The organism is Mangrovicoccus ximenensis, assembly GCF_003056725.1.
Taxonomy (GTDB): domain Bacteria; phylum Pseudomonadota; class Alphaproteobacteria; order Rhodobacterales; family Rhodobacteraceae; genus Mangrovicoccus; species Mangrovicoccus ximenensis.
Genome location: NZ_QBKZ01000004.1, coordinates 389,990 through 499,668, shown reverse-complemented (window position 1 = coordinate 499,668; position 109,679 = coordinate 389,990). Strand labels below are relative to the sequence as shown.

Sequence of the window (109,679 nt, the reverse complement as noted above, 5' to 3'; positions counted from 1 at the left end):
TCAGGACCGCTCGGCGTTGCGGCGGCGCAGCAGGGCCAGGAAATGTTCGGCCCGCGGGCCGAGGGTTTCGCCGCGCCGGGTCAGGATGCCGAAGCCCGGAACGGCGGGCAGGCCCTCGACATCGAGCTTGGTCAGCAGTCCGCCCTTGAGGTGGTCGGCCACGACCGACAGCGGCAGCAGCGCCACCGCCTCGGAGGATTGCAGCAGGTGCAGGATGGCGAAGACCGAGACCGACTCGACCTGGTTGCGGGGCATCGGCAGCCCGGCCTCGTGGAAGGCCGCCTCCAGCACCGCGCGGGTCGGGTTGGCGGCGGGCTGCAGCACCCAGGGGATGTTGGCCAGCGCCCGCAGCCCGCCCTCGACCGGCCGCCCGGACAGGCCGTGGCCCGCACCATGGTCAAAACCGCCGCCTGATAATGTCCAACCGCAGGGGCGCACTCCAAGACGTTGCATCATGACAATCGGTCTGAAATTGCGCCGGAAAAGATAGCCGCAGCCCCGGCGCGGGCGGACTCGAAATTGAGCAAGAGACAGTTTTAGCGGTCGGCCGACAGCGCAGCCCCTGCCCGCAAACGAAAACAGCCGCTGCTTGCGCAGCGGCTGCATTCCTGGTCCGGGCGGGCGGGCTCAGCCGCCGAAATCGTCCAGCATGATGTCGTCGCGGTCGACGCCGAGGTCGAGCAGCATGTTGATGACCGACTTGTTCATGATGGGCGGACCGCACATGTAGTATTCGCAGTCCTCGGGCGCCGGGTGGTTCTTGAGGTATTCCTCGAACAGGACGTTGTGGATGAAGCCGGTATAGCCGGTCCACTCGTCCTCGGGCAGCGCGTCCGAAAGCGCGACATGCCATTCGAAGTTCGGGTTCTCGGCGGCCAGGCCGTCGAAATCCTCGACATAGAACATCTCGCGCTTGGAGCGGGCGCCGTACCAGAAGCTGACCTTCCGGTCCGTGCCGATCCGCTTCATCTGGTCGAAGATGTGCGAGCGCATCGGCGCCATGCCGGCACCGCCGCCGACGAAGATCATTTCCTTCTTGGTGTCGCGGGCGAAGAACTCGCCGAACGGACCCGAGATGGTGACTTCGTCGCCGGGCTTCAGGTTGAAGATGTAGGAAGACATCTTGCCGGCCGGGATGCCGGTCGAGCCCGGGGGCGGCGACGCGATCCGGACGTTGAGCATGATGATGCCCTCTTCCTCCGGATAGTTCGCCATCGAATAGGCGCGCTCGACGGGCTCGTCGACCTTGGAGCGGTACTGCCAGAGGTTGAACTTGTCCCAGTCCTCGCGGAATTTCGGTTCCACGTCGAACTCGTCATAGCCCAGATCGTAGGGCGGACATTCGATCTGGATGTAGCCCCCCGCGCGGAAGTTGACGTTCTCGCCTTCCGGAAGCTCGAGCACGAGCTCCTTGATGAAGGTCGCGACGTTGTCGTTCGAGCGGACCTTGCAGCGCCATTTCTTGACGCCGAAGACCTCTTCGGGGACCTGGATCTTCATGTCCTGCTTGACTGCGACCTGGCAGGACAGGCGGTCGCATTCGGCCGCTTCGCGCTTGGTGATGTGGGATTCCTCGGTCGGCAGGATCGACCCGCCGCCCTCGAGAACCTTCACCCGGCACTGGGCGCAGGTGCCGCCGCCGCCGCAGGCGGAGGGCACGAAGAGCTTGGCTTCGGCGAGGGTCTGCAGGAGCTTGCCGCCCGCAGGGACCGAGATGGTCTTCTCGCCGTTGATCTCGATATTGACGTTGCCCGAGGACACCAGCTTCGAACGGGCGCTGAGGATGATGGTCACCAGCGCCAGGACGATGACGGTGAAAAGGCAGACGCCGAGAAGGAAAGTGCTCATCTGTTCCGTCCTCCCTTACAGGTTGACGCCCGAGAAGGACATGAAGCCCATCGCCATCAGACCCGCAGTGATGAAGGTGATGCCGAGGCCCTGCAGCCCGTCGGGGATGTCGGAGTATTTCAGCTTCTCGCGCACGCCGGCCATGGCGGTGATCGCCAGCGCCCAGCCGATGCCCGAAGAAATGCCGTAGGTGGTGGCTTCGGCGAAATTGTAGTCGCGTTCCACCATGAAGAGCGAGCCGCCGAGGATGGCGCAGTTCACTGTGATCAGCGGCAGGAAGATGCCGAGCGCGTTGTAGAGCGGCGGGAAGTACTTATCGAGGGTCATCTCGAGGATCTGCACCATCGCCGCGATCACGCCGATATACGAGATCAGGCCCAGGAAGGTCAGGTCGACCTCGGGGAAGCCCGCCCATGCCAGCGCGCCGGGCGCCAGCAGGTTGTTCAGGATCAGGTTGTTGGCCGGCACGGTGATCGACGGGACGACGACCACCGAGATGCCGAGGCCGAGCGCCGTGCTGATCTTCTTCGACACGGCGATGAAGGTGCACATGCCGAGGAAGAACGAGAGCGCGAGGTTCTCGACGAAGATTGCCTTGAAGGCGAGGGAAACGAGCCCTTCCATCAGTGGGCCTCCACAGTCTGGATCTTGTATTCACGCGCCTCGACCTGAGCCGGTTTCCAGGTGCGGAAGCCCCAGATCAGCAGGCCGATGACGAAGAAGGCCGAGGGCGGCAGCAGCAGCAGGCCGTTCGGGACGTACCAACCGCCGTTGTTGACGGTCTCCATGATGGTGATGCCGAACAGCGAGCCCGAGCCGAACAGCTCGCGGATCACGCCGACCAGCATCAGGATCAGGCCGTAGCCGAAGCCGTTGCCGACGCCGTCGACGAAGGAGGCCATCGGCGGGTTCTTCATGGCGAAGGCTTCCGCGCGGCCCATCACGATGCAGTTGGTGATGATCAGGCCGACGAAGACCGACAGGGTCTTGGAGATCTCGTAGGCGAAGGCCTTGAGCACCTGGTCCACCAAGATCACCAGCGAGGCGATGATGATCATCTGCACGATGATCCGGATCGAGCTGGGGATGTGGTTGCGCAGCACCGAGATGAACATCGAGGAGAAGCCGGTCACCAGCGTCACGGCCAGCGCCATGACGAAGGCCACCTGCAGCGACGAGGTCACCGCCAGCGCCGAGCAGATGCCCAGCACCTGCAGCGTGATCGGGTTGTTGTCGACGAGCGGATCGACAAGCAGTGATTTGTGGTTCTCGGCCATCACAGGTCTCCGTTCTTCAGTTTCTCAAGGTAGGGCGCGAAGCCCTGCTCGCCCATCCAGAAGCGGACCAGGTTGTCCACGCCGCGCGAGGTCAGCGTGGCGCCGGCCAGCGCATCGATATGGTAGTTCGCGGCGTCGCCCGAAGGGTTGGCCTTGGACACGGTGATGCGCAGCTCGCCGTCGCCGTCGCGCAGCTCCTTGCCGTTCCACATCGCCTGCCAGCGCGGGTTGTCGACCTCGGCGCCGAGGCCGGGGGTCTCGGCATGTTCGTAGAACTGCAGGCCGAAGATGGTGTTGGCATCCTCTTCCAGCGTGATGAAGCCGTAGAGGGTCGACCACAGGCCGTAGCCGGCGATCGGCAGCACGACCTTGTCGAGGTTCCCGTCGCCGTCCTTCAGCAGGTAGACCATCTGGTAGCGCGCCTGGCGGCCGAGGCCGGCCGGGTCGTTCTCCAGCTCGGAGCTGAGCGCCATGTCCGAGGTCGCCGCAACGTCGTCGTAATCGGCCACGGTGAAGGGCTCGCCCGCCGCGTTCGGAACTTCGTCCACGTATTCCGCAGTGTCCAGGTCGACGATCTTCGGCTCGAAGGCCGAGGTGAAGACCTCGTTCACGTCCATGCCGTCCTCGAAGAGGCCGGCCACCTGGAGGATGTTGCGGCGCTTGTCGAGCAGCTGGTTCGCTTCCTGGACCGGGCGCAGCGCCACGGCGGCGGCGGCCACGACCATCGAGCAGAACAGGCAGAGCGAAATGGCGACGAACAGCGTCTTGGCAGTCGAGTCAGCCGGCGTGTTCTGCCACCAGCCGACGAAGCCTTTCTTGGTCTCAGGCATTGCGCTTGACCCTCCGGGCGATGTTGGCGCGCGCGACGAAATAGTCGATCAGCGGCGCGAAGATGTTTGCGAAGAGGATGGCGAGCATCATGCCTTCCGGGAAGGCCGGGTTGATGACGCGGATCATCACGACCATCACGCCGATCAGCGCGCCATAGATGTAGCGGCCGGTATTGGTGTGGCTGGCCGAGACCGGCTCGGTGACCATGAAGGCCAGGCCGAAGGCGTATCCGCCCACCACCAGGTGCCAGTACCAGGGCATCGCGAACATCGGGTTGTCGGCCGAGCCGACGACGTTCAGCAGCAGCGAAAAGCCGATCATGCCGCCGAGGCAGCCGACGACCAGGCGCCAGTTGGCGATCTTCGTGGTGATCAGGAAAGCGAGGCCGATGAGGCAGGCGAGGGTCGAGGTTTCGCCGAGCGAGCCGTGGATCGTGCCGAAGAAGGCGCTCCACCAGGTGATGCCCTCCGCGGCCAGCGCCTGCACGCCGTCGGTCGCGGTGACGGCCAGCGCGGTCGCGCCCGAGAAGCCGTCGACCGGAACCCAGACAGAGTCGCCGGACATCGAGGCCGGATAGGCGAAGTAGAGGAACGCGCGGCCGACCAGCGCCGGGTTGAGGAAGTTCTTGCCGGTGCCGCCGAAGACTTCCTTGCCGATCACGACGCCGAAGGAGATGCCGAGCGCGACCTGCCACAGCGGCGTCGAGGCCGGCAGGATCAGCGTGTAGAGCATCGAGGTGACGAGGAAGCCCTCGTTAACCTCATGGCGTCGGATGGTGGCGAAAAGCACTTCCCAGATGCCGCCCGCGACCAGCGTCACGATGTAGATCGGCAGGAAATAGGCCAAGCCGTGAAGGAAGTTGGCAAGCGGGTTCGCCGGGTTGAAGCCGATGCCGAGCGACGCGAGCAGCAGCTGGCGCCAGCCCTCGGGCTCGCCGCCGACCTGCGCGATCGCGGCATTGGCCTGGTAGCCGGTGTTGAATAGCGCGAACAGGATCACCGGAATGGTCGAGATCACGACATAGGTCATGATCCGCTTCATGTCGGTATAGGTCCGCGCATGCGGCGCGGCGGTGGTGACCGTCTTCGGGGTGTAGAGGAAGCTTTCCACCATCTCGTAGACGGGGAACCACTTCTCCCATTTGCCGCCCTTGGTGAAGTTCGGCTCGATCCGGTCGAAGAATTTGCGGGCGCCCATGGGTGTCAGCCCTCCTTCTCGATGCGGGCGAGGCTGTCGCGCAGCGCCATCCCGTATTCATACTTGGCCGGGCAGGCGAAGGTGCAGAGCGCGAGGTCCTCCTCGTCGAGCTCCAGCGCGCCGAGCGCCTGCGCGGTGTCGGTGTCGCCCACCAGCAGCGCCCGCAGGAGCTGCGTCGGCAGGTAGTCCTGCGGCATCAGCCGCTCGAACGTCCCGGTCGGCACCATCGCACGGCGGCCGCCGTTGAGGTTCGAGGTCAGGTTGTAGAGCTTCTTGCCCATGAAGGACGAGGCCAGCACCGGCTGGACCGCGAACTTGCCGGGCTGCGGGCTGATCCAGCCCAGCACTTCCTGCGCCTTGTCCTCGGTGATCAGCGTCACCTGGCGGTGGTAGCGGCCGAGGAAGCCCGTCGGGCCTTCGGCGACGGAGCCGCTCAGGACCGAGCCGGAAATGATCCGCACCGGGTCGTCGCCCGCGATTTCGCCCTCGGTCAGCGACGCGATGTCGGCGCCCATCAGGGTCTTCAGGTGGCGCGGGTTCGAGGCGCGCGGGCCGGCGACGGTGACCACGCGGGCCGCGTCCAGATGGCCGGTCTCGAACAGGCGGCCGATCGCCAGCACGTCCTGGTAGCCGACATGCCAGACCGTCTTGCCGCCATGCGGCGGTTCGATGAAATGCATGTGCGTCCCTGCGAGACCCGCCGGATGCGGCCCCTCGAAGGTATGCGTCTCGACATTGGCGACGGTCCCGGAGGACAGCTCCGCGCCGGGCGCCTGGCAGAGATAGGTCTTGCCTTCGCTCAGCCTGGAGATGGCCAGGAGGCCCTTGTCGAAGGTTGCGGCCTGCCCCTCGAGCACCAGTGCGGCGTCGGGCGCGAGCGGTTCGGACTCCATGGCGGTGACGAAGATCGCCGCCGGACGGTCCGACCCGCCGGGAACCTTGGAATAGGGCCGCGTGCGGAACGCCGTCCACAGGCCGGAATCGAGGAGTTTCGCGGCGACCTGCTCGCCGGTCAGCTCGGCGGGATCGGCGGCGTAGAAGTCGAGCCCGGCGTCATCGGCGTCGTCGATGTCGATCACGACGCTCTGCAACACGCGGCGGGCGCCGCGGTTGATCGCGCGGACCCGGCCCGTGGCCGGAGCGGTGAACACGACTTCGGGCGTGTCCTTGTGGCAGAAGAGGGCCGTCCCGCGACGGACTTGGTCCCCCTCCTGGACGAACATGCGGGGCTTCAACCCGACGTAGTCGCCACCGATGACGGCGACGGAGACAGGCGAGGCCGCGGCCTCGATCGCGGGCGCGGGGGCGCCAGCGATCGGCAGGTCGAGACCTTTCTTCAGGGCGTGATGGGTCATCTAGCTCGAAGCGTCCTAGGTGCGGCTGTGGATGGTGACTGCGTTTTCAACATTGCGCACCTCCGTATGCAATGTTGGCAGAAACCAAAATGTGGCAATGTGCCGTGCGCCCCGACCGGGAATGCACGACTCGCAGCTTCCTTTAACCGCCCCGGCCGCGCAACGCAGCCCCTAATTGCCTTATTTTCCCCGTCGTCCCGGTCAGCCTGCCCAATTGACACCAAATCCCGCGGATGAAAAACCGCGACCAAAGCCTTTGCACGGGATGTCATCACATGCGCGCGATACTGCTCTCCACCGCCCTTCTTTCCCTCTCGGCCTGCTGGCCGCAGAGCGCCCCCGAGAGCGTCCGGATCGAGGGCAGCACCATGGGCACGACCTATCACGTCACCGTGGTCGACGGCCCGGCGGACATGGATGCGGAGCGGCTGGAGGAGATCACCGAGGACGCGCTGGCCGCGATCCTGGCGCATGTCAACAACTGGGACCCGGCCTCGGAAGTGTCGCGCTTCAGCGCGCTCGACGGCACCGGTCCGGTCGAGATTTCCCCCGAATTGCAGGCGGTCATGGCGGAAGCCAACCGGATCAACGCGCTGTCTGGCGGCAAGTTCGACGTGACGCTGGCGCCGCTGATCGACCTCTGGGGCTTCGGGCCGAAGAAGCCGGGCGAGCCGGTGCCCTCGGAGGACGAGATCGCCGCCGCGATGCAGACCGTGGGCCAGGCGGACAAGCTGATCCTGGGCCAAGGCACGCTGCAGAAGGCCCTGCCAGGCGTCTCGCTGAACCTCTCGGCCATCGCCAAGGGCCAGGGCATCGACGCGGTCGGCGACGCCATCGCCGCGGCGGGCGCCACGCGCTACCTGGTGGAAATCGGCGGCGACCTCGTGTCGAAGGGCCTCAATGCCCAGGACGAGCCCTGGGTGATCGGCGTGGAACGCCCCGACGCGGCCAGCCAGACCGTCGAGGTCGTCATCCCGGTCACCGACATGGGACTGGCCACCTCCGGCGACTACCGCAACTATTTCGAGCAGGACGGCGTCCGCTACAGCCACATCATCGACCCGACCACCGGGCGGCCGATCACCCATACCACGGCCTCGGTCACCGTCCTTGCCGAAACGGCAATGGCCGCAGACGGGCTTGCCACCGCCCTGCTGGCCATGGGAGAAGAGGAGGCGATGCCGCTGGCCGAGGCCGAGGACATCCCGGTCATGTTCATCACCCGCCGCGATGGCGGATTCGTGACCGCCAGCAGCTCTTCCTTCGACGCCCTCGTGGCCCAGATGGAAGAGTAAGGACCAAGGAGCACATCATGGCCACTTTCGCCTTCGCCTTCGCCTTTCTCCTGCTTGTCGTCCTGGGCATGTCCCTGGGCGTCCTCCTGATGGGCAAGACCATCAAGGGCAGCTGCGGCGGCCTGAACGCCATTTCGGGCGCCGACAAATGCGTCGTCTGCAAGAAGGACGTCGATCCGAACAGCCCGCTGCGCGACAAGCTGCAATGCAAGCGCGCCCAGGCGATGCGCGAGCGCCTGGACGCCGAGATCGAGGCCGACGCCCGCTGAAGACCGGCGCTGCCTAGAGTTTTAGGCAGTTTCCCCCTCCCCTGCCCGCTCCGGCGCAGGCATCTTCACGCTGCGTTAAAACGCTGCCGCCATCCTTCCCGCCGCCCTGCCGCGCACCGCGCCGCGGGGCAGACGCTTCAGCGCTTCGGTGGGGAACCCGGTCATGGCCACGACCTTCGACGTCATCTATCTCGGCACCTTCGCGACGATCGACAATGTCGAAGGCAATGCGCTAGCCGACAACGCCGCCGCGCTCAACGGGCTGACCGTCGGCAGTGCCGACCAGCCACTGTGGAAGAACATCCAGAGCTTCAGCCCGGGCTCCACCGGCTATGGCGGCGGAATAAGCAGCGGCTACGACCAATCGAACAGCCCGTCGGAGACCTTCCGGATCAATGGCGGCGCCGATCAGACCTTCGACGCCGGAACGCTCTACAACGGCACGATCACCTTCGTGGACGGGAGCACCGCAACGGCCCGTCTGATCCTGATCCAGGACACGACCGGCCACACCTATCTCGCGCCGACAATAGGGGCCGGACCGGATGCCGATCTCCTCGCGTCCGGAGCCATCCAGTCCATTTCCATCACCTCGGTCAACAATGCCTCTTGGGACGTGTTCGAAGCCAACCGGGTGGCCAACGCGTTTTCCCATCCCGACGTGGTCGACGGCACCGCAGGGAACGACTCGATGGGCGCGGGCTTCACCGATGCCCAGGGCGACAGGATCGAGCCGAATGCGGGCGCGGCGGATTCGGTCGCGGCCGGAGCCGGCAATGACACGATCAATACCGGCGCGGGCAATGACACGGTCTGGGCCGGCGACGGCAATGACGTGATCTACGCCACCCGCGGCAATGACAGCCTGATGGGCGAAGGCGGCGACGACCGCTTCATCTACGTCACCGGCGACGGCGCCGACACGGTCTCGGGCGGCACCGGCACCGACACGCTCGACTTCTCCACCAGCACCGGCCCGATCAGCGTGCTCTACAGCGGCGCCCAGGCCGGCACGTTCAGCGACGGCAGCTCGACCTCCTCCTTCTCCGGCATCGAACGCCTGACGATGACCTCCGGCAACGACACGATCGACGCCGGCTTTTCCTCGGGCAGCACCTGGATCGACGGTGGCGCAGGCGACGACCGGATCGAATACGGCAGCTCCAGCAGCACCGTCTTCGGCGGCGACGGCAACGACTTCATCGACGACAATGACGGCACGCGCGAGCTCGGCAACGACTATCTCGACGGCGGCGCGGGCAATGACTCGATCTATGCCGGGCAGGGCCAGGACACTGTCCATGGCGGCAGCGGCAACGACATCATCTATGCCGAGGACGGCAACGACCTCGTCTATGGCGGCGACGGCAGCGACACGGTCGACGGCAGCTCCGGCAACGACACGATCTATGGCGGCGACGGCGCCGACAGCCTGGCCGGCGGCACCGGCGCCGACAGCCTCTACGGCGATGGCGGCAACGACACCGTGTTCGGCGGCGACGGCGCCGACCGGCTGGAGGGCGGCAGCGGCAACGACATCCTCTGGGGCGGCAGCGACCGCTCTGCCGACACGCTGCTGGGCGGCGACGACAGCGACACGCTTTTCGCGACCGACGGGTTCGGCGCCTCGACCTTCGCCGGCGGCGAGGGCGGCACCGACTGGGACATGCTCAATTTCGGCTATGCCGCCACACCGGTCACCGTCACTTATGCGGGCAGCGAGGCGGGCACCGCCACCAACGGCACCGACACCCTGACCTTTTCCCAGATCGAAGCGGTCTCCCTGACCGGCGGCAATGACAGCCTCGACGGCTCGGCCAGCTCGGGTCCGATGACGGTCTGGGGCGGCGCGGGCAGCGACACGATCCGCGGCGGCAGCGGCGCGGACAGCCTTTCCGGCGGCGACGGCGACGATCACATCTATTCCGGCGACGGCGCCGATACGGTCTCCGGCGGGGCCGGAAACGACCTGCTGGTCACCGGCGCGGGCAATGACAGCGTCACCGGCGGCGACGGCAATGACACGATCCTGGCGGAATTCGGCGATGACACGATCAACGCCGGAGCGGGCGACGACGTGATCGGCGGCAGCCTCGGACGCGACCTGATCACCACCGGCACCGGCAAGGACCGGATCATCGTCACCTATAACGACCTGCAGGACACGATCACCGATTTCGACATGGCCGATGACGACAGCGACGGACTGTCGAACGACCAGCTCGACGTCTCGGGCCTGACCGGCGGGCGCGGTCCCGGCGGCGCCGTGACGGTCTGGGACGTCACCGTCACAGATGACGGCGCGGGAAATGCGGTCCTGACCTTCCCGGGCGCTGAATCGGTGGTGCTGATGGGCGTCAGCGCGGCCAGCCTGTCGAGCCCGGCCGCCCTGCGCGCCACCGGCATTCCCTGCTTCACGCCCGGCACGATGATCGAGACGGAAGCAGGCCCCGTCGCGGTGGAACGCCTGCGTCCGGGCGACCGGCTGGGCACCGCCGATGCAGGGTTCCAGCCGGTGCTCTGGACCGCGCAGAGCCGCCTCGGCACCGCCGAGCTGGCCACCCGCCCCGAGGCCCGGCCGGTGCTGATCCGTCCCGGCGGACTGGTGGCGCTTTCCCGGCCGATCCTGGTCTCGCCGCAGCATTGCATGGCGGCCGAGATCGGCGGACAGGAACGCTTCGTGCGCGCCCGCCACCTGACCGGCCTGCCCGGCGGCATGGCCGAGGCGTGTCACGGGCTCGAGCCCGTGACCTATGTGCATGTGCTGCTGCCGTCGCATCAGGTGATCTTCGCCGAGGGCGCCCGGACCGAAAGCCTCTGGCCCGGACCGATGGCAGTGGCGATGCTGCCGGAGGCCGAGCGCGCTGAACTGCTGCGGCTGCTGCCCTGGCTGGCGCAGGTGCTGGCGGTCAGCCCGAAGCTCGGCCGCGAAATCGTGCGCCACCGCTACGGCCCCCCTGCCCGTCCGGAAATTCCGAAGAAGCTGCTGAACCGGCTGGCCCGCGGCGGGGCTCAGCCGCCGAATTCGAGGGGCAGGAACGCCAGGAGCGCGAAGCTTGCCGCTGCGGGCAGGCCGTAGGACCAGGCGCGCAGCACCCAGCCCTCCCTCTGCGCCTTCCAGTTCTCGCGGAACTGGCGGCCGCAGAAGACCATCACCAGAAGAAGTCCGGTCGCCCAGAGCGGTGTCAGCGTCATCTTACCCCACAATCATCTGCTTCATGCGCAGCGCTTCGTATTCCAGCTGCCGCAGCCGCGCCTTGACCACGTCGCCGATCGAAATCAGGCCGATCATCCGGCCGTCCTCGACCACCGGCATGTGGCGGAACCGCCCGTCCGACATGCGCCGGAGCACCGACAGCAGCGGCGTGTCCGGCGTGCAGGTCTGCGGGTTCGGCGTCATCAGCTCGGCCACCGAGGTTTCCAGCCCTTCATGGCCCTTCTCGTCGATCTGGCGCACCACGTCGCGTTCGGACAGCACGCCGACCACCCGGTCGTCCTCCATCACCACGATGACGCCGATGCGGCGCGCGCGCAGCTCGGACACCGCCTTGGCGACGCTTTCCGAGGGCGTGATGGTATAGACGATGCTGCCCTTCTCGCGCAGCACGGCCTCGACCGTGATCACGCCGTCCGCGAGGTTGGAATCAGCCGTCTGGGAATAGGTGCGGTGCTCTTCCTGGCTGCTGGCCAGAACGCCCTGATAGGATTGCGGGGCCATGTGTTCTCCTCCCTTAGAGATGGGGACGCGGGGGCTCCTCCTCAGCCGGACGCGTCCTGCCTGACATCAGAGTAGGCACATTCCGATCAAAGGACTAGCCGGAAATCGCGCCCTGCCTTGTCTTATGAGTTTCCGGGTCCGTCGTTGATGTTCGGGGCCGTCTGTTGCCCGCCATGCACGGCGTCGTCGCCATAGGCGGGCAGCCCGTCGAGCGCCGCCGGGCGCAGGCCCATCGCGCGGGCCGTGGCGCGCGCCAGCTGGAAGCAATCGCTTTGCCCCCAGACGAAGGGCCGCCCTTCCCAGGCGGCCAGCTCTTCGGCCAGGAGGCGCGGCCAGAACTGTTTACGTGCCAATCTTCAGCTCCTGCGTCTGCAGCGACTGCACCATGTCGAAGAAGGCATCGCCCGCGTAGCGGGTGCGCTGGTCCTGCGGCAGGTAGCGGAACGGCCGCGGCCGCTTCAGGTCCAGCGCCCGCGGCTCCAGACTCAGGGTGATGACCGGGTTCTGCGGGTCGTTGTTGTTCGAGATGTTGTCGCAGACCCCGTCGAAGAAGACGGTCGCGCCGCCACGTTCCATTCCGCATCGGCCCAGATCAGGCTGATCAGCACCCGGCGGCGCTGGAAGGGCTCGTTCTCGGCGATGCTGATGGTCTCCGGGGCCATCCCGGCCAGCGAGACCGTGAGGCCGGACAGCCGGTTGCCGGTGGTGCTCGCGCTGCCGCTGATCTCGAGGAGCTCGCCGCTGCCGATATAGCTCACGCCGCCATGGATCAGGTCGCCATGCCCGGTCCAGAGGTTCAGCGGGGCGTCATCGAAGAAGCCGCGGAACAGGTAGCCGACGCGGCTGCCGCCCGGGATGCTCATTCCAGATACTCGATCATTTCGACGGAGACGGAGCGGCCGGAGCTCCAGTCATGCGCGATGGTCAGCGGGTCGCCCATGAGACGCCACAGCCCGTTCGGCGTGGCGGTGTTCAACGCGTCCCCGTCGCCGATATTGGTGCGCAGCGGCGGGAAGATCCCGATCGCCTGCAGACCCGCCCCGTCGGTCGGCCCGGCGCTGACGACCCGGTAGAGCCGCTGCAGGAAGGTGAACCAGTCGCCGACTTCCATCGCCGGAACCTGCCCGCCCGGCAGGACATGCTGCAGTGTCAGGCTGATGTCGTTGCGCAGGGCCCCGCCGGAGACCGTCGGCGCGCCGTTCAGAAAGCCGTATGGCCCGTCATGGTCGAAATTGTAGAGCCGGAACGGCGTCAGCGGCCCGCGCAGCCCGGTCAGCCAGCCCTCGACGCGCGCCTGGCGCAGCTTGTCGTGGAACGGCGCAAGGGTTGCCCGTGCCGTCCAGATGTCCCCGCCGAAGTCATAGACCGCCTGCGCATTGCTGTAGGGGCTCCGCGCCATGCCGACGGTATGGGCGGCAGTGATCTCGAAGCTCATGAACTTGAAGTCGGCAGGTGCGAAATCGGCCATCAGAGCACCCCTTCCCGCTGCAGCCGCGCCACCAGGGCATCGGCCTGCGACCGGCCGATGGCAGCCATGCGCCGCTCGAGCGCGGCCAGATCGGCCTCGGACCCGCTGCCGACCTCGACATTGTTGGTGATCTGCACCGCCACCCCGCCGCCGCGCCCGGCAACCGGCATCTCCGGCACGGCCGGCATGGACAGGGTGACCGGGATCGACCGGCCATCGGGCAGCGGGACATAGGCCTCGGGCGTCCTCCCCTCGCCGAACAGCGAGAGCTGCGGGCTGCGCGCGATGCCGCCCATGGCATAGCGGTTCAGGCGCAGCGGGCCGCGGGCCGTCATGATGTTGCCGTTGGCGCTGGCCGTGACGGCTGGCGCCGCCCCGGTGAAGAGCGTCGAGAAGAAGCCGCCCGCGCCGCCGCCGGCAAAGAGGCTCTGGAATGCCGATGTTCCGTTCATCTGCAGCAGCTGCACGATGATCTGCTTGATTCCGTCCTCGACGCTCTCGGCCTGCATGGCGACCTGCGCGAAGGTGTTGGCGAGCTGCGCGCCCGCATCCGCACCGCTCTGCCCAAGGCGCTTCGTCGCCTCGTCCAGCATGGCGACCTGATCAGACTCCGCGCCATAGGCTGCCACCAGCAGCTTGCGCGCTTCGGCGATGCGCTGCGCCTGCGCTTCCTGCGCCTCGGTGGCCGTCTGGGTCTGTTGCACCAGCCCGTTCAGCAGCGTCCTGGCCTCGTCAAGCGTGCCGACCTGCTCCTCGCTGATCAGCTGGACCGGATCCTTGCCCTTGCCACCCTTGCTGCCGCCGCCGGGCGCCTTCACGCCGTTGAGACGGTCGATCTGTTCGCCGATCCCCTTGAGCGCCTCTTCCGCCTCGCGGGTCTGGGTTGCGTCGAGGCCGCCACCGGCCAGCGCGTCGCGCAGGGTCTGCGCCTGCGCCTGCAGATCCGCGATCTTGCGGCTGGCCAGGTTGGCATTGTCGAGGATCGTCGTCACTACCGAGTTGCCGGTATCGACAACCGCCTCGGTCGCGCCGGTCACGCCCGCGATGCTGCCGACGCGGGCCTCCTCCAGCGTTTGGCTCAGAAGCTCCACCTTTGCCTGCACCGCATCGGCTTCGGCCGCGGCACGGGCGAACTCCACCTCTGCGGCTGACAAGCCTTCCAGGCCCGCCCCGGTGGCGATCCTGGCACGCACGGCAAGCTCGCGCTCGGCTGCGCGCTCGCGGACCTCATAGTCAGCGATATAGTTCCCGCCCGGCCCCGGACCCGTGCCGGTGGTGTTGTCCAGCGCGCGCTCGCGCCGGATGTCGTCCCGCGCCTGGTCCATAAGCTCGCCACGAATATCCGACAGGGCAGACTGCGCATCGAGAGCCGACGCCTGGGCAGCGAGGAGGCGCGCCGCTCGCAGCTTGTTCAGCGCCCCGATCCGCGTGTTGATCGCATCCACCTCCGCCCGGGCAGTGGCCGCAGCGACATCGGCCTCCCCCGCAACCGCCGCCTTGTAGGTGGCCGAGGCCTGAGCCATTTCCTCTTTCGCCGCCGCGATCTCGCCGTCGATCCGTGCGACATCGTTCATCGCCGCCTCGAATTCGGACGCCGCCGATTGCGCCGCTGACAGGCTCGAGGCCACCCTCTCGGCTTCCGAAGGGATCCGCGAGATCGCAATCGCCAGCGCACCGGCCAGAGTGATCGCCGCTCCGACCGGGCCGCCGAAGAAGGCCATCACGCCGCTGAAGGCCCTCATGGCTCCCGTGGCCACCCGGGTCCGCAGCGACAAGCGTGTCTGCGCAGCCGCGAGCCTGTCCGTGGCGGCCGCCGCACGCGCATGCGCAGCCGCAAGGTTCTCCGCGGCCCTCGCCTGCGCCCGGTCCGCGCGCTCCATCTTCTTGGTGATGACCGTGCCACGGTTCTCCGCCTCGGCCTTCTGGTAGACCTTCCGCTGATACTTGTTCGCGGCATCCAGCTTTTCCCGCATCACCCGGATCTCGTCCTTCGACGATTTCACCGATGCCTGCGCAGCCTTCACCTCGTCCTGCCGCGCCTGGGCTGCATCGCGGAAAGCCGAGGACACCGCCCCGATCCCGCGCCCGCCTGCCAGGCCGACCGCGGCCCCGGCCACGATCTGCAGCGAGGCGGCCAGGGTCTCGGCACCGGTCCCGGCCCCGGACATGTATTCGCCGAGCCATTGCATCGCGCCGTTGACCGCTTCGGTCGTGCCGAGCGACTGGTCGAGCTGGCCGACATAGGCGGTCAGCCCGGTGCGCAGCACGGTGACCGCCTCCTGCCCGGAGACCGCGAGCTGCGCAAAGCTGGCATCCGCCTGCTCCGCCAGTCCGTCGAGCGCCTGCAGGACGATGTCCGAGGTCAGCTCCTGCGCCTCGGCCACCGCGCGCAGCTCCGCCCGGGTCACGCCGGCCGCCGCTGCGAGGGCATCGAGGAACTCGACCGGAGCCGCCTCGCGGATCGAGGCGAACTCGTCGCCGCTGAGCACGCCGGATTGCAGCGCTTGCCCGAGCTGCAGGCCGACGCTGCCGACCTCGGCAGAGGACGCGCCGCCGGTGGCCATCATCTTCTGCAGCGTCTCGACCCGGCGCATGGTCGTCCCGAAATCGTCGCCGGTCGCCTTGGCCATGCGGGCGACAGCCGCCGTGGTGCTGCCGATCTCGCTGCGGGTGCGCAGCGCCAGATCGACCATCTGCTGCTGCGCATCGCCGCCGGTTTGGCCGATGGAGGTCAGCGACCGCTCGACGCCCCGCCAACCCTCGGCCAGATTGCGGAACTCGACCAGCGCCGCCGCGGAGCCAAGGGCCACCAGGGCCGTGGTCACCATTCCGATCGCACGCTGAGACCGCTCCCAGCGCGCGTCGATCCGGTCCAGCCGCTGGTTTACCAGTCGCTCGTGCGCTGTCAGCGTCCTGGAGTAGCGACGAGCCCCCTGATCGAAGGATCGCGTGTCGGCCGTGTACTCCGTGAGGATCCGTTCCGTCACCATGGCTTGCGCGAAGCTCCCATCGTCTCGATTTTCTTCATGTAGGCGTCATGCGTCGCCCAGAACTGCCTGGGCGTCGCACGGTCGAATTCGCTTGGCGGCCATCCGAGATGGACCGCCGCGAAAGCCGCGGCAGCCTCTAGCCACCCGCTGCGGGCGGCGGCAGCACCATCGGGGCTGCCTCTTCCCACTTTTTTTTTGCCTCCTCCGGCGACCAGAGGCAGGCAATGATGAACCGAACGATGCTCTCCCGCAGCGCGGCCGAGGTCACCGGCGCCTCGAAAACAGAACGACCGACCGCGTCGATGGAATCGAACTTCTCGCCCGCCGCGTGGGTGGCGTGGAAGACGATCAAGGCCAGCTCGCGGACGCCGAGGCAACCGCGCAGCGCCAGCTCGTAGACCTCGAGCAAGGCGAGCCCGAGACCCTGCTCGATCTCGCGCATCGCGCCATAGGTCGGCCGCATGAGGTAGCGCTCGCCGCGCAGGGTCACCGGAATGTCGGCCATCAGGTCACCGTCGTGACGACAGGGTCATCGGCGAAGTTGACCGAGATGCTCCAGGTCAGCACGCCGTCGACGCCCGACGATTCCTCGGAGATCGTGATGGCAGCCGTGCCGACATAGCTTTCGCCGCCCACGTTCTTGTCGCGGATCTCGACATCGATGATCTCGCCGCTTGCCGAGAGCTCCTGCAGCCGGGTGTGGATCGCCAGCATCGGGCGCTCCGGCTCGACCTTGGTGGTGAAGATGGCGCCGGAGTCGGTGGCATACGGGTGCGACCCGTTCTTGGTCCGGCTGGTGCTTGCGGTCTTGCCGGAGTTGTAGGTGCCATCGCCCTGATATGGCACTTCGGTCATCGTACCGCTGACATCGATGAACAGGAGCTTGTCCTTGCCCTTTACTGCATTCCCCATCTCACTCTCCTATGATGGTCTCGAACCTGATGATCTCGTGCTGCGAATGGGCGTCGCCGCCCCCCGCGCTGTAGCCTTCCAGCACATCCAGCGCCGTGGCCTCGCCATGCGGCTGCCATTCGGCGAGCGCCGCGTAGATCGCCTCGTGAAGCCGCGCCGCCCGCGCCCGTCCCTTCGCCTTCACGTCGAAGACATGGACGGCGAAGCGGTGGCGCCAGCGCTTCCGCCGCGCGTCGGAGACCGGGCGGTACTGGAATTCGTCCAGCCTCACATGCTGGCGCGGCGGGCTGTGCGGAACGTGGTCAAGGACCGGCACATCGCCGCCGACCGGGTCCATTCCCTGCCCGGCCAGGATCGCCGCCAGCCGCTCCATCAGCAGCGCCTGCAGCTCCAGGCTGCGTCCGATCGGCGTCATTCGAGCCCCCGCTCTGACCGTCCGCCGGTGCGGCCGAGCGACCCCGGCGCCGCCTGCTTCAGGGCGTCGCGCAGCGCCTGGCGCATTTCGGCGCTGTGTTCGCCGGAATTCATCTCGACGGCGCGCTCATGGAAGGGGCGCGGGTCCGCCTTGCTGGTGCCGTCATGCACGAATCTGGCATAGAAGGCGGCATCGCGCGCCTTGGCGCTGATGTAGCCGACGAAGCCGGAAACCGACGCCTTGCGCAGGCTCTTGCGGTACCAGCGGCGCAGCAGGCCGGTGCGGCGCCGCGTCATGGCGTCGATATTCGAGGTCCCGTCCTTGTGCACCGAGGTGATCGTCCGGTTGATGCCCTCCAGAGCGGTGTTCTTCAGCGCCGCAGAGCGCTGCCGCGAGCGCGCCGCGGCTCCCTTGGCGCCGGTCTGCCCGCTCATGGCGCGGTGCCTTCCTGTGCGTTCACGCGGATCTTGCCGAAGACCGGAAACCCGACCGCGCGGAGGTTCATCACGCGGCCCTGGACCGTGACCCGCCATTCCGCGGTAATGGTGCGCGTCTCCGGGTCGTCGATCACGCTCAGGACGTGATCCAGCACCTGGACCTCGCGCGACTGGCTGAACTCCTCGTCCGCCACCGCCGGTGCTGCGGTTGCCATGCCGACCCAGCGCGGCCCGAGCGCCTCCCAGGTCACATCGTACCCCCCGTAGCCGTCCGACACCTTCACCGGCTTTTCGAAGACGGCACGGAACTGGCGCTGGCCAGCGCTCACAGCGGGGCCCTCCAGCGCAGCGCCGAAATCAGCGCCTGCGCCGCGGCCGGCACCTGCTGCAGGGCGACCGGCACGGCTGCTTCGCGGTTGGCGTACCAGAGCCCGACCAGCTGCAGGACGATCACGCGGACGCGGTCGATCCCGGCTTCGGACATCCGGCAGGTGAAGTCGATCGAGGCAGGCCCGGCGAGGGAGACGCCGGGGCCCGCCGCGGTCGGCGTCACCGCCAGCGTCTCCGTCGAGCTGTCCCCGTAGGTGGCCACGGCCGTGACCACGTCCGGCATCGGCAGGACATGCCACCCGGCGCAATCGGCCGTGACGCGCCAGGTCTGGGGCATGATGCAGCGGCCGAGCACCCCGGACCAGCCGTCGAGATGGCCGATCGCGGCCAGCAGGTAGCCGTCGATCAGCACATCCTCGAACTCGTGATCGGCGCGGCAATGCATCCGCGCCTCCTCGAGCGTGACGGGCCGGAGGGTCGGCGCTTCGACCAGGGCCGGGGTCACTTCGCGGCCTTCTCCGCCGCAGGCTTCTTGGCCGCAGGCTTATCGGCAGCGGCCCGCTCGGCCTCCGCCTGCTCTGCGGCAGCCTTCTCGGCAGCGGCGCGCGCGGCCTCCGCCTGCTCCGCGGCTCCCTCGTCCGCGACGAGGACGCCTGCCCGCACCAGATGCGCGGCCCGTTTCGGGTCGATCTCGCGGGTCTCTCCCGGCGCATAGTAGCGGTCGCCGATATGCGGGCGGATCACCTTGAATTTTTCCATTCCAGTCTCCTTTCAGGGACAGGCCAGAGACGCGCAGCGCGTCCCCGGCGGGCCGGTTACGCCACGCGGCCGAAGTCGCCGTAGATGAAGGCCTCGGGGCGGTAGACCGCGAGCGCCAAGCGTTCCTCGGCGAGGATCGTGACCTTGTTGCGGGTGAAGTCGTCATCCTGGAAGCCGGTCTCGATCCGGCCCGCCCACTGGTCGAACAGCTGCGCCGCCATGCCGAAGGCGCCGGTCAGCACCTTGTCGACGGTCATCGCCTGGGTCGCCACCACCGGCGCGTTCCACAGCGTCGCGCCGATATTGCCCTGCGGCTGGCCGATGATGTAGCGGCCCTCGCCGTCCTTCAGCAGCTCGATCCAGGCCCAGTCGATCGGGTTCATGACGATGCCGTCGGAGGGATACTCGGCCAGCGAGGCCTGCAGCAGCATCAGCCGGATCTTGTCGATCGACTGGGTGTCCGCCCCGCCGGTCGGATCCACATAGGCCGTGGCCTGCGGCACGATCCCGTGCAGGTTCTCGCCGGTCCCGTCGCCGAAGAGGATCTGCATCTCCTCGACCATCTCCAGCCCGTACATCAGGCGGGTATCGATCAGCGTGCGGATCTGCGCCACGTCCGACAGGGTCTGCTTCGAGACCCGGAACCAGTGCGCCAGCACCTTGGTGCGGGTCTGGACGTCGTCGAGCGTCAGATCGCTCTGCGCCTTCAGCGCGCCCTCGGCGGCCGGGGCGGCATTGTTCGTGAAACCGGTCTCGACCGTGTAGTCGACGACCGGGCTGTCGGTCGTGCCCGGCATCAGCAGCTGGCGGACCGTCATGCGGCGGCGCGGCTGCTCGATCACGCCGGGGCGGTAGTTCGGCTGGATCGCCGCGCCGACGCCCCCGGCGCCGGTGGTCGCGGTGGTGATGTCGGCCTTGACCTCCATCGACGCCGAGGCGCCCTTGCGCTGCGTGTCCTTGAAGCCCTTGAAGTCGTCGGTCTCGACGAAGCGCTGGCCGAGGCTCTTCGCCTCCTGGGCGCCATCGCCGCCGCCGCGGGACAGCTGCTGCTCGAGCTCGGCCAGCTGGGCCTTCATCCCGTTCATGGCGCTGAGCTTTTCGTCCATTTCGGCCTTGAAGGCGGCCGTCGCGGTCTCGCCCTTCTGCGCCATGTCGAGCGCCTTCTCGGCGACTTCCTTGACCGCGTCGTGCTTCTGATCGAACGCGGCTTTCGTTTCCGCCGCGAGCTGCGCGGCCGATTTCTGTTCCGACATCGGAATCTCCGTTGATGTTGTGGAGCGGGCCTCAGCCCGCCATCGCCGCCCAGAAGGCCGCTTCGTCATCCGCCCCGCCGGCAGGGTCCCCCTGCCCTTTCAGGTGAACGCGGGCGGCGCGCTCAGCCTGCGAATTCGACAGCCCCAAGCTCCCCTTGAGCAGCCGTTCGAATTCCCGCTCGGTTAGCCGTTCCCCGGCCCTGAGCTTTTCAAGTTCCGCCTCCGCGCCTTCGGCCTTCACCGCGGTGAGCCGTGCCAGCCGGTTCATCGGGAAGGTCACCGGCGACACCTCCCAGAGGTCGACCTCCTCGAGCTGGCGCACGCCGCCATCGTTTCCGGCCTTCACGGTCCGGTAGCCGACCGAGAGACCGCCGAGCGCGCCTGCCTTCATCAGCGCATGCGCTTCGCGTGCCTGCCCGACATCGAGGATCAGCTGCCCTGCCGCCTTGAGGCCGCGGTCATCTTCCTGCAGCTCCGTCCAGACGCCGATCGGCCGGTCGGGATCGTGCTGCCAGAGCATCGGGATGCTGCGCCCCTCGGCGGCGGCCTTGGCCAGCCCCGCCCGGAACGCCCCGGGCACGAGCCTGTCGCCGCCGCCATCGACATTGCCGAAGACCGCGGCATAGCCCTCGACCGTGCCGTCCTCGCCGAGCGCCTTGATCTCGAAGCGGAATGCCTTGGTATCCATCACTGCAGCCCTTCTGTTTCGCTGATCGGTACGTTCTGCGCCTGCATGCGCGGCTGGTCTCCGCCCGGCACCGGCGGCAGCCCCTCAAGGCGGCGCACGTCGTTGATCGTCATGGCACCGATCTGCGTCATGGTCTGATACCAGGAGGCCCGGCTGGCGGTGTCGCCCCGCAGCAGCCCCTCCATGTTGATCCTCATCGACAGGCCGCGGGCCCGGTCGGCCGCCGACAGCAGCTGCTTGCTGACGGCCTGCTCGATCCGCTTGATCCGGCGGCGCAGGTAGAATTTCTGGAACATGATCACCTGCTGCTCGACCGAGGTCGGCCAGGCGGTCGCCGCCCCGGCATGGCCGATCAGCACCGGCGGCACCTGGAAGAAGCGGCAGATTTCCTCGATCGAGAACTGCCGGGTCTCCAGCATCTGCGCATCCTTCGGGTTGATGGTCAGCGACTTCACCTCGGTGCCGCCCTCGGTGAAAAACGGCCGCCCGGCATTCATCGCGCCCATGTACTTTTCGGCGAGGCGCGCATCGGTGATCGCGCGCTGTTCCGGCGTCATCCACTCCTTGAAGGCGATGACCACCGAGGACAGCAGGCCGTTCGCGAACATGCCCGAGGCCGCCTGCTCCGCCGCCAAGGCCGCCGAGAAGGTATTGACGCCGAAGGTCAGCGTGGACATGCCGCCGAGCGCGCTGCCGCCCGGGCCGCGGATGTGCAGGACGTCGCGCGATCCCCGCTCCCAGGCGCGGCCCTCGTCGGTCCAGCGGTAGAGGATCTCGCGCCCGTCCGGTGCGCGCTGCACCGACATCGCGTCCGGCTGCACCGGATAGAGCGCGATGATCCGGCCGGCATCGTTGCGGGCGATCCGGGCATAGGCATTGCCCCAGAGCTCGATCGACAGGTTCATGAAGTCCCAGAAGTCGACCGGCGTCTGGTCGTAATTCGGGCTGTCGTTGATCACCGCGTGGAGCGGATGGTTCTCCTCGACCCGGCTGCTGTCGCCGGTCCTGCGGCGCAGCTCGTGCGGCAGCGAGGAATTCACGCCGCTGATCAGGTTCGAACAGGCCCAGACCGCCGAAAGCCCCATCGAGCTGCGGGCCGTCACCACCGGCCCGGCCAGCCCCGCGCCGCCGACCGGCTGCGGGCGGCCGCCGGAAAGCGTCCAGGCCATGCTCTTGCGGTGCAGCCCGACCACCGAGAGCGCCCTGTCGATCACGGTCATGCGGCCCCCAGTGCGGCGAAGTAGCTGTCGCGGTTGGCGCCGGTGCGGACCGGCTCGGGATTGCGGCTCATCACGGTCACCGCGTCGAAGAGCGCCATCACCGGGTCGATCTTGGCATCGCCCGCGGTCTGCTTGCTGGCGCGGATCGCCGTCGCGGTCGGCTCGATCTTCAGGTTTCCGACGCACCAGGCCATCAGCGCGCTGCCGTCATGCATCAGCGTGCCGTTCACCAGCCGCCGCTCCGCCGTCTTGATCGCGTTCATCATCGCGTATCCCTGTCCGACGCCGATCAGCGTTCCCGCCTCTTGCGTCACGTCGATCCCGGCCATGGCATCGACCAGCTCGCCGAGCCCCGCCGGGTCGACCGCCACAGCCGCCAGCAGGCCGCGGTCGCGCACCACGCCGGTGATCTCCACGATTTCCGAGAGGTCCTCGAGCTTGTCGTCCACGAAGGTCAGGCTGCCCTCGGCCTCGAATTCACGCAGCTTGGGCGCGATGCTCTGGCGCCGCTCGAGCACGCCGGAATGCGCCCAGGCATGGCACCAGGAGAGCCAGCAGCGCGTCCCGGCCTCACGGCCCAGCACGGACAGCCCGAAGAGGTCGTCGAGCCCGCCGCCGTCGATGCCGATCACGACGGCCTCCGACCTGTCGAGCAGCGTCTCGAACGTCAGCGCAGCATCGCCTTTCGCCGCCCAGAACTCCGCCCCCGGCCAGCGGTTGGCGCGCAGGTTCAGCCCGATCTCGACATTGAGGTGCTTGGCCAGGAAAACGTTGCGGGTCTGTGGCCCCTTGGCGATCTCCTTGCCCATCTCGCGCACCAGCCAGTCGGCCATCACCGACCGGCCGATATTGGGGTTGGTGACGCGGAAATTTTCCGGCTCCATGAAGGCCTTGCTGTCGACCATCGCCTTCGGGAACTCGTAGATCACCGCCAGGAACTGCGGATCCGCGATGCGGCCGTCGCGCACGTCGCGGGCATAGTCGAGCTTGTCCTTGAACACCCCGGCCGGCGGCTCGTCGCTCTGGGTCGACAGGTAGATCACGAAGCCCTCGGGCCGCGAGACCATGCCCCCGGTCGCCTCGCGCAGCATCGAATCCGCCCGCGCCTGCTTGCCGAAAAGCCAGAGCTCGTCGACCAGCACGAAGGCCGCCTTCTTGCCGCCCACCGTCTTGTCGTCGGCGCTGACCACCTTCAGCGTCGCCGAGGTGACGCGGTGCTTGATCAGCCGCTGGTGGTCGACGACATGCAGAAGCCCGGTCTCGGGATCGCCCAGGTCCGGATCCTCCGAGACCATGTCGGCGGCGGGCTTGAAGCAGTTGTTCGCCGCCTCGATCGTCGGCGCCAGGATCAGCAGCTCGGCCGAGTGCCGCCAGTTGCGGATCAGCGCCGTGACCATGATCCCGGCGGCGATTGTCGACTTCGAATTCTTCTTGCTGATCAGCAGGAAGAACTCGGTGATCAGCCGCTTGGCCCGCTCCGGGTCATAGGCGCCGAAGATCGCGGCTACGAAATCGAAGACCCAGGGCTCGCAGGCCTCGCCGAAGGTCGGCTTGCCCGGAACGTCGACGATCCGCAGCCCCTTGAAGACCTCGAGCGCGGCCGCGGCCTCCTCCGGGTAGAGCGGGGCGAAAGGCACCAACGGCTCGCCCGCGACCACCCGGCTTTCCCAGTCCGGGCAAGCTGTCGACCAGTCGAGTGCCATCAGCCGTCCCGGTTGCTCACGACCAGCTTCGGCTGGGCGGGCGGCGCGTATTTTCCGCCCGAGGCGGCATGCGCCTCGGCCGCGATCTGGCGCGCCGCCTTCTTGCCGATCCTGCCGCCCGCGACCGGGCGCTCGGGCACGGCCGCGCCCTGCATGCCCGGTTCCAGCGCGTCGATCAGCCGGAGCATCTCCTTCTGCGCCGCGACATTGCCCTCGGCCGCCGCCTGGTCGAGCAGGATCATCATCCGCGCACGCTGCTCGACCAGCACGCGCCCGGCCGCCTCCTTGATGGAGCGCCTGGAAAAATAATGCTTCCGAACGGTCGGGGCCGAGATGCCGATCTCTTCGCCGATCTGCTTCGCATCCATCCCGGCAAGCACCAAGAGCCTGACTTTGTTATAACTTTCCTTGGTCACGACATGGCCGTTGCGGCCGGCCGCCCCGAAGTTCTCCGGGATCGGATCACCGAGGAGGTCAAATTCACGAGGCAAGAAAAAAATCCCCCGATGAGAGAACACGCCGGTCTAGGCCACGGGCGCCCCTGAACTTTTTACACCCCCCCTGGCCTCCGGCGGCGGTGCCGCAGGACCGGACATGCGCGACGGCCTGCGCAGTCATCGCGCGGCACGCTCCTCGCGCTGCTTGTCGCTGTTGTGGCAGCGGGCGCAGAGGCACTGGAGGTTCGACCGGTCGTAGAACAGCGCCTCGTCGCCGCGATGCGCAACAATGTGGTCGGCGTGCATGTCTGAGCCCTTCGGATGCCTGGAGATGCTGCTGCAGCGGACGCAGGTGAAGTTAGCCGCCTTCAGGACCGACATGCGCAGGTGCTGCCATCGCGCCTTGCAGTAGAGGTGATGCCACTTGCCCTGCGGCTCGTGGCGGCGATCCCGCTTGCCGGTCATCTCCCGCCGGTCGCCATGCACGCCGAGGCCAAGGCGCGGCGGCAGGGCCGACAGCCTGGGCGGCAACGCCTTCAGGCGGCCCATGGCTGGTCCGGTGTGGTGGGTATGACGGTCATGTCTGGATCGTGCAAACGCAAAACGCCCGCGCAGGTGGTGCCTGCCGGGCGCATTTCTCGATGATGCAGAAGTGATGGCGCCGATCCGTCCTAAGGTCAATCCCCTTTCGCTCAGCAGGCCCTCAGCCGCTCCAGGACGGCAGCCAACGCGCCGCGGAGCGTCGCTGCATTCTTGCCGGTATCGGCCCAGCCATGCGCCTGCAGCACGCCAAGGATGGACGCTCCGCCGAGGCACACCATCTCAGCCAGCTTGCCGTCGGAGATGGACCGCTTGGTGCCGCGGTCAGATGGCCGGACCCGGCGCACCTTCATGCCGATGCCGTCGCCGATAGCGCGGTTCATCCGGCGCAGCGTCTCGCTGCGCTGCAGATGCACGTCCATGAAGTCCCGCGTCGCCTCGCCGCCGCCCATGCCGCCCTGCATGAAGGACCCTGAGCACTTCATGCCGCCCGCTTCCACCGCCTCGGCCAGCGCCGCATAGCGCCGTCCGGCTGCGCGCTGCGCCTCGGTCAGCCCCCTGATCCGGTCCAGCACATCCTCGGCCCGCAGCGCCGCGCGCCCGCGATAGCCGGTCGTCTCGTAGACGGTGCCGCCCTTGCCGTCACCGCGGACCGTCACCGAAACCGGTCCGGCAGCGCGCGGGCGGAGCTGTCCTGCTCAGTCCGCGCCACGCTCCAGGACCGCGCGGGTGGTTTCCCAGGCGCGGCGTATCAGCTCGACCGTGACCGCCTCGGCGCGCGCCGCATCGCCCGCGCGGACCGCATCGACCAGAAGCTGGTTCTCGGCGCTCATCCGGCCGAGGATGGCCTCGTCAGAGCGGTAGGCGCGGAACCGGTAGCGCAGCGCCTGCCGGTCGATCTGCGCCAGGAGCCGCATCAAGAGCGCGTTGCCGCAAGCCGAATGCAGGAGTCCGGTGAGCCGGACATTCGCCTCGAAGGCCGCGCGGTGATCGGGCGCCTGCGCCATCAGCGCGACCTCGGCCTGCAGCGCATCGGCGATCGTGCCGCGCTCGGGCCGCCGCGCCACAAGCCCCGCGGCGGTCGATTCCAGCGGCAGGCGGCATTGCGTCAGCTCGTCGAGCCCGGCCACCGACATCTCCGTCACCCGCGCGCCAAGCCGGGGGCGGCGTTCTACAAGTCCGGTGCCCTCGAGGATCTGAAGCGCCTCGCGCAAGGGCGAGCGGGACACGCCGAACTGCGCGCAGATGGCTTCCTCGCGCAGCTTTTCGCCCGGCGCGAATTCCTCGCGGATGATCGCCGCCTCGAGCTGCTCGGCGATCTGCGCGCCAATCGAACGCAGCGGCAGCGCCGCGATCCTCCCCCCGGTCACGGCTCAGCCCTTGCGGCCGAAGAGCCGGTCCGCCGCCACGACGGCAACGAGGGTGAAGAGGATCGAGACGGTGGACACCGCCGCCGCCTCGGGCGTGAAGTTGAAGCGCAGGTAGTCATAGAGCTGGATCGGCAGCGGCGCGGAGCCGGTTCCCTTGAGGATGAAGGAGATCCCGAAGGTATCGAAGCTGATGATGAAGGCAAAGACCCCACCTGTCGCAAGGCCCGGCGCCGCCAGCGGCAAGGTGATGCGGCGGAAGGCTTTCATCCGCGACGCCCCGAGCGAGCGGGCGGCCAGTTCGCAGGCCTCGTCGCTCCCCTGCAGCGAGGTGGTGACATTGAGGAAGACGAAGGGCAGCGTCATCAGCACATGGCCGGTGAAGAGCGCGATCTTGTGCTCGAGCCCGACGCCGATCTCGTAGAAGAAGAAGAGCAGCGCGATGGCCGTCAGGATCTCCGGCAGGATCAGCGGCAGCAGCAGCAGGACGCGCACCGTCTCGGCCTCCCTGCCGGCATGGCGCACGTAGTAGAGCGCCGCCATGGTGCCGATCACCAGCGACACCGCCGTGGCCAGCGCCGCCAGAACCGCCGAATAGACGATCGCGTCGATGAAGACGTCGTTCTGCAGGAAGGTGACGAACCAGCGCAGGCTCAGCCCCTGCGGCGGGAAGGTCAGGAAGTTCCCGGCATTGAAGGACGCGAGCACCACCACCGCGATCGGCGCCAGCAGGAAGATGTAGACGAGCACGCGGAAGATCGCGAGCAGGGCTTCGGCGAGACGCATGTTATTTCCACTTCATCCGCGTGAGCAGGGCAAAGGCGACGACCACCAGCCCGGCGGAGACCGCCAGGACGAAGGCCATGGCCGACCCGAAGGGCCAGAGGAACTGGTCGGTCAGCGCATCGACGACGAGGATCGTGGTGGTCTTGACCCGCATGCCGCCGATCAGCGCCGGCGTCACATAGGAGGAGATCGCCAGAACGAAGACGAGGATGCAGCCCGACTGCACGCCCGGCATCGACACCGGGAAGGTCACGCGGCGGAACACGGTCAGGCGCGAGGCGCCGAGCGAGCGCGCAGCCTGGCCGATCGCCGGATCGATGCCCTGCAGCGCGGCCAGCAGCGGCAGCACCATGAAGGGCAGGAAGACATGCGCCAGCGCCAGCACGACGCCGAAATCGTTGTACATCAGCTTCAGCGGCCGGGCGATGATCCCCAGATCCTTCAGCGTCTTGTTGATGACGCCGGTATTGCCCAGAAGGATCGTCCAGCCGTAGCTGCGGATCACGATGCCGACGAGGAGCGGCGACAGCACGATGCCGTAGAGGATGCCGCGCCAGCGCCGCGAGGCGGTCGCGATATGCAGCGCCAGCGGATAGCCGAGCACCAGGCAGAGCGCCGTCGTGATCACGCCGAGCCAGATCGTGTGCGGCAGCGCCGAGAGATAGTAGTCCTCGGCGAAGAACTGGGCATAGGCCTCGAGCCCGAAGCCGGGATCATAGGGTTTGCCGTCGCTGCCCGGCATGCGCAGGCTCATCACCAGCACGTTGATGTAAGGCAGCATCACGAAGAAGAAGATCAGCCCGGCCGCGGGGGCGAGCAGGAGAAGCGGACGGCGGCTCATGCGGCGCCGCCCCGCGCCACCGGCCAGAGCCGCGCCGGATCGAGGCGCAGGCCGCGTTCCGCGCCGCATCGAGCGCCTGCGCGATGTCTTCGAGCTCCTGTCCGGCGACCTGGCCGAAGCGCTCGCCGAGGGTCCGGATCGCGTCGCGCTGCGCCGCCAGCACGCCGTTGCGCGCGACCTGGACCTGCCAGTCCTCCAGCGCCTTGTTGACCGCATCGACCTGCGGCCCCGCGTCGCCGAGCAGGTCCGAGACGCGCCCGGGATCATAGGACAGCTGGGTCATCGACCGCACGGTGACGCGCAGCGCTTCGAGATCGGCCACGAGCGCGGCAGTCGCGGCGGTGGTGTTGAACTGGACCTTGTTCGACACGCCGCCGCCGAGGCTGACCAGCCACTGGCGGCGGGTATCGGGATTGGCGCAGCTGATGTCGGCTTCCGACGGCTTGCCCTCGACGCAGCCGATCAGGACCTGCAGCGGGCTCTCGAACTGGTCCATCGTCGAGTTTTCGATATGCTGCCGGTCGAGATAGGCGAAGGGCAGGATGCTGCCTCCGATCGACAGGATCATGAACAGGTAGCTCAGGCGCAGCGGCAGCAGCAGCTTCTTGAAATTCTGGTGCTGCACCTTGGTGCAGTCCGAGGCCCGGTCGCCGCCGCCCTCGCCCTCCGGTGCCGACCCGGCCAGTCCGTCGAGCGGGTTCGTGAAGGCATAGATGAACAGGAAGACCACGCCGAGAATGGCCAGCAGCGACAGCAGGCTGAGGAGCCCGTGGCGGAACCCGGCCGCACCGGCGCTCCAGTCGAGGAAGACCTCCGGCAGGCCGGCCAGGAACAGCACGAAGACGATCGCGAACAGGACCGGCAGGTGATGCCTGTCCCACCAGGGCGGCTCTGCCGGCTCCGGGCAGTCCGTCCCGGACCCGCCCTGCGGCCTGTCCTGCTTGCCGGGTTCCGTCTCAGCCATCGTCAGGTTTCCTTTTCGCAGCCAGGGCCCGTCCGGCAGGCGGCCGGGCGGGGATTGCAGTTCCGGAGGCCGCGTCCCCGTCCCGGACTGCTGCCGGAGACGCGGTCCGGGCGGTTGCATCCCGGGACTTCGCCGCGGGGTGTTCCGGCGCGCGTGCTGGCGCCGGTCGATGGCATGGTCAAGCTGCCCGAGCGGCTCGCGCCCGGCGATTTCGTCGCCCCGGGCCAGCCTGTCGCGCATATCGTGCCGGCCGGCGAACGGCTGGTTGCCCGGGTGCGGATCCCCGCCGCCGATGTCAGCCGCGTCTCGCCGGGGCTGCATGCCGAAATCCGGGTCGGCGCGCTCGATTTCACCCGCTTCGGCAAGGTGCCGGGCGAAGTTGCCTCGGTCTCGCCCGGCGCGCTGATCTCGGAGCAGGGCCAGGTCTATTACGCGGCCGAGATCGCGCTGCAGCGGCAATCCCTGAGCGACGGCCAGACGGAACAGCCGCTTCTGCCGGGAATGCAGGTGGATGCCGAGATAGTTAACGGTTCCCGCACCATTCTCGAATACCTGTTCAAGCCGATGAAGCTGGCGCTAGAGGACGCGTTCCGGGAAAAATGACGATGACCGACGCGATAGATGTGCAGGACGCAGCCTCGCCGGGCCAGGCGGGCGAGGTCACGGTCATGGCGGTCGATGACGACCCGACGGCCCGGCTGATGATGAAGAGCCTGGTCGCGAGGCTGGGCTACCGGCCGCTCGAAGCCTCCGACGGGGCCGAGGCGCTGCGCCTGCTGGCGGCGCATCCCGAAACCCGCGTCGTTCTGCTGGACCGCGACATGCCGGGGCTGGACGGAATCCGGACCGTCGCGGAGATGAAGAAGACCGCGCCCTTCTCGCGCATTCCGGTCGTCATGGTCACCGGCGCCAACACACCCGAAGAGGTCCGCGAAGGGATCGAGGCCGGGGTGTTCTACTATCTCGAGAAGCCGCCCGATCCGCGGCTCCTGGCCTCTGTCCTGGCCTCGGCGCTGCGCCAGTCGCAGCAGGCGGCCGCGCTGCAGAGCGCACGGGTCAGCACGATCGGCTTCGACCTGACCGACGCCGTCCGGTTCCGGTTCCGCACGCCGCAGGAAGCACTGGATCTGGCGGGCTTCGTCGCAAACTACTTCCCCGATCCCGAACGGACGCTGGACGGCATCGCGGCCCTCCTCGGCAACGCGGTGGAACACGGGCTGTGCCGGATCGGCTACGAAGCCAAGGGGGTGCTGCTGTCGCAGGGCACCCTTTCGGCGGAAATCGAGCGGCGGCTCGCGGCGCTGCCGCGCGACCAGCATGCCACGGCCGCGGTGATGCGCCGGTCCGGCGGCGTACTGCTGGCCGTGACCGATCCGGGACCGGGGTTCAACTGGCGGGACTTCATGCAGATCGACATGTCCCGCTCGGCCGCATCGCATGGCCGCGGCATCCTGCGGGCCAAGGCGATGTCCTTCGATGACGTGAGATACAACGAAAGCGGCAACCAGGTTGCCGCGATCGCCAGAAGCCGGGAGGAATTCGAGTGGTGAGTGCAGCGATCGAAGCGGCCGGGACGGCCGCACCCCGCAAGGGCCGGACAAGATCCTCCGGCGGTCCGGTCATCCTGATGGCGGGGCTGGTCCTGATCGCCTGCATCGCCGCGGATTTTTCCTTCCTGCGCACCAGCTACGCGGAACGGCTGGCCCAGGACCGCAGCTACCTTTCGGAAATGCTCGGCTCCCGCTTCGCCAAGGAGCTTGAGCAGTTCCAGGCGCAGCTGAGGGCGCTGGAAGGGCTCTACATGGCGTCGCGCGAAATCGACGCCGGAGAGCTGTTCACCTTCACCGAATTCGCGGTGAAATCCGAGCCCGGCGCCGACTCGGTGCACCGCTACGGATGGATCCCGGACGGTCCGCGCCGCCAGGTATTGGCCGTCGACGGCACCATCGGCGGCAGCGTTGTCGACAAGGACATGCTCGGGGCACGGGTCACGGCCAGCCTCGACGATCAGAAGGGCTCCGGCGCGGACACGCTCCGGGCGATCCCCGGCGGCGTCCTGGCGGCCCGCAACGCGGATCCGGCGCTTGTCACCCTGCTGCACCCGGTCGGGCTCGACACGCGCTACAGCACCACCGGGGCAAAGGGCGTCCTGTTCCTGACTTTCGGCACGGCGCAGTTCATCGAGAATCTCGGGCTTCCCGCTTCGGTGAAGGACCCGTCCCTGGCGATCTCCCCGCCGCCCCTCCCCCTGCCGGCAGAGCCCGGTCCCGGGGGGAACGTTCAGCCCCGCATGATGCGGGTCAGCGCCGAGATCGGGGCGGAAAGCCTGGCACTCGACTACTGGCTGGAGCCGGTCAGCTTCCGCGCGCATTTCCTCGAGCGGGAACTCGGCGCACAGCTCTACGTGCTCGGCGGCTTCCTGTTCCTGAGCCTGACCATGTTCCTGAATTTCCGGCAGATCAGGCTCGGCCAGGCCGCTGCCGCCCGCGCCGCCGAAGCCGCCGGAGCGGCAGAGCAGTCGAACTACCAGAAGACCCGGTTCCTCGCGACGATGAGCCATGAGATGCGCACGCCGCTGAACGGGATCATCGGCATGTCGGATCTGCTGCGCAATTCCGGCCTGAACGAGGAGCAGGCAAAATACGCCCAGACGCTCAGTTCCTCGGCCGAGGGCCTCCTGGCCCTGATCAACCAGATCCTGGATTTCTCGAAGATCGAAGCGCAGAACATCGAGCTCGACCCCCAGGAAGCCAATCTCGGAGACATCGTCACCGAAGTTGCCAATGCGGCGAATGTCCTGGCGGCGGACAAGGGGGTGGAACTGGTGCTGTCGCTGCCGATGCAGGCCTGCATCCCGGTCATGGTCGACGGGTTCAAGCTGCGCCAGGTGCTCACCAATCTCGTGTCCAACGCGGTGAAGTTCACCTCCGAAGGCTCCGTCACGATCGGCGTCGTGCTCAAGAAGCGGCTGCCCGACGGGGAATCCGTGTTCGAATTCAGCGTCGCAGATACCGGCATCGGCATCGAGCAGGACCGTCTCGACGCCATTTTCGAACCGTTCCAGCAAGCCGACATCTCGACGACGCGCAATTTCGGCGGCACCGGCCTCGGGCTGTCGATCACGCGGGAAATCGTCTCGGCGATGGGCAGCCGGGTGGCAGCGGAAAGCACGCCGGGCCGGGGCTCGCGCTTCTCCTTCGAGCTGACGCTGAAAGGCGACAATTTCAACCGGCCGCAACGCCGCAAATCCTGCTTCCTCGGCATCCACAACATCCTGCTCTACGCTCCCGAAAGCCCGCAGCGCGATGCCGCCGTAACCGCAATCGAAACGGCCGGCGCAGAGGTCCGGCTCGCAGAGGATCTCGCCTCCGCGGAAGAGATGCTGCATCAGGCCCTGGAGATCGGCGATCCGATCGATCTCATCCTGGTTCCGGACGCCGCGCATGCCGGGGAATTGCAGCGGTTCCGCGAGCACCCCGGAGACGGGGCGCCGACAAGGATCGGCATCCTGCGGTCCTCGCGCCTCACGGGCCGCGCGGTCACGCCCAAGGAGCGGGACATGGCCGATTTCCTGATCCAGTTTCCCCATACGGCCGTCACCGTCGTCGACCGCGTGTATCACGCGCTGAGCCGCCGCGCCGACATGAGCGACCGGCGCCGCCCCCCGAAAGAGGACCGACCGGTCCGGTTCGACGGGCTTCGGGTGCTTCTCGTCGATGATGACCAAGTGAACCAGATCTACGGACGCGCCGCCCTGGAGGGGCTCGGATGCGACGTCACCTCGGCCTGGAACGGCCAGGAGGCGCTCAGCGCGATTGCAGCGGATCCGAAGCTGGAAATTGTCTTTCTCGACTGCCAGATGCCGGTGATGGACGGTCTCGAAGCCGCCGAAAAGCTGCGCTATCAGATGGAGAACCGGATCATCCCGGAAATCCCGGTCCTGGCGCTGACGGCAAATGCCCAGGCTTCGGACCGGCAGGCCTGCCTGAAAGCCGGCATGGATGATTTCATGACCAAGCCGGTACGCCGGGAGGACCTCGTCAGGGCCATTCAGAATTGGCTGCCCGACTGGCGGGGCAAGGACCTTGAACCTGCGGCAGACACGGCCCCGTCCGCCGAACCAGTGCCCGAACGTGCTGCAGAGCGGACCACCCCGGCAGACGTCCCGCCGAACCTGCCCGCGGAACCAGTGCATTTGGACGCCGCCGGCAATGCCGCCGAACCGCAGGACATCGTGGAGGTGCCCGGCCCGGCGGACGCGGCTCGCACAGGCGTTCCGGATGCACCGCCCGGTGCCGATGCCGGGACAACCGTTTCCCGCAAGTCAGTTGCCTTCGACCGAAAGATATTGATGGAGACGAAAGGCCTGCTCGGGGATGGCTTCGGCGATTTCCTGCGGTCCTTCATTTCCTCGACGCAGGCCTCGATCCAATCTCTCGGGACCGATATCCGCGCCAAGGAATTCGACATCGCCCGCCGGACATCCCATAATCTGAAAAGCTCGTGCAAGATGGTCGGTGCAATGCAGATGGCCGACGTCATGAGGGACCTGGAGGAAGAGTTGAAGAAGGTCGCCCCCTCGATGAACCGGGTCGGCGGCTTGCTCTCCGAGGCGCGTGCGGCCTACAAATCCTACCTTGTCTCGCTCCGGCAAAACTAGTGAGCTGAACCGCATCGCGACGAGGATCGGCCCTTCAGCCGCGGTCACGGTCGATATCCCCTGCGATGCCATCGGCATTGTTGCAGAACTCGTCGACTTCCGGGCTTCACGGCGTGAATCCGGTGGGTTCAGAGCCTGCCATGAGCAAGCCAGCCCCCGCCCGCCACCGCACGACCAACTGGAAATCCTATGGTAAGCCATTGATGCGCCATCGGTTCGAGCACCGCTGGCGACGGCGTGCAATGGCTCATTCCTTCATCACGCGAGCCGCGGTGCAGCGCGACAGGCAAACCTTCCCTTTCGGGCCGGCGCCGGATTTTCCGCACGCCGCAGACGCGCCGGTTCTTCTCGGAGACCCGCCGGATCTCAATGCGCAGGGCATCGTCCTGACGCACAGGATCCCGCCGCCGGGACGGGGCGGCGCGTTTGTCGGGGTGGACGCAACAGGTGGACGGGGCGGCCCGCATTCGCCGCAGGACCCGGACCGATGGCGCCGAGACGGCCGAACTCGTGCTGCCGGCGGGCATCGATGAAGGCGATCATCGTTTCAGGGGCAGCGCCGCCATCGCAAAGGTGATGCACCCTGCCACCGCTCCGAGCGGCGGACCGGTGGCGATCCTCTTCACCTTGGCGCAGTCCGCGGTTCCCGCGCTCCGGCAGCTTCAGCCGGCCCGCGACATCGGCAGGAATGCCCGACCGCCTGCCGACTTCCTCGCTCCCCGGTACAGCGCGTGCGACGGACAGCCGATCCTGGCGGAGTTCCACATGGCGGCAGCCGGCACCGCCCTGTTTCTCCGGCGCCAAGCTGACGGCGCAATCCCGGTTCGGCGGGGATATGCCCCCCGGATCAAATCCTGATCCGCCCCACTCAGGCAAAACTGGTTCATGGTCCCGCACATCTTGGCGCCGTTCTGCCCGCGAGTCGATGCCGCCGGCAGACCCGCAGAGGATCGGAACCGGACCGTCAGAGGTCGTCGAAAAGCCCCGGAACCAGTTCTTCCCAGAAAGCCGCCATCGCCCGCGCGTTCAGCGCCGAGGCCCAGCCGAGCCGTTCGAAATCGCCGCGCTCCAGCGGGTCCGACAGCCGCGACAGGAAGAGCCGCCGGTCGGCATCGCGCTGGGTCGGCGTGCGCGCCGCCACCGCCTCGCGGATCCGCTCCATCCGGTACCTGCACCAGGCGCCGCTGGCGTCGATGAACCCGCGCTGGCGGACCGGCCGCATCCTCGCCGAGGGCGGCGCCGCCGATCCCGGAACGATGCGCGATTTCGGCGTGGCGCCGGACTGGCTCGAGCGCTATCCGCACGAACTTTCCGGCGGCCAGCTGCAGCGGATCTCGATCCTGCGCGCGTTGGCGGTGCGCCCGCGCTACCTGATCGCCGACGAGATCACCGCGCCGCTCGACGCCGTGTCGCAAGCGCAGATCTGGCAGCTGCTGCGGCGGCGGGCGGCAGGGGATGGCATCGGCATCCTCGCGATCAGCCATGACGCCGCGCTGCTCGGCCATGTCTGCTGCTTGGGAACGCTGCGGCTGCAAGGTCCGGTCCCGGCCTGATCTTGCCCCGGATCCCGGACGGGCCGTTGCGCAATGCCCCTGTGCCATGCCCTGCCGATGCGGAGATGGTCTTCTTGCGGGCTTCGGTGCCGTCACCCGGCTGCCTCGGCGGCTGCAGCAGTCTCGCGAAGCGGGTTTCCCTCTCGGCCGGAATGCCGGTTGCCGGGCGTCGGCCGTCCGGGAGGAGAATGCCCTCCCTGCGGCGGGGCGCCGCCCTGTTTCCAGCCTCGGCAGGACTGTCGCCCGTCATGATGTGCGACGACACGAAGGACTGGCCGCACCCCGCTCCACGTGCCCTGGGAAGGCGCGGGGAAATCTGCCCGGGGCTCTGCGCCCCGCGCCCGGATCCGGGTCGCCGCTGTCGGCCGGAGGTCCCGAACATGCGGCCGGAGGGCCGGGTTTCGCGCCAGCTTCGAAGCTTCCGGGCGTTGGACGGCCTAGCTGGCGGAGCGTGCTCCCGCGGAAGCCGGTACCTCCTGCACGCAATCAGGCAATCTCCCCGCGCTCTTCGACGCAGAAATGCCGACGTGATGGCCGCGCAAGGACAGCCCACGGAACCCAGGATCGGAGAGTTCGGCAAACCCAGGTGCTCTGGGGAGGGCTGCACGAATACTTCTGTCGGTCAGTGGTTTCATTCCGAAGTCCTCCGGTCTTGGGGCGTTCTTGGGGCGCAATTGCAGTTTTCGATGTGGAAGCCTGTGTGGGCTGGTGCGTCCAGACGAGACATGCGGAAGACGGCAGGCAATCCCATAAGTAAATGTTAAGGATTGGATAATCCGCCATGGAGTGGCTGGGCGCTGGCAGGCCTGCGCCAGCGGCAACTCTTGCCAAAACCACATTGGGAACGTAGCCCGCGTTCATGGCGGGGCAGGGCATTTTCCCGCAGACCGGGACAATTCCGTCCATGGCGGCGCGGCGGTTTCCCTGACACTCTGGCCGGGACCGCCCCGAACCGGAAGCCGCCATGATCCGCCTCGCCTGCCTGCTGCTCTTCCTCTCCTGCCTGCCGCTTGCCGCGCAGCAGCCGGGTCATGCCGGGTCGGAGAGCTGCACCGGCTGCCATGAGGCCGAGGCCGCTGCCTGGGCCGGATCGCACCATGCCGCCGCCTGGACCTGGCCCGCACCGGAAAACATCCGCGCCGATTTCGACGGCACCTCCTTCGCGCTCGGCGATATGCAGGTCGCGTTCCGCATCGCCGCCGACGGATCGCGCCATGCCGTCGTCACCGAGCGCGACGGCAGCGTCACCGACTACCCGGTCCATTCCGTCGTTGGCATCGAGCCGCTGCAGCAATACCTGTTCGAGACCGCACCGGGGCGGCTGCAGAGCTTCGACGTGGTCTGGGACACCGAGGCCGGGCGCTGGTTCCATCTCTATCCGGAGCTGAACCCGCCGCCTTCGGACGCGATGCATTGGAGCGGCCCCTACAAGAGCTGGAACGGCCGCTGCGCGGTCTGCCATGCCACCGGCTACGAGGCGGAGTACGATCCCGATACCCGCAGCTATGCCTCGGTCCAGGCCGAGATCGGCGTCGGATGCGAAACCTGCCATGGCCCCGGCGCCGCGCATCTGGCCTGGGCGGAGACGCCGGACGCGCCGCCGCCCGCGCAGCACGGGCTGGCCGAGCTGTCGGATCCGGCCGGGTTCCTCGACACCTGCGGCGGCTGCCATTCCCGGCGCGAGGCCTTCACCGATGCCTCCGTGCCCGCGGGCACGCCCTATCACGACGCCTATAATCTGTCGCTGCTGCGCCCCGGGCTCTACTGGCCGGACGGGCAGATCCGCGACGAGGTCTATGTGACGGGCAGCTTCCTGCAGTCGAAGATGAACGCCCGGGGCGTCACCTGCGCCAATTGCCACGACCCGCATTCCGGGCGGCGCATCGCCGAGGGCAACGCGCTCTGCACCCAGTGCCACAGCCCGGCGGGCAACCCGGGCTTTCCGACGCTGCCGCTGCGGGTCTTCGACGGGCCGGAGCACACGCATCACCCCGACGGAAGCGCCGGTGCGCAATGCACCGCCTGCCACATGCCGCAGACGGTCTACATGGGCAACGATCCGCGCGCCGACCACGCCTTCCGCGTTCCGCGCCCCGATCTGGCGGCCGCGACCGGCGCGCCGGATGCCTGCACCTCCTGCCACGAAGGCCGCGGCGGCGACCTGCCCGGCAGGCGTGTCCCAGCGCTCGGGCAGCGCGACCGGCGGGGTCACAGCGCCTTTGCCGCCTCGAGCACCGCCTCGGCATGGCCGGGCACCTTCACCTTGCGCCAGACCTGCGCGACCTTGCCGTCCGCGCCGATCAGGAAGGTGGACCGCTCGATCCCCATGTATTTCTTGCCGTACATGGATTTCTCGACCCAGGTGCCATAGGCCTCGCAGACCGCGCCGTCCTCGTCCGACAGGAGCTGCACGCCGAGCTCGTGCTTGGCGCGGAACTTGGCATGCTTGGCGACCGTGTCCTTCGAGATGCCCATGACCTTGACGCCGACTGCCTCGAACTCGGGCATCAGCCCGGTGAAGGCGATGGCTTCCTTGGTGCAGCCGCTGGTATCGTCCTTCGGATAGAAGTACAGGACCACCGGCGCGGGGGCCTGTGCCGAGAGGGTGACATCGTCGCCGCCATCCTGCGGCAGGGTGAAATCCGGCGCGTTGTCGCCCGTTTGCGGTCCGGTCTCTGGCATTGTCTGTCCTCGCAACTGATAATCGTCCCAAGTTCTAGGTGAATCGAGGCAGAATCCAACCCCATGCATCCGCGCCAGCACCAGCATCAGAGCGGCACGGCCCGCAAGCGGCGCCTCCACCGCAAGCTCCTGAAGACGGCGGGCCGGATCGTGCAGACCGGGGTGATCATCGGCACGGCGCTGGTAGCGGGGGCGGCGGTTCTGGCGATGGTGACGCAGACCCGGCCGCTGCCGGTGGGGTCCTTCGTTTCGGATGTCGCGGGCGAGCGGCTGCAGAACCGGCTGGCGGGCCAGGGGCTCGCCGCGGTGATCGACCAGTTCGACCTGTCGCTGCGCCCCGGCCTGGTGCCGGTGGTCGAGGCGCGCGGCATGAGCCCGGCGAGAATGCCCAGCGGCGGGCCGATCAGCAGCGCCAGCGCCATCGCCGCCAGCGCCAGCCCGGCGGAGGCGCCGAGCTGGTGGACGATCTCGTCGATCACCGGGCGGCCAGAGACCAGAGAGGTGCCGAAATCCAGCCGCATGAGGTCGCCCAGCCATTGCAGAAGTCCCGGCAGCCAGGGCCCGCCGAGTCCCAGCTCGGCCCGGACCGCCTCGGCGGCGGCGGCATCGACATGGTCATAGCCATAGCGCCCGGCAGCGATCCGCCAGGCGGCATCGCCGGGCAGGCTGCGCATCATCGCGAAGGTGGCCGCGCCGATCAGCAGCGCGACCATCGCCGCCTGCAGGAGGCGCGTGAAAATCCCGCTCATTCGGCGATCCTCAGGTCCTGCAGGCCGAAGCTGCGCTCCCAGGGATCGACGGCGGCGCCTTCGACATCCTTGCCCACGGCCAGGGTCTGGCGGTACCAGGCGATCGGGATCACCGGCAGCTCCTCCTGCAGGATCGCCGCCATGCGGGCCCGCTCCGCCGCGCCGCCCTCGCCGCGCGCCATCTCGGCGGCAAGCTCCGCCATCTCGGCGTTCTCCCAGTTCATCGCGCCCCAGTCGCCCGACGGCGCGAAATCCGACAGAACGGTGCCGATCGGGTCGGGGATCAGCCCGAAATTCCGCGCCACCAGCCCCAGTTCCAGCGAACCGTCCTGATGGCCCGCCGGGATCGCCGAGGAATTGGTGGCGGCGATCTCCAGCTCGATGCCGACGGCGCGGAACTGCTGCTGCAGCACGGCGGCGGTCAGCGGCAGCTCGGGCCGGTCGGGATAGGTGGTGACGGTCAGCGCGAAGCGCTCGCCGCCGCGCACGAGGATGCCGTCGCGGCCCGGCTCCCAGCCGAGCCCGGCGAAGATGGCGCGCGCCTCTTCCGGGTCGTAGTGCAGGGGCTCCAGCGCATCGTCATGCCAGGCCGCGACGCCCGGCGCGAAAAGCTGGTCCGCGCCTTCCGGATAGCGCAGAACCGCGCGGGCCAGCCCTTCGCGGTCGATCGCCAGGCTGAGACCGCGGCGTGCCTCGGGCGAGTTCAGGGACGGATGCGCGGCATTGACCTTGAGAAGCAGCGTGCGCGGGATGGCGACGGAATGGACGGTGACCGCGTCCGAGCGGCCGAGCCGCGCCACCGAGGCCGGGTCGAGCCCGAAAACCATGTCCGCGTCGCCCGACTGCGCCATCAGCGCCCGGGTCTCGACCCGCGACACCCCGGCATAGGCAACCTTGCGCAGCGCCGGCTGCGGCCCCCAGTAGCCGTCGAAGGCCTCGGCCTCGAGCGAGAGCGGCGGCACCAGCGCGGTGATCCGGTAGGGGCCGGTGCCGATCACCGCCACGGCCGTCCCGTCCGCGTCATAGGAGGCGGGGGCGAGGATCTGGGCGCGGAACTCGGCCAGATAGGCCGGCAGCGCGGCGAAGGGCTCGGTCAGCGAGATGGCGACCGTGGCGGTGTCTTCGGCGCCGATGGCCGAGACCGGCAGGCGGGATTGCGGACCGGGCTTGGCCAGCGCGATCTCCAGCGCATGGACGACCGCCGCCGCGGTCATCGGCGTGCCGTCATGGAAGCGCACGCCGGTCCGCAGCGCGAAACGCCAGCGGAGCCCGTCCTCCGAGACCTCCCAGCCGGTGGCGAGGCCCGGACGCAGCGTGCCGTCGCGACCGGCATCGACCAGCGTCTCGGCCACGCCCATGCGGGTGAAGATGAAGCCGGACGTGGCGGGCTCGGGTCCCTTGATTTCGAAATTCGCGGCGACGGTGAACACGTCATCCGCGGCCTGGGCAGGGGCAAGGCCCGTCCCGGCCAGCAGGGCGGCAAGCACAAAGGCAAGAGGGCGTTTCATCAGGTCAGGTCCTTGGAGCGGCAGTCTCGGAAAGGTGGCGCAGGGCCCATGTCCGGCTGCGTTTCGGCGGCGCGGCAGCCGCGGATTTCTTCTGTGATTTTCCTGCCATATCGGCACACCTCCAGATCCCTCCTGGCCTGGCCGGAGGGAATTTCATCGAACAAATGCGGATTGTTAGCTGCATGGCTGACTGCTATACCGCCGAGGGCGGCGTATAGTATAACATTACATCCGACAACCCCCGAAACATGGCTGGGCGTGGGGTGCCGCACCCGATTGCGCGGGACACTGCTGCGGTCCGGCGGCGCAGCGCGCGCAGATGCGCGTTGCCGGGACGGCTGCTGCTCCGCGATGCCGGCCCATTTCGGAGCTGCTGCTGCGGGAGACGGGCCATGTCCGCAGCCATGAGCGTGCGGCTGCTTCCTCGGGGAAACGCGTTCCGGGAAAGCGGACGCGACTTGCTCCGGCACCACCGGCTAAGACCCTGCACGGAAGGGCATTGCGGCTGTCCCCGGCGCCGTCCCGGCGGGCGGCTGCCCGCGCTTGCCCGATTTCCCGGCGCCGTGCATGCAAGGCAAAGTTTTCCTGCGGAAACTTTGCGCATTGCCGGGCTTCCGGGCAGGCCGGTCCGGCCGCAGCTTTGCAATCCCGCGGCACTGGGGCAGGGACCGGGCAGCCCGCCCCATTGGCGCAACCGCCAGAGCCGCCGGGGCCATGACATGTAACGAGGACACCCAGGCCATGACCTACCCAGATACAGAACTTTTCATCGACGGCAGCTGGTGCGCGCCGGCCCGGCCCGCATGGATCGACGTGACCGATCCCGCCACCGGACAGCCGATCGGCCGCGTGGCCCATGCCCGTCCGGCCGATCTGGACCGGGCGGTTGCCGCCGCTGCCAAGGGCTTTGACATCTGGTCCCGTACCGGGGTGTTCGACCGCTACAAGATGATGCGCCGCGCCGCCGACATCCTGCGCAGCCGGGTCGGGGCGCTGGCCCCGGTGATGACCGCCGAACAGGGCAAGCCGCTGGCCGAGGCCCGTGCGGAACTTGCCGCTGCCGCGGACATCATCGACTGGTTCGCCGAAGAGGCCCGCCGCAGCTACGGCCAGGTGATTCCGGCCCGTTCCCCCGGCATCACCCAGATGACGGTGAAGCAGCCGGTTGGCGTGGTCGCGGCCTTCACGCCCTGGAACTTCCCGGTCAACCAGGTGGTGCGCAAGCTCTCGGCAGCGCTGGCAGCGGGCTGTTCGATCATCGTCAAGGGCCCCGAGGAAACTCCGGCCACGCCGGCCGCGCTGATTGCAGCCTTCGACGAGGCCGGACTGCCCGCCGGCATCGCGAACCTGGTCTATGGCGACCCGGCCGAGATCTCGGCCTATCTGATCCCGCATCCGGTGGTGAAGAAAATTTCCTTCACCGGCTCGACGCCCGTGGGCAAGATGCTGGCAGGCTTGGCCGGGCAGCACATGAAGAAAGCAACGATGGAGCTGGGCGGCCATGCGCCGGTGCTGGTCTTCGACGACGCCGATCTCGGCCGCGCCATTCCGGTCATGGCCGGGCACAAGTTCCGCAATGCGGGCCAGGTCTGCGTCTCGCCGACCCGTTTCCTGGTTCAGGAGGGCGTTTATGACCGCTTTCTCGACGGCTTCGCCCGCGCCGCCGCGGCGGTGAAGGTCGGCCCCGGCAGCGATCCGGACAGCACGATGGGGCCGCTCGCCAACGACCGCCGGATCCCGGCGCTCGAAGCGCTCATCGAGGATGCGCTGGAAAGCGGCGGGCGGCTCGTCACGGGCGGCAAGCGGATCGGCAATGCCGGCAATTTCTTCGAGCCGACGGTGCTGGCCGGCGTGCCCGGGACGGCGCGGATCATGAACGAGGAACCGTTCGGCCCGGTTGCGGTCATCAACCGTTTCGAGACCGAGGATGCCGCGATCGCCGAGGCCAACCGGCTGCCTTTCGGGCTGGCCGCCTATGGCTGGACCGGCTCCGCCGAACGGGCCCACCGCCTCGGCCACGAGGTGCAGTCCGGCATGATGACGATCAACCATCTGGGCATTGGCCTGCCCGAGGTGCCCTTCGGCGGCATCAACGACTCGGGCATCGGCACCGAAGGCGGGTCCGAGGCGATCGACGCCTATCTCAACACGCGTTTCGTGACCATGGCCGTCTGACCCCCTCCTCCTGCCGCCGGAAACGGCAGGAGGGCCTGACTTGGCGGGTGCCGGTTCACCGTCCGCAGGTTCTCCGGGTCGGGCATCCCCCCCGCTGCAGGCGGCACGTCAAAAATGATGTCATAACTATGACTATCGAGTGGCAGTCCTGTAGGCGGGTACATTCCATCCTGGCTTGCGACATCGCCACTATTCTTCGTGAAAACAGGAGATTGCCCGATGGCGCATGTCGGGCTCGACCTCTGGGAACGGCGGATCATCCAGAAGCTTTCCGACCAGGGCGTGCGCGTGGCCGAGATCGCGCTGCTGGTCGGCCGTCACCGCTCCACGATCTGCCGGGAGCGAGGCCCGCCCCGCCCCCTCGGTGACCGGCACGCGGACGCTCGGCACGCTGGCGCTCTGGGGCGGGCTCTGGGCGCTGCCGGTGGCGCTGGCCTGGGCGATGGGCTGGACGCTGCTGACCGATGTCGCGCTGTTTTTCTCGAAGCTCGCGGTGGTCACCTTCGGCGGCGCCTATGCGGTGCTGGCCTACATGGCGCAGGAGGTCGTGCAGCAGCATGGCTGGATCAGCGCCGCGCAGATGATGGACGGTCTCGGCCTCGCCGAGACCACGCCGGGCCCGCTGATCCTGGTGACGCAGTTCGTCGCGATGCTGGCGGGCGGCAATGCCGGCGGCTGGGGACTGGCGCTGGCGGCCGGGGCGATGGCGCTCTGGGTGACCTTCGTGCCCTGCTTCCTGTGGATCTTCGCCGGCGCGCCCTATGTCGAGGCAATCTCGGGGCGGCCGCGGCTCGCCGGCGCGCTTGCCGCAATTTCGGCGGCGGTCTGCGGCGTGATCCTGAACCTGTCGCTCTGGTTCGCGCTGCATGTCTTCTTCGGCAGCCTCGAAACCGCCGCCATCGGCCCCGCGCGGATCCTGCTGCCCGATCCCGGCAGCTTCCGCCCGCTTTCCGTCGCGCTTGCTTTTTGCGCGGGCTTGCTCATGCTGGTCGGGAAGATTCCGATCGGTCCGGTCCTGGCCCTGTCGGCAGCCATCGCAGCGGTTCCGGCCCTCCTCGGCTGAAGTTGCGGCAATTCGCGCGATCCGCCCCTTTTCAATCGCCGCGGCATTCGGTTAGACGGGTAAGAAAGCGAGAGACACCATGGCCCGCACCATCGACTACGGAAACATGATGCACCGCGCGATGCGCGGACTGATCCGGCAGGTTCTCGGCGATGTCGCCGAACACGGACTGCCGGGAGAGCACCATTTCTTCATCACCTTCGACACCAAATGCGAGGGCGTCGAAGTCGCCGATTGGCTGCTCGATCTCTATCCGTCGGAGATGACGATCGTGATCCAGCACTGGTACGACAACCTGGAGGTGGACGAGGACGGGTTCCGCATCACGCTGAATTTCGGCGACCAGCCCGAAGAGCTGGCCATCCCCTACACGGCGATCCGCACCTTCGTGGACCCCTCGGTCGAATTCGGCCTGCGCTTCGAGACCACCGAAGTGGATGAGGACGAGGATGACGACGAGGACGCGCCGATGGCCGAGGACGTCGAGTCCGAGCCCGAGGACAAGCCGCGCGGCGATGCCGAAGTCGTCAGCCTCGACAGCTTCCGCAAGTGAGCCCGCCCGGTTCAGGCGCTAACATCGCGACATCCTCCTAGACAGCGCATTTCATGCGGCAATTCGGTGCTGCGCGGCGATTGCATACGTCGGCATGCAGCGCTATTCCGCTTGCGACGCATGAAACGGAGGATGTCTCATGACCGCGACCCGCACCGAGACCGACAGCTTCGGTCCGCTCGAAGTTCCCGCAGACAAGTACTGGGGCGCCCAGACCCAGCGTTCGATCATGAACTTCCCGATCGGCTGGGAAAAGCAGCCGGTGCCGATCATCCGTGCGCTCGGCGTGGTCAAGCAGGCCTGTGCGATGGCCAACAAGGAACTGGGCGCGATGGAGCCGAAGATCGCCGACGCGATCATCGCGGCCGCGGGCGAGGTCATCGAAGGCAAGTTCGACGACAACTTCCCGCTGGTCGTGTGGCAGACCGGTTCGGGCACCCAGTCGAACATGAACGCCAACGAGGTGATCTCGAACCGCGCGATCGAGATGCTCGGCGGGCAGATGGCCTCGAAGTCGCCGGTCCACCCGAACGACCACTGCAACATGGGCCAGTCCTCGAACGACACCTTCCCGACCGCGATGCATGTCGCCATCGCCATGCAGGCGCGCGACGTGCTGCTGCCGGGGCTGAAGAAGCTGCATGACGCGCTCGAAGCCAAGTCGGTCGAGTTCAAGGACATCATCAAGATCGGCCGGACCCACACCCAGGACGCCACCCCGCTGACGCTGGGCCAGGAATTCTCGGGCTACACCCACCAGGTCAAGAAGGGCATGGAGCGCGTCGAAGCCTGCCTCGGCGACATCTACGAACTGGCGCAGGGCGGCACCGCCGTCGGCACCGGCCTGAACACGAAAAAGGGCTGGGCCGAGATGGTCGCGAAGAACATGGCCGACATCACCGGCCTGCCCTTCGTCACCGCGCCGAACAAGTTCGAGGCGCTGGCCGCGCATGACGCCATGGTCATGTTCTCGGGCGCGCTGAAGACCGTCGCCGCGTCGCTGTTCAAGATCGCCAACGACATGCGCCTGCTGGGCTCGGGCCCGCGCTCGGGTCTCGGCGAGCTGATCCTGCCGGAGAACGAGCCGGGCTCCTCGATCATGCCGGGCAAGGTCAACCCGACTCAGGCCGAGGCGCTGACCATGGTCTGCGCGCATGTCATGGGCAATGACGCGGCCGTCGGCTTCGCAGGCTCGCAGGGCCATTTCGAGCTGAACGTCTACAACCCGATGATGTCCTACAACGTGCTGCAGTCGATGCAGCTGCTGGGCATTCGGCCTCGGCATTCACCGACAACATGGTGGTCGGCACCCAGGCCAACACGGCGCGGATCGACAAGCTGATGAAGGAATCGCTGATGCTGGTGACGGCGCTGGCACCGACCATCGGCTACGACAACGCCACCAAGGTCGCCAAGACCGCGCACAAGAACGGCACCACGCTGAAGGAAGAGGCCATCGCGCTCGGCTTCGTCGACGAGGCGACCTTCGACGCGGTTGTCCGTCCCGAGCAGATGATCGGCCCGAAGGACTGACCTTCGCCGACGGAAACCGGGGGGCGCGGCAGTGTTGCCGCGCCCCTTTGCGTACCGTGCTATCCTGTCCGCCACAGCACACCGGAGACCGCCATGGCCGACAAGCCGATCAGCCTTTCGAAATTCCGCAAGACCCGCCAGCGCGAGGAGGCCCGGAAACAAGCCGACGGAAACGCGGCGAAGTTCGGGCGCAGCAAGGCCGAGAAGCTCCGGGACCGCCAGGACGCCGAGCGCAGCCAGCGCCATCTCGACGGCCATCGCCGCGACGGCGACCCGGAAGGCGAGTGATTCGCACTTCCGCACGGCAGGGTTGCAGCAACAATTGCGCCTCCGGGCAGTGAATTCGCCACGAAATCATTAATTTTTAACCAGTTAGAAAGGTTTGGCTTAAAGATCGGATTAAATTTACATTATATGCCTGACGTCGGGAAAAAGTGATTGACGCAACGCAGAAGCTGCCGACCGCAGCTCCGGCTTGTCGGAAAGACATCTTCCGGATGCCGCAGGAGCCGGGTCCGGTGTTCGGCGGCGGCCGAAGAAATTGGCCAATTCGGAGTCGCGCTCCGGCCCTCGTGAGCCGAGCGGGGCTGCGTGCAGGAAACTGGCCAATTCAGGTCCCCGGCGTGTTCAGGCCAGGACAGGGCGCGGCCCAAGGAGACATTTGACGTATGAGTAGCCGTCCCAAGAAACACTCGCTGACCCTCAAGGGGCACAGGACAAGCGTCTCGCTCGAAGACGATTTCTGGTCCGCCTTCCAGGAGATCGCGGCAGAACGGCGCCAGCCCGTCAACGCCCTGGCGGCCGAGATCGACGAAGGCCGCGGCAACCAGATGGGGCTCGCCTCGGCCCTCCGGCTGTTCATCCTGCGCCACTACCGGGAGCGCGCCGGGAAATAACGCCCTTGCAACAGGGCCGGAAACTTGCTGAACCCCGGAGGCGAAGCTGTCCGGAACCAAGCAATGCCAGATCCTCTCTGTCTCGTTCTCGCCGGTGCGGTCCTGCCCGAGGCGTCGGAATTCCGCCGCAGGCATGTGCGCAAGCCGCAGCGGCAGAGCGCACATTACCTCGAACGCTATGACCGGCGGACGCTGTTCTATGACTGCGTCTATCACGAGGCAGAGGGGGAATACCTGTTCACCGCGCCGCGCTTCCTCAATCTCTGGCCGGAATTCCGCGACCGGCTGCGGCTCGACGGCGAACCGGTCAAGGGACTCAGCCGCCGCTGGTCGGCGAAATACGAGCAGGTGGCGATCAAGGCGCCGCGCGGCACGGTCTCGCTCGACTGGCCGGGCGGCTGGCGCATCGCGCCGCGGCCGGACATCTCGGACCGCTTTGCCGGGCTGAACGCCGTGGTGACGATGAACCGCGACAACGATCTGGGCTGGATCCGGCAATGGCTGGCCCATCTGGTCGAAGTGCACGGGCTGGAGGCCGCGCTGGTCTATGACAACGGCTCCACCGCCTACACGCCTGCCCGGCTGGCCGCGGAAATCGCCGCCGTTCCCGGGCTGAAGGCGTCCGCCGTGCTGGTCGCGGATTACCCCTACGGCCCGCGCGATTCCGGCAAGGGCTTCGAAGTGAGGCCGAAATTCCTGCAGCCCGCGCTGATGAACCTCGCGCGCACAGACGTGCTGCGCAAGGCGCGCGCCGTGCTCAATGCGGATATCGACGAGATCGTCCTGAAGCGCGGCGCGCAGACCGTTTTCGAGGCGACGCTGGCAAGCCGCCTCGGCGCGGTCCGCCTGCCCGGCAGCTGGGCCTACCCGGCCGAAACCGATCCCGCGCCCTGCCCGCACCGCTTCAATGTCTGGCGCGCCCCGACCGAGAAGCGGTCCAACCCGAAATGGTGCGCCGTGCCCGACGGCCTGCTCAGCCGGGCCGGCTGGTTCGTCCACCATGTCGGCGGCGAGCTGTTCCGGCTGCTGGCGCCGCGCGAGGATCTGGCCTTCATCCATTGCCGCGGCACCTCGACCGGCTGGAAGGGCACGCGGTTCTCGCCGGTGCCGGGGCTGCAGCGCGATCCCGAGCTGGAAGCGCTGATGGCGGCGCATTTCCCCGCAACCGGCGGCGGGACGGATCAATGACCGCCGCCATGGCCGGAAAGGGCGCCGCGGCGTCCGGAACCGGCCATGCAGGGATGTCCCCGTCGGCAATCCTCCCCGGATATCCAGTCTCCCGTGGCCCTGCCCCGGCGCAGCGCGGGGCCTGGCTCTCTGAGGAGACGGGCACCTCCGCCGCAATCCGGGACTGCTCCCGCGGCTTGCCGACGGCACCGGCCCTGCAGGCCCGGGCAGTCGGTGCAATTACATGGACACGCGGCGCGACATCACCGGAGCCCGGCGGACCGGCGGGCAGGCCCGGCCTGCATAGCCCCAAACACGCCGCGCAGGCGTCTTCGGCGCCTTCTTTCCGGGCTTGCCGCCGCCGCCCGAGCGCGGCGGCGCGGTGCGCAGCGCCACGGCGTTCATGAACTTCGCGCCATAGCCCTTGGCCAGCCCCGGCGCGCCGTCCGAGCAGCCGCGGACCACGTTGTCGAGCCACTCTTCCTCGGCCTTGGCGAAATCCGACAGCACATAGCCCGAGACCTTGTCCTTGTGCCCCGGATGGCCGATCCCCAGCCGCACCCGGTCATACTCCGCGCCGATATGCTGATGGATCGAGCGCAGCCCGTTATGCCCGGCATGTCCGCCGCCGGTCTTGGTGCGCACCTTGCCGGGCGCGAGGTCCAGCTCGTCATGGAACACCACGATATGGGAGGGCGGGATCTTGTAGAAGCGCGCGGCTTCGCCGACCGACTGGCCGGAGAGGTTCATGAAGGTCTGGGGCTTCAGGAGGATGACCTTCTCGCCGCCCAGGACGGCCTCGGTCACTTCGGCCTGGAATTTCGACCGCCAGGGCGCCGCGCCGTGATCCGAGGCGATCCGGTCGAGAACCATGAAGCCGATATTGTGGCGGTTCTGGGCGTATTTCGCGCCGGGATTGCCGAGGCCGACGAAGAGACGCATGGCATTGCTCCTGCTTGACGTTCGAGGACGTAATGCCCTGATACGGGACGGAAGGCCAGAAGGAGACAGGCAATGTATCTGACCATGAACCGCTTCAAGGTGAAGCTCGGCCAGGAGGAGGCCTTCGAGACGGTCTGGAAGAGCCGCGACAGCCACCTGAAGGAGGTGCCGGGCTTCGTCGAGTTCCACCTGATGAAGGGCGCCGAGAAGGAAGGCTACCGGCTCTATGCCTCGCACACGATGTGGGAGAGCGAGGAGGCCTTCCTGAACTGGACGAAATCCGAGGCCTTCCGCAAGGCGCATTCGGGGGCGCGCTCGAGCGCGGACATCTATCTGGGGCCGCCGGAGCTGGAAATTTTCGATTCGATCCAGTCGGTGCGCTGAGCCGGAGGGCCTAGCCGCGCTCGCTGCCCGCTGCGGTGCTCCGGCGCCGCAGCAGCCCGGCGAGGCTGGCCGAAAGCGCGAAGATCGCCGCGGCGGTCGCCACGATGGCGCCGCCGACCCGGCGCCGCTGCTCGAGGCGCTGAAGGCGCTGGAGCTGCCCGCGGGCAAGGGCTTCATCTGGATCGCCGCCGAGGCCGGGGTGGCGCGGGCACTGAAGCAATACGTGCTCGGGGAGCTCGGCCATCCGGGCGCCTGGATGAAGGCCGCGGGCTATTGGACGGCGGGCCAGTCCGACGCCGCCGACAAGGCGCTCGACTGAGCCCCGGCCGGGAACAGGCGGCGGGCGGTTACCAATTGAACACCAAGCCGGTGCTATGGATCCCGGGTAATTCCCCGGAAGATAGCGCCGTTGAACCGCCTGATCGCCGCCCTGTCCTGCCTCCTCCTCTGGGTCCTCGCGCCTGCCGCGGGGGCCCAGCAGAGGCTCAGCGTGCCTTGGGTCGACTGGCCGGGCGCCTATGAAAAGGACGAGCACGGCAAGCTGACGGGCTTCTACGCCGAACTTGCCCGCGCCGTCGCCGAAGAAGCCGGGTTCGAACTGATCTTCGTCGAATTCGCCTCGCCCAAGGCCGCGCTCGTCGCGCAGCGCACCGGCGTCACCGACCTTCTGGCCGGCCCGCCGGAGCTTCCGATCCTCGACACCAACATCGCCTCGGACCCGGTCGGCGAGACCGCGGTCTATCTCTTCGTGCCGGAACGCGAGGGGCCGGCGCCGACCATCGAGGACATGCGCGGCCGCCGGATCGGCGTGATCGGCGAAACCGACGGCGCCGATCTGGGCCATCTCGGCGGCCGCGCCGGCGAAGTCGTGGCCTTCACCGATGCGCGCGACGCCTTTGGCGCGCTGATCATGGGCAAGATCGACGGCGTCGTGACCGCCTACAAGATGGCGACCGACCTGCTGCGCCAGACCCGGCTGGACTACCGGGTGCGGACCGTGGACCCGGCACTGCGCAGCGACGACCTGCACGTGATGCTGTCGCCGCGGCGCGCTGCCCTGGCACCGAAGGTGAATGCCGCCATCGCCGCACTGAGCGAAAGCGGCAAGCTCGCCCGGCTGCTGGAGCACTGGAACATCCGCCGCCCCGCAGCCGTGCCGCCGGTCCTTACCGTGGGGGTCACCCATTTCCCGCCCTACCAGGTCGTGCGCGGCGACGGCACCGTGACCGGCTACGGGGTCGAGGCGCTGCGCCAGCTGGCCGACCGGGCCGGGCTGCGGCTGCATTTCACGCCGATTTCCTCGGATGACTGGGCGCGCGGCCCCTCCGGCGGCAGCTACGACCTGCTGCCGCCGCTGAGCATCACCGAAAGCAAGCAGGAGGTGATGGATTTCACCATCCCGCTGCAGCAGTCGCCCTATTCCATCTTCGTGCGCAAGGGCGAAGGCCAGGGCATCGCCGGGCTCGGCGACCTCGCCGGGATGCGCGTCGCCATCGCCGCCAACAGCTGGGCGCGCCAGCATGTCGGGCCGGATCCGCCCTTCGACATGGTCATCGCCGAGGGCGGCGACGCGCTGCTCGACGCGCTGCTCGGCGGGCAGGCGGATGCCGGCCCTTGCGCAGCCCGTCGAAGTCGCGCGCGACCAGCGCGTTGACCGCATGGTCGACCGCCTCGACCCGGGCGATGCAGGCCTCGGCCAGTTCCGCGGCAGAGAGCGACTTGCGGGCGATCAGGCGGCGGGCCTCGGCGGCGCCGAACTCGGCGGGATCGGTGGGGGTCGTTGGGGCCACTGGAAACGTCTCCTTCGGAAGAGGGCATTGCGCAGCATGTTGAGCGCCGCGAGGATGATGAACAGGGCGAAGACCTTGCGCAGCTTTGCCGCGGGCAGCACATGGGTCAGCCGGGCGCCGAGCGGCACCGTGAGAAAGGTCATGGCGGTGATCGCCGCGAAGGCCGGCACCGTGCCATCGGCGGGCGCGGCCAGCAGGCAGGGCACGGCGGCAGGAAGCGATATCAGCAGCCCGAAGCCCGCGGAGGCGGCGATCGCCCGGTTCACCGGCGTGCCGCCGCCGATGCCCGTCATCGCGCAGACAAAGCCCATCGCGCCGGAATAGGGCACATGAACCTGCGGGCCGGGAAGGCTGCCGGCAATCCGCCATTTGGGGTTGCCGGCCAGCATGCAGCCCCCGACCAGTGCCGCAAGCGTGCCGAAGACCAGCATCGGCGTGCCGGATTTCAGCGAGGTCGCCGTGACCACGCCGAGGACGGCGCCCGCCGCCAACCCCGGCGCCCAGCCCCGCAGGATGCCGAGCTGGACGGCGCCATGGCGGTGATGCGGCCAGACCGAGCGGATCGAAGGGGCCGCGATTGCCGCCGTGGAGGCGCCGACGCAAAGCTGCATGATGGCGGCGTCCGACACCTCGAAGCCGCGGAAGATGATCATCGGCACCGGAATGAGGAAGATGCCGCCGCCGATGCCCAGCAGCCCCGGCAGGATGCCGGCGAAGGCGCCGGTTGCGAGAAGCAGGACGGGGAAGGCAGCCGGCGAAGGGTCGAACATGGGAGGGGCCGTGTCATGGACGTTCGGCGCTGCTCCTAGCACTCAATTGAACGTTGTTCAATTGTCGAGCCGTGCGCGCGTCGGCCTCCGCGGCGCGCAGGCCCGCTCTTGCGGCCGGACGGGAAACGGGGCGTGCCGGGCAGCCGGCCCCCAAGGCCCGGGCAGCGACCTGGCGCTGATCGCGCTGGCCGCGGAACGCTTCGCCGCCGCTCCGGCGCTGGCCTGAGCCGCAGGGGCGGCGTCACTCCGCCGCTCCGCCTTCCGGATCGGGATCGCCGCGCACCGACAGGTTGTGCTCGGCGGTCAGCCAGGGCGGGTTCTCGGCATACATCTCGTCGATCAGGTCCTTGACCATGGCGATGTAGTCCGAACTGTCCGAGGCACGGTGACTCAGCACCACCGGCGAGGTCGCCCGTGCGCCTTCGAGGATGCGGTAGCGGATATCGGCGCGCAGCCGCCGCGCCGAGGACGGCACGATGCAGAGCCCGACCTCCGCCGCGACCAGACCCAGCGCGGTCTGCAGCTCGCTGACCTCCTCGAGCTCGCAGGGCCGCACGTCATGGCCGTGCAGAAGCCGCAGCACATGGTCGGCATAGCTCGGCCGCGGCTCCTTCGGATAGACGATCAGCTTGGTCCCCGCCAGCGCCCGCACCGGCAGCGGCGCGTCGCTGGCCGCCAGCGGGTCGCCCTGCGGGATGGCGACGGCCAGCCGTTCCTCGCGCAGCACGATGCCGGTCACCGCCGGATCGCTGTGGCGCAGCCGCCCGAAGCCGAGATCGATCCGCCCCTCCTTCAGCGCGTGGATCTGGTGCAGCGAGACCATCTCGACCAGCCGGATGTCGAGCCCCGGCGCGGCATGGCGCATCTTGCGCACCAGCGACGGCAGCCCGCCATAGAGCGTCGAGGGCACGAAGCCGATCTTGACCACTCTGTTCTGGTTGCGGCCGACGCGGCGGGTGGCCTCGGCCATCTGCTCGACCCGGCCAAGCACCTGCAGCGCCTGCTCCTGGAACAGGCGCCCCGCATCGGTCAGCCGCAGCGGCCGCGAACCGCGCAGGATCAGCGTGGTGCCAAGCTCCTCCTCCAGCATCTGGATCTGCCGGCTCAAGGGCGGCTGGGCGATGTTCAGAGTCTCGGCCGCACGGGTGAAATTGCGCTCTTCGGCCACCGCCACGAAATACCGGATCTGCCGCAGGTCCATGCCACCCCCCTTTTCCGCACGCCGGATGCATATTTTCCAGGGTATGCTGCGCCGCAAAAACGCCTGAATCAAGGGGCATTTTCCGCCTTCCATACCTTAAAGGTATAGTATTCCACTGAAACGGTCTTGGACAACTCCGGCCCTCCGGCGCAACGTGGCGCTGCAAGGCCGTTCCGCCCGCCATCGGCGGAGGCACGGCAGAGGAGGACCGGACCCGGCGGTGCCCCTGGAGGGGGGCGCGCCCGCAAGGAGCCGGAAGGCGCATGACACAGGAGGAGCCAGCCATGCGTGCCAGCGAACAGATCCGTCCGGTCCCCCGGACCGCCATGCCGCGCATCCGCATCCCCGCCAGCGCCGCCTGACCCGCGCGCCGCCCGGCGCGCCCCCTTTCCATTGACATCCATCAGACCGGAACCGTGCCGCAAGGCAGGTCCCGGAAGGAGACCCGCATGTCCGCAAGCATCGACAAGGCCCGCGAGCTGGGCGAGATCCTCGACAACGCCGTAGAGGACGACAAGGAGGCGGGCGTCTTCCGCTGCCGCCGCGACATCTTCACCAACGAGGCGCTGTTCGAGCTGGAGATGACCCATATCTTCGAGAAGGGCTGGGTCTATCTCGCGCATGAAAGCCAGGTGCCGGAGCCGAACGACTACTACACCACCCATATCGGGCGGCAGCCGGTGATCGTCACCCGCGACAAGAAGGGCGAGCTGCACGCCGTCATCAATGCCTGCGCGCACAAGGGCGCGATGCTCTGCCGCCGCAAGCACGGCAACAAGGGCAGCTTCACCTGTCCGTTCCACGGCTGGACCTTCTCGAACGCGGGCAAGCTACTGAAGGTGAAGGACCAGAAGACCACGCAGTATCCGGAGCAGTTCAACAAGGACGGCTCGCATGACCTGACCCGCGTGGCGCGCTTCGGCAACTACCGCGGCTTCCTCTTCGGCAGCCTGTCGGCGGATGTCGAGCCGCTGGAAGACTATCTCGGCGAGACCAAGGTGATCATCGACCAGATCGTCGACCAGGCGCCCGAAGGGATCGAGGTGCTGCGCGGCAACTCCTCCTACATCTATGACGGCAACTGGAAGCTGCAGATGGAGAACGGCTGCGACGGCTATCACGTCAGCTCGGTCCACTGGAACTATGCCGCCACCATGGGCCGCCGCAAGGAAGAGGGCACCAAGGCGGTGGATGCGAACGGCTGGAGCAAGTCGGTCGCGGGCGTCTACGGCTTCGAGAACGGCCATATCATGCTCTGGACCAACTCGATGAACCCCGAGGTGCGCCCGGTCTGGAACCGCCGCGACGACCTGATCGAGCGCTACGGCGAGACCCGCGCGGATTACATCACCCGCCAGACCCGCAACCTCTGCCTCTATCCCAACGTGTTCCTGATGGACCAGTTCTCCACCCAGATCCGCGTCACCCGGCCAATCAGCGTCGACCAGACCGAAATCACCATCTTCTGCTTCGCGCCGAAGGGCGAGAGCGCCGAGGACCGCGCGACCCGCATCCGCCAATACGAGGACTTCTTCAACGTCTCGGGCATGGGCACTTCCGACGACCTCGAAGAATTCCGCGCCTGCCAGCAGGGCTATGCCGGCATATCGGCCAAGTGGAACGACATGTCCCGCGGCGCGCCCCTGTGGATCGACGGGCCGGACGCGAACGCCAAGGGCATGGGCCTGAACCCGACCCTTTCGGGCGAGCGCAGCGAGGACGAGGGGCTGTTCGTGCGCCAGCACGCCCATTGGGTCGAGACCATGAAGAAGGCGCTGGCCGAGGAAACCGCCGGTTCCGCAACCGCGCTGGCCGCCGAATAAGGAGAGATCCGATGACCATCACGCACCGCCCCGCCCTTTCCCTCGACGCGATCTGCGCCTTCCTCTACCGCGAGGCGCGGCTGCTCGACGACCGGCAATGGGACGACTGGCTGACCTGCTATTCCGAGGATTGCAGCTACTGGATGCCGGCCTGGGACGATGACGACCAGATCACCGAGGACCCGCAGTCGCAGATCTCGCTGATCTACTATCCCGACCGCGGCGGGCTCGAGGACCGGGTGTTCCGGATCAAGACCGAGCGTTCCGGCGCCTCGACGCCGGAACCGCGCACCAGCCACACCGTGGCGAACGTGGAAATCGTCGAGGACCGCGGCGAGGAGATCGACCTGCGCTACAACTTCCAGACGCTGAACCACCGCTACAAGGTCACGGACACGTTCTTCGGCACCATCTTCGCCACGATCCGCGTCACCGCCGACGGCCCGCTGATCTGCGCCAAGAAGATCGTGCTGAAGAACGACTACATCCGCCAGGTCATCGACGTCTACCACGTCTGATCCCCACCCCAGCAAAGGAGACGCGCATGGCCTACCGCATCGCGCTGAATTTCGAGGACGGGGTGACCCGGTTCGTCGAGGCAAACGAAGGGGAGACGGTGCTCGACGCCGCCTTCCGCCAGAAGGTCAACCTGCCGATGGACTGCTCCGACGGGGTCTGCGGCACCTGCAAGTGCCGCGCCGAGAGCGGCAGCTTCGAGATGGGCGACGACTATATCGACGAGGCCCTGACCGAGGACGAGGCCGAGGACGGCCTGGTGCTGACCTGCCAGATGGTGGCGGAAAGCGACTGCGTGTTGTCGGTGCCGGTGTCGTCCACCGCCTGCAAGATCGCGCCGCAGGGCTTCGAGGCCACGGTCGCAGTGATCGAGCCCCATGCCGATGCCGCCGTCGTTCTGGAACTGGATGCGGAGGCCGCGCCCGATTTCCTGCCGGGACAATACGTCAATATCGACGTGCCGGGCTCCGGTCTTGCGCGCAGCTATTCCTTCAGCTCGGCGCCGGGCGAGGGACGGATGCAGTTCCTGATCAAGAAGATCCCGGACGGCGTGATGGGCACCTGGCTGTCGCGCGCCAAGGCGGGCGACGTCCTGAACGTGACGGGCCCGATGGGCAGCTTCTACCTGCGCGGCGACGCGCGCCCGCTGCTGTTCCTCGCCGGCGGCACCGGTCTCGCGCCCTTCCTGTCGATGCTCGAGGTGCTGGCGCGCCAGGGCTCGCAGCAGCGCATCCACCTCGTCTACGGCGTCACCCGCGATCTCGACCTGGTGCTGGTCGAACAGCTTGAGGCCTATGGCGCGCGGCTGCCGGGCTTCACCTTCGCCACCGTCGTCGCCGAGGACAGTTCCACCCATGCGCGCAAGGGCTGGGTCACGCAGCACATGCCGCAGGAGATGCTGACGGCCGGCGAATTCGACGCCTATCTCTGCGGCCCGCCGCCGATGGTGGACGCGGTGCGCGGCTGGTTTGCCGAGACCGCCGTCGCGCCCGCGAGCTTCCATTACGAGAAGTTCACGCCCAATGCCGTGCTGAAGGCCACCGCATGACCGCGCCCTTCGCCCCCCCGAAACCCGCTCCGGCCTTTGAAGGCCGGTTCGCGGGCAAGGCGATGGTGATCACCGGCGCCGCGCAGGGCATCGGCCGCGAGGTGGCGCTGCGCGCCGCCCGCGAGGGCGGACGGGTGCTTTTCGTCGACCGCGCGGAGTTCGTGGCCGAAGTCGCAGCAGAGGCGGGGCCGGAGGCCCGCGCCTTCGAAGCCGATCTGGAGACGCATGAAGGGGCTGCGGCGGCGATGGCCTTTGCCGCGGAGGAATTCGGCGGGATCGAAATCCTGATCAACAATGTCGGCGGCGCGATCCGGATGCGGCCCTTCGCCGAATTCGAGCCCGCCCAGATCGAGGCCGAGATCCGCCGCTCGCTGATGCCGACGCTGAACTGCTGCCACGCCGTGCTGCCGCATCTCTTCGCCCGCGGGCGCGGCACCATAGTCAATGTCAGCTCGAACGCCACCCGCGGCATCCACCGCGTGCCCTATTCCGCCGCGAAAGGCGGCGTGAACGCGATCACCCAGTCGCTGGCGATGGAGCTGGCGCCCCGCAACATCCGCGTCGTCGCCACCGCCCCCGGCGGCACCGAGGCGCCGGCCCGCCGTATCCCCCGCAACGCGGCAGGCGACAACGCGGCCGAACAGGCCTGGATGGCCGAAGTGGTCGACCAGGTGACGGACTCGGCGCTGATGAAGCGCTACGGCACGCTCGCCGAACAGGTCGCGCCGATCCTTTTCCTGGCCTCCGACGAGGCCTCCTACATCACCGGCTCTCTACGCGATGGGCGCGCTGGTCATGGAGCTGATCGACCGTCCCGAGGCGGAGCACGGCGTCTCCGCCGCGGCGCGCCGGGTGGAGATCGTCAACTGCCCGGGCGTCTCGGCGCTGCAGGCGGCCTCGGCGCGGGCAGGCGCGCTGCTCGGCCATGACTTCTGCACGATCTCGCTGTCGGACCTGCTGACCCCGCGCGAGGCGATCACCCGGCGGATCAAGGCGGCGGCCGAGGGCGATTTCGTCATCGCCTTCTACAATCCGGTCTCGATGCGCCGCCGCACGCTTCTGGCCGAGGCGCGCGACACGCTGCTGCAGCACCGTCCGGCGGACACGCCGGTCCTGCTGGCCTCGCATCTCGGCCGCCCGGACGAAAGCCTGCGGCTGCGGCGGCTGGCCGATCTGCAGGTCGACGAGGTCGACATGCTGACCGTCGTGCTGGTCGGTGCCTCGACGAGCCGCACGGTGCTGTCGGGCGACCGTTCGAAAGGCGCGGACGGGCACTGGATCTACACGCCGCGCGGCTACGCGAAGAAACACCAGGAGGCAGCGGAATGACCGTCTATTTCATCGGCGCGGGGCCGGGCGATCCCGACCTGATCACCGTCAAGGGGCAGCGGCTGATCGCCTCCTGTCCGGTCTGCCTCTATGCCGGGTCGCTGGTGCCGCCCGCCGTGGTCGCGGGCGCGCCCGAGGGCGCGAAGGTCATGGACACGGCGCCCATGCATCTCGACGAGATCCTGGCCGAGATCGTCGCGGCACATGGCCGGGGCGAGGACGTGGCGCGGGTCCATTCCGGCGACCCGTCGCTCTACGGCGCGATTGCCGAGCAGATCCGGCGGCTGCGCGCCGAGGGCATCCCCTTCGAGATCGTGCCCGGCGTTCCCGCCTATGCGGCGGCGGCGGCGGCGATGGGGCAGGAGCTGACCGTGCCGGAACAGGCGCAGACGGTGATCCTGACCCGGACCTCGATGCAGTCGACCGGCATGCCCGAACACGAAGATCTGGCGACGCTGGGGCAGAGCCGCGCGACGCTGGCGATCCACCTGTCGATCCGCAACCTGCTGCATATCGAGCGCGAGCTGGCGCCGCTCTACGGCGCGGACTGCCCGGTGGTCGTCGCCTACCGCGTCGGCTGGCCGGACCAGGCCTTCCTGCGGGGCACGCTGTCGGACATCCGCGCCAAGGTGCGCGCGGCGAAGCTGACCCGGACCGCGCTGGTCTTCGTCGGCCGGGTCTTCGAGGAGACGGACTTCCCCGACAGCGCGCTTTACGACGCCGCCAAGCCGCATGTGCTGCGCAAGGTGGAGAAGGCCTGAATGGCCGAGGCGCCGCTCCGCACCGGCTTCACCACCGGCGCCTGCGCCAATCAGCCACTTACGCGTCTAGCTGTCGAACTAGGGGGGCACCGTGCCTCGGGTCTTCCGAAGAGCCGTGATCCTGCCATGAGCGGCCGTCTCGAGGTCGCACCGGGCGGGGGCAACTGCGATGCTTCAGGCCGCAAGAGAGCCTCCGCCGCGTTGGTCCGCACGGGCACGAAGGGGGGCGCCGCAACCTGCGCACCGGCCGCCGCGGCAGGGTTGCGTCAGCGCCCGAGCCGTCTGCTGCGGCCGTCCTGCGGGTCGCGGAACGGTTCGGGATGGGCGATGGCGCGGGCGATCTCGGCGCCCGAACGCAGCAGTTTCCAGCGCGACGGGGCCGTGATGTAGAGAGGTTCCCAATTGGGATCGAACATCGCCTTGAACCGCGCCAGCCCCAGCCCGCCGGTCCGTCCGGACAGCCGCTTCTGCAGCCGGGTGACCGGTCCGTCCGCCTGCGCGGGGTCGCTGCCGTCGCCCTGGAAGGGAGCGGCGGCGAGCGACAGGCGCGGAATGCCCAAGGTTTTCGCATCCATCAGCGCAGCGTGGATCAGCCCGTGCGCCGTGCCGTCGGCGGCGTCCGTGGCTGGTCGCATCAGGTCCAGCGTCCATTCCCCGGCGGAGGCGTGGAAGGAGACGAAGCCGCAGAGCTCGGTGCCCTGCCAGGCCAGGTAGATGCGCTGATGCGCCAGGATCGACGGATGGAACCGGCCCATCGAGAAACCGCGCTCGCCGCCATGCGCGTCGGCCCAGCCGGCATTGATCCGCGCCATCTGCGCCAGCGGCAGCGCGGACGGATCGGCGGGCAGGAATTCGAGCCCCTCCTTCTCGGCATGGCGCACCTTCCGCCGCAGCTGCCGCCGCGAGCGCGCGCCGAGGTCGTAATCCGCCGGGACAAGCCAGGCCTCGCGCGCGACCTGCAGCACTGGCGCCGCCGATCTGCCAGGCGACAGTCGGCAGCAGCCCGGACTCCGTCTCGGCGGACGGCAGGTCCTCGGCCAGCGCCAGCGCGAAAGCGCCGGTGCCGAAGGTGATCTTGGCATCGCCCGGCGCGCGGCAGCCATGGCCGTAAAGCGCCGCCTGCTGATCGACGACCGCCGCCGTCACCGGCATGCCGCCGATCTTGCCGTAATCCGCGACCGTGGGCCGGATCGGCGGCAGGCACTCCATCGGCACGCCGAAAAGCGCGCAAAGCTCCGGGTCCCACTGGCCGGTCGCAAGCGACATCAGCGAGGTCCGCGAGGCGGTGGTGATGTCGGTCGCCGCCGCGCCGGTGAGGGTCTGCAGGAAGAAGGCATCAGTCGTCCCGAGCCGCAGCCGCCCGGCGCGATGCGCCGCCTGGACCTCCGCGGACGTCTCCAACAGCCAGCCGAGCTTCGAGGCGGAGAAATACGGATCGAGCGGCAGCCCGGCGCGGGCGCGGACGAGGGCCTCGTGCTCTGCCATCTCCGCCAGCCGCGCCTCTGTGCGGCGGTCCTGCCAGACGATCACCGGCGACAGCGCTGCGCCGGTCACCGCATCCCAGGCCAGGCAGCTTTCGCCCTGGTTCGACAGGGCGATGGCATCGACCGGCCCGGCCGCGTCAAGCACGGCACGCAGATTGGCGAGCAGCTCGGCCGGATCATGTTCGACCCGGTCGGCGGCGGGAAAATGCTGCGCGTGGCGGACCGCATGGACGATCTCCGTGCGGCCCGTTTCATCTGCCACCAACCCGCGGGTCGAGGTCGTGCCCTGGTCGAGCGCAAGGATCCGCATGGTTCAGCCCTCCCGGTCCAGCCGGACGGTCAGCGCCTCCGGCAGCACGTCCAGCGCCGGCACATCGAGACGCAGCGGCTTTTCCGGCGCGGCAGTGACGCTGGCAGCGGCGATCTCGCGGCCCGAGGGCTCGGCCAGCACCAGCCGTCCCTTGGCCGCGCCCTCGGCGCGCAGGTTCGCCCGAGGCAGGCGGGATCGCATCGGTGAAGCGGCGCAGCTCGGCCAGCGCCTCGGCAATGGCGCGCAGACGGTCGCCGTCTCCGCGATCGGGCCCGCGATGGTCCAGCCGTTCCGCGACATGAAGGAACTGGGCCGCGCTGACCGCTTCCAAGGCCGAGACCGCGGCATCGGCTGCCGCATCCGGATCGCGCAGCATTTCCCGGCCGAGGCTGCCGGTCAGGCCCGGCACCGGATCGCGGATCACCGCGGTGACGGCGCGGGCGAAGGCACCGGTGAAGGGCAGGACCAGAAGCACGCCGAGGATGTTGAAGCCGGTATGGAAAGCGACCAGCGCGATCTGGCTGTCGGTGCCGCGCGCCGACATCGCGGCGGCGAAGGGGCCGAGCATCGCGAAGGCCAGGAGCCCGGTCAGGCCATTGTAGATGACATGCGAAAACCCGGTGCGCCGCGCCGCGGTCGAGCCGCCCAGCGTCGCGAGAACCGCGGTGAAGGTGGTGCCGACATCCATGCCGATCACCAGCGCCATGCCCTGCGGCAGGCTGATCGCCCCCGCCCCGATCGCCGCCAGCGCCGCCGCCACCCCGGCGCTCGAGGATTGCGTGACCACGGTGATCGCCGCGCCCGCCGCCACCAGCTGCAGCCGCCCGGCGAGGCTGTCCTGCGGGAAATCCTGCGGCGTGACCACGCCCTCGAAGGCGGCGAGGCTGTCCTTCATCACCTCGATGCCGAAGAAGATCAGCGCGAAGCCCGCCAGCGCCGTGCCGATCTGCGGGCGCAGCACGCCGCCCGAAAGCCGCAGGAGCGCGCCGAGAAAGACCAGCGGCAGCGTGACCGCGCCCAGATCCAGCTTGAAGCCCAGGATGGTGACCAGCCAGCCGGTCATGGTGGTGCCGATATTGGCCCCGAAGATGATGCCGAGCGCCTGCGGAAAGGTCAGCAGCCCGGCGCTGACGAAGCCGACCGCAGTCACGGTCGTGGCGCTGGAGGACTGGATCAGCGCGGTCGTCGCGGCGCCGGTGACCGCGCCCGAAAGCGGCGTCGAGGTGAAGCGCGCCAGTGCCCGGCGCAGCCCCGGCCCGGCCAGGCTGCGCAGACGGCCAGCCCTCGCCCCGCGGCAGCAGCCGCACGCCGCGCTCGCCGGCCAGCCGCCAGGCCAGATAGGCCAGCGCCAGGAAGTGGAGATAGCGGAACAGGCCGAAATTCGACTTGAAGATCAGCGGGTCGATGGCGGCGCGCACCGGCACGGTCGCCTCGTGCAGCCAGAGCCGCAGCTGCTGGAAGCCGGTCATCTCGGCGGCGGGAATGTCGGGCAGCAGCCGCCCCCAGTGATAGGCCGGGATCACCGTGAGCAGCACGACCCCTGCCGCTGCCCAGGCCAGGGCCCGGCTGGCCGGGGGCTTCGGCAGCCAGCCCGCCATGAAGGCGAAGCCGGTGAAGAAGATCAGCTGCCAGCCGAAAGGGTTGAAGAACCAGACCCGCTCGGACCAGGGCTCGGCCGGAAGGCCGGGGAAGCCGGTCTGCGCCGCCGCCCACATCGCCAGCACCGCCGCCGCTGCGAGGCCGGGATGCACCCGCTTCAGCGCCACCACCGCGGGCATCATCGCCAGCGCGACCAGGTACATCGGCAGGATGTCGAAATAGTTCGGCACATAGGTCAGCGTCAGATAGGCCGGCAGGGTCATCTGTGGGTCGCGGAAGAACGGGTGCAGGTTCAGCGTTGCGATGTAGTCCGTCTCGAACCAGCCGGTATTGTCGAGCCCGGCCAGCGTCGCCGCCAGCGCGATGAAGAGCCCGACATGCGCCCAGTAGACCTGCCACAGCCGGTAGCCGACCCGCAGCGATCCCAGCCCCAGCCCGCGCCGCTCGAACACCCGGCCGAAGGCGATGGCCGAGGCCATGCCCGAGCAGAACACGAAGATCTCGGTGGCGTCGGACCAGCCGAAGCGTGCCGGGCTCCACAGGGCCCAGGTGTTGTTCGGCGTATGGGCGATCAGGATGATGAACATCGCGAGGCCGCGGAAGAAGTCCAGCCGGAGGTCGCGTCCTCCGGCCAGGGCGGCATGGCGCGCGTGAAGGGATGTCGTGTCCGGTTTCCCGGAGGACGCCGCGGAGGGCGACAGGTGCAGCATGGGCAGGTACTTCGGAAGCCTCCGGCAGGAGCGCCGGGCGGTGATGATGACGGGCTATCGAGCCGCAGCGGATCGGACGGATCGCCGCATTTGCATGATACGCGACATCCTGCCGGCGGCAAAGGAATCTTCGGTGCCGCCGCGCAGGGCGCGCCTTTCGCGCAGCATCGCCTCGGCGCGCTCGGGCCGTCCGGCGCGCAGGGCGGCATCGATGGTGATGCGCTCGAACACGTCGCGCTGCGCATGGCTGCCGCCGATCGTCTGCATGCGCGCTTCGCTCCGGGAAGGGCTGCATCGAGCGCCGCCATGCGGGGGCCGACGCAGACCACGCCGTCGATCGCGGAGAGGGCCGGATGCGCGGCCAGCGCGGCATGGATCTCGGTTTCCTGCGGCCCCAGCTCCAGCATGTCGCCGAGCACCGCGATGCGGCGACCGCCCGGCCCCGGCGAGGTCGCGGCCAGCACTTCGAAAGCGGCGCCGACCGAGGTCGGGTTGGCGTTGTAGGCATCGTCGAGGAGCGTCACCGCCCCCTGCTCCAGCAGCACGGACTCGGAGGTGCCGCGCCCGGCCGGCGGCAGCCAGCTGCCCATGTCGGCGGCAGCCTTTGCCACATCGAGCCCGAGCGCCTGCGCCACGGCCAGAACCGCGACCGCATTCATCGCGAAATGGCGGCCCGGCATCGACAGGTGCATCTCGTAGCGGGTCCCGTCGAGCTCGGCGGCGATGTCGGTGCCGCCGCCGGAGAGCAGCGTCTCGGCCAGCCGCGCGCGGGTGCCGTCATGTCCGAACAGAACCGGCTCCGCCCCCGCCTCGATCGCGACCTTCTGCAGCAGCGCGGTAGATTCCAGGTCGGCATTGATCACTGCCGTGCCGCCCAGCCGCAGCCCGGTGAAGATCGCCGCCTTCTCGCGGGCGATGCCGTCGACGCTGTCGAAGGCTTCCAGATGGACCGCGGCGACGGTGGTGATCACGGCGATGTCCAGATCGGCGAGCCGGGCCAGCGGGCCGATCTCGCCGGGATGGTTCATGCCGATCTCGATCACCGCGAAATCGGCGTCCTGCGGCATCCGCGCCAGCGTCAGCGGCACGCCCCAATGGTTGTTGAAGCTCTTCTCGGCGGCATGGACCCTGCCCTGCCGCGACAGCACGTGGCGCAGCATCTCCTTGGTCGAGGTCTTGCCGACCGAGCCGGTCACGCCGACGACCTTGGCGCGGGTCCGCGCGCGGGCCGCCTTTGCCAGCGCTTCGAGCGCCGGAAGGACATCGGGCACGATCAGCAGCGGCGCATCCTCGGCCACGCCCTCGGGACGGCGCGACACCAGCGCGGCACCCGCGCCCTTCTCCAGCGCCTGGGCCACGAAATCATGCCCGTCGCGCTGGTCCTTGAGCGCGATGAACATCTCGCCGGGGCGGATCGAGCGGGTGTCGATCGACAGGCCCGAGACCGCGAAGGCACGGGTTGCGGTGCCGCCGGTCGCCGCGGCGGCGTCTTCATGCGTCCAGATCGGTGTCACGGCAGCTTTCCTTCCAGCGCGGCCACGGCAACGCTTGCCTGTTCCGCATCGTCGAACGGATAGACCGTGTCGCCGACGGTCTGCCCGGTTTCATGGCCCTTGCCGGCGATCAGCAGGGCATCGCCCGGACCGATCGCATCGACGCCGCGCAGGATCGCCTCGGCCCGGTCGCCGATGTTCATCGCATCGGGGCAGCCCTTCATCACCATCGCGCGGATCACCGCCGGCTCCTCGCTGCGCGGGTTGTCGTCAGTGACGATCACCGTGTCTGCATGGCGCGCCGCCGCCTCGCCCATCAGCTCGCGCTTCGCGGTGTCGCGGTCGCCGCCCGCGCCCAGCACCACCACCAGGTTGCCCAGCACATGCGGGCGCAGCGCCTTCAGCGCGGTCGCCACCGCATCGGGGGTATGGGCGTAATCGACGAAGACCGTGCCGCCATTGCCTCGGGTCGCGGCATGCTGCATCCGGCCGCGCACGGTCCTGAGCCGCGGCAGCACCTCGAAGACCTCGCCCGGCTCCTCGCCCGCGGCGATCGCCAGGCCGACGGCGCAGAGCACGTTCGAGGCCTGGAAGCCGCCGATCAGGTTCAGACGGGTCTGATAGGGCTGCCCCTGCCAGTTGAAGCGCAGATCCTGCCCGGTTGCATCGTAGCGCTGGCCGGTGATCCGGAGCTCGGCCGCCTCGGAATGGCCGATGCCGATCACCTCCTGGCCGCGGCTCTCGGCCAGCTCGGCCATGTCGAGCCCGCGCGGATCGTCGATATTGATCACCGCCACGCCGTCATCGCCGAGGAGGCGGCCGAAGAGCCCGGCCTTGGCCTCGAAATAGGCCTCGAAGGTGTGGTGGTAGTCCAGATGGTCCTGGGTGAAGTTGGTGAAGCCCGCCGCGGCCAGCCGCACGCCGTCGAGGCGGCGCTGGTCGAGCCCGTGGGACGAGGCCTCCATCGCCAGATGGGTGACCCCTTCGGCAGCCATCGCGGCCAGGTGGCGGTGGATGGTCAGCGCATCGGGCGTGGTGTGCTGCAGCGGCGCGGCATAGGCGCCCTCGATCCCGGTGGTGCCGAGATTGACCGCGCTGCGCCCGAGCTGTTCCCAGATCTGGCGGGTGAAGGTGGCGACCGACGTCTTGCCGTTGGTCCCGGTCACCGCCACCGCCGTTTCCGGCTGGGCGCCGAACCACAGCGCCGCCGCCGCCGAGAGCGCCTCGCGCGGGTCCTCGGTCACGATCAGCGCGGCCTCCGAGGCGTCGAGCGCCTGCTTCGCGATGCGAGCGCCCGCGGGGTCGGTCAGCACCGCCGCCACGCCCTGGGCCAGCACCGCCGGAATGAATTCCGCGCCATGCACCTTCGAGCCCCGCAGGGCGGCGAAAAGATGCCCCTCGCCTGCCTTGCGGCTGTCCAGCGCGATGCCGGTGATTCGCGCCTCCTGTCCGCCCTTGGCGTGCAGGCCCAGTTCTGCCAGCGACTTAACCTGCGAGGTGTTGGCGGTCATGGCGGCCCCTCAATTGCTGTTGCGGGCTTCTCGTATCCCAGTTGCCGCAGGCTCTTCAATTGCCGGCCGCATGTCCAGCAGGGGCGCGACACGGCGGATCAGTTCGGCGGCAACCGGCACAACCGTCCAGCCGGCGGTGCGCCGTTCCATGCCCGCCGCGAAGACCTTCGCCTCGTCGAGCGTCGTGATTACAACGTATTTCGGGTCATAGGAGGGGAAGACCGAAGCGAAGGTGACCATGTTGCGGTTCTTGTAGTAGCCGCCGCCGGGACGCGGCTTGTCCGCGGTGCCGGTCTTGCCTGCGACGTAGTATCCCGGCACTTCGGCCATCGAGGCGGTGCCGTCGGTGACCACCGCGCGCAGCATCTCGCGCGACTCGCGCGAGGTCTGCTCGCTGACCACGCGCTCGCCCCGGGGCACGATGCCCTGGTGCTTCAGCAGCGTCGGAGTGACCTTGGTGCCGCCGTTCAGCAGCGAGGCATAGGCCGTGGCCAGATGCATCGGGCTCGAGGACATGCCGTGGCCGAAGGAGATGGTCATCCCCGCGAGATCGCCCCAGACCTTGGGCAGCAGCGGACGCCCGGTCGGCGCCTCGACCAGCTCCACCGGGGTCGGCTCGAAGAAGCCGAGCTTGCCGAGGAATTCCTTCTGCCGGGTCGGGCCGATCATCTGCGCGATATGCGCGGTGCCGACGTTCGACGAGACCTCGATCACCTCGCGCACCGTCTTGGTCGGACCGTAATTGTGGAAATCGCCGATCTTGAAGCGGCCGTAGATCAGCGGGCTCTGCGTGTCGATCCGGGTCTCGGGCGTCACCAGCCCCAGCTCCAGCGCATTGGCGGTCGCGAAGATCTTGAAGACCGAGCCCAGCTCGTAGACGCCCAGAACGGCCCGGTTGAACAGCGGGCTGTCCGAGGGATCGCCCTTCAGCGCCGGGCGCGGCCGCCGGTTCGGGTCGAAATCGGGCAGCGAGACCATGCTGACGATCTCGCCGCTATGCATGTCCATGATGATCGCGGAGCCGCCCTTGGCCTCGTAGAGGTCGATCCCCGCCTGCAGCACCTTGCGCGCCGCCGCCTGCACCGTCAGGTCGATCGACAGCTGCAGCGGCTCGGCCACCTGCGCGGGGTCGCGCAGCCGCTCGTCCATCGCCTTCTCGATCCCGGCAACGCCGATCACCTCGGCCGCGCGCACGCCCTCGTCGCCGAAGCTCGCGCCGCCCAGCACATGGGCCGCCAGATGGCCGTTCGGATAGAGCCGCATGTCGCGGGTCGCGAACAGAAGTCCCGGATCGCCGATGTCATGGACGGCCTGCACCTCCTCGGGCGACAGCGTCCGGCGCAGCCAGACGAATTTCCGGCCCTCCTGGCTCAGCCGCGCCAGGAGCCGCTCGCGGTCCATGTCGGGGAAAATCCGGACCAGCTCGTCCACCGCATAGGGGATGTCGATCATGTCCTGCGGATGGGCATAGAGCGCCTGGGTATGCAGGTTGGTCGCCAGCACCCGGCCCTTGCGGTCGACGATGTCGGCCCGCGCGCTGGTGATGGTCGAGCCGAACAGCGCCATGCGCGGCTCTTCGGGGACCGAAGTCGCAAGCTGCCCCATGCGCAGCCCCACCGTGCCGAAGACGGCGAGGAAGAACAGGCCCAGCACCAGAAGGCGGCCTTCGGCGCGGATCTTCAGCTTCTCGCGGATCGCGTCATGGCGGCGGATGCGGTTGGCGCGCTCGATCAAGTCGGGGTTCTCGCCCCGCTCGCGGGCGCGCAGCACCGGCGCCAGCGGGCGCAGCGGACGGCGCGGGCTCTCGTCTTCGGGCAGATCGGTCACGGGCGGTCCTCCTCTGCGGGCGCGGCATCCTGCGGCAGCGGCTGGCCGGGCAGCACGGCGGGCACCGAGGACAGGTAGGGCCGCGCCGGATAGGCCACCTGGTCGAGCACGCCGAACCGGTCGGGCGACATGTCCGACAGCTGCAGTTCGGCGGCATTGGCATCGACCAGCAGCCGCAGCCGCTCGGGCCGGTTCTGCCAGGCCCATTCGGCACGCAGCATGGTCAGCTCGTCGCGCAGATGCATGATTTCCCGCTGGGTCACGCGGACCTGGTCCATCGCGTCGCGGGTGCGGTAGTTTTCCTGGTACGCCCAGAAGCCGAGGCCGAGCACGGCCAGTCCGAGCAGGAAACCGATCAGCGTCTTCATGTGAAATCCTCGGGCAGGATGCGGGGCGGCAGGCCGAGCTGGGCACGGTCGATCGGCCAGAGCGCGGCCTCCGTGCGCCGCGCCAGCCGCAGCTTGGCCGAGCGCGCGCGGCAGCTCGTCGCCCGGCGCGCTGCGGCTTGCGGATGGCAGCCCGCACATTTGCGATCCGCGCGGCCCGCGGCACAGGCCGCTCTGGTCGACGGTCAGCGTCGAAGCCGGCACCGCCACGCTGGCCGACGGGCTCTCGACCGCCTTCTGCCTGATGGAACGCGACGCGATCTCCGGGGTCATCGCAAAGCTGCCGGAGCTGCGCCGGGTCGTGCTGGTCACCCCCGGCGGCGACCTGGAGACATTGTCCGCCTGAAGACGCGGGGAGAGGGGAGGCGCCATGATCGTGCCGCGGGCGCCGCAAGGCGCCCGCGTCCGCTGGATCACCTTTCCGGTTCGAGCCAGGTCAGGCCGTATTCCGCGAAAATCGCCTGGATGCGCCCGTCCTCGAGCGCCGCCGAGATCGCGTCATCGACCGCATAGGCCAGCGGGCGATAGGCGAAATGCACGCCGACGCCGACCGTCCAGCGCCCGGCACCGAAGCCCGGCAAGGGCGGCGACACCACCTTGACCGCCTCCGGACGCGCATATTCCAGCTCCGCCATCGGCCCCATCGCCGCCTTCACCTCGCCGCTGCCGATCGCCGCCACAGCATCGAGCGTCGAGGGATACCGGTGGATCTGGTTCAGCAGCTGCCCGCCCGCCAGCGAGGACAGGTAGAAATCGGCGATCGTGTCATTCTCGACACCGACCGGATCGTAGCGGAAATAGGCCGTGCCCGGCACCTCGTCGGGATAGGCCGCCTCGGAATAGGCGATGGCGATCTGCTGGCGGTAGGCCTGGCCGGTGAAGACCACCTGCTCCACCCGGCAGGTGAAATCGCGGTTGACCGGCACATGCAGCATCACATTCGCCACCTTGCCGCCGGTCACCGGCCCCTTCCAGAGCCAGTTCCGCAGATCCGCCTCGAGGTTCTCGCCCGCCTCCACCAGCCGGAACCGCGGCTCGACGCCGAGCTCCGCGGCGATCAGCTTGCCGATCTCGATATCGACGCCCCTGATCTCGCCCTTCTCCTCGAAGGACCAGGGCGCGAATTCCTCGAAAGCGGCAAATTCGATGAAGCCCTGGTCGAGGATCGCGTCGAGGTCCTTGCCGACGATGTCGCGGCTCGCATTCTGCGGCTTCGGCAGCGGGACATAGTCCTCGCAACGGCTCCAGGCGGCCGTCGCCATCGCAACCGCCGCCCCGAACAGGACCGCGCCGCCGAGGGCGCGGTACCGGATATCTCCCCTCCCCATGGCGGACCTAGTGCGCCGCCGACAGGCCGACCGTCAGGATCTCGACCGCCTTTTGGGCATTGTCGGGATGGGCGGCCAGCGACACCTGGGCGCGGCGCGCCACGCTGTCGGCGACCGGCGCGCCCGAAAGCGTTTCGATCTGTTCGGCAAGCTCGCCCAGCTTGGCCCCGATCGCCGCCACATCCGGCGCATCGCCTTCCAGCGCGCCTTTCAGCTCCATCAGCTCGGGCGTCAGCTCGGTGACCTGCGCGTCATCCGGACGGGTCTCGATATAGGTCCGGATCGCCCAGGCCGCCTTCTGGCCGAGAAGCTCGCCGAAGGCCGGCATCTTGGTCGTGCCGTTCTGGGTATAGCCGTGGCGGAAGCGTTCCACGAACCACTCGTCGCCGTATTCCTCGGCCTCGAGGAAGCGCAGGTCGGGCGCCAGGCCGCCGGAGATCGCCTCAAGCCCGTGGCAGCGCGCGCAGTTCTGGGTGTAGCCCGAGGAGCCGATCTCGATCGCCTTCTGGTAAACCTCGTCGCCCAGGCCGCGATACGGGTTCTCGGTCATCCACTCTTCCGGATCCTCCAGATCGGGCAGCGCGTCGGTATTCACCGGCTGCGGGGCCACGTCGCCATGGGCCAGCGCCAGAGCGGTCGTCGCAGCAAGAATCGTCGCGCTCAGCGCGGTCAGTCGGAACAGCATCCGGTTGTCTCCTCCACAAGGGCATGTCTTGTTCGTTCGCTGACCGGAAAGCTACCTGCCACCTGCGGCGGCCACCATTCGACCTTTGGCGAAGCAGCGGCGCTAACGGCGGCTCCGGCGCTCCGACCATGGTCCAATACCGGCCCGCCGGGCGCCTCCGTAGGGTCTGGAGGCCTTGAGGGAGGAGACCATGAGGCTTGCCATTTCTTCCGTGCTGCTCGGCCTCTGGGCAGGCAGCGCGACGGCGCTCGATCTGGGCGTGACCTGGCTGCACCGCGCGGTGCCGCCGCCGCCCGTGCTGTCCAATCTCGATCCCGTTCCGGAGGATCTGGGCCGCGCCGGGGCGGAACTGGGGCTGCGCGACAACGCCACCACCGGCCAGTTCCTCGGCCACGCCTACACGCTTGCGGAATCCGAGGTGCCGGAGGATGGCGACATCCTCGCAGTCGCGCGCGACGCGCTGGCGCAATCGCCTTTCCTGATCGTCGACGCGCCGGCCGCCGACCTGCTGGCCATTGCCGGGCTGCCCGAGGCGGAGGGCGCGCTGATCTTCAACGCGTCCGCGCCGGAAACCGCGCTGCGCTCGGGCGACTGCCGCGCGAATGTCCTGCACACGCTGCCGTCGCGCGCGATGCTCGCCGATGCGCTGATGCAGGGGCTGGCCTCGAAGCGCTGGACCGATCTGGCGCTGGTCACCGGGCCGCGCGCCGGAGACCATGCCTGGGCCGAGGCGATGAAAGCCTCCGCCGCCAAGTTCCGGCTGCGCGCCCGCGGCGAGGCGGTCTGGGACGAAGAGGCCGACATGCGCCGCAACGCCGCGCAGGAGGTGCCGCTCTTCACCCAGGGGTTCCGCGACCATGACGTGCTGCTGGTCGCCGACGAGGCCCATGATTTCGCCCGCTACATCGCCTACAACACCTGGCTGCCGCGCCCCGTCGCAGGCTCGGCGGGCATGATGCCGGCCGCCTGGTCGCGCGTGGTCGAGCAATGGGGCGCGGCGCAGCTGCAATCCCGCTTCGAGGACCTCGCCGGACGTCCGATGCAGGACCGCGACTACGCTGCCTGGGCCGCCTTCCGCGCGCTCGGCGAGGCGGTGACCCGCACCGGCTCGGCCGACCCCGCCACCCTGCGCAGCTACATGCTCGGCCCCGATTTCGAGTTGGCAGGCTTCAAGGGAAGCCCGCTCTCCTTCCGCCCGTGGAACGGCCAGCTGCGCCAGCCGATCCCGCTGGTCACCGACCAGGCCGTGGTCGCGGTCGCCCCGATGGAGGGGTTCCTGCACCAGGGCAACGAGCTCGACACGCTGGGGCTCGACCGGCCCGACAGCGCCTGCACCGCCTTCGACTGACAACCGACGCCCTTTCAAGGACCGCCGCCATGACCCGCTGCCTGACCGCCCTGTGCCTGATCCTCGGCCTGCCCGCCTTCGCCGGCGGCGAGATCTGGGTGACCAACGAGAAGGACGACACGATCAGCGTGATCGACATCGACAGCCTGGAGGTCACCCGCACGATCCCGACCGGCGAGCGGCCCCGCGGCATCACCTTCAGCCACGACTATTCCCGCGTCTATATCTGCGCCTCCGACAGCGACACGGTGCAGGTGATGGACCCCGAGACCGGCGAGATCCTCCATGACCTGCCCTCCGGCGAGGACCCCGAGCAGTTCGTGCTGCATCCCGACGACCGCCATCTTTGGATCGCCAACGAGGATGACGCGGTCACCACCGTCGTCGATACCGAGAGCCGCACCGTGATCGCGCAGATCAATGTCGGCATCGAGCCCGAGGGCATGGCGGTGAACGAGGCAGGCAGCATCGTCATCACCACGTCCGAGACCACCAACATGGCGCATTGGATCGACACCGCGACGCACGAGATCATCGCCAACACGCTGGTCGATTCGCGGCCGCGCCATGCCGAATTCGTCAAGGACGACACGGAACTATGGGTGAGCTCCGAGATCGGCGGCACGGTCACGGTGTTCGGCACCGAATCGCAGGAGGAGCGTGCCAAGATCACCTTCGAAATCCAGGGCGTGCATCCTGACCGCATCCAGCCGGTCGGCTTCGAATTCACCCCGGACGGCAAGACCGCCTTCGTCGCGCTCGGCCCGGCGAACCATGTCGCGGTGGTCAATGCCGAGACCTACGAGGTCGAGGAGTACATCCTGACCGGGCGCCGCGTCTGGCACATGGCGTTTTCGCCGGATCACGCCCAGCTCTTCACCACGAACGGCGTCTCGGGCGACGTGACGGTGATCGACGTGGCTTCGCGCAAGCCCTTGAAGTCGATCAAGGTCGGCCGCTTCCCTTGGGGCGCGGCGATGCGGCCCGGCGCCTCTTGAACTCGCCTGCCGCCCCGGCGACAGTGGCCGGGGAGCTTTGGGAGGAGCGCATGAGACATCATCCGGGCGGGGCCGCATGAGCCTTGCCGTCACCGACCTGACCTATGCTTTCGGGGCGAAGACCGCGCTCGACCATGTCAGCTTCTCCGTCGGGAAGGGCGAATTCTGCGCGCTTCTCGGCCCGAACGGCGCGGGCAAATCCACGCTGTTCAACCTGCTGACCCGGCTCTACACGACGCGCGGGGGCCGGATCGAGATCGCGGGCCACGACATGACCCGCAGGCCGCGGCAGGCGCTGGCGCGGATGGGGGTCGTGTTCCAGAACCAGACGCTGGATCTGGACCTGACCGTGATGCAGAACCTGCGCTATTTCGCGGCTTTGCAGGGCATTTCAGGGGCGGAGGCCACGCGGCGCTCGGAGGCCGCGATGGACCGGCTCAACATCGCCGACCGGGCGAAGCAGAAGGCCCGCGACCTGAATGGCGGCCACCGGCGGCGGCTGGAGCTCGCCCGCGCGCTGCTCCATGATCCCGCCGTTCTGCTGCTCGACGAGCCGACCGTCGGGCTCGACGCGGCCGCGCGGGCCGCGCTGGTCGCCCATGTGCATGATCTGGCGGCGACCCAAGGATTGACCGTGCTCTGGGCGACGCACCTGACCGACGAAGTCCGCGCGCAGGACCGGCTGGTGATCCTGCATCAGGGCCGCATCCTCGCAGACGGCACCGCAGGCGAGATCGCGGGCGACCGCTCCCTGCAGGACACCTTCCTGAGCCTCACCGGAGACCGCGCCGCATGAGCGACACCCTGCCCGCCCGCGCCTGGGCCACCGCGCTCTCCGCCATCGTCCGGCGCGAGGCCTTCCGCTTCTGGCAGCAGCGCGCGCGGCTGCTCTCGGCCCTCGTGCGCCCGCTCGTGTGGCTTCTGGTCTTCGCCGCGGGCTTCCGTGCCGCGCTCGGCCTGTCGATCATCCCGCCCTACCAGACCTACATCACCTACGAGACCTATATCGTCCCCGGCCTCTGCGGCATGATCCTCCTGTTCAACGGCATGCAGTCCTCGCTGAGCCTGGTCTATGACCGCGAGATGGGCTCGATGCGGCTGCTCCTGACCGCGCCCTTGCCGCGCTGGTGGCTCCTTTTCGCCAAGCTGGTGGCGGGCACGGCGATCTCGGTGATCCAGGCCTATGCCTTCCTCGCGGTGGCGGCCTGCTTCGGCATCACCATGCCCTGGTACGGCTATATCCTGGTGCTGCCCGCGCTTGTGATCACAGGGCTGATGCTGGGCGCGCTGGGACTGGCGCTGAGCTCCACCGTGAAGCAGCTGGAGAATTTCGCGGGGGTGATGAACTTCGTCATCTTCCCCTGCTTCTTCCTGTCGACCGCGCTCTATCCGCTCTGGCGGATGGCCGAAAGTTCCCGCCTGCTCCGGGACATCTGCGCGGTGAACCCGTTCAGCCACGGGGTCGAGCTGATCCGCTTCGCACTCTACGGACAGGTCAACTGGGCGTCGCTTGGCTGGTCGCTCCTGGCCTTCGCGCTGTTCGGCGCGGCGGCTGTCTGGGGCTACGACCCGGCGCGCGGCATGGTGCGGCGCAAGGGCTGAGGCGGAAGGCGGCTCACGCCGCCTTCACCATCGCGTCGATCTGCGCGAGGCTGGCCAGCTCGGCCTCGCCCCAGTCAGCGGTCAACGAGCGGAACAGGTTCGCCTGGCTCGCGTGGATCGGGTCTTCGCCGAGGATCTTCAGATGGTTCGCCCGCAGCGTCTCGCCGGTCGAGGTGATGTCGGCGATCGCCTCGGCGGTGCCGTTCTTGACGGTGCCCTCGGTCGCGCCCTGGCTGTCGACCAGCTGGTAATCGGCGACGCCGTGCTGGCGCAGGTAGTCGCGCACCAGCCGGTGATACTTGGTCGCGATCCGCAGGCGGTGGCCATGCTCGGCGCGGAAAGCCGCCGCCGCAGCGTCGAGATCGGAGAGCGTCTCGACATCGACCCAGAACTTCGGAACGGCGAGGATCAGGTCGGCATGGCCGAAGCCCATCAGCGCGAGGCTCTCGACTGTCGCGTCCCAGCGTGCCAGCTTCTCGCGCACCAGATCCGAGCCGGTCACGCCCAGATGGATGCGCCCCGCCGCCAGCTCCCGCGGGATCTCCCCCGCCGAGAGCAGCACCAGCTCCACGCCCTCGACCCCGGTCACGGCACCGGCATATTCGCGGTCCGAGCCGGTGCGCGCCAGCTGGATGCCGCGATCGGCGAACCAGTCGAAGGTCTGTTCCATCAGCCGGCCCTTGGAGGGCACTCCGAGCTTCAGCATTGCGCGCTCCTCAGCTTCAGGACCTGTTCGGGGCGGATCACGCCGCCGACGGCCGGCACCGGGCGGCCATTGCCCAGCACGCGGGTCATCTCGTCATAGCGCCCGCCGGACGCGACCGGCGGCCAGTTGTCCCGGCTCTGCCCGTCGACGAGGAAGCCGAAGACGAAGCCGTCATAGTATTCCAGCGTGGTGCGGCCGAAGCTTCCCTCGAACTCGAGCGTGTCGAGATCGATGCCGCGCGCCTCGAGCGCCGCCAGGCGGGCCTCCATGCGGCTCGCCGCCTCGGCGAGGCTCGGGATCACCCCGGCCAGTTCGCGCAGCGGCGCCGCCAGCCGCCGTCATGCAGCACCGTTCCCAGCACGCCGAAGACCGCCTCGCGCAGATAGCCCGCCTGGATCGCGCACTCCCCGGCGCCGAGCGCCTTGCCGATCAGCGCGGCCAGCGCTGCAGCGCCGTATTCCGACGCCCTGAGGCTGTGGCCCGCGAAGGCCGCGCCGCCGACGCGGCGGCAGAATTCGGTGCGGTCGAGATGCACCGAGAGATGCCGCATATAGGCGCCGAAGAAGGTGAATTGCGACGGCAGCGTGCCGTCGATCAGGATCATGTCGCCCGGGCGCATCAGCGTCGCGCGGCCGTCCTGCTGCATCAGTGCCTGGCCTTCCTCCTGCACGATCAGGAAGACGTCGTTGCCCGGATTGCGGGCGACGTCTTCGGCGCTGCGGCGCACGCCGCGCACGTCCTTGCCGATCATCGTCATGTCGAAGCCCGCGCGCCGGGCGCGGCTGACATGGGCGGTGACGGTGCTGCGGTTGCCCTCGGGCAGCACGTCGAAGGCGCCGCAGGCCGATTGCAGGCAGGCGCGGAACTGGTCGAACGGCATGGTGCCGGGGGTGGCGGGTGCTAGCATCGCGGGCCTCCTCTTCCTCGCGTCGCGTCCGTCCAAATCTGGCGTCGCGAGATGCCAAGACCGGACGGCCCAAAATTCATTAACGCGTTAATGGCGAGGAGTCGAGATAAGGAGGAGGCGTCATGCGGAGTTTCAGCATGATCATCGGCGGCAAACCTATGGCGGCGGAGACCACGTTCGACGTGCTCAACCCGGCAGATGGCAGCCTGGCGGGGCGCGCGCCGCAGGGCAGCATCGCCGATCTGGACGCCGCCGTCGCCGCGGCGCAGGCGGCTTTCGCCAGCTGGTCGAAGACCGGCGATGCCGAGCGCCGCGCCGCCTGCGAGGCGGTGGCCGCGAAGATCGGCGAGCATGCCGAAGAGCTGGCGCAGCTCCTGACCTCCGAACAGGGCAAGCCGCTGAACGGGCAGGGGTCGCGCTTCGAGCTGGGCGGGGCGCAGGCCTGGGCGATGCATACCGCGTCGCTGCCGATGGAGCCGAAGGTGCTGCAGGACGACAACCGGGGCCGGGTGGAGCTGCACCGCAAGCCGATGGGCGTCATCGGCTCGATCACGCCCTGGAACTGGCCGCTGATGATCGCGGTCTGGCACATCCTGCCGGCGCTGCGCACCGGCAACACCGTGGTGATCAAGCCCTCGCCCTACACGCCGCTCTCGACGCTGCGCATGGTCGAGCTGATGAACGAGGTGCTGCCCGCGGGCGTGCTGAACGTGGTGACCTGCGATGACGTCACGGTCAATCTGGGCGCGGCGATGTCGGCGCATCCGGGCATCCGCAAGATGGTCTTCACCGGCTCGACCGCCACCGGGCGCCGGGTCATGGCCTCGGCGGCCGAGACGCTGAAGCGGCTGACGCTGGAGCTCGGCGGCAATGATGCGGGCATCGTCCTGCCGGATGTCGACCCTGAGGAAATCGCCCCCGCGCTGTTCTGGGGGGCCTTCATCAACAACGGCCAGACCTGCGCGGCGATGAAGCGGCTCTATGTCCACGAGGACGTGCATGACGCGGTCTGCGACGCGCTTGCCGCCTATGCCGCGACCGTCAAGGTCGGCTCCGACGACACGGCCGAGCTGGGCCCGGTCGCCAACCGGATGCAGTTCGACAAGGTCTCGGGGCTGGTCGCGGATGCCGCCGCCAAGGGCCGGGTGCTCGCGGGCGGCGCGCCGGGCGAGGGGCTGTTCTTCCCGCCGACGCTGATCGCCGGGCTCGGCGATGCCGATCCGTTGGTGCGCGAGGAGCAGTTCGGCCCTGCCCTGCCGATCCTGTCCTATTCGGATGTCGAGGACGCCATCGCGCGCGCCAATGACAGCGAGAACGGGCTCGGCGGCTCGGTCTGGTCGAAGGACATCGAGGCCGCCAAGGCAGTCGCGATGCGGCTCGAATGCGGCTCGGTCTGGATCAACAAGCACGGCGCGATCCAGCCCAACGCGCCCTTCGGCGGCGTCAAGCAGTCCGGGCTCGGCATCGAGTTCGGCGAGGAGGGCCTCGCCGAATACACCGACATCCAGACCGTGCTGATCTGAGGGGGAAGATCATGGAGCAGTTCGACTACATCGTGATCGGCGGCGGCTCCTCGGGCTGCGTGATGGCCGCGCGGCTCTCGGAGGATCCGAAGGCGAAGGTGCTGCTGATCGAGAGCGGCCAGAAGGACAAGAGCCCGTTCATCCACATCCCGGCCACCTTCTTCAAGGTGGTCGAGAAGGGCCGCGACGTGGTGCTCTATACCGGCGAGCCGTCCGACAAGGTGAACGGCCGCAACAGCTATGTGCTGCAGGGCCATGTGATCGGCGGCAGCTCCTCGGTCAATGCGATGATCTACATCCGCGGCCAGTCGGGCGATTACGACGCCTGGGCGCAGGACGGCAACCGCGGCTGGAGCTATGGCGACGTGCTGCCGGTGTTCCGCGCGCTCGAAAGCAACATGGAGATCGCCGACGGCTTCCATGGCAGCGAGGGGCCGCTGCGGGTGTCGGAGACCGCCTTCCATCACCCGCTGAGCCGCGCCTTCATCCGCGCCGCGCAGCAGGCCGGGCTGCCCTACAATCCCGATTTCAACGGCGCGGTGCAGGAAGGCGCAGGCTTCTACCAGACGACCACCCATGACGGGCGGCGCTGGTCGGCGGCGATGGCTTTCCTGCGCGATGCCGAGAACCGGCCGAACCTGAAGATCATGACCGAAACCCGCGTGGCGCGCGTGCTCCTCGAGGACGGCCGGGCCACCGGCGTCGAGCTGGAGGACGGCAGGCGAGCGCGCCCGGCGGCCGTGGCGGATCAGGTGCCGGGCCCAGAGCGCGTTCAGCGCCGTCGCCGCGACCGAGAAACCGATCGCCAGCGGCGAGACCACCGGATCGGCCGGCTGCAGCAGCGCGCCCACCGCATCCATCACGATCATCGCCGCCGCCACCATGATCAGCGCGCCTTCGAGCACCGCCGAGAGGTATTCGACCTTGGTATGGCCCAGCGGGTGGTTCGAATCCGCCGGCCTCCGCGCATAGGCCATCGCCAGGCAGGCGGCCACCGCCGTCACCACGTTGACGATCGATTCGAGCGCGTCCGAATAGAGCGCGACCGACCCGGTCAGCCGCCAGGCGACCAGCTTCAGCGACAGGACTGCAACGGCCACCACGATGGACCAGCGCGCCAGGCGGAGCAGCGAGGGAGGGTAGGTTTCGGGCGGCGGCATGGCGGAACTCCGGATTCGGGGGGCTCCACCTAAGACCAAATTTCCGGGGACAGAACCCCTAGCCGCGAGTCGTTCTGAACTGGCGCGCATTTGCCGGAATTTTCTGCGCCGCAGATGCAGGATCGCGCGGCGGCGCTGCCTGCGGCCGCCCGCGGGGCCGCGCGGTTCCCGTTGCCCTGCCGCGCGCGCATGGATATATGCCGCGCATGCTGGACCGTACGCACAACTCCCCTTCGCTGCCGCCCGAAATCTCGCGGCGCCGCACCTTCGCCATCATCTCGCATCCCGATGCACGATCTGCCCGTCGCGCATCAGCACGATCCGGTCGGCCATGCGCATCGCCTCCTCGGGCTCGTGCGTGACCATGAGGACGGCGGTGCCCTCTTCCTTCAGCAGCGCCAGCGTGTCGTCGCGGATGCCGTCGCGCAGCCGGTTGTCGAGCCCCGAGAACGGCTCGTCCATCAGCATCACCTTGGGCCGCGGCGCCAGCGCGCGCGCGAGCGCGATGCGCTGCTGCTCGCCGCCCGACAGCTCGTGCGGAAAGGCGTTGTCATAGCCCGCCATGTCGACCCGTGCGAGCAGCTCGGTGACGCGCAGCCGCTTCTCCGCCTTCGAGCCCNTTCAGCCCGAAGGCGACGTTCTCGGCCACGGTCAGATGCGGGAACAGCGCGAAATCCTGGAACATCAGCCCGATCGAGCGCTTCTCCGGCTCGGTGAAGACGCCGGGGCCGCAGATCACCTTGCCGTCGAGCAGGATCTCGCCGCCATCCGGCACCTCGACCCCCGCGATCATCCTCAGCGTCGTCGACTTGCCGCAGCCCGACGGGCCAAGCAGGCAGACGCATTCCCCCGCCGCGATCGCCAGCGACACGCGGTTCACCACCGGATGGCCGTGGAATTCACGTTCCAGCCTGCGGATTTCCAGTCGGGGCGTGGCGGTTTCGGGCACTGGGAAAGCTCAATCCTGATGCAACTGCTTGGGCATCGCAGGTAGCACCGCCCGGCCCGCGGAACAAGCGGGACCCGGTGCCGCGCCCGTCTGGCACGGCAGCTGCCGCGCCGCCTGGCCCCGCTGCCGCATCCGCAGGCAATGCGCAAAGGAAAGGGCCCCGCGCTTGCGGGGCCCTTGCTGTGCCTGGCGCGCCGGGCGCCACCGGCGGGGCGAAGCGCAGGAACTGCGCCGTGCCGCCATCGACGGAGACCGTCGCCTCGACCGGCACCGAGAGCGGCCGCGAGGACTGGAAGGCCAGACCCAACTCCTGTCGGTCCGAACACAGCAGCGACAGGCAGGTCAGCCCGCTGTCGCCGAGATCGCAGACCGCCGCCGCGCGCTGGCCGCCCGGCCCGCCGGAGAGGTAGTTCCAGGCCTCCGCCTGCGCGGTTTTTGCGCAGAGGCAGGCCATCAGCAGGACGAGCGGACGGAGAAGGACAGCGGCAGACATGGGGACTCCTGCAGGTTCGGCTGGACGGCACGGTACATCCGGCATGGTTAAGAGTTTGCGAGCCGGCGCAAGCCCCGGCGGTGCGGCACCGAATCGCGGCAGGCGGCCGTTAGCGCCGGTCAGCGGCTCCGGCACCGCCGCGCCGCGCCCGCAATTCTTTGACAATGAAGTTTTTTATCGGAAAATTCCTTTACATTTCCCCGTCCACCCCGGCTTTGCGAGCGCTAGCAGGCGGCAACCGGTCCGGATACCGGACCAATTCAGGAAGATGCATGCCTACCGCGCCGGATGCGGCAAATCCGCCACGTTGCGGCAAGGTCCGCTCGGGATACCCTTGCCTCCAGGGATAAGGAGGAAGGCATGTCGTATTCTGACATCTACGCCGCATGGCAGGGAGATCCGGAAGGCTTCTGGATGGAGCAGGCATCCGCCATCGATTGGATCAAGCCGCCGACAAAGGCGCTGTTCGACGAGAAGGCGCCGCTCTACGAATGGTTCGCCGACGGCGAGTGCAACACCTGCTGGAACGCGGTCGACCGCCATGTCGAGGCCGGGCGCGGCGACCAGGTGGCGATCATCCATGACAGCCCCGTCACCCATTCCAAGCACGAGATCACCTACGCCGAGCTGCAGAGCCGCGTCGCCTCGCTCGCGGGCGCGCTGCGCGCCAAGGGCGTCGAGAAGGGCGACCGCGTCGTGATCTACATGCCGATGATCCCCGAGGCGCTGGAGGCGATGCTGGCCTGCGCCCGGCTCGGCGCGGTGCATTCGGTGGTCTTCGGCGGCTTCGCGGCGAACGAGCTGGCGGTGCGGATCGACGACGCCAAGCCGAAGGCGATCATCGCCGCCTCCTGCGGCATCGAGCCGGGCCGCGTCGTCCATTACAAGCCGCTGCTCGACGGCGCGCTCGCCGTGGCGAAGCACCAGCCGGAGTTCTGCGTGATCTTCCAGCGCGAGCAGGAAGTCGCGCATCTCGAGGAAGGCCGCGACGTCGCCTGGCACAGCTTCCAGTACGGCGTGGAGCCGGCGGACTGCGTGCCGGTCAAGGGCAGCGATCCGCTCTACATCCTCTACACCTCGGGCACCACCGGCCAGCCCAAGGGCGTGATCCGTCCCAATGGCGGCCATATGGTGGCGCTGAGCTGGACGATGAAGAACATCTACGATGTCGAGGCCGGCGACGTCTATTGGGCGGCTTCGGATGTCGGCTGGGTCGTCGGCCACAGCTATATCTGCTACGCGCCGCTGCTGACGGGCTGCACCACCATCGTCTTCGAGGGCAAGCCGGTGGGCACGCCCGATGCCGGGACCTTCTGGCGGGTGATCGAGGAGCATGGCGTCAAGATCCTGTTCACCGCGCCGACCGCGCTGCGCGCGATCAAGCGCGACGATCCCAAGGGCGAGCATGTCGGCAAGTACGACCTGAGCTCGCTCAAGGCGCTGTTCCTCGCGGGCGAGCGCGCCGACCCGGACACGATCGAGTGGTCGCAGAAGCTCCTGAACGTGCCGGTGATCGACCACTGGTGGCAGACCGAAACCGGCTATGCCATCGCCGCCAACCCGCTCGGGATCGAGGAAATGCCGGTCAAGCTCGGCTCGCCCTCGGTGCCGATGCCGGGCTACGAGGTGCATATCCTCGACGAGGGCGGCCACGAGGTTCCGAACGGCACGCTCGGCGCCATCGCGATCAAGCTGCCCCTGCCCCCCGGCACGCTGCCCGGCCTGTGGAATGCCGAGGAGCGGTTCAAGAAGTCCTACCTCACCCATTTCCCGGGCTATTACGAGACCGGCGATGCGGGGATGAAGGACGAGGACGGCTATCTCTACATCATGGCGCGCACCGATGACGTGATCAACGTGGCGGGCCACCGGCTCAGCACGGGCGGCATGGAGGAGGTGCTGGCGGCACATCCGGATGTCGCCGAATGCGCGGTGATCGGCGTGGCGGACAAGCTCAAGGGCCAGATGCCGATGGGCTTCCTCTGCCTCAACAAGGGCACCGACCGCGACCCCGACGAAATCGTCAAGGAAGTGGTCAAGATGGTGCGCGACAAGATCGGCCCGGTGGCGGCGTTCAAGCTGGCCTGCGTGGTCGACCGCCTGCCCAAGACCCGCTCCGGCAAGATCCTGCGCGGCACGATGGTCAAGATCGCCGATGGCGAGGAGTTCAAGGCTCCGGCCACGATCGACGATCCGGCGATCCTCGACGAGATCAAGGGCGCGCTGTCGCAGATCGGCTATCCGGCGGCCAAGGCCGAGGCCTCCTGAGGCATCCCGCCCCTGCCCTGAATGACGAAGCGCCGGCCCTCGGGACCGGCGCTTCTGCTATTGCGGACCTTGTGCAGCATCGCTGCGGCGGGGTCAGGCCTTGCGGCGGCGGCGCGCCAGGCCTGCGATCCCGGCGAGGCCGCCGAGCAGCGCCATGGCCGAACCGGGCAGCGGAACGGCAGCCGGCGCCAGATCGGTCAGGACCAGACGGCCGTCGAGGATCCGTGCCGCGTCAAAGTTGCTGCCGGTCATGTAGAAGGTCAGCGTGTCGCCGGCATTCAGGTTCAGGGACTCGCTGCCCGTTTGCGTCGAGCCATGCCATGCCGCACCGCTGTAGAGCACTTCGTTGGTCGGCGAGGTCAGCTCCAGCGTCGCGCTGGTTCGGTACCACGAATGGCGCGGGGTGTAGTCCCAGTCGAACTCGTAGAGGCCGCCGGTGAGCACCATCGTCGACAGGGTCCAGTTGCCGCTGAAGCCGGTGGAGTCGTAGCGGAAGTCCACATCGGTGTTCGAGGCGCTGGAGCTTTCGATCCAGGTGGTGCCCGAGCCGGCGGTCGACCAGTCGTCGAAGCTCACGGCATGGGAAGCGGTGGCCGCCGATGCAAGAAGGGCGACGGAGATGAGGAGGTTCTTCATTGTCAAAGTCCCAGAGGAAATGATAAGTCTTTGACTCATCTTGTTGTTATCGTTTTGCAAAAAGGTTTCTATCTTAAGAGAAAGTGCGGATCAATATTCCGTGAGGATCTGAAATGTCCAATTTCGGGCCGGAATTCCCTACCAATTTGCGAGGCTGGAGCTCAACTTCTAACTTCGGTTGTCTAGCATCCGGAGCATGCCCGCAGCGGTGGCAAGAAATTTCTCTGGGAAAACCATGTCCTGATTCCGTCGCGGGACCCACGGTCCCGCGGAAGTCAGGCAGCCGCCGCCGGGACCGGCCCGCGGCATCGGGCCCGCAGCCCGCGGGTCCGGGCCTGCGCTCGCTCGGACTGGCGCGCCGCGCGCGACGCGGCCCGGACCGACAGGACCAGCAGCAGCACCAGGAGCGCCGCCGCCGCCAGCCAGAGCCGCGGGTCGGCGGGATCGAAAGGCAGATCGGCGGCGGTCATGTGCGCCCGAAAAGCCGCTCGATGTCCTGAAGCCGCAGCTTCACATATGTCGGCCGCCCATGGTTGCACTGCCCCGAGAGCGGCGTCGCCTCCATCTTGCGCAGGAGCGCGTTCATCTCCTGCGGCTGCATCTGGCGGCCGGAGCGCACCGAACCGTGGCAGGCCATGCGCGACAGCACCGCGTCGATCCGCGCCTTGAGCGCATCGCCGCCGGTGCCTTCGAGCTCGTCCCAGATGTCGCGCAGGAGCCCGGCGGCATCGACATGGCCGAGGATCGCGGGCGTCTCGCGCACCGCCACCGTGTCGGGGCCGAAAGGCTCGAGCGAGAGCCCCGCCCCTGCCAGCTCCTCGGCGATCTCCAGCAAGGCCTCGGCGCCGCCCGCGGGCAGGGTGACGATCTCGGGGATCAAGAGCGCCTGCGCCGCGACCGAGCGGGTGGCAGCCTGCTCCTTCAGCTCCTCGTAGACCAGCCGCTCATGCGCGGCATGCTGGTCGACGATCACCATGCCGTCGGGCGTCTGGGCGATGATGTAGTTCTCGTGGATCTGCGCGCGGGCGGCGCCCAGCGGATGGTCCTGCGGCGCGGGGTCCTCTGCGGCGGCCGGGGCGGGCCGCTCGAACCGGGCGGAAGGCTCAAATCAGCCCAGTCCGGGATCCGGGGGAAAGGTCACCGGCGACAACAACCTTGAAAAACAACGGGGGCGGGGGCTGCGCTGAGGGTGGGCGCATTGCGCCCCCGCAAAAGTGAGGAGACCGGCGGACCCGGCCTCCGAGGGATTATTCGGCGGCCTTCAGCTCGAAGCCGCGGTTGATCATGTCGACCGGGCGCACCTGGCGCGAGGTGCCCGCGACATAGCCGGTCAGGCCGGCACGTGCCGAGTTCGACAGGCCGAGCTGCGGGATCGGCGCTTTGACCGACTGGCTGGTGATATTGACCACCCGGCCCCATCCGCGGTCGCACATCCCCGGCAGCAGCGCGGTCATCAAAGCGATCGGCGCCAGCATGTTGGCGTCCAGCGCCTTGATGAAATCCTCGCGGTCCCAGTCCTTCCAGAGACCGGGCGGCGGACCGCCGGCATTGGTCACCAGGATGTCGACCGCGCCCGCGGCTTCGAGCACCTTGGCCTGGCCCTCGCCGGTCGTGATGTCCGCCGCGACCGCCGTAACCTTAACGCCGNAAGCCGCGCAGGTCTTCCGCCGTCGCCTCGAGCGCCTCGGCGCCGCGCGCGTTCAGCACCTCGCCGAATTCGGCGTGACGATCAACAACCTGCTGCCCGGCATCCACGCAACCGACCGGGCGGTAAGCCTCGACAGCGGCGTCGTCGCGAAAGAGGGCATCACGATGGAAGAGGCCCGCGCCCGTCGCGAGGCGACCATTCCGGCGCGGCGCTACGGCACGGCCGCGGAATTCGGCAAGGCCTGCGCGTTCCTCTGCTCGGTCCATGCTGGTTTTATCGTCGGCCAGAACCTGCTGCTCGACGGCGGCGGCACCAACTTCACCATCTGACCCATGGCCCGCGGCCGCCCGGGATCACTCCGCGGCGGTCGCCCTGGGCGGCGGCGCCGGCCTGCGGTTGGCCGAGCGGTTCAGCAGCGCATTGGTCCGCTCGATGATGTTGTCGTTGAGCGAGTCGATCCGCTTCATCCGCCGCTCCACGTCCTCGTGGAAGGCATCGAGCTTGTCGATGATGTCGTGGAACCCGCCGTCGGCATCCGGCAGCCAGCCGGTCTCGATCCGGCAGGTGACGCGCGTCACGTCGAGCCCGCCGACGAAGCGGCGCATCCGGCGGCTGTCGTCGATGAAGCGTTCGCATTGCTCGAGGATGCGGCCGACCGTGCTGCGCGCCATCTCTCCGCAGCGCTGCATGTGCCCGGAAAGCAGCGCCATTTCCCGCTGGTGGTCGATGGGCGAGGCATCGTGGTCCTCGGCTTCGAAGGCCCGGTTCATTTCCCGCTGCAGCCGCGCCGATCCCATCATGAACAGTCCAAGGCTGATCTCGTCGAGCACGCGCTGGCCGAAATCGGTGAAGCGCGAGGCAAAGGCCAGCGCCTCGCGGGCGAGGTTGCTGTAATTGGCGGAGATCACGCTGACCGGCCCGCCCGAAGCCTCGCAGCGCGAGGCCTGCAGGCGCAGGTTCACGGGGATCTGCTCGATCCGGCGGAAATCGGCATAGAGCGCATTGGCCTCGTCGAAGATGTCGCCGACCGCCTTCGACATCGCGTCGAAGGCAAAAAGGCGGTCATCCTCCGGCTTGCCGCCGATCCGGTCGCGGGACATCAGCTCCTCGGTCAGGCCCGCGGCCATGAAGGCGACGTAATTCGGATAGCCGAGCGCCTTGATCGCGGCGATCATCTCCTGGGCGCTGTTTTCCGGGGTGAAATCCGAGGGCGCGTCCAGTTCCTTGGCGCGGAGTTCCTTGTAGAGGCCCTGGACCTGTTCGAACATCTTGCTGGTCGGCTTGAGCCGCACCGAAAGATAGCCGCCGGTGATCGGCATGACGACGGCATAGACCCAGTAATGGCCGCCGGACTTGGTGCGGTTCTTGACATAGGCGCCGATCGGCTCGCCGCGCTGCAGCCGGTGCCAGAGCAGCCAGAACACCGCCTTCGGCATGTCGGGATGGCGCACGATCTTGTGCGGCGCGTTGAGCAGTTCCTCGTAGGTGAAGCCGCTGATCCGCTGGAACACGGCATTGCCCGAGGCAATCACGCCGCGGGTATCCGTGCGCGAAAAGAACAGTTCCGATATGTGGAACTCGGATCCGCGGACCTGGGCGGCCCCGGAACGTGTCGCTTTGTCATCGGCCATATCGGCGTCTCCGCGGAACCAGCATGTGCCACAGTCCTGACATGGCGCTGGTTTCCATTCCCTTACGGCGGATGGGGAGATGTGGCGGGAATCACAGGCGGATGTCGGTGCCGGTCGCAATGTCCTCGGCGGCGCGGCGCTGATCGCCTCGATCAGCTCGCGCAGATGGTCGAAGCCCTGTTCGATCATCTCGATCCGGTCGATCTCGACGCCGCGGGGCGTGGGGTCGGGATGCAGGATGCGGGGGTCGCAGAGCCCTGTGAAATAGGACTCGAGCGCGGCATTCACGAGCAGGATTTCGACAGCTGCCGCGGGCTCTGCAGGCGCGGGGCGGCGTACGAAGGGTTCGGCGCCGTCCGCATGGCTGGCGGCGGTGCCGTCCCGGGCCACGGCATGGGAAAGGGCGGGGGCCTGTACCGGTGCGATGCTGGTCATCGGGCGAATTCTCCACTCATTTTCTTCAATTTGAAGATATTTGGGCGGAGATTGTGGCGAAATTGAGGCAAATCCTCCGTTTTCGAAAGGTTTGATTAACTTCTGCGGCGCGGGTGCGGCGGCACGCAAAGGCCCGCCGGAGATGCTCCGGCGGGCCCTGTCCTGGCGCGGTCCGGCCGGTTCAGCCGCCGCAGGCCAGCCCGAAGATCGCCTTGCCGGCGGCCACGCCCTCGACCACGATCTCGCCTGCCCGAGCGACGCTTCGGGCGCGCCATTGACCTGGGCTGCGGCACCGGCCTGGCGGGCGAAGTGCTGCGCGGCCGCTGCGGGTGGCTCGGCGGCTGGGATATCTCGGCGGGCATGCTGCGCCAGGCCGAAGCCAAGGGGCTCTATGACAGTCTGGAGAAGCGCGACCTCTCGCAGCTGGAGATCGGCGCCGAACGCTACGACCTGATCCTGGCGGCGGATGTCTTCATCTATCTCGGCGCGCTGGAACGGATCATCGCCTGGTGCGCAGGATCGCTGGCCAAGGGCGGCGTGCTGGCCTTCACCGTCGAGAAGGGCGAAGCGCCGCTCACGCTGCGCGAAAGCCGCCGCTTCGCCCATTCCGCCGAGTATCTGCACGGCTTGCTCGCGGATGCCGGGCTGGCGGAGATCCGCATCGGGGAGGCCGTGCTGCGCCATGACCGCGGCGAGGACATCGCGGGCCTGGTCGTCACCGCCGCCCTGCCCCAGCTCCACCGCGAGGGACAGGGCGACGGCGAGGAAGCCGTCCCCGCTTGACGGCCCGCCCGCAGGCCGCCTTGCGGGGCTAGGCAAGCGGGCGGTTTTCTGCTATCGACTCGCCTTCGCCCATCAGGAGTCGCCCCATGACCGACACGAGCGCCGCATCCGCGCCGATCACTCAGGACGTTCTGACCATCCCCCGCAAGCTGCCGGAGGGACCGGTGAATCTTGTCGGCCTGACCCGCGACAAGCTGCGCGACGCGCTGGCGGAAATCGGCGTGCCCGAGAAGCAGCTGAAGATGCGCGTCAACCAGCTCTGGGCCTGGATCTACGAGCGCGGCGTACGCAGCTTCGACGACATGACCAACCTGGCGAAGACCTTCCGGGCGGAGCTCGCCGGGCAGTTCGCCATCGAATTGCCCGAGGTGGTGTCGAAGCAGGTCTCGGCCGACGGCACGCGCAAATACCTGGTGAAGATCGCCGGCGGCCACGAGGTCGAGACGGTCTACATCCCCGAATCCGACCGCGGCACGCTCTGCATCTCCAGCCAGGTGGGCTGCACGCTGACCTGTTCCTTCTGCCATACCGGCACGCAGAAGCTGGTGCGCAACCTGACCCCGGGCGAGATCATCGGCCAGGTCATGCTGGTGCGCGACGATCTCGGCGAATGGCCGGAGCCGGGCAAGCCGAAGAACGAGGCGCGCCTGCTCAGCAACATCGTGCTGATGGGCATGGGCGAACCGCTCTACAATTTCGAGAACGTGCGCGACGCGATGAAGATCGCGATGGATCCCGAGGGCATCAGCCTGTCGCGCCGCCGCATCACGCTGTCGACTTCGGGCGTCGTCCCGGAGATCGCGCGCTGCGCCGAGGAGATCGGCTGCCAGCTTGCCGTCAGCTTCCACGCGACCACCGACGAGGTGCGCGACCGCTTGGTGCCGATCAACAAGAAATGGAACATCGAGACGCTTCTGGATGCGCTGCGCGCCTATCCCAAGGCCTCGAATTCCGAGCGCATCACCTTCGAATACGTCATGCTCAAGGACGTCAACGACAGCGACGAGGATGCACGGCGCCTGGTCAAGCTGATCTCGGGCATCCCGGCGAAGATCAACCTGATCCCGTTCAACGAATGGCCGGGCGCGCCCTACGAGCGCTCGGACTGGGAGCGGATCGAGCGCTTCGCCGACATCGTCTACAAGGCGGGCTATTCCTCGCCGATCCGCACCCCGCGCGGCGAGGACATCATGGCCGCCTGCGGCCAGCTGAAATCCGCAACCGAACGCGCCCGGCGCGAGCGCGTCTCGCTGTGATCACGGCCGCCCGGGCGGATATCCCGTCCGGGTGATCCCGCCCCCACCTCGACCAAGGCGTCATTGAAAACAGTCACTTGCGGTACTCTCCTGTCTGCTGCTGCTCTGTTTTGAAACTGCATTTGAAACTTTCACGTTCTGTTCTTGTTCTTTTCCCATTCGTCGCGCTTGGCCTGAGCACGCTTTGCAAGCTCCATCTGCCGAACCCGGCCGCCGTACTTCTTGAGCATCTGGACGCCGGAATGGCCGGTCACTGACTTGACCATCTCGTCGTCGCAGCCCGCCAGATAAAGCTCCATGGCTGCATTCTTCCGCAGGCCGTGGAGCACGCACTTTCCAGCCTCGGGATGCTCCATCTTGGCCCTGATCTTCCGGATATCATCGGAGACAGCGTCATAGCCCGCAGGGCGTCCGTGCTCTCCGGTGACCACCGTCAGGCCCACGCGCGGAACATTGTCCAGGAAGCGCGCCAAGCGCTCCGTGAGCGGTACCCACAGGGGCTTGTCCGTCTTGCCCTGGTGGAAGTCGTAAGCGCCGCTGTCGATGTGATCCCAGCGGATCTTCAGCGTATCCGCGATCCGCTGTCCGAGCCCGAGCGACAGTTCGTAGACCAAGAGCGCCCGCGGCGAGGCCATGCGCTCGAATTCCTCGCGGACCTCATCGGACCACGGTTCCCAGCCATCGCTTTCCTGCTTGAAGAGGCGGACTCCCCTTGCGGGGTTGCCGTGTTCCTTCTTGAGGAAGCCGATATCCTGCGCGTGGTCGAGGATGTTCACCAGCACCTGCACCAGATAGTTCGCCTTCCGCCAGTGATCGGCATTCGCCTGATGCAGCTTGTAGATGTGATGCCGCTCGATCTTCTGCGGGTCTATATGGCCCCAGATCTTCCGGATGTGCTCCAGGTAGGTCCGGTAGTCCTGCTTGGTCCGCGGCTTTCGCTTCGTGTACCGGTCGCTCTCATAGTAGCTGAGAATGAGCGTCTCGAACGTGCGCTTGGTGGGCAGCGGCTCCTTGCCTTTCAGGAGGCGCTGGTAGTGGTCCCAGAACTCAATGCTGCCCGGCTCTTCCTTCATCATCACGGACATGCCGCGGTCCCGGCGAATGAACCGGATATATCCCCGGTCCGCGTAGACGTACTTCGGCAGGTTCTTCTTGGTCATGCTCACATCTTCAGGCTGTCGGCGTCGAGATCGATGTCGTCGCTGCCGGTGTCCTCGGTCATGGATGCGTCGATACTCATCGTGCCATCCGGCGCCCACAGGATCCGCGCCTTCAGCCATCCGGCTTCCCGCGCGCCCCGCAGAAGCGCGATTGCCGTGGCCTTGTTCTTGGAGTGCTGGCTGCTGCCACTCATGGGCTCGGTACCCTTCTGTGGATTGAACACACGGAAGGGCACTTGGATGCCCTCGCGGCTGCTCAAGGTTCCCCGCCGCTGCCCCAAAGCAGACAAAAGGCAGCGGCAGGGATGCGTGGGCCGTCGCTCCTCACGCACCGGGGCTGTTAGGCACCCGGATTCAGGGCCAGGGCGCGCCAGTCGAGGCACCCGAAGCCAACGTCCATGCGGACGCGGAATTCAACGGTGGGAGTCTCCCAGCCGGGTTTCGTCTCGACGCGGGGGCCGTTGCCGCCCACGAAGCTATGGGCGAGGCCGTCCGCGGTGTTGGGGTCGGCGGCGATGTACCACTGCGAAGCGCTCGCGAGGCCGGGCTCGACCAGCACCTCGAGGAAGCTGCACGGGTTCACGTTCTGGCTCTCGGTCGCCGTGACGGTCCCGACGAACTGCCGCGCGACAGTCTCCAGCTCCGGCGGAACCAGCAGGAAGCGCGGCCGGATGTCGAGCGCCTCACCCCCAACGCCGGTGCGGCGGCGCATCGCGGCAACCATGTTGCTGACGGCCGTGATGGTGATCAAAGCACCGGAGGATTCCTTGTTCCCGCGGGTCGCGCCGGTCCCGAAGATCGCGGTGCCGTCGTCCAGGTTGATGCCGTCGCCTGACGGGCCGACCAGCACGTCGCAAAGCCCCTGACGCATCCGCTCGGTCGCGGACTTGCGCATCTCCCGCTCGATGCCGGACAGCATGTCCACGCGGTCGTTCGCGAGCGCCTGCTCGGTGACTTTGAAGATCTTCCCGTTCGGCGCCGCGACGGGCATGCTCTGCCCCTCGTCATTGAGCGTCGTGTAGGTGAACTCTCCGTTCTCCTTCACAGGCGTGATAGTTCCGGTAGCGCCGGAGCGGATCATCTTCCGTTCGAGATAGTCCTCGTGCTCCATCATGCGCGAAATGCGCGTAATTTCCGGCTGGTGCTGCTGGTAGCCGCGGGAAAGCGCCAGCTCGACGGATGCCCCGATCACCGTGGAAATGAAGTCGCCGGAGTTGTGGCCCGGCAGCGAAGAGGACATGGAGATCTGGATGGCGTGGCGGTCGGACTGCGCGCGCGTACCGTGCTGTTGCATCCACATGCTTGCCATGGCGCCGATCGAGCTGCCCACGATCTCGCGCCCGGCGTCCAGCTTCACGCTGGGGTCGATGCGATGCGCCAGCGCCTGGGCCATCTTCACGCCCAGACCTTCGCCGTAATCCCAGGAGTAGCCCACGCTGGCGCGCTGCGCGGTTGCCTGCGGCTCGGTCTTGTCAATGCGGGCTTCGATCAGAACGTCAGCCGCGCGGGTGAGCGCATCGTCCTTGCTGGATGCCTCGGCCGTGATGGTCTCCACCTAGTTCGCCGTCAGCCGGTCGCCGAAGCGCTCGATCACAGCCATGCGGGCCTGTGCCTGCATGCGGGCTTTCAGCGCCGCCTGAGGCTCGGTCTTCTTTTCGTCAAGCGGCACTGTCCGCCTCCTTCTTCTGCTCGATTGCGCGCCATTGGCGCAGGAGTTGCTCCGGCGGGTGCCGGAACATCGTCGGGTCGAACGCCGCCATGGCGACTGGCTCGGCCTTCTCGATTTCGTCAATGAACCGGAGGGCGAGCGCGTCTTCCGCGTTCAGCCACGTCTCGGCCGACATCAGTTCGGAGATGAACTTGACCGAGTTGCCGGTCGCAGATGCGTAGGCCGCGGCATAGGTCGCGCTCATCTTGTCCAGCGTCTCGGCGCTGTCCCGGTGCTGCTTGGCGGTGCCGATCGTCATTGCGGACGGGTCGTGGATCATGATGAACGCGGATTCGCTCATGACGATGCGCTTTGCGCCCATGACCGCCAGAGAGGCCGCAGAAGCCGCCAGCCCGCGGACATAGGCCGTCACGTTGCCGTGCATCTCCAGCTCCGCCTTGATGGCCGCGCCCTCGGTCGCGATGCCGCCGGGCGAGTTGAAGACCATCTCGGCGTGGTCGGGATTGGCCTCCAGATGGGCCGCCACGGCTTGGGCGGTGCAGTTGCCTTCGCCGATGATGCCATCGATGCGGTAGGCCATCAGGCCACCCCCAGCTCTTCGGCGCGGCGCAGAACGCCGCGGGCGCAAGCCGATGCGTCAGCGATGAAGATCCGAACCGTATCCTTCCGGCCCGGGCCACCGGCTTCGCGCTTCTTCTTCTCGATGAAGCTGGGGAGTTCATCCAGCTCGCCAATGAACCAATCAGACCACCGATAGGAACCTTCGATCACAGCCTCGGGCGGAAGGTTGTCCTCATCAGGCGCAACATAGTCAAAAACGACCACGCCAGCCCAGAGGTTGCCCGCTGCGATGGCCTCCAGGCTTTCGTCGTCAGCAAGAGGCCAAGTGAAGCGGCAAACGTTGACCACGATTTTAGATGCGTAATCCGGATTGAGGCCCTGCAGTTGTGCCTTGTCCTTGGCCTCACCGCCCATCAGGTCCAATGCGAGCCGCTGCCGGAATGCGTGGTGAAGCGTGAACTCGTTCTTCTCCGGATGATCGATGAATGGAGTTTGGTCACGGCGATCCAAAACCTTGTACCTCTCGGCATCGGCGTTGGCACAGTGCAGGAAGGCGGCGCGTTTCATATCTGGTCCTCAGGTGTCATTTGACCCCAAAGTATCACGCGATACATTCTGGGTCAACTGACACCTGAATGAGTTCATGGATCAGGCAGGTTTCCCCGCCTTCTCCAGCGCCTCGGTCGCCGTGGCACCTCGCGCCGCCCTCTCGTCGTAGCGCATCTCGCCCACCATCGTGTGTCCGCGCTCTACCAAGGCCTCGATCTGCTCCAGGCAATCGACCATGGCCCCTAGCAATTCCTGCTGGCTCAGCCGGTCCTCGCCGTCGTGGAGGGCGATTGTTCCGATCTTGGCCATGGAGCCGATGCGGATAAGATGGCGGTCCAGATCGTCGTAGCTGGTCATGCTGCGCCCTCCTGGTCGGCGACGATCTCCAGCGCATCGCCGGACAACGCCAACATGCGTGCGAACTGGTTCTCCAGCGCGGGCAGCAGTTCACCGGGCGTCATCTGGCTTGCCGTGTCGGCCGCAGCGATGCCCATGCGGGCCAGATGGTTAAGGTCACAGAGGATGTCATGCAGGCGTGCGGCATCGGTCCCGCTGGCGGGGATCTGTTCGATCATCGGTGTTTCTCCTGGTTAGGTTTGGTCGGCTTCGGTGCGGGCCATGCGGTCGCGGATCGCCCGGATCACCTCGGAGTTCTGCGAGCTGCCGTTCTTCGCGGCCTCGGATGCAATCCAGGCTTTCAGGTCGGGCGGCAGGCGGAGCTGCATGGGCTTCCGATCGGTCATGGCGTCACCTTATGGCTCAATGCCATATTGGTGGCTCAGTGCCAGCATTGCGTCAAGCGATATTTATGGCATTTAGCCATCATGACAGAGCGCAAACCTCAGACGCAAGACAAGTTCATTGTTCGCCTGCCGGATGGTATGCGCGACCGGATTAAGGCCGCCGCTGATGCCAATGGACGAAGCATGAACGCTGAAGTTGTCGCGACGCTTGAGGAAGCGTATCCTGCGCCGGTCAGCCTTGATGACATAGTGGCAAGATTTGAAAGTGAGTTCAGAGGCTTTGTGGAAAGCAAGTACGTCCACAGAGAGTCATTGGCTTTGCACAAGGAACATCTTCAATCTTTCTTGGACCAGATTGACGCCGACGCTTCGGACTAAGAGGCCCACCTCGCGGATTTGGTCGGGGCTTCCGTGAAGGAGAAATCATGGACAACATCAAAGCAGCGGCCATTCTGGGCGGTGCAATATTGCTTGCGACTGCAGCCCACATCTACTTCAGCCCCTATTGGACCTGTGTTCGTGTGTATGGTGGTGGTGATTACCTAACCAAGGACTGCATGGCGTATAGATAGACCTAGGTCAGCTCGTTCCGAGTCACGAAACTAGCGAGCTTCGTGGATCTGGTCGCGGCGGATGCCGAGGTCGGAGGCGGTCGGCTTAGCGTTGTGAACTGGGCCCCGAAGCCGCCCTCGTTCCGCTCCGGGGCGGGGAGTTGCCGATCCGGCGCTGCACGCTGCGCAGCGAGACCGGGACTGCCGCGGGTCCGAATGGCCATCGCCCCCGGAACCTCTCGGCGGATGCCCCCAAGCGCCTGCAGGACGAGCAGGCCGGAGACTGGAGACGGGACCGTCGCGCCAGTGGCGCGGCGCAAGCCCGTCGGAATGCGGCATGATCCATGCAGGCACCGCCGCCGGGGCGGAGCTCGGGCGCAAGATGTTCCTGCGCAACTGGCGCCTCAAATGCCGCGCGGCCGCCAGCCTCGAGGGGGAAGGAGACCGTGGCCGCGAAAGTCCCGGAACGGCGGCCGGCCCTCCGGCTTCGCCCGTCCCGATCCGCCGCAATGGAGATCTGCGGGGACGGCCAACGCGGCAGAGCGCCTGAACGGGGAGGTCCGCCGCCGGATCAAGGCCCGGACCGGGCTGCCTTGCGCCGAGACCGTGCCGATGCCGCTCCGGGCCTTGCCGGCCTCCGGACAGATCCCCGCCTCTCGCAGTTTGCGGGCAAACCGCTGCCGGGCAGCGGATGCGCAAGGCCGGCGGCGGGAAACCCTCTCCCAGCCGCCCGGGCCGACGGCCCTTGGCCCCGCCGCCTGAACGGAGCCGGTTTCACCTGCCCGGAGCATGCCGCCCGGCAGTTTCCGTCACAGTCGCGACACGGCCGGGAACTCTGGCCGTCAGCTGATTTGAACAACAGCGCCGCGCATCGATCCGATCGCGGGCGCGGAGAACTGCTCGGCCGGCAACCGGGCCGCCGCCCGCGCCGGAGGCTCCGCCCGACTTGGGCAGGACCATCCCCTGGGGGTCAGAGCCGGGCGAGCAGCTCGGATTTCTTCGACTGGAACTCGTCCTCGGTCAGCACGCCCATGTCGCGCAGCTGGCCGAGCTTCTCGAGCGCACCGAAGACATCGCCCGAGCTCGCCTGCTGCTGCATCGGCTGGGCCGCCTGCACCGGTTCGGGCTGGGGCGCGGGCGCCGGCTGGGGCGCGTTCGTCCAGGACGGCTCCTGCTGCACCGGCTGCTGGCCCTGCCCCTGGCCGGAAACCACCGGCAGCTGGTTGAGATAGACCGTCCCGTACTGGCTGGTGAAGGTCCAGCTGGCATCGCCCGACTGCTGCTGGCCGACGCCGCCGATCTGGTGGTCGAGCGTGTCGTAGACCGTCACCTGCCCGTTCAGGTTCACCGCGAGGCGGCGGCTGTCGGGGAAAATCGCGTAGCTGAGATTGTTCTGCGAGCCCGAGGAAGACGGGAAGCCCAGCTCCTGCGGCCACCAGTTGCCTCCCGACCCCGAGAAGCTCATCGAGACGCCGTTGCCCTGGCTCTGGTACTGGCCGCCCGGCATCTGCGCCTGCACCGGACGCGGCGCGTAGAACGACCCGTTGAAATAGGCGTTCGAAATCTCGCCGCAGAGATTCGAGACCAGCGCCTGCAGGTTCGAGTTGAACATGTCGCCGACCATGGTCATGCCGCCCGAGGACCACTGGCCCATGCCGCCGAGTTCCGGCACCGAGAACTGCGCCTGGGTGCCGTTGCCGCGGCTGACCGCGTCCATCATCGCGCGCACCGCGTCCTGGGAAAGCCCGTAGCGCTGGCTGAGATCCGCCACCACCGCGGATCCATGCTGGGAAAGTTGGTCCATTGGTTGTCCCGCCGCCTGTGCGGCGCTCCTGTGCTGGGGATCGGCCCGTGCGCTAACATATAGGAGCTGAATGTGACACCGGAACCGGCCCGCCCCGTCCCCCTGTCACAGTTAAGCACCAGTCGGTTGGCCGGGGCGACGCTTGCGGCCGGATCTGCGCGGCATGTCTGTCGCCTTTCGCGCCGGATGCCGGAAAACCGGGCAGCCCGGCGGGGCCGCGCAGCGGATCAGCGCCCCAGCGCGTCCAGCACTTCGCGGGCCGCCGACTCGGCCGTGCGGGCGAGGGGCTCGATCCGGCGCATCTGCCCGCCGGGCTGGCGGCGGCGATGGTCACGCCCTCGCGGCATTATCCGACCGGCGTGGCCATGCCGCTGGCGCGGCGTCTGGCGCTGCTCGGCTGGGCGGAAGCGGCGGACGGCCTGGTGATCGAGGATGATTACGACAGCGAGTTCCGCTACCAGGGCCAGCCGCTGCCGTCGCTGGCGGGGCTCGACGGGCTCAGGCGGGTGATCTACATGGGCAGCTTTTCCAAGCTGCTGAGCCCCGGGCTGCGGATCGGTTACCTGGTGCTGCCCGAGCCGCTTCTGGCGTCGGCGCGGGACCATCTGGCGGTGACCGGCACGCGGGTCTCGCTGCTGCCGCAGCCGGCGCTGGCGGCCTTCATGGAGAGCGGCGAATTCGCCACCCATCTGCGGCGGATGCGGCGGGTCTACGCGAAACGGCAGGCGCATCTGCTCGCGGCGCTCGCGCCTGCCGCCGGTCTTCTGGATCTGCGCCCCGATCCCTCGGGGATGCATCTTGTTCTCGGCTTCGGCGCGGGGTGGCCGGGCCGCGTCTCCGACCGGGAGGTCGCGGCTATGGCCGGGGCGCAGGGTCCACGCCCTGCAGCTCGCCTGGTCGGGCGGCCACCGCTTCGTGGCCGAGGAACTGCCCGACGGCCGCCGCCAGCTGCAGATGGGCCGCGCCGGAGGCTCGGAACGGCCCGGACGGCACTTCCGGTCCTCGCAGATGATCTGCACCGTGTCGCGGGAGGGCGAGGCGGGGATCGCCCGCGCCTTCCAGACCCATCTGCGCGACCGCGTGGTGACCTGGCCCGATCCCGCGCGGCCCCGCCCGGTGCACTACAACTGCTGGGAGGCGATCTATTTCGACCACACGCTCGACGGGCTCTCCGAGATCGCCGAACGCGCCGCCGCGCTCGGGGCCGAGCGCTTCGTGCTGGATGACGGCTGGTTCGGGCGCCGCGACGACGACACCAGCTCGCTCGGCGACTGGACCGTCGACCGCCGCAAATGGCCCGAAGGGCTCGGCCCGCTGATCGCCCGCGTCCATGCGCTCGGCATGAGCTTCGGCCTCTGGGTCGAGCCGGAGATGGTCAATCTCGACAGCGATCTCTACCGCGCCCATCCCGACTGGCTCCTGGGCCGCGAGGACCAGCTGACGGGCCGGTTCCAATACGTGCTCGACATGGGCCTTCCGGAGGTGCGCGCCCATCTCTTCGCCGCGCTCGACGCGCTGCTGCGCGACCACGGGATCGACTATCTCAAATGGGACCACAACCGGCTCCTGCCGGTGGCCGACAGCGCCCAGGCCGAGGGCGCCTATGCCCTGCTCGACCAGCTCCGCGCCGCCCATCCGCAGGTCGAAATCGAAAGCTGCGCCTCTGGCGGCGGGCGGATCGACGCGGGCATCCTGGCGCGCACCCACCGCGTCTGGCTGTCGGATTCGAACGACGCGGTGGAGCGGCTGCGGATGCAGCACGAGGCCGCGCTGTTCCTGCCGCCCGCGGTCACCGGATCGCATGTCGGGCCGCGCTGCAGCCATTCCTCGGGGCGCATCCTGCCGATGGCCTTCCGCGCCTGGGTCGCCGCACAGCGGCACATGGGCTTCGAGATGGACCCGCGCGAACTGACCGGAGACGAGGCCGCGATCCTCGCCCGCGTGACGGCCTGGTGGAAGGAGACCCGCGGCTGGCGGCTCGGCGGCGTCACCCTGCCGCTCGACAGCGCCGATCCGTCGGTGATACCCGAGATCCAGATCGCTGCGGACGGATCGCGCTTCGTGCTGTTCTGCGGCCGCTGGGCCAGTTCGGCACAGTCCCTGCCCCGCCCGCAGCGCCTGGCCGGGCTCGACCCGGCGGCGCGCTACCGGTTGCGCCTGATCAACCCGGAGGACCGCCCGCCGCACGCCGCGACCTCCGGGTCCACGGTGCCCGCCCCCGCGCGGATCGTATCGATCGCATGGGCCTCGGGGCTGTCGGGCGCGGCCATGGCTGCGGCGACGCCGCCCTGCGCCCAGGCCGAGCTTGCACCTTCGCACAGGGGATCGGGCGAGATCATCAGTACCGGATGCGGCGCCAGCGCCAGCGCGGCATAGAGCGCGCCGAGCCCCGCTCCGACGATGATCACCCGCTCGGTGGCCAGCGTTTCCATATGCGGCTCAGGCAGCCATCTTGCGGCTGAGATCGATCATCCGCTCGACCGCGATCCGCGCCTTAGCGGCGACCTCCGGGTCGACCTCGACCGCGCCCTGCATGGTGTGCAGCGACCACAGCACCTTCTCCAGCGTGATCATCTTCATGTAAGGGCACATGTTGCAGGGGCCGACGAAATCGACCTCTGGATGCGCGTCCGAGATGTTCGAGGCCATCGAGCATTCGGTGACCAGCATCGCCTTCGCCGGTTTCTCGCGGGCGACGAAATCGATGATCCCCGAGGTCGAGCCGGAGTAGTCCGCTTCGGCCACCACGTCGGGCGGGCATTCCGGATGGGCGATGATCTGCGTTCCCGGATTCCACTCGCGGAAATCGCGCAGGTCCTGGGCGGTGTACTGCTCGTGCACGATGCAGGAGCCTTCCCACCAGACGATGCGCTTGTGCGGCACCTGCCGGGCGACGTTCTGCGCCAGGTACTGGTCCGGGGTCATGATCACCGTGTCGGCATCCAGCCCGGCGACGATCTGCGCCGCGTTCGACGAAGTGCAGCAGATGTCCGACGCAGCCTTCACCTCGGCGGTGGTGTTCACATAGGTCACCACCGGCGCGCCCGGATAGCGGCGGCGCATCTCGGCAATGCCCTCGGGCGTGATGCTTTCGGCCAGCGAGCAGCCGGCCTCCATGTCGGGGATCAGCACGGTCTTCGACGGATTCAGGATCTTAGACGTCTCGGCCATGAAGTGCACGCCGCATTGCACGATCACCTGTGCCTCGACCCGCGTCGCCTCGACGGCGAGCTGCAGGCTGTCGCCGACCACGTCGGCAATGCCGTGGTAGATCTGCGGCGTCATGTAGTTATGCGCCAGGATCACGGCATTGCGCTCGCGCTTCAGCCGGTTGATCGCCTCGACATAGGGGGCGTGCATCGCCCAGTCGAAAGGCGTCACGACGCGGCCCATCCGGGCATAGATCGCGCCCATCGCCTCGGCCTTCTCCATCGAAGGCGCCAGATCGTAATGCCGGGCCAGCTCCTCGCGGTCGACGGTCAGTTGCTGCATCGCGGTCATCCCCCCTGAGGTCCACGCTCCATCCGCCGGATGGCCGGACCGGTCCCCTGAAATCGACAGTGCACGCTGGAAGTGCGCAGGGAGCTATACCGGGGCGGCTTCGCGAGACAAGGCGGAACCGGGGCCTTTTCGACACATTCGGGTCACTTTATTGCGCAAATCACACGATTTCATTTGCATAGATACGGAAATTCCCGCGTCGCGGGAGAATCACTGCCGTCCGGAGAGCCGCGCGATCATCGCCGCCGCCGCCCGCGTGCGGTAGCGTCCGGGATGGGCCAGCAGAGCGAAAGCGCGCTCGGGCCGTTTCGTCCAGGTGACCTGCCGGAGCGCCACCGCGCCGCTGGCACCGGCGAATTCGGCGGCGCGGCGCGACAGCATGGCCAGCCCCTCCCCCGCCGCGACCGCCGAGAGGATCGCCTCGTTCGAGGGCAGCTCCAGCGCCACCGCCAGATCCGTGACGCCGAAGCCCAGCTCGCCCAGATGATGCTCGAATTCCGAGCGCGTGCCCGATCCCGGTTCGCGCAGCAGCCAGGGGAAGGACAGGTAGTCGGTGCCGCGGATCGCCCGCCCGGCCAGCGGATGACTTGCGGCCATGACCAGCACCAGCTCGTCGCGCGCCACCACCTGCCGGGTCAGGCTGCCCTGCGGCACGTCGCCTTCGACCATGCCCAGATCGGCATGGCCCGCCATCACCGCGGCGGCGACCTGCGCGGTATTGCCGGTCTCCAGCGTAAGCTCCACCAGCGGATGCGCCGCGTGATAGGCCATCAAGAGCGGCGGCAGCCAGTAGCTGGCCACCGTCTGGCTGGCATGGAGGCTGAGCCTTCCCAGCGTCTTCTGCGACAGGTCGTCGAGCATCAGCTCCGCCGACTCCGCCTGCGCCAGCACCGCCCGCGCCGCTCCGGAAAAGCGCGTTCCCGCCTCCGTGATGCGGATGCCGCGGCCGATCCGGTCGAAGAGCTTCACGCCGTGCTGCGCCTCCAGCGCCGCGATCGCCGAGGATACCGCCGATTGCGTCAGGTTCAGCTGCCCGGCGGCGCGGGTGACATGGCCCTCGCGGGCGACGGCGAGGAAGATGCGGAGCTGGTCGAGCGTCATGGCCAAATCATAAGTTCAATCGATCATTGGGACAAAGACAATCCGTTATACGGAACGGTTGCGGCAGGGCAGACTGGGCACATCGCGTGAGAGGTTCCGATGTCCGATGTCTCCCTGCCGCGGATCGCGGCGCCCCGCCTGACGCCCTTGCTGCCCGGCCTGTGCCTGTCCGCGGCCATCGCCCTGGCCGCCGTCGCGGTGCAGCGGCTGAGCAGCATGGCCGCGCTCAGCCCGCTGATGCTGGCCATGCTGGCGGGCATGGCGCTGCGGAACCCGGCCGCGGCGCCGCCGCCATGGACCGGCCGCCGCGGGCGCCCTCGATCCAGGCGCGGATTTCGGCGGCGGGAAACAGCAGCTTGCCGGTGGCGCGCGAACAGGGCAGCTCGCCGGAGGCGGCCAGATCGTAGACCTTGCGCTCCTTGAGGCGCAGGAGCTCCGCCAGTTCGCGGACGGTGAGGTATTCGTGGGGCGGGATCTGCAGGTCGGTCATGGGCTCGCGTGGTCTGGGGACGGCGGCATGCCGTCCCCCGCAAGCTATCAGGATTTGGGCGCGTTGGGGAAGAACAGCTGCTGGCCGTCGACCTCATAGGCCGCGATTGCCTGCTGGCCTGCCTCCGAGAGCAGCCAGTCCGCGAAATCCTGTGCGGCGTCGATCTTCGCCGAGGGACAGTGGTCCGGGCTGACCGGGATGACGCCGTACTGGTTGAACAGGTCCTCGTCGCCCTGGACCTCGATGGCGTAGTCCTGCTTGTTCTGGAAGCTGATCCAGGTAGCGCGGTCGGTCAGCACATAGGCGCCCATGCCGATCCCGGCATTGAGCGTCGCGCCCATGCCCGAGCCGGTTTCGCGGTACCACTCGCCCGAGGCGGCGGTCGGATCGATGCCCGCAGCCTTCCACAGCGCGGCTTCCTTCTTGTGGGTGCCGCTGTCGTCGCCGCGCGAGGCGAAGAGCGCGCCGCTTTCGGCGATCTTGGCCAGCGCCGCTTCGGCATCGGTCATGCCCTTGACGCCTGCCGGGTCGCTGTCCGGGCCGACGATGACGAAGTCGTTGTACATCAGGTCGGTGCGCTGGGTGCCGTAGCCCTCGGCGACGAAGGCTTCCTCGGAGGCCTTGGCATGCACGAGCAGAAGGTCGCCGTCGCAGTTTTCCGCGTTGCGGATCGCCTGTCCGGTGCCGACGGCGACGACATTGACGGTGATGCCGCTGTCTTCCCCGTAGATCGGCAGAAGGTAGTCGTAGAGCCCCGAATTCGCGGTCGAGGTGGTCGATTGCACGATGATCGAAACGTCGTCGGCAAGCGCCGCCCCGGCGAAGCCGAGCGGCAGCGCTGCTGCGGCGATGATCCTTGCGATGGCCATTGGGGGAGTCCTTTCTGCCCGTATGTCCGGAAAATTGCGGCGGGGGATCACAGGAGGATCCGGCCCGCCAGATAGTCCCTTGCCGCCTGCGACCGGGGCTCGGGAAAGAAATCGGCGGCGGCGCTGTGCTCGGCAACGCGGCCGCGATGCAGGAAGACCACGTCATCGGCGATGCGCCGGGCCTGCCCGATGTCATGGGTGACGAAGACGATCCGGGTCCCTGCCGCGCGGGCCCCGGCGACGATCCTCTCGATGACCAGCACCGAGGCCGGGTCGAGGCTGGCGGTCGGCTCGTCGAGGAACAGCACCTCGGGATCGGTGGCGAGCGCGCGGGCCAGCGCCAGCCGCTGCGCCTCGCCGCCCGAGAGCAGCCTTGCGCCGACTTCGGAGCCCTTCTCCAGCACCACGACCGAGAGATCCGCGTCGAGCTGCTTCAGCCGGATCTCGAAGGGCGCTGGATCCTGGGGCGTGATCAACGAGACCTACCGGCGATTTGCGGCGCAGCTGAAGTTTCACGTGGATGCCTGCCAGCCGCGGCACCCGCAGGGTTCGCCATGAGGCCGCCATCGGTCCGAGGCCCATGGCGGACGGGCAAGGTCGAGCGCCACGTCCGCGATCTGCGCGAGACGATCGACCCGCGCCGCGAAGCGTTCGGGAGCCTCGAACAGTTGCAGGCGGAAACCGATGCACGGCTCGAGGAGCGTGCCGGGCGACTGCGCTGTCCGCTGACGGGCACCAGCATCGCCGATGCCTGGGAGCAGGAGCGCCGGTTGCTGACCCCCTTGCCGGAGACGCTCCCGGTGCCCTTCGATGTCGTCGTGCGCCGACCGGTCGGGATCGATTGTCTCGTCAGTTTCGAGGGGCGGCAGTACAGCGTGCCATTCCGCTTCGTCGGGCAGGAGGTCGAGGTCCGCGGGCTGGCTGGGCATGTGCAGATCCTCAAGGACGCTGCAGTGATTGCCGAGCATGCCCGCCGGACCAGCCAGCTGATCCTGCGCGACGAGGCGCATTACGAGGGCGTGGACACGGACCGGGTCCGCGCGCCCCTGCCGCTCGGGCGGATGGGTCAGCGCATGGCGGAGGTCGCGGCCGAGAAGGTTCAGCATCGTTCCCTCGACCTCTATGCCCGGCTGGCAGAGGTGGCACGATGACCGCCCCGCGCGTGAAGCTCGACATCGACGCCACCCGCGAGAGGCTGTCCGCGCTCGGCATGGTCCATGCGGTCGGCGCGCTCGAGAACCTGCTTTCGGACGCGGTGCGGACGGACATGCCGGCGCATGTCTTCCTCGACCGGCTTCTCGATGCCGAGCGGTCCGGGCGGGAGGAGCGGCGCATCAGCACGATGCTGAAGACGGCGAAAATCCCGGCTGGCCAGACGCTGGAGAACTTCGACTTTGCCTTCCAGCCCGCGATCGAGCGGTCGCGCATCGAAACTCTGGCGACGGGAGCGTGGATCAGGAACGCGGAGGTGGTCCTGATGCAAGGCCCGCCGGGCGTGGGAAAATCCCACTTGCTTTGCGGTCTTGGAATCCGGGCGATCCAGCTCGGCTTCTCGGTGCAGTATTTCCGGTTCGACGAATTGCTGACGGCGCTGAAGACGGACGCACATCTTCCGCCCGCCCGCCTGAAGAGCCGGAAATACATGTCCAGCTCGCTGCTTCTGGTCGACGAGATGGGCTACGACCCGATGAGCCGGGAGGAGGCCAGCCTGTTCTTCCGGCTTGTCAGCTACCGGTACGGCCGCGGGGCCATGATGATCACCACCAACAAGAGCATCCGCGACTGGACCGAATTGCTGGCTGGAGACGAGGTGCTCGCCACCGCCATTCTCGACCGGCTGCTGCACCGTTCGCACGTTCTCAACATAAAGGGGCGGAGCTATCGGCTGCGCGATCTCGAGGACGCTCTGAAGGGCTGAATGAAATGCTTTCGCGCGGGTGCGGCCCGGGGAGCGCGCTCCCCGGGCCGCACCCGCGCGCGTCACCTCGTAACACTGGGTGTCGCCTTAACCCGTAAAACTGGGTGTCCATTGACAGTCTGCGGCGGTCAGCCCAGGCTCTGACGTGCCAGCGCGGCGATGATGTCGCTGCGGGTCACGATCCCGGTGATGCGGCCGCGGTCCAGAACCGGCACCGCGTCCACGGCAGCGTCGGCCATCATCGGCAGCAGCGCGGCAACGGGCGTGGATGCAACGGCGCGAGGCCCCGCCACGCTCATGACGTCGCCCGCGCAGGCGGCACCTTCCCGTCTATGCCCTGCCGACGCTGGCCTCGGCGGGGGCCATCCTGGTGCTGGCAACGGGAGGCTTCCAGGGCGGTGCCGTCATGGGCGGGCTCCTCGCCGAGGACCTGCTCGGCAGCGCGGTTGCGGGCGTGGTCACCGACGGGCTGGTCCGCGACCGGCGCGAACTTGCCGACGGCCCGCTGCCCGTCCACGCGACTGGTTCCATCTCGCAGAACGGTGCGAGGCGGATGCTGATCGCCAGCTGGACGCAGCCGGTCGTGATGCCGGGGCCGGAATCCTCCAGCGTTGTGGTGCGGCCAGGAGACATCCTCCTCGGCGACGAGGACGGCGTCGTGACCATACCGGCGGAGATGGCCGGACAGATACTCGACATGGGCGAGGAGCTTGCGCGCAAGGAAGCCCTGCTGCGCAGCACCCAGGCGGCAATGAGCGCGGCGGAACGGGCCGAGGCCCGGGCGGCCCGCAGCTCGCACATCGCCTGGATCAGGACGTGAAAGGAAGAATTGCCATGAAATTCGAGGGCATGCTCATACTCGGCACCGCGCCCGGTGCCATCGCGCGGCAGCTTTCGGGCGAAGCGCTTTCGCTGGCCGAAGCCGGTCCGCTGCGCAGCGACATCTCCACCGACGAGATCACGCCGATCCCGACCCTCCTCAACTTCGACGCCACGCTGGCCCGCTACGCCCATACCGGCACGGTCATCAACGGCGAGCGGCCTTTCGGCGAAGACGTGCTCGCCCGGGCAGGGGTTTCGGTGCTTGTCGGCGGGCGCCGCTACGGCAAGGGCTCATCGCGCGAGCATTCCCCGCTGGCCGAGAAATCCGCCGGCATCCGCCTGGTCATCGCCGAGAGCTTCGAGCGGATCTACCGCCAGAACTGCGACAATCTCGGGCTCTTCACCTCGACCGACATGGGGCTTGTAGACCGGATTTCCGCGGGCGAGGAGGTCACGGTCGACGAGCTGGTTGCCGGACGCGAGCCGCTGGCCGGGGCCATCCTCCGCGAGGGCGGCCTGCTGGCCTACGGGCAGAAATACCTGAAGGCGGCCAGCCCGGCGCTGCTGCCCGAGGACCGGCCGATGACGCTGGCCCAGAAGATCGTCGCCCGGCAGGCCCTCGCGGTCGAGGGGCTCGACTGGGCCGCCGAACCAGGCAGCGGAGGCTTCGTCCGCGCGGATTTCCGGTTTATCCATGAATATTACACCGGCATGGCGGCACACATGCTGCACGAGCGGTTCGGCCATCCGCTGGCCTTGCGCGATCCGGACAGCATCATCCTCTTCGAGGACCACAACTCCTATGCCCATCGCTCGCCCACCCATGTGAACCAGGGGCTTCTGCCCCAGGTCCGGACGCTGAGCCAGGCGCATCGTGACTTCGGCCGGGAGTATGGCCTGAAGGACCACGGCTACCTGATCGGCGAGGAGGGCTCCGAAGGCATCTCCCACGCGATGATGGCCGAGAGCTATGCGCAGCCCGGCCGGATCGTGGTCGGGACCGACAGCCACACGCCGCATTCCGGAGCGGTCGGCTGTTTCGCCTATGGCGTCGGCACGACCGACATGGCGAATGCATTCATGACGGGCGCGGTCCGCCTGACCATGGCGGAAGGGCTGCTGGTTCGGCTCGAGGGCGGCCAGCGGCCCGGCGTCACGGCGAAGGATATCGTCCTGACCCTGCTTGCGACGGAGGCCATCCGGCAGGGTGCCGGGGTCGGGAAGATTTTCGAGTTCGCCGGTCCGGTGATCGATGCGATGTCGATCGACGAACGCGCGACCCTCACCAACATGGTCGCCGAGCTCGGCGGCCTGACCGGAATCTGCGCACCTGACGCCGAAACCGTCCGCTTCCTCAGGGAGCGGCGCGGCATTGAATTCGAACCGGAACCTTGGATGGTCTCCGACCCGGGCGCGGCCTATGCCGAGGTCATCACGCTCGACTGCGCGGAGATCGGCCCGATGCTGGCCCGGCCCGGGGATCCCGGAAACGGCGTGGCCATTGCGGATCTGGACGAAGTCGTGAGGCCGGGCATCGCCTATGGCGGCTCCTGCACCGCCGGAAAGCGCGAGGATTTCGACCACTATTACGAGGTTGCCCGCTGGGCGGTGGACCGCGGGATGAAGGTGGCGCCCGGGGTGAAGCTCTACCTGCAATGCGGCACGGTCCAGGTGCGCGACTACTGCCGCGCGCAGGGCTACATGGAGGTATTCGAAGCGCTCGGCGCAGAGATGCTCGGCCCGGCCTGCGGAGCCTGCGGCCAGTGCGGTCCCGGCGTGTCGACCCGCGCGGAGGAGGTCACGATTTCGGCGATCAACCGCAACTTCCCCGGCCGCGGGGGCCCCGGATCCACATGGCTGGCCAGCCCGCCGACGGTCATTGCGAGCGCGGTCGCCGGACGGGTCCTATCCTTCGAGCAGCTGATGGCGGAGGTAAGCTTTCCCTCGGAGCCCTGAAATCTGTCAAGCGACACCTACTTTTACGAGCTAAGGCGACATCCAGATTTACGATGGGCGCCCGCCGGAAGGCGGCCCGGGGCGCGGGCTCAGCCCTGCCCCGTCGGCTCCTCCCGCACGGGGCCATCGTCCTTCAGCCCCTCCCGGATCGCGTCAATCAGAGCGGTGACCCGCTGCGGGACGTAGCGCCGCGAGGGGGAGAGCGCATGGATCGGCAGCTGCGGCTGCCCCCAGCACGCCAGCACCTCGACAAGGCTGCCGCGGGCAAGGTCTTCTTCGACAAGGTGCAGAGGGACCTGCACGATGCCCGCGCCAGAGAGCGCGGCCATCCGTTGCGCCTCGTCGTAGTCGAGCTCAAGAGCGCCCTTGACCGCAACGCTCAGCCGCTTGCCCGATGCGTCGAGGAAATGCCACTGATCCCGGGGCTGCAGGTTGAGATTGAGGATGCATGGCAGCCCGGTCAGGTCCACCGGGGTTTCCGGAGTCCCGTAACGTGCCAGAAACGCCGGGGAGGCACAGCAGACGAAGCGGTAGGTCCCGATGCGCCGCGCGACCAGCCCGCTCTCGGGAAGGTTGCCGACGCGGATCGCCAGATCGTAGCTTTCGCCGATTAGGTCGACCTTCCGATCGTTCAGGGACAGTTCGACCGTCAGCATCGGCGCACGGTCGATCATCCGTGCAAGGATGCCGGTCAACTTCTTGGTCCCGAGCGTGGTCGGGGCCGATACCCGCACCCTTCCCTTCAGCGCCGCCCTCGCCTGCCCGATCTCGGCAAGCGCCTCGACCCCTTCGATGATCCGCGTCGCCTGGGCCAGGAACTCCTGCCCTTGGTCGGTCAGCCGCAGCGAGCGGGTGGTGCGTTCGACAAGACGCAGGCCATAGCGGTCTTCGAGCGATTGTACCCGCCTGCCGACCATGGCCGGTGAGACCCCCAGACGGCGGGCGGCTTCGGCAAAACTGCCCGCAAGGGCAACGCAGGCGAAGGTCTCCAGCTCGGCGATGTCACTCATTCAATACTTTCTTGCAATTCAGAAACGCCAATTCCCTCACTACACGAAACATGGCGCCACCGATAGCTTGCAGTCAGAACATGATCCGCATCGAAAAGGAGTTCATCATGACAACGGCGATCATCGGTCTCGGCAACATGGGCAAAGGCCTCGCGCAACGCCTGTCGGGACAGACTCCGCTCCTGCTGGCCAGCCGCAACCCTGACGATGCCGCCGCGCTGGCGGCCACGCTTTCGGGCGCGCAGGGCGTCAGCGTCGAGGGCGCCATCGAGGGCGCCGACATCGTCGTTCTGGCCCTTGGCTATGACGCGGCACTAAGCGTCGCCGTCCTACCCCAGCTTGCCGGCAAGATCGTCGTCGACCTCACCAACCCTGTGCTGCCCGACTTCTCGGGCCTGCAGATCGGTCACACGACCTCGGCCGCAGAGGAAATCCAGAAGGCCGCGTCGGGCGCCAAGGTGGTCAAAGGCTTCAACACCATCTTCGCAGGACTGTTCGCAACCGACCGCGCCGCGACCTCCACTGTTCCGGTTTTCCTCGCTGGCGACGATCAGGACGCCCTGGCCGCCGTCGCGGCCTTGGTGGAGAAGGCAGGCTTCGTACCCGAGAGCGTGGGCGGCCTCGATGGTGCCCGCCTGCTGGAGCCGCTGGCCATGCTGAATATCCGCATGGGCTACGGTCTCGGCAAGGGCACCTCGCGCGCGCCGACCTGGATCGAAATCCTGGCCTGACGGGACAGGACTACGGCGCCGTTCAGGCGCCGTAGTAATTCAGAAATATCTTCCCCATTGCCCTGACACGCGCCTCGATCTCGGGCTCGGAAAGCGCGGGACGTACACCCAGATTTACCTCAAGATTGGCAAAACCGAGCTACAGGACTGTCAACAGGTCCGCCGCGAGAGCTGGCTCAACCTTACGGCTGAGCCCGTCGGCCACCGCCTTGTCCACCAGCGCTTCCAGAAGCCTCTGCCCACGTCCCGGCCCAAGCGCGAAGAACCGTCCCGGTGATCGGACCGGGCGGCCTCGAGAAAGGCTATGCCCCGGTCCCAGCGTACCAGGTTATCAACGGCGGATCGAAGGCGGCAACGGCCATCGCTGTCACCGGGCCGATCCCCGGCATCTTCCGGAGCCGGGCGGAAAGCGGAGTTCGCCTGCTTGCCGCCTGTATCTGAGCGTCGATTTCGAAGATCCGCTCGGACAGGCCATCGATCTGCTCGAGGCAGATCTGCGACATGGCCTAAACCGAGGCGGGCTCGCTCTTCGGAACGTCCTCCGCCTCCAGGGCGAGCCGCAATTTGGCAACGGTCTCCCGGCCCTTGCCTGCAACGATCACGATTCCCGACAGATGCCCCAGGAGGCTGTTGATCCCCTGGGTTCGCTGTCCGACCAACATGTCCCGCAGCCTGGAGATCATGCCGAGGCCCCGCTGCTCCGGCGTCTTGATTGCTACGAAGCGCATGGTCGGACGGCGCGCTGCTTCGGCAATCGCCTCGGCATCGGCCATGTCGTTCGGCGGCGGAACCGTCCCCCGGACGGTTCCGGACTCCGCCTTGTCTTCACGAAGGATTTCGCGAATTTCGACGAAATCAGGCAGACGTCATGGCCAAGCGCCGACAGCGGCCTCGCCCGGTGATGTGCCGTCCCGCAGGCTTCCATGGCGACCCGGCATCGCGGCTGGGCCTTCATGAATTCCTCGAACTGCCTGCGCGACAGTTTCCTGCGGAAGGCCACTTCGCCGGTCCCGGTTGCCCCGTGCAGCTGCAATACTTCCTTGCCAGATCAACACCGATGATGGGTACGTCCTTCTTCATCAAAACCTCCTGATCCCTTCCGGATCACCGTGGCACAAGTACTGTAAGGATGAGGGGCTACCCAACCCATCATCAGCACCACGCGAGGGCGTCTAGGAAACTCAGGGCTATTCAAGCATGCCCTGAAGGGCTGAATGAAGTGGTTTCGCCCCCGAGAGCTTCACCTCGAAACACTGAAAGCCCCTTGACAGCACTAAAGGTGCCAACTTGCAGGCCAGCGGCATAACCTCGATAAACAACCATGCAGGCCGACACTCCCGTCTGCCGGAGATGTTTCAGGACTAGACAGGCATTTGGCTGATTATCGCTATTCAAACCTTCAGACGGTCGCCGAGCGCCTGCGTGCTGCCCGCGAGAACATGACGGCTGCGGAACGATCCGTGACCGGGGAGCTGATGTCGAACTACCCCGTGTCTGGCCTTGTGCCGATCGTCCAGATCGCCGCGAAGTCGAAGGTAAGCGCTCCGACCGTAACGCGCTTGGTCACCAAGCTCGGCTACAGCGGCTTCGCCGAGTTCCAGAACGCGTTGCGGCAGGAAGTCCAGACCCAGATGTTCTCGCCGGTGGACATCTATCCGTCCGAGGAGACCTCGGTCGCCGATGGCCCGGCATTGGCAAAGGCCCGCTATGTGCAAGCGATCACCTCCACCTTCCAGAACATGGCCCCCGGCGATGTCGAGGCGGCAGTCGAAAAGCTGGCAGATGCCTCCCGCCCGATCACGCTGCTCGGCGGGCGCTATTCGCATGTCCTGGCGAGCCATCTCGGGGCCTATCTCGCGATGCTGCGACCCAGGGTGTCGATCTGCCCGGATCAGTCGGGGCCGCGGATGTCCGCCCTCGTCGAGCTTGATGCCGACAGCGTGGCCGTAGTCTACGACTTCCGCCGCTATCAGGCGACCTCCATCGACTGGGGCAAGGCGGCGGCGAAGCGCGGGGCTTTCCTGATCCTCGTCACGGACCAGTATCTGTCGCCGCTATCCTCGACGGCGGATGCGCTCCTGACAGCAAGTTCGCGCGGGCTGGAGCCCTTCGACTCGATGGTCTGCGCCATGGCGGTCAATGACATGCTTATTTCCGAGGTGGCCCGCATCCGCGGCAGCGATGCAAGGGACAGGCTCGCCGCGTTCGAAGAGCTGCAGATCGCGCAGGAAGCAGGCAGCGGCTCCAGGAAGGGCTAAGGTTGCGGGATCCGCGGCCTGTCCGTCGGCAGGACCTCGCGGGGGGGCATCGGTCGTGTGCCGACCAATGCTCGTTCCGCGATGAAAAGGAATCTACATTTCGACCCGTCGCACCAGGCTGCCGACAGCGAATTCTGAGCAAATCGCACACCTGATGCGCATACGCCGAAAATTTTGCCCTCTTTTCGCCCAATTCACGTAACCGGACCAGTCTGAAGGCTCATCTTTCATCTAATTTTTTTCATGATCCAATTTTCATGAAAAGAAACAAACATAAGCTTGGATACCATAAGCGGAAGCTCAACGA

General features: G+C 67.9%; 108 protein-coding genes and 18 pseudogenes (1 of these 126 cut by a window edge). 48 read left to right on the top strand and 78 right to left on the bottom strand.

Annotated features, from left to right (window positions below; translation table 11 throughout):
- From C7T91_RS11630 to C7T91_RS11600, 7 genes are all read right to left on the bottom strand, one after another.
- Complete coding sequence (locus C7T91_RS11630; RefSeq protein WP_161555860.1) at window positions 1–453, bottom strand: LysR substrate-binding domain-containing protein; 453 nt, start codon at window positions 451–453, stop codon at window positions 1–3.
- Between the two features lie 174 nt (window positions 454–627).
- On the bottom strand, window positions 628–1,848 hold the full coding sequence (gene nqrF, locus C7T91_RS11625; RefSeq protein WP_108259359.1) for an NADH:ubiquinone reductase (Na(+)-transporting) subunit F: 1,221 nt from the start codon (window positions 1,846–1,848) through the stop codon (window positions 628–630).
- Between the two features lie 15 nt (window positions 1,849–1,863).
- Window positions 1,864–2,472: an NADH:ubiquinone reductase (Na(+)-transporting) subunit E gene (gene nqrE / locus C7T91_RS11620; RefSeq protein WP_108259358.1), complete on the bottom strand. Its 609-nt coding sequence runs from the start codon at window positions 2,470–2,472 to the stop codon at window positions 1,864–1,866.
- Window positions 2,472–3,125, bottom strand: a complete 654-nt coding sequence (locus C7T91_RS11615; RefSeq protein ID WP_108259357.1) for an NADH:ubiquinone reductase (Na(+)-transporting) subunit D — start codon at window positions 3,123–3,125, stop codon at window positions 2,472–2,474. Before C7T91_RS11615 ends, nqrE begins: the two co-directional genes overlap by 1 nt.
- The gene (locus C7T91_RS11610) at window positions 3,125–3,955 is read right to left on the bottom strand and encodes a Na(+)-translocating NADH-quinone reductase subunit C (RefSeq protein WP_108259356.1); all 831 of its coding nucleotides are present in this window, start codon (window positions 3,953–3,955) and stop codon (window positions 3,125–3,127) included. Before C7T91_RS11610 ends, C7T91_RS11615 begins: the two co-directional genes overlap by 1 nt.
- A complete protein-coding gene (locus C7T91_RS11605; RefSeq protein ID WP_108259355.1) occupies window positions 3,948–5,153 on the bottom strand; it encodes an NADH:ubiquinone reductase (Na(+)-transporting) subunit B in 1,206 nt (401 codons plus the stop codon). The genes C7T91_RS11610 and C7T91_RS11605 overlap by 8 nt, the downstream gene beginning before the upstream one ends.
- A gap of 5 nt (window positions 5,154–5,158) precedes the next feature.
- On the bottom strand, window positions 5,159–6,508 hold the full coding sequence (locus C7T91_RS11600; protein ID WP_108259354.1) for a Na(+)-translocating NADH-quinone reductase subunit A: 1,350 nt from the start codon (window positions 6,506–6,508) through the stop codon (window positions 5,159–5,161).
- Window positions 6,509–6,783: 275 nt separating this feature from the next.
- On the opposite strand from C7T91_RS11600, the gene C7T91_RS11595 reads away from it, so the two are divergent.
- From C7T91_RS11595 to C7T91_RS11585, 3 genes are all read left to right on the top strand, one after another.
- Window positions 6,784–7,803, top strand: a complete 1,020-nt coding sequence (locus C7T91_RS11595; RefSeq protein WP_108259353.1) for an FAD:protein FMN transferase — start codon at window positions 6,784–6,786, stop codon at window positions 7,801–7,803.
- Window positions 7,804–7,820: 17 nt separating this feature from the next.
- Entirely contained in the window at window positions 7,821–8,072 is a 252-nt protein-coding gene (nqrM, locus tag C7T91_RS11590) for a (Na+)-NQR maturation NqrM (protein ID WP_108259352.1), read from the top strand.
- A 163-nt stretch (window positions 8,073–8,235) separates the two neighbouring features.
- Entirely contained in the window at window positions 8,236–11,151 is a 2,916-nt protein-coding gene (locus C7T91_RS11585; protein WP_108259351.1) for a Hint domain-containing protein, read from the top strand.
- Here C7T91_RS11585 and C7T91_RS11580 read toward each other — a convergent pair.
- The 24 genes from C7T91_RS11580 to C7T91_RS37870 all read right to left on the bottom strand — a co-directional run bounded on the left by C7T91_RS11580 (window position 11,085) and on the right by C7T91_RS37870 (window position 27,936).
- Entirely contained in the window at window positions 11,085–11,267 is a 183-nt protein-coding gene (locus C7T91_RS11580) for a hypothetical protein (protein ID WP_108259350.1), read from the bottom strand. The two genes, C7T91_RS11585 and C7T91_RS11580, sit on opposite strands and share 67 nt — an antisense overlap.
- Before the next feature lies 1 nt (window position 11,268).
- Window positions 11,269–11,790: a CBS domain-containing protein gene (locus tag C7T91_RS11575; protein WP_108259349.1), complete on the bottom strand. Its 522-nt coding sequence runs from the start codon at window positions 11,788–11,790 to the stop codon at window positions 11,269–11,271.
- A gap of 122 nt (window positions 11,791–11,912) precedes the next feature.
- On the bottom strand, window positions 11,913–12,143 hold the full coding sequence (locus C7T91_RS11570; protein ID WP_108259348.1) for a DUF6950 family protein: 231 nt from the start codon (window positions 12,141–12,143) through the stop codon (window positions 11,913–11,915).
- Window positions 12,133–12,366 carry a hypothetical protein gene (locus C7T91_RS11565; protein WP_108259347.1) on the bottom strand — a complete coding sequence of 78 codons (234 nt, stop codon included), beginning with the start codon at window positions 12,364–12,366 and terminating at the stop codon, window positions 12,133–12,135. Before C7T91_RS11565 ends, C7T91_RS11570 begins: the two co-directional genes overlap by 11 nt.
- On the bottom strand, window positions 12,276–12,653 hold the full coding sequence (locus C7T91_RS31570) for a hypothetical protein (protein ID WP_145962856.1): 378 nt from the start codon (window positions 12,651–12,653) through the stop codon (window positions 12,276–12,278). Before C7T91_RS31570 ends, C7T91_RS11565 begins: the two co-directional genes overlap by 91 nt.
- Window positions 12,650–13,258, bottom strand: a complete 609-nt coding sequence (locus C7T91_RS11560; RefSeq protein ID WP_108259346.1) for a hypothetical protein — start codon at window positions 13,256–13,258, stop codon at window positions 12,650–12,652. The genes C7T91_RS31570 and C7T91_RS11560 overlap by 4 nt, the downstream gene beginning before the upstream one ends.
- Complete coding sequence (locus tag C7T91_RS11555; protein WP_161555859.1) at window positions 13,258–16,086, bottom strand: tape measure protein; 2,829 nt, start codon at window positions 16,084–16,086, stop codon at window positions 13,258–13,260. Before C7T91_RS11555 ends, C7T91_RS11560 begins: the two co-directional genes overlap by 1 nt.
- Before the next feature lie 298 nt (window positions 16,087–16,384).
- Window positions 16,385–16,753 carry a GTA-gp10 family protein gene (locus C7T91_RS11550; protein ID WP_108259344.1) on the bottom strand — a complete coding sequence of 123 codons (369 nt, stop codon included), beginning with the start codon at window positions 16,751–16,753 and terminating at the stop codon, window positions 16,385–16,387.
- Window positions 16,753–17,160 (bottom strand): phage tail protein, encoded by a 408-nt coding sequence (locus C7T91_RS11545; protein WP_108259343.1) that lies wholly within the window; start codon window positions 17,158–17,160, stop codon window positions 16,753–16,755. Before C7T91_RS11545 ends, C7T91_RS11550 begins: the two co-directional genes overlap by 1 nt.
- A gap of 1 nt (window position 17,161) precedes the next feature.
- A complete protein-coding gene (gene gp17, locus C7T91_RS11540; RefSeq protein WP_108259342.1) occupies window positions 17,162–17,575 on the bottom strand; it encodes a tail completion protein gp17 in 414 nt (137 codons plus the stop codon).
- A complete protein-coding gene (locus tag C7T91_RS11535) occupies window positions 17,572–18,009 on the bottom strand; it encodes an HK97-gp10 family putative phage morphogenesis protein (RefSeq protein ID WP_161555858.1) in 438 nt (145 codons plus the stop codon). The genes gp17 and C7T91_RS11535 overlap by 4 nt, the downstream gene beginning before the upstream one ends.
- Complete coding sequence (locus C7T91_RS11530) at window positions 18,006–18,341, bottom strand: phage head completion protein (RefSeq protein WP_108259340.1); 336 nt, start codon at window positions 18,339–18,341, stop codon at window positions 18,006–18,008. Before C7T91_RS11530 ends, C7T91_RS11535 begins: the two co-directional genes overlap by 4 nt.
- Window positions 18,338–18,847 carry a head-tail connector protein gene (locus tag C7T91_RS11525; RefSeq protein WP_108259339.1) on the bottom strand — a complete coding sequence of 170 codons (510 nt, stop codon included), beginning with the start codon at window positions 18,845–18,847 and terminating at the stop codon, window positions 18,338–18,340. The genes C7T91_RS11530 and C7T91_RS11525 overlap by 4 nt, the downstream gene beginning before the upstream one ends.
- Window positions 18,844–19,101, bottom strand: a complete 258-nt coding sequence (locus C7T91_RS11520) for a hypothetical protein (RefSeq protein WP_108259338.1) — start codon at window positions 19,099–19,101, stop codon at window positions 18,844–18,846. The genes C7T91_RS11525 and C7T91_RS11520 overlap by 4 nt, the downstream gene beginning before the upstream one ends.
- A gap of 56 nt (window positions 19,102–19,157) precedes the next feature.
- Window positions 19,158–20,354 carry a phage major capsid protein gene (locus C7T91_RS11515; RefSeq protein WP_201742069.1) on the bottom strand — a complete coding sequence of 399 codons (1,197 nt, stop codon included), beginning with the start codon at window positions 20,352–20,354 and terminating at the stop codon, window positions 19,158–19,160.
- Between the two features lie 31 nt (window positions 20,355–20,385).
- Window positions 20,386–21,042 carry an HK97 family phage prohead protease gene (locus tag C7T91_RS11510; RefSeq protein ID WP_108259337.1) on the bottom strand — a complete coding sequence of 219 codons (657 nt, stop codon included), beginning with the start codon at window positions 21,040–21,042 and terminating at the stop codon, window positions 20,386–20,388.
- Window positions 21,042–22,262, bottom strand: a complete 1,221-nt coding sequence (locus C7T91_RS11505) for a phage portal protein (protein ID WP_108259336.1) — start codon at window positions 22,260–22,262, stop codon at window positions 21,042–21,044. The genes C7T91_RS11510 and C7T91_RS11505 overlap by 1 nt, the downstream gene beginning before the upstream one ends.
- Window positions 22,259–23,965, bottom strand: coding sequence for a terminase large subunit (locus tag C7T91_RS11500; protein ID WP_108259335.1), 1,707 nt, complete (start codon window positions 23,963–23,965; stop codon window positions 22,259–22,261). Before C7T91_RS11500 ends, C7T91_RS11505 begins: the two co-directional genes overlap by 4 nt.
- Entirely contained in the window at window positions 23,965–24,456 is a 492-nt protein-coding gene (locus C7T91_RS11495) for a hypothetical protein (RefSeq protein ID WP_145962855.1), read from the bottom strand. The genes C7T91_RS11500 and C7T91_RS11495 overlap by 1 nt, the downstream gene beginning before the upstream one ends.
- 123 nt (window positions 24,457–24,579) lie before the next feature.
- Complete coding sequence (locus C7T91_RS11490; protein WP_108259333.1) at window positions 24,580–24,951, bottom strand: HNH endonuclease; 372 nt, start codon at window positions 24,949–24,951, stop codon at window positions 24,580–24,582.
- Window positions 24,952–25,094: 143 nt separating this feature from the next.
- The gene (locus C7T91_RS11485; protein ID WP_108259332.1) at window positions 25,095–25,601 is read right to left on the bottom strand and encodes a hypothetical protein; all 507 of its coding nucleotides are present in this window, start codon (window positions 25,599–25,601) and stop codon (window positions 25,095–25,097) included.
- Between the two features lie 39 nt (window positions 25,602–25,640).
- Window positions 25,641–26,312 (bottom strand): GntR family transcriptional regulator, encoded by a 672-nt coding sequence (locus C7T91_RS11480; RefSeq protein ID WP_108259331.1) that lies wholly within the window; start codon window positions 26,310–26,312, stop codon window positions 25,641–25,643.
- 3 nt (window positions 26,313–26,315) lie between these two features.
- Window positions 26,316–27,095 carry an ABC transporter permease gene (locus tag C7T91_RS11475; RefSeq protein WP_108259330.1) on the bottom strand — a complete coding sequence of 260 codons (780 nt, stop codon included), beginning with the start codon at window positions 27,093–27,095 and terminating at the stop codon, window positions 26,316–26,318.
- A gap of 1 nt (window position 27,096) precedes the next feature.
- Complete coding sequence (locus C7T91_RS37870; protein WP_108259329.1) at window positions 27,097–27,936, bottom strand: ABC transporter permease; 840 nt, start codon at window positions 27,934–27,936, stop codon at window positions 27,097–27,099.
- On the opposite strand from C7T91_RS37870, the gene C7T91_RS38465 reads away from it, so the two are divergent.
- From C7T91_RS38465 to C7T91_RS11450, 4 genes are all read left to right on the top strand, one after another.
- On the top strand, window positions 27,935–29,503 hold the full coding sequence (locus C7T91_RS38465; RefSeq protein ID WP_108259328.1) for an HlyD family efflux transporter periplasmic adaptor subunit: 1,569 nt from the start codon (window positions 27,935–27,937) through the stop codon (window positions 29,501–29,503). The two genes, C7T91_RS37870 and C7T91_RS38465, sit on opposite strands and share 2 nt — an antisense overlap.
- Before the next feature lie 2 nt (window positions 29,504–29,505).
- Window positions 29,506–30,450: a response regulator gene (locus C7T91_RS11460; protein ID WP_161555856.1), complete on the top strand. Its 945-nt coding sequence runs from the start codon at window positions 29,506–29,508 to the stop codon at window positions 30,448–30,450.
- Window positions 30,447–33,560 carry a hybrid sensor histidine kinase/response regulator gene (locus C7T91_RS11455; RefSeq protein WP_145962854.1) on the top strand — a complete coding sequence of 1,038 codons (3,114 nt, stop codon included), beginning with the start codon at window positions 30,447–30,449 and terminating at the stop codon, window positions 33,558–33,560. The genes C7T91_RS11460 and C7T91_RS11455 overlap by 4 nt, the downstream gene beginning before the upstream one ends.
- A 447-nt stretch (window positions 33,561–34,007) precedes the next feature.
- Window positions 34,008–34,418 carry a hypothetical protein gene (locus C7T91_RS11450; RefSeq protein ID WP_145962853.1) on the top strand — a complete coding sequence of 137 codons (411 nt, stop codon included), beginning with the start codon at window positions 34,008–34,010 and terminating at the stop codon, window positions 34,416–34,418.
- Window positions 34,419–34,524: 106 nt separating this feature from the next.
- Here C7T91_RS11450 and C7T91_RS11445 read toward each other — a convergent pair whose 3' ends face one another.
- A complete protein-coding gene (locus tag C7T91_RS11445; protein WP_108259324.1) occupies window positions 34,525–34,722 on the bottom strand; it encodes a hypothetical protein in 198 nt (65 codons plus the stop codon).
- A 31-nt stretch (window positions 34,723–34,753) separates the two neighbouring features.
- On the opposite strand from C7T91_RS11445, the gene C7T91_RS11440 reads away from it, so the two are divergent.
- The gene (locus tag C7T91_RS11440) at window positions 34,754–35,113 is read left to right on the top strand and encodes an ATP-binding cassette domain-containing protein (RefSeq protein ID WP_108259410.1); all 360 of its coding nucleotides are present in this window, start codon (window positions 34,754–34,756) and stop codon (window positions 35,111–35,113) included.
- Window positions 35,114–36,077: 964 nt separating this feature from the next.
- A pseudogene (locus C7T91_RS38460) lies at window positions 36,078–36,656 on the top strand (multiheme c-type cytochrome); the annotation flags it as partial.
- Between the two features lie 665 nt (window positions 36,657–37,321).
- Here C7T91_RS38460 and bcp read toward each other — a convergent pair.
- From bcp to C7T91_RS11420, 3 genes are all read right to left on the bottom strand, one after another.
- Window positions 37,322–37,795 carry a thioredoxin-dependent thiol peroxidase gene (gene bcp / locus C7T91_RS11430; protein WP_108259323.1) on the bottom strand — a complete coding sequence of 158 codons (474 nt, stop codon included), beginning with the start codon at window positions 37,793–37,795 and terminating at the stop codon, window positions 37,322–37,324.
- Between the two features lie 86 nt (window positions 37,796–37,881).
- A complete protein-coding gene (locus tag C7T91_RS32480; protein ID WP_161555855.1) occupies window positions 37,882–38,544 on the bottom strand; it encodes an ABC transporter permease family protein in 663 nt (220 codons plus the stop codon).
- Entirely contained in the window at window positions 38,541–40,052 is a 1,512-nt protein-coding gene (locus tag C7T91_RS11420) for an ABC transporter substrate-binding protein (RefSeq protein ID WP_108259322.1), read from the bottom strand. Before C7T91_RS11420 ends, C7T91_RS32480 begins: the two co-directional genes overlap by 4 nt.
- A gap of 741 nt (window positions 40,053–40,793) precedes the next feature.
- Here C7T91_RS11420 and C7T91_RS11415 point away from each other — a divergent pair.
- The 8 genes and pseudogenes from C7T91_RS11415 (at window position 40,794) to C7T91_RS11380 (ending at window position 47,460) form a co-directional block, all read left to right on the top strand.
- Window positions 40,794–42,227: an NAD-dependent succinate-semialdehyde dehydrogenase gene (locus C7T91_RS11415; RefSeq protein WP_108259321.1), complete on the top strand. Its 1,434-nt coding sequence runs from the start codon at window positions 40,794–40,796 to the stop codon at window positions 42,225–42,227.
- Between the two features lie 219 nt (window positions 42,228–42,446).
- Window positions 42,447–42,518, top strand: a pseudogene (locus C7T91_RS39395) (hypothetical protein); the annotation flags it as partial.
- Between the two features lie 73 nt (window positions 42,519–42,591).
- Window positions 42,592–43,290 carry a chromate transporter gene (locus C7T91_RS11405; protein WP_407943287.1) on the top strand — a complete coding sequence of 233 codons (699 nt, stop codon included), beginning with the start codon at window positions 42,592–42,594 and terminating at the stop codon, window positions 43,288–43,290.
- Between the two features lie 79 nt (window positions 43,291–43,369).
- The gene (locus C7T91_RS11400) at window positions 43,370–43,843 is read left to right on the top strand and encodes an SspB family protein (protein WP_108259320.1); all 474 of its coding nucleotides are present in this window, start codon (window positions 43,370–43,372) and stop codon (window positions 43,841–43,843) included.
- 139 nt (window positions 43,844–43,982) lie between these two features.
- Window positions 43,983–45,376: pseudogene (gene fumC / locus C7T91_RS11395) on the top strand (class II fumarate hydratase).
- 93 nt (window positions 45,377–45,469) lie between these two features.
- Window positions 45,470–45,664 carry a DUF4169 family protein gene (locus tag C7T91_RS11390; RefSeq protein ID WP_108259319.1) on the top strand — a complete coding sequence of 65 codons (195 nt, stop codon included), beginning with the start codon at window positions 45,470–45,472 and terminating at the stop codon, window positions 45,662–45,664.
- A gap of 380 nt (window positions 45,665–46,044) precedes the next feature.
- A complete protein-coding gene (locus C7T91_RS11385) occupies window positions 46,045–46,272 on the top strand; it encodes a ribbon-helix-helix domain-containing protein (RefSeq protein WP_108259318.1) in 228 nt (75 codons plus the stop codon).
- Window positions 46,273–46,335: 63 nt separating this feature from the next.
- On the top strand, window positions 46,336–47,460 hold the full coding sequence (locus tag C7T91_RS11380; protein WP_108259317.1) for a hypothetical protein: 1,125 nt from the start codon (window positions 46,336–46,338) through the stop codon (window positions 47,458–47,460).
- 219 nt (window positions 47,461–47,679) lie between these two features.
- Here C7T91_RS11380 and pth read toward each other — a convergent pair whose 3' ends face one another.
- Window positions 47,680–48,381 carry an aminoacyl-tRNA hydrolase gene (gene pth, locus C7T91_RS11375; protein WP_108259316.1) on the bottom strand — a complete coding sequence of 234 codons (702 nt, stop codon included), beginning with the start codon at window positions 48,379–48,381 and terminating at the stop codon, window positions 47,680–47,682.
- Between the two features lie 72 nt (window positions 48,382–48,453).
- Here pth and C7T91_RS11370 point away from each other — a divergent pair, with 72 nt between their 5' ends.
- From C7T91_RS11370 to C7T91_RS11360, 3 genes are all read left to right on the top strand, one after another.
- Window positions 48,454–48,765 (top strand): antibiotic biosynthesis monooxygenase family protein, encoded by a 312-nt coding sequence (locus C7T91_RS11370; RefSeq protein ID WP_108259315.1) that lies wholly within the window; start codon window positions 48,454–48,456, stop codon window positions 48,763–48,765.
- Window positions 48,766–48,892: 127 nt separating this feature from the next.
- Window positions 48,893–49,084: an SIP domain-containing protein gene (locus C7T91_RS35430; RefSeq protein ID WP_330848838.1), complete on the top strand. Its 192-nt coding sequence runs from the start codon at window positions 48,893–48,895 to the stop codon at window positions 49,082–49,084.
- Window positions 49,085–49,174: 90 nt separating this feature from the next.
- Window positions 49,175–50,419, top strand: a complete 1,245-nt coding sequence (locus C7T91_RS11360) for a substrate-binding periplasmic protein (protein ID WP_108259313.1) — start codon at window positions 49,175–49,177, stop codon at window positions 50,417–50,419.
- 75 nt (window positions 50,420–50,494) lie between these two features.
- Here C7T91_RS11360 and C7T91_RS11350 read toward each other — a convergent pair whose 3' ends face one another.
- Window positions 50,495–51,325: a sulfite exporter TauE/SafE family protein gene (locus C7T91_RS11350; RefSeq protein ID WP_108259312.1), complete on the bottom strand. Its 831-nt coding sequence runs from the start codon at window positions 51,323–51,325 to the stop codon at window positions 50,495–50,497.
- A gap of 241 nt (window positions 51,326–51,566) precedes the next feature.
- The gene (locus tag C7T91_RS11345) at window positions 51,567–52,526 is read right to left on the bottom strand and encodes a LysR family transcriptional regulator (protein WP_108259311.1); all 960 of its coding nucleotides are present in this window, start codon (window positions 52,524–52,526) and stop codon (window positions 51,567–51,569) included.
- Window positions 52,527–52,975: 449 nt separating this feature from the next.
- Between C7T91_RS11345 and C7T91_RS11340 the strand changes: the two genes are divergently transcribed.
- From C7T91_RS11340 to cobM, 6 genes and pseudogenes are all read left to right on the top strand, one after another.
- On the top strand, window positions 52,976–54,349 hold the full coding sequence (locus C7T91_RS11340; RefSeq protein ID WP_108259310.1) for a Rieske 2Fe-2S domain-containing protein: 1,374 nt from the start codon (window positions 52,976–52,978) through the stop codon (window positions 54,347–54,349).
- An 11-nt stretch (window positions 54,350–54,360) separates the two neighbouring features.
- Window positions 54,361–54,867 carry a benzoate 1,2-dioxygenase small subunit gene (gene benB / locus C7T91_RS11335; protein WP_108259309.1) on the top strand — a complete coding sequence of 169 codons (507 nt, stop codon included), beginning with the start codon at window positions 54,361–54,363 and terminating at the stop codon, window positions 54,865–54,867.
- A gap of 26 nt (window positions 54,868–54,893) precedes the next feature.
- Window positions 54,894–55,913: a benzoate 1,2-dioxygenase electron transfer component BenC gene (benC, locus tag C7T91_RS11330; RefSeq protein ID WP_108259308.1), complete on the top strand. Its 1,020-nt coding sequence runs from the start codon at window positions 54,894–54,896 to the stop codon at window positions 55,911–55,913.
- Window positions 55,910–56,629 (top strand): annotated as a pseudogene (locus C7T91_RS11325) (1,6-dihydroxycyclohexa-2,4-diene-1-carboxylate dehydrogenase); the annotation flags it as partial. The gene benC and the pseudogene C7T91_RS11325, both read left to right, overlap by 4 nt.
- 55 nt (window positions 56,630–56,684) lie before the next feature.
- Window positions 56,685–57,242, top strand: a pseudogene (locus tag C7T91_RS11320) (SAM-dependent methyltransferase); the annotation flags it as partial.
- On the top strand, window positions 57,239–58,003 hold the full coding sequence (gene cobM, locus C7T91_RS11315; protein WP_108259305.1) for a precorrin-4 C(11)-methyltransferase: 765 nt from the start codon (window positions 57,239–57,241) through the stop codon (window positions 58,001–58,003). The pseudogene C7T91_RS11320 and the gene cobM, both read left to right, overlap by 4 nt.
- A 266-nt stretch (window positions 58,004–58,269) precedes the next feature.
- Here cobM and C7T91_RS35425 read toward each other — a convergent pair whose 3' ends face one another.
- The 10 genes and pseudogenes from C7T91_RS35425 to pedF form a co-directional block, all read right to left on the bottom strand.
- The gene (locus tag C7T91_RS35425; RefSeq protein ID WP_161555854.1) at window positions 58,270–58,968 is read right to left on the bottom strand and encodes a DUF2156 domain-containing protein; all 699 of its coding nucleotides are present in this window, start codon (window positions 58,966–58,968) and stop codon (window positions 58,270–58,272) included.
- A gap of 220 nt (window positions 58,969–59,188) precedes the next feature.
- Window positions 59,189–59,797, bottom strand: a pseudogene (locus tag C7T91_RS35420) (FGGY family carbohydrate kinase); the annotation flags it as partial.
- Window positions 59,739–61,061, bottom strand: coding sequence for a Na/Pi cotransporter family protein (locus C7T91_RS33505; RefSeq protein WP_269101191.1), 1,323 nt, complete (start codon window positions 61,059–61,061; stop codon window positions 59,739–59,741). The pseudogene C7T91_RS35420 and the gene C7T91_RS33505, both read right to left, overlap by 59 nt.
- A gap of 94 nt (window positions 61,062–61,155) precedes the next feature.
- Window positions 61,156–61,983, bottom strand: a pseudogene (locus C7T91_RS35415) (OpgC family protein); the annotation flags it as partial.
- A 392-nt stretch (window positions 61,984–62,375) separates the two neighbouring features.
- Window positions 62,376–63,620 (bottom strand): annotated as a pseudogene (locus tag C7T91_RS11295) (UDP-N-acetylmuramoyl-tripeptide--D-alanyl-D-alanine ligase); the annotation flags it as partial.
- Window positions 63,617–65,110 (bottom strand): UDP-N-acetylmuramoyl-L-alanyl-D-glutamate--2,6-diaminopimelate ligase, encoded by a 1,494-nt coding sequence (locus C7T91_RS11290; protein WP_108259302.1) that lies wholly within the window; start codon window positions 65,108–65,110, stop codon window positions 63,617–63,619. The pseudogene C7T91_RS11295 and the gene C7T91_RS11290, both read right to left, overlap by 4 nt.
- Before the next feature lie 9 nt (window positions 65,111–65,119).
- Entirely contained in the window at window positions 65,120–66,937 is a 1,818-nt protein-coding gene (locus tag C7T91_RS11285) for a peptidoglycan D,D-transpeptidase FtsI family protein (protein ID WP_236638168.1), read from the bottom strand.
- Window positions 66,934–67,305 (bottom strand): cell division protein FtsL, encoded by a 372-nt coding sequence (gene ftsL / locus C7T91_RS11280; protein ID WP_201742067.1) that lies wholly within the window; start codon window positions 67,303–67,305, stop codon window positions 66,934–66,936. The genes C7T91_RS11285 and ftsL overlap by 4 nt, the downstream gene beginning before the upstream one ends.
- A 431-nt stretch (window positions 67,306–67,736) precedes the next feature.
- On the bottom strand, window positions 67,737–68,585 hold the full coding sequence (locus C7T91_RS11270; RefSeq protein WP_108259300.1) for a substrate-binding periplasmic protein: 849 nt from the start codon (window positions 68,583–68,585) through the stop codon (window positions 67,737–67,739).
- Between the two features lie 73 nt (window positions 68,586–68,658).
- Window positions 68,659–69,336, bottom strand: coding sequence for a cytochrome c-550 PedF (gene pedF, locus C7T91_RS11265; protein ID WP_108259299.1), 678 nt, complete (start codon window positions 69,334–69,336; stop codon window positions 68,659–68,661).
- Window positions 69,337–69,526: 190 nt separating this feature from the next.
- Here pedF and C7T91_RS11260 point away from each other — a divergent pair, with 190 nt between their 5' ends.
- The 4 genes from C7T91_RS11260 (at window position 69,527) to C7T91_RS11245 (ending at window position 73,284) form a co-directional block, all read left to right on the top strand.
- Window positions 69,527–70,684: an ABC transporter substrate-binding protein gene (locus C7T91_RS11260; protein ID WP_108259298.1), complete on the top strand. Its 1,158-nt coding sequence runs from the start codon at window positions 69,527–69,529 to the stop codon at window positions 70,682–70,684.
- 29 nt (window positions 70,685–70,713) lie between these two features.
- Entirely contained in the window at window positions 70,714–71,682 is a 969-nt protein-coding gene (locus tag C7T91_RS11255; protein WP_108259297.1) for a YVTN family beta-propeller repeat protein, read from the top strand.
- A gap of 76 nt (window positions 71,683–71,758) precedes the next feature.
- A complete protein-coding gene (locus C7T91_RS11250) occupies window positions 71,759–72,478 on the top strand; it encodes an ABC transporter ATP-binding protein (protein WP_108259296.1) in 720 nt (239 codons plus the stop codon).
- A complete protein-coding gene (locus C7T91_RS11245) occupies window positions 72,475–73,284 on the top strand; it encodes an ABC transporter permease (protein WP_108259295.1) in 810 nt (269 codons plus the stop codon). The genes C7T91_RS11250 and C7T91_RS11245 overlap by 4 nt, the downstream gene beginning before the upstream one ends.
- A gap of 13 nt (window positions 73,285–73,297) precedes the next feature.
- Here the strand turns inward: C7T91_RS11245 and hisG are convergent, their stop codons facing one another.
- The 3 genes from hisG to C7T91_RS11230 are packed head-to-tail and all read right to left on the bottom strand — an operon-like array spanning window position 73,298 to window position 74,897.
- Window positions 73,298–73,990 carry an ATP phosphoribosyltransferase gene (gene hisG, locus C7T91_RS11240; RefSeq protein ID WP_108259294.1) on the bottom strand — a complete coding sequence of 231 codons (693 nt, stop codon included), beginning with the start codon at window positions 73,988–73,990 and terminating at the stop codon, window positions 73,298–73,300.
- Entirely contained in the window at window positions 73,984–74,292 is a 309-nt protein-coding gene (locus C7T91_RS11235; RefSeq protein ID WP_269101129.1) for an ATP phosphoribosyltransferase regulatory subunit, read from the bottom strand. The genes hisG and C7T91_RS11235 overlap by 7 nt, the downstream gene beginning before the upstream one ends.
- A complete protein-coding gene (locus C7T91_RS11230; protein ID WP_108259293.1) occupies window positions 74,289–74,897 on the bottom strand; it encodes an AraC-like ligand-binding domain-containing protein in 609 nt (202 codons plus the stop codon). Before C7T91_RS11230 ends, C7T91_RS11235 begins: the two co-directional genes overlap by 4 nt.
- A gap of 122 nt (window positions 74,898–75,019) precedes the next feature.
- Here C7T91_RS11230 and C7T91_RS11225 point away from each other — a divergent pair, with 122 nt between their 5' ends.
- Together C7T91_RS11225 and C7T91_RS39390 are read left to right on the top strand one after the other, a co-directional pair.
- Complete coding sequence (locus C7T91_RS11225; protein WP_108259292.1) at window positions 75,020–76,420, top strand: aldehyde dehydrogenase family protein; 1,401 nt, start codon at window positions 75,020–75,022, stop codon at window positions 76,418–76,420.
- A gap of 11 nt (window positions 76,421–76,431) precedes the next feature.
- Window positions 76,432–77,136 (top strand): annotated as a pseudogene (locus C7T91_RS39390) (GMC family oxidoreductase); the annotation flags it as partial.
- Between the two features lie 57 nt (window positions 77,137–77,193).
- Here the strand turns inward: C7T91_RS39390 and C7T91_RS39385 are convergent.
- The 3 genes and pseudogenes from C7T91_RS39385 to C7T91_RS39375 form a co-directional block, all read right to left on the bottom strand.
- Window positions 77,194–77,580, bottom strand: a pseudogene (locus C7T91_RS39385) (cation diffusion facilitator family transporter); the annotation flags it as partial.
- A gap of 273 nt (window positions 77,581–77,853) precedes the next feature.
- Entirely contained in the window at window positions 77,854–78,069 is a 216-nt protein-coding gene (locus C7T91_RS39380) for a hypothetical protein (RefSeq protein ID WP_407943289.1), read from the bottom strand.
- Window positions 78,070–78,084: 15 nt separating this feature from the next.
- Window positions 78,085–78,451 (bottom strand): annotated as a pseudogene (locus tag C7T91_RS39375) (ATP-binding cassette domain-containing protein); the annotation flags it as partial.
- A gap of 931 nt (window positions 78,452–79,382) precedes the next feature.
- Here C7T91_RS39375 and prpE point away from each other — a divergent pair.
- Window positions 79,383–81,290 carry a propionate-CoA ligase PrpE gene (gene prpE, locus C7T91_RS11205; RefSeq protein ID WP_108259291.1) on the top strand — a complete coding sequence of 636 codons (1,908 nt, stop codon included), beginning with the start codon at window positions 79,383–79,385 and terminating at the stop codon, window positions 81,288–81,290.
- Window positions 81,291–81,383: 93 nt separating this feature from the next.
- Here prpE and C7T91_RS11200 read toward each other — a convergent pair whose 3' ends face one another.
- The 4 genes and pseudogenes from C7T91_RS11200 to C7T91_RS11185 form a co-directional block, all read right to left on the bottom strand.
- A complete protein-coding gene (locus C7T91_RS11200) occupies window positions 81,384–81,926 on the bottom strand; it encodes a VPLPA-CTERM sorting domain-containing protein (protein ID WP_108259290.1) in 543 nt (180 codons plus the stop codon).
- Window positions 81,927–82,201: 275 nt separating this feature from the next.
- Window positions 82,202–82,396, bottom strand: a complete 195-nt coding sequence (locus C7T91_RS11195) for a hypothetical protein (RefSeq protein ID WP_108259289.1) — start codon at window positions 82,394–82,396, stop codon at window positions 82,202–82,204.
- Window positions 82,393–83,025: pseudogene (locus tag C7T91_RS11190) on the bottom strand (DNA mismatch repair endonuclease MutL); the annotation flags it as partial. The pseudogene C7T91_RS11190 and the gene C7T91_RS11195, both read right to left, overlap by 4 nt.
- A gap of 199 nt (window positions 83,026–83,224) precedes the next feature.
- Window positions 83,225–83,681: pseudogene (locus C7T91_RS11185) on the bottom strand (SDR family NAD(P)-dependent oxidoreductase); the annotation flags it as partial.
- Between C7T91_RS11185 and C7T91_RS11180 the strand changes: the two are divergent.
- Window positions 83,637–83,903, top strand: a pseudogene (locus C7T91_RS11180) (SDR family oxidoreductase); the annotation flags it as partial. The pseudogenes C7T91_RS11185 and C7T91_RS11180 sit on opposite strands and share 45 nt — an antisense overlap.
- 24 nt (window positions 83,904–83,927) lie before the next feature.
- On the opposite strand, the gene C7T91_RS11175 reads toward C7T91_RS11180, so the two are convergent.
- A complete protein-coding gene (locus C7T91_RS11175; RefSeq protein ID WP_108259286.1) occupies window positions 83,928–85,640 on the bottom strand; it encodes a PAS domain-containing protein in 1,713 nt (570 codons plus the stop codon).
- Window positions 85,641–85,742: 102 nt separating this feature from the next.
- Here C7T91_RS11175 and C7T91_RS11170 point away from each other — a divergent pair, with 102 nt between their 5' ends.
- A complete protein-coding gene (locus tag C7T91_RS11170) occupies window positions 85,743–86,423 on the top strand; it encodes a class I SAM-dependent DNA methyltransferase (protein WP_108259285.1) in 681 nt (226 codons plus the stop codon).
- Window positions 86,424–86,509: 86 nt separating this feature from the next.
- Complete coding sequence (gene rlmN, locus C7T91_RS11165) at window positions 86,510–87,679, top strand: 23S rRNA (adenine(2503)-C(2))-methyltransferase RlmN (protein ID WP_108259284.1); 1,170 nt, start codon at window positions 86,510–86,512, stop codon at window positions 87,677–87,679.
- 131 nt (window positions 87,680–87,810) lie between these two features.
- On the opposite strand, the gene C7T91_RS11160 is transcribed toward rlmN, so the two are convergent.
- The 8 genes from C7T91_RS11160 to C7T91_RS11125 form a co-directional block, all read right to left on the bottom strand.
- Window positions 87,811–88,839: a site-specific integrase gene (locus C7T91_RS11160; protein ID WP_108259283.1), complete on the bottom strand. Its 1,029-nt coding sequence runs from the start codon at window positions 88,837–88,839 to the stop codon at window positions 87,811–87,813.
- A gap of 2 nt (window positions 88,840–88,841) precedes the next feature.
- Window positions 88,842–89,099 carry a hypothetical protein gene (locus C7T91_RS11155; protein ID WP_236638166.1) on the bottom strand — a complete coding sequence of 86 codons (258 nt, stop codon included), beginning with the start codon at window positions 89,097–89,099 and terminating at the stop codon, window positions 88,842–88,844.
- Window positions 89,100–89,179: 80 nt separating this feature from the next.
- Complete coding sequence (locus C7T91_RS11150; RefSeq protein WP_108259281.1) at window positions 89,180–90,394, bottom strand: phage major capsid protein; 1,215 nt, start codon at window positions 90,392–90,394, stop codon at window positions 89,180–89,182.
- Between the two features lie 103 nt (window positions 90,395–90,497).
- The gene (locus C7T91_RS11145) at window positions 90,498–91,088 is read right to left on the bottom strand and encodes a head maturation protease, ClpP-related (protein ID WP_108259280.1); all 591 of its coding nucleotides are present in this window, start codon (window positions 91,086–91,088) and stop codon (window positions 90,498–90,500) included.
- A complete protein-coding gene (locus C7T91_RS11140) occupies window positions 91,088–91,636 on the bottom strand; it encodes a hypothetical protein (protein ID WP_108259279.1) in 549 nt (182 codons plus the stop codon). The genes C7T91_RS11145 and C7T91_RS11140 overlap by 1 nt, the downstream gene beginning before the upstream one ends.
- A gap of 81 nt (window positions 91,637–91,717) precedes the next feature.
- Window positions 91,718–91,975 carry a hypothetical protein gene (locus C7T91_RS11135; RefSeq protein WP_108259278.1) on the bottom strand — a complete coding sequence of 86 codons (258 nt, stop codon included), beginning with the start codon at window positions 91,973–91,975 and terminating at the stop codon, window positions 91,718–91,720.
- Window positions 91,972–92,193 (bottom strand): hypothetical protein, encoded by a 222-nt coding sequence (locus C7T91_RS11130; RefSeq protein WP_108259277.1) that lies wholly within the window; start codon window positions 92,191–92,193, stop codon window positions 91,972–91,974. Before C7T91_RS11130 ends, C7T91_RS11135 begins: the two co-directional genes overlap by 4 nt.
- 15 nt (window positions 92,194–92,208) lie before the next feature.
- Complete coding sequence (locus C7T91_RS11125; RefSeq protein WP_108259276.1) at window positions 92,209–92,361, bottom strand: Arc family DNA-binding protein; 153 nt, start codon at window positions 92,359–92,361, stop codon at window positions 92,209–92,211.
- An 81-nt stretch (window positions 92,362–92,442) separates the two neighbouring features.
- On the opposite strand from C7T91_RS11125, the gene C7T91_RS11120 reads away from it, so the two are divergent.
- The 3 genes and pseudogenes from C7T91_RS11120 to C7T91_RS35410 all read left to right on the top strand — a co-directional run.
- Window positions 92,443–92,739: an Arc family DNA-binding protein gene (locus C7T91_RS11120; RefSeq protein ID WP_108259275.1), complete on the top strand. Its 297-nt coding sequence runs from the start codon at window positions 92,443–92,445 to the stop codon at window positions 92,737–92,739.
- Window positions 92,740–92,786: 47 nt separating this feature from the next.
- Entirely contained in the window at window positions 92,787–92,933 is a 147-nt protein-coding gene (locus tag C7T91_RS32475) for a hypothetical protein (RefSeq protein ID WP_161555853.1), read from the top strand.
- Window positions 92,934–93,034: 101 nt separating this feature from the next.
- Window positions 93,035–93,674, top strand: a pseudogene (locus tag C7T91_RS35410) (hypothetical protein); the annotation flags it as partial.
- A 208-nt stretch (window positions 93,675–93,882) separates the two neighbouring features.
- Here C7T91_RS35410 and C7T91_RS11110 read toward each other — a convergent pair.
- Window positions 93,883–94,716, bottom strand: coding sequence for an SHOCT domain-containing protein (locus C7T91_RS11110; RefSeq protein ID WP_108259273.1), 834 nt, complete (start codon window positions 94,714–94,716; stop codon window positions 93,883–93,885).
- 326 nt (window positions 94,717–95,042) lie between these two features.
- On the opposite strand from C7T91_RS11110, the pseudogene C7T91_RS11105 reads away from it, so the two are divergent.
- Window positions 95,043–95,468: pseudogene (locus C7T91_RS11105) on the top strand (aminotransferase class I/II-fold pyridoxal phosphate-dependent enzyme); the annotation flags it as partial.
- Window positions 95,469–95,592: 124 nt separating this feature from the next.
- Window positions 95,593–96,897, top strand: a pseudogene (locus tag C7T91_RS11100) (alpha-galactosidase); the annotation flags it as partial.
- A gap of 5 nt (window positions 96,898–96,902) precedes the next feature.
- Here C7T91_RS11100 and C7T91_RS33490 read toward each other — a convergent pair.
- The 6 genes and pseudogenes from C7T91_RS33490 to C7T91_RS11075 all read right to left on the bottom strand — a co-directional run.
- Window positions 96,903–97,148 (bottom strand): annotated as a pseudogene (locus tag C7T91_RS33490) (FAD-binding protein); the annotation flags it as partial.
- 7 nt (window positions 97,149–97,155) lie between these two features.
- On the bottom strand, window positions 97,156–98,208 hold the full coding sequence (nadA, locus tag C7T91_RS11095) for a quinolinate synthase NadA (protein ID WP_108259405.1): 1,053 nt from the start codon (window positions 98,206–98,208) through the stop codon (window positions 97,156–97,158).
- Between the two features lie 219 nt (window positions 98,209–98,427).
- Window positions 98,428–99,318 (bottom strand): LysR substrate-binding domain-containing protein, encoded by an 891-nt coding sequence (locus C7T91_RS11090; RefSeq protein ID WP_108259271.1) that lies wholly within the window; start codon window positions 99,316–99,318, stop codon window positions 98,428–98,430.
- A gap of 226 nt (window positions 99,319–99,544) precedes the next feature.
- On the bottom strand, window positions 99,545–99,808 hold the full coding sequence (locus tag C7T91_RS11085) for a helix-turn-helix domain-containing protein (RefSeq protein WP_407943286.1): 264 nt from the start codon (window positions 99,806–99,808) through the stop codon (window positions 99,545–99,547).
- A 47-nt stretch (window positions 99,809–99,855) separates the two neighbouring features.
- Window positions 99,856–100,677 (bottom strand): substrate-binding domain-containing protein, encoded by an 822-nt coding sequence (locus C7T91_RS11080; protein ID WP_108259270.1) that lies wholly within the window; start codon window positions 100,675–100,677, stop codon window positions 99,856–99,858.
- Window positions 100,678–100,724: 47 nt separating this feature from the next.
- A complete protein-coding gene (locus C7T91_RS11075) occupies window positions 100,725–101,153 on the bottom strand; it encodes an ATP-binding cassette domain-containing protein (RefSeq protein WP_236638165.1) in 429 nt (142 codons plus the stop codon).
- A gap of 78 nt (window positions 101,154–101,231) precedes the next feature.
- On the opposite strand from C7T91_RS11075, the gene C7T91_RS32470 reads away from it, so the two are divergent.
- Both C7T91_RS32470 and istB read left to right on the top strand, forming a co-directional pair.
- On the top strand, window positions 101,232–101,828 hold the full coding sequence (locus tag C7T91_RS32470; protein ID WP_161555852.1) for a Mu transposase domain-containing protein: 597 nt from the start codon (window positions 101,232–101,234) through the stop codon (window positions 101,826–101,828).
- A complete protein-coding gene (gene istB / locus C7T91_RS32465) occupies window positions 101,825–102,595 on the top strand; it encodes an IS21-like element helper ATPase IstB (RefSeq protein WP_161555851.1) in 771 nt (256 codons plus the stop codon). The genes C7T91_RS32470 and istB overlap by 4 nt, the downstream gene beginning before the upstream one ends.
- Window positions 102,596–102,723: 128 nt before the next feature.
- Here istB and C7T91_RS11065 read toward each other — a convergent pair whose 3' ends face one another.
- Complete coding sequence (locus C7T91_RS11065) at window positions 102,724–102,894, bottom strand: CBS domain-containing protein (protein WP_108259268.1); 171 nt, start codon at window positions 102,892–102,894, stop codon at window positions 102,724–102,726.
- A gap of 38 nt (window positions 102,895–102,932) precedes the next feature.
- Here C7T91_RS11065 and C7T91_RS11060 point away from each other — a divergent pair, with 38 nt between their 5' ends.
- Window positions 102,933–103,415, top strand: a complete 483-nt coding sequence (locus C7T91_RS11060; protein WP_108259267.1) for an RraA family protein — start codon at window positions 102,933–102,935, stop codon at window positions 103,413–103,415.
- Window positions 103,416–103,429: 14 nt separating this feature from the next.
- A complete protein-coding gene (locus C7T91_RS11055) occupies window positions 103,430–105,373 on the top strand; it encodes an aconitase family protein (RefSeq protein ID WP_108259266.1) in 1,944 nt (647 codons plus the stop codon).
- Between the two features lie 89 nt (window positions 105,374–105,462).
- Here C7T91_RS11055 and C7T91_RS11050 read toward each other — a convergent pair whose 3' ends face one another.
- The gene (locus tag C7T91_RS11050) at window positions 105,463–106,383 is read right to left on the bottom strand and encodes a LysR family transcriptional regulator (RefSeq protein ID WP_108259265.1); all 921 of its coding nucleotides are present in this window, start codon (window positions 106,381–106,383) and stop codon (window positions 105,463–105,465) included.
- Window positions 106,384–106,463: 80 nt separating this feature from the next.
- On the opposite strand from C7T91_RS11050, the gene C7T91_RS11045 reads away from it, so the two are divergent.
- The gene (locus tag C7T91_RS11045; protein ID WP_201742064.1) at window positions 106,464–107,114 is read left to right on the top strand and encodes an NADPH-dependent F420 reductase; all 651 of its coding nucleotides are present in this window, start codon (window positions 106,464–106,466) and stop codon (window positions 107,112–107,114) included.
- A gap of 302 nt (window positions 107,115–107,416) precedes the next feature.
- Here the strand turns inward: C7T91_RS11045 and C7T91_RS11040 are convergent, their stop codons facing one another.
- Together C7T91_RS11040 and C7T91_RS11035 are read right to left on the bottom strand one after the other, a co-directional pair.
- Complete coding sequence (locus tag C7T91_RS11040) at window positions 107,417–107,617, bottom strand: hypothetical protein (protein ID WP_108259264.1); 201 nt, start codon at window positions 107,615–107,617, stop codon at window positions 107,417–107,419.
- Window positions 107,618–107,620: 3 nt separating this feature from the next.
- Window positions 107,621–107,887 (bottom strand): IS110 family transposase, encoded by a 267-nt coding sequence (locus tag C7T91_RS11035; protein WP_108259263.1) that lies wholly within the window; start codon window positions 107,885–107,887, stop codon window positions 107,621–107,623.
- 600 nt (window positions 107,888–108,487) lie between these two features.
- Here C7T91_RS11035 and C7T91_RS11030 point away from each other — a divergent pair.
- Together C7T91_RS11030 and C7T91_RS11025 are read left to right on the top strand one after the other, a co-directional pair.
- Window positions 108,488–109,372, top strand: a complete 885-nt coding sequence (locus C7T91_RS11030) for a MurR/RpiR family transcriptional regulator (RefSeq protein ID WP_269101106.1) — start codon at window positions 108,488–108,490, stop codon at window positions 109,370–109,372.
- Between the two features lie 257 nt (window positions 109,373–109,629).
- A protein-coding gene (locus tag C7T91_RS11025; RefSeq protein ID WP_201742063.1) for a glutamine synthetase family protein crosses the window boundary here: on the top strand, window positions 109,630–109,679 show its 5' end (the start). Its footprint extends 1,504 nt past the window's final position; 50 of the gene's 1,554 nt are visible here — the first part of the coding sequence; it begins with the start codon at window positions 109,630–109,632; its stop codon lies beyond the right edge, outside the window.

What these genes read in the sequence shown, in the direction of transcription:
- C7T91_RS11055 (WP_108259266.1), top strand. Translation starts at nt 103,430, where the DNA reads ATGAAATTCGAGGGCATGCTCATACTCGGCACCGCGCCCGGTGCCATC.
- istB (WP_161555851.1), top strand. Translation starts at nt 101,825, where the DNA reads ATGACCGCCCCGCGCGTGAAGCTCGACATCGACGCCACCCGCGAGAGG.
- C7T91_RS11200 (WP_108259290.1), bottom strand. Translation starts at nt 81,926, where the DNA reads ATGAAGAACCTCCTCATCTCCGTCGCCCTTCTTGCATCGGCGGCCACC.
- C7T91_RS11040 (WP_108259264.1), bottom strand. Translation starts at nt 107,617, where the DNA reads ATGTCGCAGATCTGCCTCGAGCAGATCGATGGCCTGTCCGAGCGGATC.
- C7T91_RS11565 (WP_108259347.1), bottom strand. Translation starts at nt 12,366, where the DNA reads ATGGAACGTGGCGGCGCGACCGTCTTCTTCGACGGGGTCTGCGACAAC.
- C7T91_RS11390 (WP_108259319.1), top strand. Translation starts at nt 45,470, where the DNA reads ATGGCCGACAAGCCGATCAGCCTTTCGAAATTCCGCAAGACCCGCCAG.
- C7T91_RS11400 (WP_108259320.1), top strand. Translation starts at nt 43,370, where the DNA reads ATGGCCCGCACCATCGACTACGGAAACATGATGCACCGCGCGATGCGC.
- hisG (WP_108259294.1), bottom strand. Translation starts at nt 73,990, where the DNA reads ATGCTGAAGCTCGGAGTGCCCTCCAAGGGCCGGCTGATGGAACAGACC.
- C7T91_RS11245 (WP_108259295.1), top strand. Translation starts at nt 72,475, where the DNA reads ATGAGCGACACCCTGCCCGCCCGCGCCTGGGCCACCGCGCTCTCCGCC.
- C7T91_RS11125 (WP_108259276.1), bottom strand. Translation starts at nt 92,361, where the DNA reads ATGACCGATCGGAAGCCCATGCAGCTCCGCCTGCCGCCCGACCTGAAA.
- C7T91_RS11370 (WP_108259315.1), top strand. Translation starts at nt 48,454, where the DNA reads ATGTATCTGACCATGAACCGCTTCAAGGTGAAGCTCGGCCAGGAGGAG.
- C7T91_RS11050 (WP_108259265.1), bottom strand. Translation starts at nt 106,383, where the DNA reads ATGAGTGACATCGCCGAGCTGGAGACCTTCGCCTGCGTTGCCCTTGCG.
- C7T91_RS11500 (WP_108259335.1), bottom strand. Translation starts at nt 23,965, where the DNA reads ATGGCACTCGACTGGTCGACAGCTTGCCCGGACTGGGAAAGCCGGGTG.
- C7T91_RS11600 (WP_108259354.1), bottom strand. Translation starts at nt 6,508, where the DNA reads ATGACCCATCACGCCCTGAAGAAAGGTCTCGACCTGCCGATCGCTGGC.
- C7T91_RS11385 (WP_108259318.1), top strand. Translation starts at nt 46,045, where the DNA reads ATGAGTAGCCGTCCCAAGAAACACTCGCTGACCCTCAAGGGGCACAGG.
- C7T91_RS11535 (WP_161555858.1), bottom strand. Translation starts at nt 18,009, where the DNA reads ATGAGCGGGCAGACCGGCGCCAAGGGAGCCGCGGCGCGCTCGCGGCAG.
- C7T91_RS11580 (WP_108259350.1), bottom strand. Translation starts at nt 11,267, where the DNA reads ATGACGCTGACACCGCTCTGGGCGACCGGACTTCTTCTGGTGATGGTC.
- benB (WP_108259309.1), top strand. Translation starts at nt 54,361, where the DNA reads ATGACCATCACGCACCGCCCCGCCCTTTCCCTCGACGCGATCTGCGCC.
- C7T91_RS11510 (WP_108259337.1), bottom strand. Translation starts at nt 21,042, where the DNA reads ATGGATACCAAGGCATTCCGCTTCGAGATCAAGGCGCTCGGCGAGGAC.
- C7T91_RS11175 (WP_108259286.1), bottom strand. Translation starts at nt 85,640, where the DNA reads ATGACCAGCATCGCACCGGTACAGGCCCCCGCCCTTTCCCATGCCGTG.
- C7T91_RS11575 (WP_108259349.1), bottom strand. Translation starts at nt 11,790, where the DNA reads ATGGCCCCGCAATCCTATCAGGGCGTTCTGGCCAGCAGCCAGGAAGAG.
- C7T91_RS11595 (WP_108259353.1), top strand. Translation starts at nt 6,784, where the DNA reads ATGCGCGCGATACTGCTCTCCACCGCCCTTCTTTCCCTCTCGGCCTGC.
- C7T91_RS11420 (WP_108259322.1), bottom strand. Translation starts at nt 40,052, where the DNA reads ATGAAACGCCCTCTTGCCTTTGTGCTTGCCGCCCTGCTGGCCGGGACG.
- C7T91_RS11380 (WP_108259317.1), top strand. Translation starts at nt 46,336, where the DNA reads ATGCCAGATCCTCTCTGTCTCGTTCTCGCCGGTGCGGTCCTGCCCGAG.
- C7T91_RS32480 (WP_161555855.1), bottom strand. Translation starts at nt 38,544, where the DNA reads ATGAGCGGGATTTTCACGCGCCTCCTGCAGGCGGCGATGGTCGCGCTG.
- rlmN (WP_108259284.1), top strand. Translation starts at nt 86,510, where the DNA reads ATGACCGACACGAGCGCCGCATCCGCGCCGATCACTCAGGACGTTCTG.
- C7T91_RS11490 (WP_108259333.1), bottom strand. Translation starts at nt 24,951, where the DNA reads ATGGGCCGCCTGAAGGCGTTGCCGCCCAGGCTGTCGGCCCTGCCGCCG.
- C7T91_RS11415 (WP_108259321.1), top strand. Translation starts at nt 40,794, where the DNA reads ATGACCTACCCAGATACAGAACTTTTCATCGACGGCAGCTGGTGCGCG.
- C7T91_RS32475 (WP_161555853.1), top strand. Translation starts at nt 92,787, where the DNA reads ATGGACAACATCAAAGCAGCGGCCATTCTGGGCGGTGCAATATTGCTT.
- benC (WP_108259308.1), top strand. Translation starts at nt 54,894, where the DNA reads ATGGCCTACCGCATCGCGCTGAATTTCGAGGACGGGGTGACCCGGTTC.
- C7T91_RS38465 (WP_108259328.1), top strand. Translation starts at nt 27,935, where the DNA reads ATGCGGCGCCGCCCCGCGCCACCGGCCAGAGCCGCGCCGGATCGAGGC.
- C7T91_RS11065 (WP_108259268.1), bottom strand. Translation starts at nt 102,894, where the DNA reads ATGAGCGTGGCGGGGCCTCGCGCCGTTGCATCCACGCCCGTTGCCGCG.
- C7T91_RS11630 (WP_161555860.1), bottom strand. Translation starts at nt 453, where the DNA reads ATGCAACGTCTTGGAGTGCGCCCCTGCGGTTGGACATTATCAGGCGGC.
- C7T91_RS11515 (WP_201742069.1), bottom strand. Translation starts at nt 20,354, where the DNA reads ATGTCGGAACAGAAATCGGCCGCGCAGCTCGCGGCGGAAACGAAAGCC.
- pth (WP_108259316.1), bottom strand. Translation starts at nt 48,381, where the DNA reads ATGCGTCTCTTCGTCGGCCTCGGCAATCCCGGCGCGAAATACGCCCAG.
- C7T91_RS11340 (WP_108259310.1), top strand. Translation starts at nt 52,976, where the DNA reads ATGTCCGCAAGCATCGACAAGGCCCGCGAGCTGGGCGAGATCCTCGAC.
- C7T91_RS37870 (WP_108259329.1), bottom strand. Translation starts at nt 27,936, where the DNA reads ATGAGCCGCCGTCCGCTTCTCCTGCTCGCCCCCGCGGCCGGGCTGATC.
- C7T91_RS11270 (WP_108259300.1), bottom strand. Translation starts at nt 68,585, where the DNA reads ATGGCGACGGCCGCCTGGAGCCGTTGCGAGGACTATGTCCCGCTGCCG.
- C7T91_RS11260 (WP_108259298.1), top strand. Translation starts at nt 69,527, where the DNA reads ATGAGGCTTGCCATTTCTTCCGTGCTGCTCGGCCTCTGGGCAGGCAGC.
- C7T91_RS11080 (WP_108259270.1), bottom strand. Translation starts at nt 100,677, where the DNA reads ATGGCCATCGCAAGGATCATCGCCGCAGCAGCGCTGCCGCTCGGCTTC.
- pedF (WP_108259299.1), bottom strand. Translation starts at nt 69,336, where the DNA reads ATGCTGTTCCGACTGACCGCGCTGAGCGCGACGATTCTTGCTGCGACG.
- C7T91_RS11250 (WP_108259296.1), top strand. Translation starts at nt 71,759, where the DNA reads ATGAGCCTTGCCGTCACCGACCTGACCTATGCTTTCGGGGCGAAGACC.
- C7T91_RS11520 (WP_108259338.1), bottom strand. Translation starts at nt 19,101, where the DNA reads ATGGAAAAATTCAAGGTGATCCGCCCGCATATCGGCGACCGCTACTAT.
- C7T91_RS32470 (WP_161555852.1), top strand. Translation starts at nt 101,232, where the DNA reads ATGAGGCCGCCATCGGTCCGAGGCCCATGGCGGACGGGCAAGGTCGAG.
- C7T91_RS11140 (WP_108259279.1), bottom strand. Translation starts at nt 91,636, where the DNA reads ATGAAACGCGCCGCCTTCCTGCACTGTGCCAACGCCGATGCCGAGAGG.
- C7T91_RS11045 (WP_201742064.1), top strand. Translation starts at nt 106,464, where the DNA reads ATGATCCGCATCGAAAAGGAGTTCATCATGACAACGGCGATCATCGGT.
- C7T91_RS11350 (WP_108259312.1), bottom strand. Translation starts at nt 51,325, where the DNA reads ATGTTCGACCCTTCGCCGGCTGCCTTCCCCGTCCTGCTTCTCGCAACC.
- C7T91_RS11555 (WP_161555859.1), bottom strand. Translation starts at nt 16,086, where the DNA reads ATGGTGACCACGGCCCTGGTGGCCCTTGGCTCCGCGGCGGCGCTGGTC.
- C7T91_RS11110 (WP_108259273.1), bottom strand. Translation starts at nt 94,716, where the DNA reads ATGGACCAACTTTCCCAGCATGGATCCGCGGTGGTGGCGGATCTCAGC.
- C7T91_RS11345 (WP_108259311.1), bottom strand. Translation starts at nt 52,526, where the DNA reads ATGGACCTGCGGCAGATCCGGTATTTCGTGGCGGTGGCCGAAGAGCGC.
- C7T91_RS11120 (WP_108259275.1), top strand. Translation starts at nt 92,443, where the DNA reads ATGACAGAGCGCAAACCTCAGACGCAAGACAAGTTCATTGTTCGCCTG.
- gp17 (WP_108259342.1), bottom strand. Translation starts at nt 17,575, where the DNA reads ATGACGCCGATCGGACGCAGCCTGGAGCTGCAGGCGCTGCTGATGGAG.
- C7T91_RS11130 (WP_108259277.1), bottom strand. Translation starts at nt 92,193, where the DNA reads ATGATCGAACAGATCCCCGCCAGCGGGACCGATGCCGCACGCCTGCAT.
- C7T91_RS11225 (WP_108259292.1), top strand. Translation starts at nt 75,020, where the DNA reads ATGCGGAGTTTCAGCATGATCATCGGCGGCAAACCTATGGCGGCGGAG.
- C7T91_RS11560 (WP_108259346.1), bottom strand. Translation starts at nt 13,258, where the DNA reads ATGGCCGATTTCGCACCTGCCGACTTCAAGTTCATGAGCTTCGAGATC.
- nadA (WP_108259405.1), bottom strand. Translation starts at nt 98,208, where the DNA reads ATGCAGCAACTGACCGTCGACCGCGAGGAGCTGGCCCGGCATTACGAT.
- prpE (WP_108259291.1), top strand. Translation starts at nt 79,383, where the DNA reads ATGTCGTATTCTGACATCTACGCCGCATGGCAGGGAGATCCGGAAGGC.
- C7T91_RS31570 (WP_145962856.1), bottom strand. Translation starts at nt 12,653, where the DNA reads ATGAGCATCCCGGGCGGCAGCCGCGTCGGCTACCTGTTCCGCGGCTTC.
- C7T91_RS11160 (WP_108259283.1), bottom strand. Translation starts at nt 88,839, where the DNA reads ATGACCAAGAAGAACCTGCCGAAGTACGTCTACGCGGACCGGGGATAT.
- C7T91_RS11610 (WP_108259356.1), bottom strand. Translation starts at nt 3,955, where the DNA reads ATGCCTGAGACCAAGAAAGGCTTCGTCGGCTGGTGGCAGAACACGCCG.
- C7T91_RS11475 (WP_108259330.1), bottom strand. Translation starts at nt 27,095, where the DNA reads ATGCGTCTCGCCGAAGCCCTGCTCGCGATCTTCCGCGTGCTCGTCTAC.
- C7T91_RS11195 (WP_108259289.1), bottom strand. Translation starts at nt 82,396, where the DNA reads ATGACCGCCGCCGATCTGCCTTTCGATCCCGCCGACCCGCGGCTCTGG.
- C7T91_RS11035 (WP_108259263.1), bottom strand. Translation starts at nt 107,887, where the DNA reads ATGGCCGATGCCGAGGCGATTGCCGAAGCAGCGCGCCGTCCGACCATG.
- C7T91_RS11615 (WP_108259357.1), bottom strand. Translation starts at nt 3,125, where the DNA reads ATGGCCGAGAACCACAAATCACTGCTTGTCGATCCGCTCGTCGACAAC.
- ftsL (WP_201742067.1), bottom strand. Translation starts at nt 67,305, where the DNA reads ATGAAGACGCTGATCGGTTTCCTGCTCGGACTGGCCGTGCTCGGCCTC.
- C7T91_RS11460 (WP_161555856.1), top strand. Translation starts at nt 29,506, where the DNA reads ATGACCGACGCGATAGATGTGCAGGACGCAGCCTCGCCGGGCCAGGCG.
- nqrE (WP_108259358.1), bottom strand. Translation starts at nt 2,472, where the DNA reads ATGGAAGGGCTCGTTTCCCTCGCCTTCAAGGCAATCTTCGTCGAGAAC.
- C7T91_RS11545 (WP_108259343.1), bottom strand. Translation starts at nt 17,160, where the DNA reads ATGGGGAATGCAGTAAAGGGCAAGGACAAGCTCCTGTTCATCGATGTC.
- C7T91_RS11605 (WP_108259355.1), bottom strand. Translation starts at nt 5,153, where the DNA reads ATGGGCGCCCGCAAATTCTTCGACCGGATCGAGCCGAACTTCACCAAG.
- C7T91_RS11230 (WP_108259293.1), bottom strand. Translation starts at nt 74,897, where the DNA reads ATGCTAGCACCCGCCACCCCCGGCACCATGCCGTTCGACCAGTTCCGC.
- cobM (WP_108259305.1), top strand. Translation starts at nt 57,239, where the DNA reads ATGACCGTCTATTTCATCGGCGCGGGGCCGGGCGATCCCGACCTGATC.
- C7T91_RS11290 (WP_108259302.1), bottom strand. Translation starts at nt 65,110, where the DNA reads ATGACCGCCAACACCTCGCAGGTTAAGTCGCTGGCAGAACTGGGCCTG.
- C7T91_RS11440 (WP_108259410.1), top strand. Translation starts at nt 34,754, where the DNA reads ATGAACCCGCGCTGGCGGACCGGCCGCATCCTCGCCGAGGGCGGCGCC.
- C7T91_RS11135 (WP_108259278.1), bottom strand. Translation starts at nt 91,975, where the DNA reads ATGACCAGCTACGACGATCTGGACCGCCATCTTATCCGCATCGGCTCC.
- C7T91_RS11090 (WP_108259271.1), bottom strand. Translation starts at nt 99,318, where the DNA reads ATGACGCTCGACCAGCTCCGCATCTTCCTCGCCGTCGCCCGCGAGGGC.
- C7T91_RS11550 (WP_108259344.1), bottom strand. Translation starts at nt 16,753, where the DNA reads ATGGCCGACATTCCGGTGACCCTGCGCGGCGAGCGCTACCTCATGCGG.
- C7T91_RS11255 (WP_108259297.1), top strand. Translation starts at nt 70,714, where the DNA reads ATGACCCGCTGCCTGACCGCCCTGTGCCTGATCCTCGGCCTGCCCGCC.
- C7T91_RS11585 (WP_108259351.1), top strand. Translation starts at nt 8,236, where the DNA reads ATGGCCACGACCTTCGACGTCATCTATCTCGGCACCTTCGCGACGATC.
- C7T91_RS11145 (WP_108259280.1), bottom strand. Translation starts at nt 91,088, where the DNA reads ATGGCCTACCGCATCGATGGCATCATCGGCGAAGGCAACTGCACCGCC.
- C7T91_RS11505 (WP_108259336.1), bottom strand. Translation starts at nt 22,262, where the DNA reads ATGACCGTGATCGACAGGGCGCTCTCGGTGGTCGGGCTGCACCGCAAG.
- C7T91_RS11445 (WP_108259324.1), bottom strand. Translation starts at nt 34,722, where the DNA reads ATGGAGCGGATCCGCGAGGCGGTGGCGGCGCGCACGCCGACCCAGCGC.
- bcp (WP_108259323.1), bottom strand. Translation starts at nt 37,795, where the DNA reads ATGCCAGAGACCGGACCGCAAACGGGCGACAACGCGCCGGATTTCACC.
- nqrM (WP_108259352.1), top strand. Translation starts at nt 7,821, where the DNA reads ATGGCCACTTTCGCCTTCGCCTTCGCCTTTCTCCTGCTTGTCGTCCTG.
- nqrF (WP_108259359.1), bottom strand. Translation starts at nt 1,848, where the DNA reads ATGAGCACTTTCCTTCTCGGCGTCTGCCTTTTCACCGTCATCGTCCTG.
- C7T91_RS11085 (WP_407943286.1), bottom strand. Translation starts at nt 99,808, where the DNA reads ATGACCGACCTGCAGATCCCGCCCCACGAATACCTCACCGTCCGCGAA.